This window comes from Prosthecomicrobium sp. N25, from assembly GCF_037203705.1.
Lineage (GTDB): Bacteria > Pseudomonadota > Alphaproteobacteria > Rhizobiales > Ancalomicrobiaceae > Prosthecodimorpha.
Map to the genome: position 1 here is coordinate 1 of NZ_JBBCAT010000002.1, position 110572 is coordinate 110572.

Annotated in this window: 112 protein-coding genes, 1 tRNA gene, 1 other RNA gene and 4 pseudogenes (1 of these 118 cut by a window edge); 39 read left to right on the top strand and 79 right to left on the bottom strand. The window is 69.8% G+C overall.

Annotation, left to right across the window (positions count from 1 at the left end; genetic code table 11):
- Positions 1 to 615 (top strand): IS66 family transposase (gene tnpC, locus WBG79_RS14740; protein ID WP_337357956.1); only part of this gene is annotated, 615 nt, incomplete at its 5' end.
- A gap of 42 nt (positions 616 to 657) precedes the next feature.
- Here tnpC and WBG79_RS14745 read toward each other — a convergent pair.
- A pseudogene (locus WBG79_RS14745) lies at positions 658 to 1009 on the bottom strand (IS3 family transposase); the annotation flags it as partial.
- A pseudogene (locus tag WBG79_RS14750) lies at positions 1003 to 1632 on the bottom strand (transposase); the annotation flags it as partial. The pseudogenes WBG79_RS14750 and WBG79_RS14745, both read right to left, overlap by 7 nt.
- A gap of 319 nt (positions 1633 to 1951) precedes the next feature.
- On the opposite strand from WBG79_RS14750, the gene WBG79_RS14755 reads away from it, so the two are divergent.
- Positions 1952 to 2989, top strand: coding sequence for a hypothetical protein (locus WBG79_RS14755; protein ID WP_337357957.1), 1038 nt, complete (start codon positions 1952 to 1954; stop codon positions 2987 to 2989).
- Between the two features lie 145 nt (positions 2990 to 3134).
- Here the strand turns inward: WBG79_RS14755 and WBG79_RS14760 are convergent.
- Positions 3135 to 3468, bottom strand: a pseudogene (locus WBG79_RS14760) (IS630 family transposase); the annotation flags it as partial.
- A 177-nt stretch (positions 3469 to 3645) separates the two neighbouring features.
- Here WBG79_RS14760 and WBG79_RS27620 point away from each other — a divergent pair.
- Positions 3646 to 3855, top strand: a pseudogene (locus WBG79_RS27620) (helix-turn-helix domain-containing protein); the annotation flags it as partial.
- Entirely contained in the window at positions 3798 to 4121 is a 324-nt protein-coding gene (locus tag WBG79_RS27625; protein ID WP_443147484.1) for a helix-turn-helix domain-containing protein, read from the top strand. The pseudogene WBG79_RS27620 and the gene WBG79_RS27625, both read left to right, overlap by 58 nt.
- Positions 4122 to 4570: 449 nt before the next feature.
- Here the strand turns inward: WBG79_RS27625 and WBG79_RS14770 are convergent.
- Positions 4571 to 4660 (bottom strand) — tRNA-Ser (locus WBG79_RS14770).
- A 276-nt stretch (positions 4661 to 4936) separates the two neighbouring features.
- Between WBG79_RS14770 and WBG79_RS14775 the strand changes: the two genes are divergently transcribed.
- Positions 4937 to 5926: a hypothetical protein gene (locus tag WBG79_RS14775; RefSeq protein WP_337357959.1), complete on the top strand. Its 990-nt coding sequence runs from the start codon at positions 4937 to 4939 to the stop codon at positions 5924 to 5926.
- A 33-nt stretch (positions 5927 to 5959) separates the two neighbouring features.
- Here WBG79_RS14775 and WBG79_RS14780 read toward each other — a convergent pair whose 3' ends face one another.
- From WBG79_RS14780 to paaG, 4 genes are all read right to left on the bottom strand, one after another.
- On the bottom strand, positions 5960 to 6562 hold the full coding sequence (locus WBG79_RS14780) for a TetR/AcrR family transcriptional regulator (protein ID WP_337357960.1): 603 nt from the start codon (positions 6560 to 6562) through the stop codon (positions 5960 to 5962).
- Positions 6563 to 6620: 58 nt separating this feature from the next.
- Positions 6621 to 7937, bottom strand: coding sequence for a phenylacetate--CoA ligase PaaK (paaK, locus tag WBG79_RS14785; protein ID WP_337357961.1), 1317 nt, complete (start codon positions 7935 to 7937; stop codon positions 6621 to 6623).
- A 77-nt stretch (positions 7938 to 8014) separates the two neighbouring features.
- Positions 8015 to 8476, bottom strand: coding sequence for a hydroxyphenylacetyl-CoA thioesterase PaaI (paaI, locus tag WBG79_RS14790; protein WP_337357962.1), 462 nt, complete (start codon positions 8474 to 8476; stop codon positions 8015 to 8017).
- 2 nt (positions 8477 to 8478) lie between these two features.
- Positions 8479 to 9294, bottom strand: a complete 816-nt coding sequence (paaG, locus tag WBG79_RS14795; protein ID WP_337357963.1) for a 2-(1,2-epoxy-1,2-dihydrophenyl)acetyl-CoA isomerase PaaG — start codon at positions 9292 to 9294, stop codon at positions 8479 to 8481.
- A gap of 171 nt (positions 9295 to 9465) precedes the next feature.
- Between paaG and paaN the strand changes: the two genes are divergently transcribed.
- From paaN to WBG79_RS14835, 8 genes are all read left to right on the top strand, one after another.
- The gene (paaN, locus tag WBG79_RS14800) at positions 9466 to 11127 is read left to right on the top strand and encodes a phenylacetic acid degradation protein PaaN (RefSeq protein WP_337357964.1); all 1662 of its coding nucleotides are present in this window, start codon (positions 9466 to 9468) and stop codon (positions 11125 to 11127) included.
- A gap of 132 nt (positions 11128 to 11259) precedes the next feature.
- The gene (locus WBG79_RS14805; protein ID WP_337358771.1) at positions 11260 to 12384 is read left to right on the top strand and encodes an ABC transporter substrate-binding protein; all 1125 of its coding nucleotides are present in this window, start codon (positions 11260 to 11262) and stop codon (positions 12382 to 12384) included.
- Positions 12385 to 12523: 139 nt separating this feature from the next.
- Positions 12524 to 13396 carry a branched-chain amino acid ABC transporter permease gene (locus WBG79_RS14810; protein ID WP_337357965.1) on the top strand — a complete coding sequence of 291 codons (873 nt, stop codon included), beginning with the start codon at positions 12524 to 12526 and terminating at the stop codon, positions 13394 to 13396.
- Between the two features lie 2 nt (positions 13397 to 13398).
- A complete protein-coding gene (locus WBG79_RS14815; protein ID WP_337357966.1) occupies positions 13399 to 14340 on the top strand; it encodes a branched-chain amino acid ABC transporter permease in 942 nt (313 codons plus the stop codon).
- A complete protein-coding gene (locus WBG79_RS14820; RefSeq protein ID WP_337357967.1) occupies positions 14337 to 15122 on the top strand; it encodes an ABC transporter ATP-binding protein in 786 nt (261 codons plus the stop codon). The genes WBG79_RS14815 and WBG79_RS14820 overlap by 4 nt, the downstream gene beginning before the upstream one ends.
- On the top strand, positions 15115 to 15831 hold the full coding sequence (locus WBG79_RS14825) for an ABC transporter ATP-binding protein (RefSeq protein ID WP_337357968.1): 717 nt from the start codon (positions 15115 to 15117) through the stop codon (positions 15829 to 15831). The genes WBG79_RS14820 and WBG79_RS14825 overlap by 8 nt, the downstream gene beginning before the upstream one ends.
- Positions 15832 to 16139: 308 nt before the next feature.
- A complete protein-coding gene (locus tag WBG79_RS14830) occupies positions 16140 to 16358 on the top strand; it encodes a cold-shock protein (RefSeq protein ID WP_337357969.1) in 219 nt (72 codons plus the stop codon).
- Positions 16359 to 16718: 360 nt separating this feature from the next.
- Positions 16719 to 18290 carry a DEAD/DEAH box helicase gene (locus tag WBG79_RS14835; protein WP_337357970.1) on the top strand — a complete coding sequence of 524 codons (1572 nt, stop codon included), beginning with the start codon at positions 16719 to 16721 and terminating at the stop codon, positions 18288 to 18290.
- Between the two features lie 324 nt (positions 18291 to 18614).
- Here WBG79_RS14835 and WBG79_RS14840 read toward each other — a convergent pair whose 3' ends face one another.
- Both WBG79_RS14840 and WBG79_RS14845 read right to left on the bottom strand, forming a co-directional pair.
- Positions 18615 to 19556 (bottom strand): 2-hydroxyacid dehydrogenase, encoded by a 942-nt coding sequence (locus tag WBG79_RS14840; protein WP_337357971.1) that lies wholly within the window; start codon positions 19554 to 19556, stop codon positions 18615 to 18617.
- Positions 19557 to 19601: 45 nt separating this feature from the next.
- Complete coding sequence (locus WBG79_RS14845) at positions 19602 to 20783, bottom strand: DNA recombination protein RmuC (protein ID WP_337357972.1); 1182 nt, start codon at positions 20781 to 20783, stop codon at positions 19602 to 19604.
- A 105-nt stretch (positions 20784 to 20888) separates the two neighbouring features.
- Here WBG79_RS14845 and def point away from each other — a divergent pair, with 105 nt between their 5' ends.
- From def to WBG79_RS14870, 5 genes are all read left to right on the top strand, one after another.
- Positions 20889 to 21413, top strand: coding sequence for a peptide deformylase (def, locus tag WBG79_RS14850; RefSeq protein ID WP_337357973.1), 525 nt, complete (start codon positions 20889 to 20891; stop codon positions 21411 to 21413).
- Positions 21414 to 21522: 109 nt separating this feature from the next.
- Positions 21523 to 22476 (top strand): methionyl-tRNA formyltransferase, encoded by a 954-nt coding sequence (gene fmt, locus WBG79_RS14855; protein ID WP_337357974.1) that lies wholly within the window; start codon positions 21523 to 21525, stop codon positions 22474 to 22476.
- 7 nt (positions 22477 to 22483) lie between these two features.
- On the top strand, positions 22484 to 22996 hold the full coding sequence (locus WBG79_RS14860) for a GNAT family N-acetyltransferase (RefSeq protein ID WP_337357975.1): 513 nt from the start codon (positions 22484 to 22486) through the stop codon (positions 22994 to 22996).
- A gap of 2 nt (positions 22997 to 22998) precedes the next feature.
- A complete protein-coding gene (truA, locus tag WBG79_RS14865) occupies positions 22999 to 23763 on the top strand; it encodes a tRNA pseudouridine(38-40) synthase TruA (protein WP_337357976.1) in 765 nt (254 codons plus the stop codon).
- A 169-nt stretch (positions 23764 to 23932) separates the two neighbouring features.
- A complete protein-coding gene (locus WBG79_RS14870) occupies positions 23933 to 24190 on the top strand; it encodes a hypothetical protein (RefSeq protein WP_337357977.1) in 258 nt (85 codons plus the stop codon).
- A gap of 39 nt (positions 24191 to 24229) precedes the next feature.
- Here the strand turns inward: WBG79_RS14870 and WBG79_RS14875 are convergent, their stop codons facing one another.
- Both WBG79_RS14875 and WBG79_RS14880 read right to left on the bottom strand, forming a co-directional pair.
- Positions 24230 to 24580 (bottom strand): MarR family transcriptional regulator, encoded by a 351-nt coding sequence (locus WBG79_RS14875; protein ID WP_337357978.1) that lies wholly within the window; start codon positions 24578 to 24580, stop codon positions 24230 to 24232.
- Between the two features lie 68 nt (positions 24581 to 24648).
- On the bottom strand, positions 24649 to 26037 hold the full coding sequence (locus tag WBG79_RS14880; RefSeq protein WP_443147460.1) for a leucyl aminopeptidase family protein: 1389 nt from the start codon (positions 26035 to 26037) through the stop codon (positions 24649 to 24651).
- 190 nt (positions 26038 to 26227) lie between these two features.
- Between WBG79_RS14880 and WBG79_RS14885 the strand changes: the two genes are divergently transcribed.
- Positions 26228 to 27016: a tetratricopeptide repeat protein gene (locus tag WBG79_RS14885; RefSeq protein WP_337357979.1), complete on the top strand. Its 789-nt coding sequence runs from the start codon at positions 26228 to 26230 to the stop codon at positions 27014 to 27016.
- A 192-nt stretch (positions 27017 to 27208) separates the two neighbouring features.
- Positions 27209 to 27532: an ArsR/SmtB family transcription factor gene (locus WBG79_RS14890; RefSeq protein WP_337357980.1), complete on the top strand. Its 324-nt coding sequence runs from the start codon at positions 27209 to 27211 to the stop codon at positions 27530 to 27532.
- Here the strand turns inward: WBG79_RS14890 and WBG79_RS14895 are convergent.
- The 9 genes from WBG79_RS14895 to WBG79_RS14935 form a co-directional block, all read right to left on the bottom strand.
- Entirely contained in the window at positions 27525 to 28499 is a 975-nt protein-coding gene (locus WBG79_RS14895) for a type II secretion system F family protein (protein WP_337357981.1), read from the bottom strand. The genes WBG79_RS14890 and WBG79_RS14895 overlap by 8 nt on opposite strands.
- A gap of 15 nt (positions 28500 to 28514) precedes the next feature.
- The gene (locus WBG79_RS14900; RefSeq protein ID WP_337357982.1) at positions 28515 to 29516 is read right to left on the bottom strand and encodes a type II secretion system F family protein; all 1002 of its coding nucleotides are present in this window, start codon (positions 29514 to 29516) and stop codon (positions 28515 to 28517) included.
- 27 nt (positions 29517 to 29543) lie between these two features.
- Complete coding sequence (locus tag WBG79_RS14905; RefSeq protein ID WP_337357983.1) at positions 29544 to 30998, bottom strand: CpaF family protein; 1455 nt, start codon at positions 30996 to 30998, stop codon at positions 29544 to 29546.
- A 43-nt stretch (positions 30999 to 31041) separates the two neighbouring features.
- Positions 31042 to 32316, bottom strand: a complete 1275-nt coding sequence (locus WBG79_RS14910) for an AAA family ATPase (protein WP_337357984.1) — start codon at positions 32314 to 32316, stop codon at positions 31042 to 31044.
- A 2-nt stretch (positions 32317 to 32318) separates the two neighbouring features.
- Positions 32319 to 33071: a CpaD family pilus assembly protein gene (locus WBG79_RS14915; protein WP_337357985.1), complete on the bottom strand. Its 753-nt coding sequence runs from the start codon at positions 33069 to 33071 to the stop codon at positions 32319 to 32321.
- 8 nt (positions 33072 to 33079) lie between these two features.
- Entirely contained in the window at positions 33080 to 34591 is a 1512-nt protein-coding gene (locus WBG79_RS14920; RefSeq protein WP_337357986.1) for a type II and III secretion system protein family protein, read from the bottom strand.
- Positions 34592 to 34626: 35 nt separating this feature from the next.
- Positions 34627 to 35439 (bottom strand): Flp pilus assembly protein CpaB, encoded by an 813-nt coding sequence (gene cpaB / locus WBG79_RS14925; RefSeq protein WP_337357987.1) that lies wholly within the window; start codon positions 35437 to 35439, stop codon positions 34627 to 34629.
- 152 nt (positions 35440 to 35591) lie between these two features.
- On the bottom strand, positions 35592 to 36089 hold the full coding sequence (locus WBG79_RS14930; protein ID WP_337357988.1) for an A24 family peptidase: 498 nt from the start codon (positions 36087 to 36089) through the stop codon (positions 35592 to 35594).
- Positions 36090 to 36236: 147 nt separating this feature from the next.
- On the bottom strand, positions 36237 to 36404 hold the full coding sequence (locus tag WBG79_RS14935) for a Flp family type IVb pilin (RefSeq protein WP_337357989.1): 168 nt from the start codon (positions 36402 to 36404) through the stop codon (positions 36237 to 36239).
- A gap of 570 nt (positions 36405 to 36974) precedes the next feature.
- Here WBG79_RS14935 and WBG79_RS14940 point away from each other — a divergent pair.
- From WBG79_RS14940 to WBG79_RS14950, 3 genes are all read left to right on the top strand, one after another.
- Positions 36975 to 37439 (top strand): pilus assembly protein N-terminal domain-containing protein, encoded by a 465-nt coding sequence (locus tag WBG79_RS14940; RefSeq protein ID WP_337357990.1) that lies wholly within the window; start codon positions 36975 to 36977, stop codon positions 37437 to 37439.
- Positions 37440 to 37619: 180 nt separating this feature from the next.
- Positions 37620 to 38189: a TadE/TadG family type IV pilus assembly protein gene (locus WBG79_RS14945; protein ID WP_337357991.1), complete on the top strand. Its 570-nt coding sequence runs from the start codon at positions 37620 to 37622 to the stop codon at positions 38187 to 38189.
- A 7-nt stretch (positions 38190 to 38196) separates the two neighbouring features.
- The gene (locus WBG79_RS14950) at positions 38197 to 38793 is read left to right on the top strand and encodes a TadE/TadG family type IV pilus assembly protein (protein WP_337357992.1); all 597 of its coding nucleotides are present in this window, start codon (positions 38197 to 38199) and stop codon (positions 38791 to 38793) included.
- A gap of 12 nt (positions 38794 to 38805) precedes the next feature.
- On the opposite strand, the gene WBG79_RS14955 is transcribed toward WBG79_RS14950, so the two are convergent.
- From WBG79_RS14955 to WBG79_RS14980, 6 genes are all read right to left on the bottom strand, one after another.
- Positions 38806 to 39147, bottom strand: coding sequence for a rhodanese-like domain-containing protein (locus tag WBG79_RS14955; protein WP_337357993.1), 342 nt, complete (start codon positions 39145 to 39147; stop codon positions 38806 to 38808).
- A gap of 56 nt (positions 39148 to 39203) precedes the next feature.
- Entirely contained in the window at positions 39204 to 40151 is a 948-nt protein-coding gene (locus WBG79_RS14960; protein ID WP_337357994.1) for a phosphate/phosphite/phosphonate ABC transporter substrate-binding protein, read from the bottom strand.
- Between the two features lie 80 nt (positions 40152 to 40231).
- Positions 40232 to 40780 (bottom strand): retropepsin-like aspartic protease family protein, encoded by a 549-nt coding sequence (locus tag WBG79_RS14965; protein ID WP_337357995.1) that lies wholly within the window; start codon positions 40778 to 40780, stop codon positions 40232 to 40234.
- Between the two features lie 88 nt (positions 40781 to 40868).
- Positions 40869 to 41780 (bottom strand): PfkB family carbohydrate kinase, encoded by a 912-nt coding sequence (locus WBG79_RS14970; protein ID WP_337357996.1) that lies wholly within the window; start codon positions 41778 to 41780, stop codon positions 40869 to 40871.
- A gap of 37 nt (positions 41781 to 41817) precedes the next feature.
- Positions 41818 to 42453: a uracil phosphoribosyltransferase gene (gene upp / locus WBG79_RS14975; RefSeq protein ID WP_337357997.1), complete on the bottom strand. Its 636-nt coding sequence runs from the start codon at positions 42451 to 42453 to the stop codon at positions 41818 to 41820.
- Positions 42454 to 42541: 88 nt separating this feature from the next.
- The gene (locus WBG79_RS14980) at positions 42542 to 43168 is read right to left on the bottom strand and encodes a LysE family translocator (RefSeq protein ID WP_337357998.1); all 627 of its coding nucleotides are present in this window, start codon (positions 43166 to 43168) and stop codon (positions 42542 to 42544) included.
- Between the two features lie 153 nt (positions 43169 to 43321).
- On the opposite strand from WBG79_RS14980, the gene WBG79_RS14985 reads away from it, so the two are divergent.
- From WBG79_RS14985 to WBG79_RS15000, 4 genes are all read left to right on the top strand, one after another.
- Positions 43322 to 44581 carry a GTP cyclohydrolase II gene (locus WBG79_RS14985; RefSeq protein WP_337357999.1) on the top strand — a complete coding sequence of 420 codons (1260 nt, stop codon included), beginning with the start codon at positions 43322 to 43324 and terminating at the stop codon, positions 44579 to 44581.
- Positions 44582 to 44766: 185 nt separating this feature from the next.
- Positions 44767 to 46032: a URC4/urg3 family protein gene (locus tag WBG79_RS14990; RefSeq protein ID WP_337358000.1), complete on the top strand. Its 1266-nt coding sequence runs from the start codon at positions 44767 to 44769 to the stop codon at positions 46030 to 46032.
- A gap of 65 nt (positions 46033 to 46097) precedes the next feature.
- Entirely contained in the window at positions 46098 to 48011 is a 1914-nt protein-coding gene (locus WBG79_RS14995) for an LTA synthase family protein (protein WP_337358001.1), read from the top strand.
- A 93-nt stretch (positions 48012 to 48104) separates the two neighbouring features.
- Positions 48105 to 48533 carry a hypothetical protein gene (locus WBG79_RS15000; protein WP_337358002.1) on the top strand — a complete coding sequence of 143 codons (429 nt, stop codon included), beginning with the start codon at positions 48105 to 48107 and terminating at the stop codon, positions 48531 to 48533.
- Here WBG79_RS15000 and nudC read toward each other — a convergent pair.
- Both nudC and WBG79_RS15010 read right to left on the bottom strand, forming a co-directional pair.
- Complete coding sequence (nudC, locus tag WBG79_RS15005) at positions 48530 to 49522, bottom strand: NAD(+) diphosphatase (protein ID WP_337358003.1); 993 nt, start codon at positions 49520 to 49522, stop codon at positions 48530 to 48532. The two genes, WBG79_RS15000 and nudC, sit on opposite strands and share 4 nt — an antisense overlap.
- On the bottom strand, positions 49522 to 49938 hold the full coding sequence (locus WBG79_RS15010; protein ID WP_337358004.1) for an HIT family protein: 417 nt from the start codon (positions 49936 to 49938) through the stop codon (positions 49522 to 49524). Before WBG79_RS15010 ends, nudC begins: the two co-directional genes overlap by 1 nt.
- 130 nt (positions 49939 to 50068) lie before the next feature.
- Here WBG79_RS15010 and ffs point away from each other — a divergent pair.
- The 3 genes from ffs (at position 50069) to WBG79_RS15025 (ending at position 52589) form a co-directional block, all read left to right on the top strand.
- An RNA gene (gene ffs, locus WBG79_RS15015) (signal recognition particle sRNA small type) lies at positions 50069 to 50165 on the top strand.
- Positions 50166 to 50249: 84 nt separating this feature from the next.
- Complete coding sequence (locus WBG79_RS15020; protein WP_337358005.1) at positions 50250 to 52226, top strand: DNA polymerase III subunit gamma/tau; 1977 nt, start codon at positions 50250 to 50252, stop codon at positions 52224 to 52226.
- Positions 52227 to 52268: 42 nt separating this feature from the next.
- The gene (locus tag WBG79_RS15025; RefSeq protein ID WP_337358006.1) at positions 52269 to 52589 is read left to right on the top strand and encodes a YbaB/EbfC family nucleoid-associated protein; all 321 of its coding nucleotides are present in this window, start codon (positions 52269 to 52271) and stop codon (positions 52587 to 52589) included.
- A gap of 57 nt (positions 52590 to 52646) precedes the next feature.
- Here the strand turns inward: WBG79_RS15025 and WBG79_RS15030 are convergent, their stop codons facing one another.
- On the bottom strand, positions 52647 to 52832 hold the full coding sequence (locus tag WBG79_RS15030) for a hypothetical protein (RefSeq protein ID WP_337358007.1): 186 nt from the start codon (positions 52830 to 52832) through the stop codon (positions 52647 to 52649).
- Positions 52833 to 52985: 153 nt separating this feature from the next.
- On the opposite strand from WBG79_RS15030, the gene recR reads away from it, so the two are divergent.
- Complete coding sequence (gene recR, locus WBG79_RS15035; protein ID WP_337358008.1) at positions 52986 to 53606, top strand: recombination mediator RecR; 621 nt, start codon at positions 52986 to 52988, stop codon at positions 53604 to 53606.
- A gap of 95 nt (positions 53607 to 53701) precedes the next feature.
- A complete protein-coding gene (locus WBG79_RS15040) occupies positions 53702 to 54931 on the top strand; it encodes a glycosyltransferase family 87 protein (RefSeq protein WP_337358009.1) in 1230 nt (409 codons plus the stop codon).
- 7 nt (positions 54932 to 54938) lie between these two features.
- Here the strand turns inward: WBG79_RS15040 and fabI are convergent, their stop codons facing one another.
- From fabI to fabA, 3 genes are all read right to left on the bottom strand, one after another.
- Complete coding sequence (gene fabI / locus WBG79_RS15045; protein WP_337358010.1) at positions 54939 to 55787, bottom strand: enoyl-ACP reductase FabI; 849 nt, start codon at positions 55785 to 55787, stop codon at positions 54939 to 54941.
- Between the two features lie 175 nt (positions 55788 to 55962).
- The gene (fabB, locus tag WBG79_RS15050) at positions 55963 to 57180 is read right to left on the bottom strand and encodes a beta-ketoacyl-ACP synthase I (RefSeq protein ID WP_337358011.1); all 1218 of its coding nucleotides are present in this window, start codon (positions 57178 to 57180) and stop codon (positions 55963 to 55965) included.
- Positions 57181 to 57383: 203 nt separating this feature from the next.
- Positions 57384 to 57890, bottom strand: coding sequence for a 3-hydroxyacyl-[acyl-carrier-protein] dehydratase FabA (fabA, locus tag WBG79_RS15055; RefSeq protein WP_337358012.1), 507 nt, complete (start codon positions 57888 to 57890; stop codon positions 57384 to 57386).
- Positions 57891 to 58157: 267 nt separating this feature from the next.
- Between fabA and irrA the strand changes: the two genes are divergently transcribed.
- Positions 58158 to 58616: an iron response transcriptional regulator IrrA gene (irrA, locus tag WBG79_RS15060; protein ID WP_443147461.1), complete on the top strand. Its 459-nt coding sequence runs from the start codon at positions 58158 to 58160 to the stop codon at positions 58614 to 58616.
- 46 nt (positions 58617 to 58662) lie between these two features.
- Here irrA and WBG79_RS15065 read toward each other — a convergent pair whose 3' ends face one another.
- The 11 genes from WBG79_RS15065 to WBG79_RS15115 form a co-directional block, all read right to left on the bottom strand.
- Entirely contained in the window at positions 58663 to 59763 is a 1101-nt protein-coding gene (locus WBG79_RS15065; RefSeq protein ID WP_337358013.1) for an NADH:flavin oxidoreductase/NADH oxidase, read from the bottom strand.
- Between the two features lie 172 nt (positions 59764 to 59935).
- Positions 59936 to 62161, bottom strand: coding sequence for a xanthine dehydrogenase family protein molybdopterin-binding subunit (locus WBG79_RS15070; protein ID WP_337358014.1), 2226 nt, complete (start codon positions 62159 to 62161; stop codon positions 59936 to 59938).
- Between the two features lie 78 nt (positions 62162 to 62239).
- Positions 62240 to 62689: a (2Fe-2S)-binding protein gene (locus tag WBG79_RS15075; protein WP_337358015.1), complete on the bottom strand. Its 450-nt coding sequence runs from the start codon at positions 62687 to 62689 to the stop codon at positions 62240 to 62242.
- Positions 62690 to 63080: 391 nt separating this feature from the next.
- Positions 63081 to 63278 carry a hypothetical protein gene (locus WBG79_RS15080; protein WP_337358016.1) on the bottom strand — a complete coding sequence of 66 codons (198 nt, stop codon included), beginning with the start codon at positions 63276 to 63278 and terminating at the stop codon, positions 63081 to 63083.
- A gap of 332 nt (positions 63279 to 63610) precedes the next feature.
- Positions 63611 to 65131, bottom strand: a complete 1521-nt coding sequence (locus tag WBG79_RS15085; protein WP_337358017.1) for a tripartite tricarboxylate transporter permease — start codon at positions 65129 to 65131, stop codon at positions 63611 to 63613.
- Positions 65132 to 65265: 134 nt separating this feature from the next.
- Entirely contained in the window at positions 65266 to 65769 is a 504-nt protein-coding gene (locus tag WBG79_RS15090) for a tripartite tricarboxylate transporter TctB family protein (protein WP_337358018.1), read from the bottom strand.
- A gap of 82 nt (positions 65770 to 65851) precedes the next feature.
- Positions 65852 to 66862 carry a Bug family tripartite tricarboxylate transporter substrate binding protein gene (locus WBG79_RS15095; RefSeq protein WP_337358019.1) on the bottom strand — a complete coding sequence of 337 codons (1011 nt, stop codon included), beginning with the start codon at positions 66860 to 66862 and terminating at the stop codon, positions 65852 to 65854.
- 394 nt (positions 66863 to 67256) lie between these two features.
- Positions 67257 to 67742 carry a bacterioferritin gene (gene bfr / locus WBG79_RS15100; RefSeq protein ID WP_337358020.1) on the bottom strand — a complete coding sequence of 162 codons (486 nt, stop codon included), beginning with the start codon at positions 67740 to 67742 and terminating at the stop codon, positions 67257 to 67259.
- 99 nt (positions 67743 to 67841) lie between these two features.
- The gene (locus WBG79_RS15105; RefSeq protein ID WP_337358021.1) at positions 67842 to 68165 is read right to left on the bottom strand and encodes a (2Fe-2S)-binding protein; all 324 of its coding nucleotides are present in this window, start codon (positions 68163 to 68165) and stop codon (positions 67842 to 67844) included.
- A 60-nt stretch (positions 68166 to 68225) separates the two neighbouring features.
- Complete coding sequence (locus WBG79_RS15110; RefSeq protein WP_337358022.1) at positions 68226 to 70532, bottom strand: Tex family protein; 2307 nt, start codon at positions 70530 to 70532, stop codon at positions 68226 to 68228.
- A 95-nt stretch (positions 70533 to 70627) separates the two neighbouring features.
- Complete coding sequence (locus WBG79_RS15115) at positions 70628 to 71128, bottom strand: pyridoxamine 5'-phosphate oxidase family protein (protein WP_337358023.1); 501 nt, start codon at positions 71126 to 71128, stop codon at positions 70628 to 70630.
- Between the two features lie 240 nt (positions 71129 to 71368).
- On the opposite strand from WBG79_RS15115, the gene WBG79_RS15120 reads away from it, so the two are divergent.
- Complete coding sequence (locus WBG79_RS15120; RefSeq protein ID WP_337358024.1) at positions 71369 to 71959, top strand: formyltransferase family protein; 591 nt, start codon at positions 71369 to 71371, stop codon at positions 71957 to 71959.
- 39 nt (positions 71960 to 71998) lie between these two features.
- Here the strand turns inward: WBG79_RS15120 and WBG79_RS15125 are convergent, their stop codons facing one another.
- From WBG79_RS15125 to WBG79_RS15160, 8 genes are all read right to left on the bottom strand, one after another.
- Complete coding sequence (locus WBG79_RS15125; RefSeq protein WP_337358025.1) at positions 71999 to 72223, bottom strand: hypothetical protein; 225 nt, start codon at positions 72221 to 72223, stop codon at positions 71999 to 72001.
- Positions 72224 to 72327: 104 nt separating this feature from the next.
- Positions 72328 to 72888, bottom strand: a complete 561-nt coding sequence (locus WBG79_RS15130; RefSeq protein WP_337358026.1) for a hypothetical protein — start codon at positions 72886 to 72888, stop codon at positions 72328 to 72330.
- A 36-nt stretch (positions 72889 to 72924) separates the two neighbouring features.
- A complete protein-coding gene (locus WBG79_RS15135) occupies positions 72925 to 73293 on the bottom strand; it encodes a PepSY domain-containing protein (protein WP_337358027.1) in 369 nt (122 codons plus the stop codon).
- 56 nt (positions 73294 to 73349) lie between these two features.
- The gene (locus WBG79_RS15140) at positions 73350 to 73838 is read right to left on the bottom strand and encodes a YciE/YciF ferroxidase family protein (RefSeq protein WP_337358028.1); all 489 of its coding nucleotides are present in this window, start codon (positions 73836 to 73838) and stop codon (positions 73350 to 73352) included.
- A gap of 94 nt (positions 73839 to 73932) precedes the next feature.
- Positions 73933 to 74091 carry a DUF3309 domain-containing protein gene (locus WBG79_RS15145; RefSeq protein ID WP_337358029.1) on the bottom strand — a complete coding sequence of 53 codons (159 nt, stop codon included), beginning with the start codon at positions 74089 to 74091 and terminating at the stop codon, positions 73933 to 73935.
- A gap of 228 nt (positions 74092 to 74319) precedes the next feature.
- Complete coding sequence (locus WBG79_RS15150) at positions 74320 to 75588, bottom strand: porin (RefSeq protein ID WP_337358030.1); 1269 nt, start codon at positions 75586 to 75588, stop codon at positions 74320 to 74322.
- Between the two features lie 347 nt (positions 75589 to 75935).
- On the bottom strand, positions 75936 to 77126 hold the full coding sequence (locus WBG79_RS15155; protein ID WP_337358031.1) for a porin: 1191 nt from the start codon (positions 77124 to 77126) through the stop codon (positions 75936 to 75938).
- Positions 77127 to 77306: 180 nt separating this feature from the next.
- Positions 77307 to 77933 carry a TetR family transcriptional regulator C-terminal domain-containing protein gene (locus WBG79_RS15160; protein ID WP_337358032.1) on the bottom strand — a complete coding sequence of 209 codons (627 nt, stop codon included), beginning with the start codon at positions 77931 to 77933 and terminating at the stop codon, positions 77307 to 77309.
- A 202-nt stretch (positions 77934 to 78135) separates the two neighbouring features.
- On the opposite strand from WBG79_RS15160, the gene WBG79_RS15165 reads away from it, so the two are divergent.
- The gene (locus WBG79_RS15165; RefSeq protein ID WP_337358033.1) at positions 78136 to 79014 is read left to right on the top strand and encodes a pirin family protein; all 879 of its coding nucleotides are present in this window, start codon (positions 78136 to 78138) and stop codon (positions 79012 to 79014) included.
- Positions 79015 to 79058: 44 nt separating this feature from the next.
- On the opposite strand, the gene WBG79_RS15170 is transcribed toward WBG79_RS15165, so the two are convergent.
- A complete protein-coding gene (locus tag WBG79_RS15170; protein ID WP_337358034.1) occupies positions 79059 to 79430 on the bottom strand; it encodes a hypothetical protein in 372 nt (123 codons plus the stop codon).
- Positions 79431 to 79727: 297 nt separating this feature from the next.
- Here WBG79_RS15170 and mgrA point away from each other — a divergent pair, with 297 nt between their 5' ends.
- Positions 79728 to 80771: an L-glyceraldehyde 3-phosphate reductase gene (mgrA, locus tag WBG79_RS15175; protein WP_337358035.1), complete on the top strand. Its 1044-nt coding sequence runs from the start codon at positions 79728 to 79730 to the stop codon at positions 80769 to 80771.
- A gap of 3 nt (positions 80772 to 80774) precedes the next feature.
- Here the strand turns inward: mgrA and WBG79_RS15180 are convergent, their stop codons facing one another.
- The 8 genes from WBG79_RS15180 to WBG79_RS15215 form a co-directional block, all read right to left on the bottom strand.
- Complete coding sequence (locus WBG79_RS15180) at positions 80775 to 81551, bottom strand: HesA/MoeB/ThiF family protein (RefSeq protein WP_337358036.1); 777 nt, start codon at positions 81549 to 81551, stop codon at positions 80775 to 80777.
- 87 nt (positions 81552 to 81638) lie between these two features.
- Positions 81639 to 82604, bottom strand: a complete 966-nt coding sequence (gene cysK / locus WBG79_RS15185) for a cysteine synthase A (RefSeq protein ID WP_337358037.1) — start codon at positions 82602 to 82604, stop codon at positions 81639 to 81641.
- Positions 82605 to 82822: 218 nt separating this feature from the next.
- Positions 82823 to 83278, bottom strand: coding sequence for a dUTP diphosphatase (gene dut, locus WBG79_RS15190; RefSeq protein ID WP_337358038.1), 456 nt, complete (start codon positions 83276 to 83278; stop codon positions 82823 to 82825).
- A gap of 14 nt (positions 83279 to 83292) precedes the next feature.
- Positions 83293 to 84270 (bottom strand): iron exporter MbfA, encoded by a 978-nt coding sequence (mbfA, locus tag WBG79_RS15195; RefSeq protein WP_337358039.1) that lies wholly within the window; start codon positions 84268 to 84270, stop codon positions 83293 to 83295.
- A 118-nt stretch (positions 84271 to 84388) separates the two neighbouring features.
- Positions 84389 to 85741, bottom strand: a complete 1353-nt coding sequence (locus WBG79_RS15200) for a flavin monoamine oxidase family protein (RefSeq protein WP_337358040.1) — start codon at positions 85739 to 85741, stop codon at positions 84389 to 84391.
- Between the two features lie 50 nt (positions 85742 to 85791).
- Positions 85792 to 86304 (bottom strand): MarR family transcriptional regulator, encoded by a 513-nt coding sequence (locus WBG79_RS15205; RefSeq protein WP_337358041.1) that lies wholly within the window; start codon positions 86302 to 86304, stop codon positions 85792 to 85794.
- A 62-nt stretch (positions 86305 to 86366) separates the two neighbouring features.
- Positions 86367 to 86876 (bottom strand): GNAT family N-acetyltransferase, encoded by a 510-nt coding sequence (locus WBG79_RS15210; RefSeq protein ID WP_337358042.1) that lies wholly within the window; start codon positions 86874 to 86876, stop codon positions 86367 to 86369.
- Between the two features lie 60 nt (positions 86877 to 86936).
- A complete protein-coding gene (locus WBG79_RS15215) occupies positions 86937 to 87500 on the bottom strand; it encodes an SH3 domain-containing protein (protein ID WP_443147462.1) in 564 nt (187 codons plus the stop codon).
- A gap of 226 nt (positions 87501 to 87726) precedes the next feature.
- On the opposite strand from WBG79_RS15215, the gene WBG79_RS15220 reads away from it, so the two are divergent.
- Together WBG79_RS15220 and WBG79_RS15225 are read left to right on the top strand one after the other, a co-directional pair.
- On the top strand, positions 87727 to 88710 hold the full coding sequence (locus tag WBG79_RS15220; protein ID WP_337358043.1) for a 2-hydroxyacid dehydrogenase: 984 nt from the start codon (positions 87727 to 87729) through the stop codon (positions 88708 to 88710).
- 154 nt (positions 88711 to 88864) lie between these two features.
- Entirely contained in the window at positions 88865 to 89272 is a 408-nt protein-coding gene (locus WBG79_RS15225; protein WP_337358044.1) for a hypothetical protein, read from the top strand.
- Positions 89273 to 89293: 21 nt separating this feature from the next.
- On the opposite strand, the gene WBG79_RS15230 is transcribed toward WBG79_RS15225, so the two are convergent.
- The 4 genes from WBG79_RS15230 to rpsO form a co-directional block, all read right to left on the bottom strand.
- Positions 89294 to 90238, bottom strand: coding sequence for an NAD(P)-dependent oxidoreductase (locus WBG79_RS15230; RefSeq protein ID WP_337358045.1), 945 nt, complete (start codon positions 90236 to 90238; stop codon positions 89294 to 89296).
- Positions 90239 to 90240: 2 nt separating this feature from the next.
- Positions 90241 to 91677 (bottom strand): ATP-binding protein, encoded by a 1437-nt coding sequence (locus WBG79_RS15235; RefSeq protein ID WP_337358046.1) that lies wholly within the window; start codon positions 91675 to 91677, stop codon positions 90241 to 90243.
- Between the two features lie 164 nt (positions 91678 to 91841).
- Positions 91842 to 93983, bottom strand: coding sequence for a polyribonucleotide nucleotidyltransferase (gene pnp, locus WBG79_RS15240; RefSeq protein ID WP_337358047.1), 2142 nt, complete (start codon positions 93981 to 93983; stop codon positions 91842 to 91844).
- A gap of 267 nt (positions 93984 to 94250) precedes the next feature.
- A complete protein-coding gene (rpsO, locus tag WBG79_RS15245; RefSeq protein ID WP_337358048.1) occupies positions 94251 to 94520 on the bottom strand; it encodes a 30S ribosomal protein S15 in 270 nt (89 codons plus the stop codon).
- Between the two features lie 304 nt (positions 94521 to 94824).
- On the opposite strand from rpsO, the gene WBG79_RS15250 reads away from it, so the two are divergent.
- Positions 94825 to 96321: a TadE/TadG family type IV pilus assembly protein gene (locus tag WBG79_RS15250; RefSeq protein ID WP_337358049.1), complete on the top strand. Its 1497-nt coding sequence runs from the start codon at positions 94825 to 94827 to the stop codon at positions 96319 to 96321.
- Between the two features lie 39 nt (positions 96322 to 96360).
- On the opposite strand, the gene WBG79_RS15255 is transcribed toward WBG79_RS15250, so the two are convergent.
- The 14 genes from WBG79_RS15255 to ybeY all read right to left on the bottom strand — a co-directional run.
- Positions 96361 to 96651, bottom strand: coding sequence for an SH3 domain-containing protein (locus tag WBG79_RS15255; protein WP_337358050.1), 291 nt, complete (start codon positions 96649 to 96651; stop codon positions 96361 to 96363).
- Positions 96652 to 96658: 7 nt separating this feature from the next.
- Positions 96659 to 97585 carry a tRNA pseudouridine(55) synthase TruB gene (truB, locus tag WBG79_RS15260; RefSeq protein WP_443147485.1) on the bottom strand — a complete coding sequence of 309 codons (927 nt, stop codon included), beginning with the start codon at positions 97583 to 97585 and terminating at the stop codon, positions 96659 to 96661.
- Positions 97586 to 97653: 68 nt separating this feature from the next.
- Complete coding sequence (rbfA, locus tag WBG79_RS15265) at positions 97654 to 98058, bottom strand: 30S ribosome-binding factor RbfA (protein ID WP_337358052.1); 405 nt, start codon at positions 98056 to 98058, stop codon at positions 97654 to 97656.
- A 114-nt stretch (positions 98059 to 98172) separates the two neighbouring features.
- Entirely contained in the window at positions 98173 to 100932 is a 2760-nt protein-coding gene (gene infB, locus WBG79_RS15270) for a translation initiation factor IF-2 (RefSeq protein WP_337358053.1), read from the bottom strand.
- A 7-nt stretch (positions 100933 to 100939) separates the two neighbouring features.
- A complete protein-coding gene (locus WBG79_RS15275; RefSeq protein WP_337358054.1) occupies positions 100940 to 101596 on the bottom strand; it encodes an RNA-binding protein in 657 nt (218 codons plus the stop codon).
- Positions 101597 to 101612: 16 nt separating this feature from the next.
- Complete coding sequence (gene nusA, locus WBG79_RS15280; protein ID WP_337358055.1) at positions 101613 to 103214, bottom strand: transcription termination factor NusA; 1602 nt, start codon at positions 103212 to 103214, stop codon at positions 101613 to 101615.
- A gap of 57 nt (positions 103215 to 103271) precedes the next feature.
- The gene (gene rimP, locus WBG79_RS15285; protein ID WP_337358056.1) at positions 103272 to 103871 is read right to left on the bottom strand and encodes a ribosome maturation factor RimP; all 600 of its coding nucleotides are present in this window, start codon (positions 103869 to 103871) and stop codon (positions 103272 to 103274) included.
- Positions 103872 to 104128: 257 nt separating this feature from the next.
- On the bottom strand, positions 104129 to 104950 hold the full coding sequence (locus WBG79_RS15290; RefSeq protein WP_337358057.1) for a hypothetical protein: 822 nt from the start codon (positions 104948 to 104950) through the stop codon (positions 104129 to 104131).
- Between the two features lie 13 nt (positions 104951 to 104963).
- Positions 104964 to 105665 (bottom strand): tRNA (guanine(46)-N(7))-methyltransferase TrmB, encoded by a 702-nt coding sequence (gene trmB, locus WBG79_RS15295; RefSeq protein ID WP_337358058.1) that lies wholly within the window; start codon positions 105663 to 105665, stop codon positions 104964 to 104966.
- A gap of 17 nt (positions 105666 to 105682) precedes the next feature.
- Complete coding sequence (gene metK / locus WBG79_RS15300) at positions 105683 to 106879, bottom strand: methionine adenosyltransferase (RefSeq protein WP_337358059.1); 1197 nt, start codon at positions 106877 to 106879, stop codon at positions 105683 to 105685.
- 300 nt (positions 106880 to 107179) lie between these two features.
- A complete protein-coding gene (locus WBG79_RS15305) occupies positions 107180 to 107596 on the bottom strand; it encodes a helix-turn-helix domain-containing protein (protein ID WP_337358060.1) in 417 nt (138 codons plus the stop codon).
- A gap of 176 nt (positions 107597 to 107772) precedes the next feature.
- Positions 107773 to 109404 (bottom strand): apolipoprotein N-acyltransferase, encoded by a 1632-nt coding sequence (gene lnt / locus WBG79_RS15310; protein ID WP_337358061.1) that lies wholly within the window; start codon positions 109402 to 109404, stop codon positions 107773 to 107775.
- Between the two features lie 67 nt (positions 109405 to 109471).
- Complete coding sequence (locus WBG79_RS15315) at positions 109472 to 110515, bottom strand: hemolysin family protein (RefSeq protein WP_337358062.1); 1044 nt, start codon at positions 110513 to 110515, stop codon at positions 109472 to 109474.
- A protein-coding gene (ybeY, locus tag WBG79_RS15320; protein WP_337358063.1) for an rRNA maturation RNase YbeY crosses the window boundary here: on the bottom strand, positions 110512 to 110572 show its end. It continues 482 nt past the right edge of the window; 61 of the gene's 543 nt are visible here — the last part of the coding sequence; its start codon lies beyond the right edge, outside the window; the stop codon is at positions 110512 to 110514. The genes WBG79_RS15315 and ybeY overlap by 4 nt, the downstream gene beginning before the upstream one ends.

Below are 110572 nucleotides of genomic sequence, written 5' to 3' on the forward strand. Positions count from 1 at the left end.
CGGCTCTACGATCCAAATCGGAAGCCCGGTCCGATCCTCGAAGTGGGGTGTTGGGCCCATGCCCGGCGCAAGTTCTTTGAACTAGCCGACCTCCGACGAGCCCCGATGGCCGCTGCGACCGTAAATGCGATCGACGCCGTCTTCGAGATCGAGGGCGAGATCAACGGCCGGCCGCCCGACGAACGCCTCGCCATCCGACGAGAGCGCAGTCGTCCCCTGGTCATCGACTTGGAGACCCGGCTGCGCGCCGACCGAGCCCAGCTCTCGCCGAAGAACGATACCGCCCGGGCCATCGACTACATGCTGAAGCGCTGGCCGGCCTTCACGCGCTTCCTCGACGACGGACGCCTCTGCCTGTCGAACAACGCCGCCGAACGGGCGGTCCGCGGCATCGCGATCGGCCGCAAGAACTGGACGTTCGCCGGCTCCGATGCCGGCGGTCGCCGCGCCGCCGCCATGTACACCCTGATCGAAACCGCCAAGCTCAACGACATCGACCCAAGAGCGTGGCTCGCCGACGTCCTCGCCCGGTTGCCCGGACATCCCGCACGGGCGATCAACGACCTGCTGCCCTGGAACTGGAAGGCCGCAGCTCAGCAGAAGAATGCTGCCTGAGCGACACTCGCGCGAGCGCATATCCCGCGGGCTTCACCGGATGCTTACCCACCAGCCGACGATCCGCCTGGCGAAGACGTCGATGACGAAGGCCACGTAGATTATGCCTGCCCAGGTGCTGACGTAGGTGAAGTCGGAAACCCAGAGCTTGTTGGGCGCCGGGGCATTGAACTGGCGGTTGACCAGATCGAACGGGCAATCTGCCGCGGCGTGGTCCTCCTAATCGCCTTGCCGCGCACCACGCCTTCGAGACCGAGACGCGCCATCAGCCGGGCTATCCGGTCGCGGCCGACCTGCCTTCGCGGTTGAGCTGGAGCCAGACCTTCCGTGTGCCGTAGACGCCGAAGTTCTTGGCATGCACTCGGACGATCTCCGTCCACAGCCGCTTTGGCCGGGCCCGCGGCGGGAGAGCCTGGCATCGGGATCGGTCGTCGAGGCATGCGTCTGGTTGGAACGCCTCTCATCGCGGAAGTCGACCTCCGCGCTTCGGCCGCCAGGCGCCGGCGAATCGCCCGATCCCCCGGGGTTTCATGGGGCTTGAAGCTCTTCATCGACGCCCAGGCTTCGATCAGCTTGCCGTCCACGCTGAAGTGGTCGCCGGACAGAAGTCGCTTCACGCGCGGCTGGGCGAGCAGCGCCGACAAGAAGCGCGCGGCGACGTCGCCTTCCCAGCAGGCGGTCCCGGCTCTTGGAGAAGGTCGAGTGGTCCCAGACGGGATCGTCGACGCCGAGCCCGACGAACCAGCGGAACAGGAGGTCGAAGTCCAGCCCCTCCATCAACTGGCGCTCAGAGCGGATCGAGTAGAAGGCCTGCACGAGCATAGCCCGGAGCAGCCGCTCCGGCGAGATCGAGGGACGCCCCGTCCCCGAGTAGAGCGACGAGAAATCAGCCTGCAACCCCGCAAGCGCCTCGTTCGCCAAGAGCCGGATCGCCCGAAGCGGATGATCGGGCCGCACGCGCGCATCGAGGTCCACGTAGCTGAACAGCGCTCCCGTCTGCTCGTCCGATCCCCGCACCGCAGTCCCTCCCGCGCCGACAGACGAGTGAATCACGGCGAGGTCGGGTGAGCGAGTGACTTCTTCAACAAGCTGCGCGACGTCGGAACATGGCAGAGTTCAACGCTGATCGCGGCCATAGCATTTTGCACACCGACTGGCGAGGTAGAGCAGATGTCGTTCAGCGAACTTGCACTAGTTTACGCAGCCAACCGGTACAATAGAATGCGGAGCCGGGGAAGCAGCCGAGAGCCGAGTGGGGTAGACCCGAATTAAGCCCTCGTTGTAAACGACGATCGCGTGATCTTCCTTAAATCCACAGTTCGGGGGAGTGTAGGAAATGAGAGATGAACACAGTCTGGAGCGGTGGAATAGCTACAGTGAAGCACATGACGCAGTACTGAACGTCCTACGCGAACTCTTGAGCGGGTTTCAAGCTCGCCTTAAAGGCGGCTTCAATTATAGGTTCGTCAGCCAAGCTCAAGCGGCACCTTTCGAGCGCGCGCATTACCATTGGGTCAAATCAGGTGGGATCGGTGCACCACCCGCTTTCGATGTGAGTCATTTTCGGGCCGCGGTTTACAACCAAGCCGCAGCCGCCAGACAGCTTGAGGCTTTTGTGCATGCTCAGTGCGTCATTGCTTGTGAACTCTGCCAAGCAGGCATTCGAGGATTTGAGGCTGAAGAAGTTGCGGTTCCATATAGTATGTTGCGTAGTCTGGTAGAGCGTACGGCTCATGTCGCGTGGCTCGCAGACGCATTGAAGCCGCTTGCGAAAGCAACGCTAGCATCGGATGGGTCCAGCACGCCGCTTATAGAAAGTGCGAACACCATCAGCAAGGCATTATATGGAACGAAAATGGATTGGAACAAACTTCGTGACGTCAATCTACGCAGTGCCAGCAAAGATGAGATTGCGTACATTAGAACTGAACTAACCATGGACGTCTCGGCGCGCAATGTTCTTAGTTCGATCGATAAATTAAATAAGCAAGCTCCAGGAATACGAATTGCATACGAAATTCTGTGTGAATTTCTTCACCCAAACGTCGGAGATCTCTATTCCGCTACGCGTAAAGCGCATGATTTCAAGGATGCTTATGGAACTAGACATTTAGTACGTGAAATAAGCCTAGGTCCAAAGGACATTTCAGGCGCACCTGATCTTTCGCGAATTTTGGTAAAAACTCTTGAGATTTGCTGTGATGCGTTGAGAGTGTATCCGCTAGCCCTCACTGATCTGTTCGTAACATGCGATGCGGCAGACAAGCTTGCGAAAAAGTTCGCGCACCGCGTCAGAAAATACAATCGAGGTTGTTTCAAGAAGAACGATCTATGTCCTTGTCTCTCTGGTCTTCGGATTCGCGACTGTCGGTGAGTGGGGGTAACCTTGGAATCCGGCGGCTGCACCTGCGAGAATGGCAAGCCGTACCGCTGGACGGAGGTGTTGTACCAAGGGCCGTTGTTATTGAACGATGTGAGCCCAGTGGCGCATTCCGATCGATGTGATCACCCGATGTGATCACCTCTGGTAGGGCAGATAGCTTGAGCAGGATTAGTGTCATGTTCTTCGGAACCCTGAGTTTGTCGGCCCTGTGCCAGCCAGCGCGATCGAGGAGCAGAACGGCTTGGGCGCCCCGGCGATGGTGCGGCCGAGGCCGATCTTGTCGAGATGGGCCTGCATCGCTTCGGTGTCGGCGAAGGGAATGGCGAGTGCCGCCCCGACACCGCGTGCCGGGCAGATGGCGCCAAACAGGCTATCGGCCGGCTGGCCAGGTCGGGTTCCGCGCTTGGCCTAGTGGCCAACGACCCCGTTCTTTTCTTTCCGATCCGAGCCTCGACCTGGAACCAGAACTCATACCAACCTCATGAACTCGTGACTCTGGGGTTTCCCAAATCGGCGCGAAGCAGATTCCCTCGCCCTGTTGGAGGGCGCGGGCATGCGAGGCGGATTGCCGATCTGGACGGACATCAAGATCGAGACGTTGCGTCGTCACGCTCGACTGGCGGTTGTGTCGTGTTGCAGCTCGGCTATTGGCGATCGCGAACGCTCTCTCGGGGATGAGCCGGAAGGCGTCTGCCGAGGCGGCCGGGATGGACCGGCAGATGCTGCGGGACTGGGTGATCCGGTTCAACGCGGAGGGGATCGCCGGCCTCGCGGACCGGCACCGCTCCGGGCGCCCGCCCTGGCTGGACGAAGGCGAGCAAGCGGTCCTGAAGGCAATGATCCTGCGCGGGCCGGACCGGGAAGGGACGGTGTCTCGGCTTGGCGGGCGGTCGACATCTGCCGGCTCGTCAGGGAACGCTTCGGCGTCGAGTACTCCGAGAACGGCATGCTGAGGCTCATGAGGGTTCTCGGCCTTTCTCGCCAGAAGACCCGACCGAAGCATCCCCAGGGTGACGCGGCTGAAGTGCTCCCCGTTTCGACCGGACACGGGCTTCAGCCGGAGGACCTAGGCGCAGTCCTAGGCTTACGCCTATGTCCGAGACCTTTTCGAAGGTGGAAGTGATTACCGGAGTTGCCCGTCGTCCGCGCTTCACGACCGAGCAGAAGCTCGCCATTGTGTCCGAGACGATGCAGCCCAGGGCTCACTTCTGTCGGCCATAAATAATCGGGGCGTCGACCCGGTTACGCCTCCGGTGAGGTCCGATTTGCCCAGGGCGTCTGAGTGCTGCGTTACCTAAGCAGTCACCTAGAAAACCCGATGAACTAATCTGGGCGATCTGAGGTTCACTAAGTGTCTGATTTGGCTCGGAAAAATGGCACGCCCGAAAGGATTCGAACCTCTGACCCCCAGATTCGTAGTCCGTGCTCATACGACGGGTTCACGATTGCCCAGCCGGAGACAGGTCCTGGCGCTGGGCAATCTGACCATCGGGCTTTTGTGGGCTGCATTGTAGTTAGCGGGATCAAGCGCGGCCAAAAAAGAAGCCGCGACGGACACTTACATACCTATCATGGCGGAGAGAGAGGGATTCGAACCCTCGATACGGTTTCCCGTATACACGCGTTCCAGGCGTGCGCCTTCAACCACTCGGCCACCTCTCCGGGACCCTGACGGGCGGCGCTCTTGTAGGGGATGTCGGGACGGGGTGCAAGGGCGAGCGTGGAGGCGGCTGGGCGGGGCGCCGGGCCGGGCTCGCGGGGGCGGGGGATGGCGGGCCGGGTGACGCGCCCAGGCGTGTGCCGAACTCTAATTCCAGTCGACAGCGCGACGAATCCGGTCCAAGACAGCGGCGGCCGGGATGCCCCGGCGGCGGACCGGGACGACGCTGCGCGACCCGGGTTCCGGCGGGACGGCGCAGCGGCTGAAGCGGACGGCGAATGACCAAGATCGTGCATGTCGGCCTGCCCAAGTGCGCCTCGACGAGCCTGCAGGTGCTCTTCGCCGAGGCCAAGGGGACGACCTATCTCGGCAAGGGCGCCAGGCCGACCCCGATCGAGCAGTTCATCGCCGACTTCAAGCTCAAGGTCCTCCGCATCCCGACGCTGCGCGGCAGCAACTACATCACCAAGGCGGTGCGCGACGTCTTCCGCGAAACCTTGCCCTCGGAGGTCGAGATCACCGAGAGCATGGTGCTCGAGTGCCGCCGGGCGGTCGACGAGGGTATCGGCATCTTCAAGGGCGACACGCGGCACGTGCTGATTTCCGACGAGGTCCTGTCCGGCGCCGGCTTCATCTACTTCAACAAGCCGCGCCGCCCACTGGAGGGGATCATCGAGGGGATCGGCAAGATCTTCGGGTCCGAGGCGCTCGTGGTCGTGGTCATGCGCAGCCAGATCAGCTTCCTGGTCTCCTACTGGAAGCACCTGGTGCGCACCGGATACCCCTTCACCTTCGGCTACTTCCTTTCCCAGCAGTCGAGCGACCCGGTCCAGGCCGACAGCTGGTGCTCGGTGACGCGCAGCCTCTTCTACGACCGCATCCGCCGGAAGGCCGAGGAGGCGGGGGTGCGGGTCGCCTTCGTGCCCTTCGAGGACGTCGTCAAGGAGGGCCGCATCCTGCGCGAGGTGTTCGCCCGCGAGGGCGTCACGCTGGCGCCCGGGCTGCCGCACCGGCGGCAGAGCAACACGGACGAGAGCCACATCCGCAAGCTGAAGCGCAACCGAACGGAGCGGCGCGCCCGCGGGCTGATGTTCGATCCGGCGCTCTTCGAGCGGGACGAGGCGGTCTACCAGAAGGTCCTCTCGTCCGGCGTGCTGCTCGACGAGACGCCGCACCAGGAGCGGCTGATCGAGGCGTTCCGGCCGGAGAACCGCGCCATGGCGGAGGCGACCGGCTACGACCTCAAGGCCTGGAAATACCCGGTCTGAGCCGGTCGACGGCGCGGGCCGGGCCCGGGTCCGTCAGACCGCGTCCGGCAGGCCCCTGGCGCCCTCGGTGGCGAGGCGGACGGCAATGCGGGCATAGTCCTGACGGCTGATCGGGCCCCCGGGCCGGAACCACAGGTAGTGCCAGTTCAGCATGCCGAAGAGGCTCATGGTGACGGGCTTCAGGAGCGGCGTGCCGGCGAGCGCCGGGACGGCCGCCGCGATCGCGTCGGCGAAGACCGCCACCAGGCGGCGCTCCAGGGCGCGGATCTCGTCCTGCTGCTCGCGCGGCAGCTTCTTCAGCTCGTTGATCTGGATCTTGTGCTCGGCGTCGGCGTCCCGGTAGGCCTCGAGCAGGGCCACGGCGAGGCGCTCCAGCCGCTCGCGGGGCGGCAGGTCGCGGCCGTTGGCGGTCTCGACGGCCTCGACCAGTTCCTCCAGGTGCTGGCGGATGATGTCGTGGAGCAGCACGTCCTTGGAGACGTAGTAGTGGTAGACGAGCGCCTTGGAGACCCCGCAGGCCTTGGCGACCTCGGCCATCGAGGAGCGGTCGTAGCCGGCATCGGCGAAGAGCCGCGCGGCGGCGCGCAGCAGCGCGCTGCGCTTGTCGTCGTGATCGACCGCCTTCGGTCTCGCCATCGTCCCAAGGATCCCGATTCGCGTTGTGCGGCCTGAAGCTAGCCGATTCGGCCCGGCCTCACGCCTCCTTCGGCCGGCGGTCGACGACACGCCGCGCCTTGCCGGCGGACCGCTCGACGGTGCCCGGCGTGCCGACCAGAACCTTGGCGCTGACGCCGATGATGCTCTTGACGTGGTGGCGGAGCTCGGCGGCGCTCGCGGCGCGCTCGGCCTCCTCGGCGTGGTCGGGCAGCGCCTCGCAGTGGATCGTCATCTCGTCCATGCGGCCCTCGCGGGTGAGCTCGACATAGTAGTGCGCCGACAGGCCCGCGCACTTCAGGATCTGCTCCTCGATCTGGGTCGGGAAGACGTTGACGCCGCGGACGATCATCATGTCGTCCGACCGCCCGGTGATCTTCTCCATCCGCCGCATGGCGCGGGCCGTGCCGGGCAGGAGGGTCGTCAGGTCGCGGGTGCGGTAGCGGATGACCGGCATGGCCTCCTTGGTGAGGGAGGTGAAGACGAGCTCGCCCTTGGCGCCGTCGGGCAGGACCGCGCCGGTCGCCGGGTCGATGATCTCCGGGTAGAAGTGGTCCTCCCAGATGTGCAGGCCGTCCTTCGTCTCCACGCATTCGTTGGCGACGCCCGGGCCCATGACCTCGGACAGGCCGTAGATGTCGACGGCGTGCATGTCGAAGGCGTTCTCGATCTCCTGCCGCATGGCGTTGGTCCAGGGCTCGGCGCCGAAGATGCCGACCTTGAGGGACGAGGCGCGGGCGTCCAGGCCCTTGGCGCGGTACTCGTCGAGGATCGCCAGCATGTAGCTCGGCGTCACCATGATGATGTCGGGCTCGAAGTCCTGGATCAGCTGGACCTGGCGCTCGGTCATGCCGCCCGAGACGGGGATGACGGTGCAGCCGAGCTTCTCGGCGCCGTAGTGGGCGCCGAGGCCGCCGGTGAAGAGGCCGTAGCCGTAGGCGACATGGATCTTCATGCCCGGCCGCCCGCCGGAGGCCCGGATCGAGCGGGCGACGACCGAGGCCCAGGTGTCGATGTCGCGGGCCGTGTAGCCGACGACGGTCGGCTTGCCGGTCGTGCCCGAGGAGGCGTGGACGCGGACGACCTGTTCGCGCGGCACGGCGAACATGCCGAAGGGATAGTTCTCCCGCAGGTCCGCCTTGGTGGTGAAGGGGAACCGGGCGAGGTCCTCGAGGCGCCGGAAGTCGTCCGGATGGACGCCGTGGGCGTCGAACTTGCGCCGGTAGTGGGGCACGTTCTCGTAGGCGTGCCGGAGCGTCCAGGCCATGCGCTCGGTCTGCAGGGCCGCGATCTCGTCGCGCGAGGCGACCTCGATCGGGTCCAGGATGCTGCGGCTCGGGACGATGTCCGCGTACATGGTGTCTCCTCCTCCTCCGGGCGCCTCTCGCGGGCGCCGCTCTTCGTGGCGGCCGGCCGGCTCCGGGGCGGGCCGCGTCAGCCCTTCTCGCTGGCCTCGACCTGATCCGGCAGGAAGACGCCCTTGATGGTGCGGGACTGGCCGCGGAACTCGGCGAGCACGGTGCCGTCCTGGCGCGAAACGGTGACGTCGTAGATGCCGGAGCGGCCGAAGCGGCGGCGCTCCACGGCACGGGCGGTCAGCCGGTCGCCGAGGCGGCCGGGGGCCAGGTAGGTGATCTGGCAGCCCTGGGCGACCGTGTGCTGGTTGTAGGTGTTGCACGCGAAGGCGAAGGCCGAGTCGGCGAGCGTGAAGATGTAGCCGCCGTGGCAGATGCCGTGGCCGTTCACCATGGCGTCGGTCACCGTCATGGTGAGCACCGAGCGGCCCGGGCCGACCTCGTCGAGCGCCATGGCGAGGCCGCGCGAGGCGCTGTCGTCGGCCCACATGATCTCCGCGCAGGCGCGCGCGAGGGCGTCGGGGGAGAGCTTGTCGGCCATCCTCAGCTCCGTCCGGTGAACTTCGGCGCCCGTTTCTCCAGGAAGGCGGCGACGCCCTCCCGATAGTCGGCGGAGCGGCCAAGGGCGGCCTGGTTGTCGCGCTCCCAGTCGAGCTGCAGGTCCAGGGTGGCGGTCTCGGCGTGGTCGAGACCCTCCCGGAGGGTCACCAGGGCGCCCGTCGGCATGCCGGCGAGCCGGGCCGCCAGGGCCTCGGCCTCGGCGGCGAGGGCAGCGTCGTCAACGGCGCGCCAGATCATGCCCCAGGCCTCGGCGGTCTCGGCCGGCACGGGCTCGGCGAGGGCCGCGAGCGCGTAGGCCCGGGCCCGGCCGACGAGGCGGGGCAGCGTCCAGGTGCCGCCGGAGTCCGGCACGAGGCCGATCTTCGAGAAGGCCTGGATGAACTTCGCGGAGCGCGCCGCCAGGACCACGTCGCAGGCGAGCGCGACGTTGGCGCCGGCGCCGGCGGCGACGCCGTTGACGGCGGCGATCACCGGGACCGGCATGGCGCGCAGGCGGCGGACGAGCGGGTTGTAGTTCCTGTCGAGGGTGGCGGCGAGGTCGGGCCCGGGTCCGGCGGGGTCGAAGACCCGGTCGGACAGGTCCTGGCCGGCCGAGAAGCCGCGGCCGGCGCCGGTCAGGATCACGGCCCGCACCGACGTGTCGGCGGCGGCGGCCTCAAGCGCCTCGCGCAGGGCAGCGTGCAGGGCATCGTTGAAGCTGTTCAGCCGATCGGGCCGGTTCAGGACGATCCGGCGCCAGCCGGGGCCGTCCTCGGTGAGGACGGGGGGCGCGCCCGCGGGGGATGCGGTCTCGCTCATGGACGTCTCCTCGCCGGCTTCTCTCACTTTTCGCTTGACTGACTGGCCGGTCGGTTAATTAATAGCGGCAGGACAGCGGCGCTGTCAACGCAAGGATCGAAATCCGGAACGGCTCCCCGCGCAACAAGGTTTCGCGGGGGTGCCACGAAACCGGATCCCGGGAGGACGACCATGAGCGCCTTTTTCGACGCCCACGCGGGCCTGCTGAAGGCCGCCGTCGAGGCCGCGCGGACGCGCGGCTACTGGAGCGCCTACCCGGAGGTGCCCTCGGGCAAGATCTACGGCGAGAGCGCAAAGGCCGACGGCGAGGCGGCGTTCCGCGACCTCCTCGGCAAGCCCTTCCCGCTCGACCAGCGCGCCGAGGCGCAAGTGGGCGCCGAGAGCTCGCCCTACGGCTTCGCGCTCGGGATCACGTATCCGAGCGTCCCCGCCGCCGCGCTGGTGGTGGCCTCCGAACAGGCCCGGCCGGGCTGGGCGCGGGCGAGCGTGGAGGACCGGGTCGGGGTCGCGCTGGAGATCCTGGCGCGGCTCAACCGGCAGAGCTTCCTCATCGCCAATGCGGTGCAGCACACGTCCGGCCAGGCTTTCATGATGGCCTTCCAGGCGGGCGGGCCGCATGCGCAGGACCGGGGGCTGGAGGCCGTCGCGTATGCGTATGACGAGATGGCCAGGATCCCCGGCGCGGTGACCTGGACGAAGCCGGCCGGCAAGGTGAGCCTCGTCCTCGACAAGTCGTTCCGGATCGTGCCGCGCGGCACCGCGCTCGTCATCGGCTGCGCGACCTTCCCGACCTGGAACAGCTACCCGGGACTGTTCGCCTCGCTGGTCACCGGCAACAGCGTGATCGTGAAGCCGCATCCGGGCGCGATCCTGCCGCTCGCCATCACGGTCCGGATCGCGCGCGAGGTGCTGCGGGAGGCCGGGTTCGACGAGAACGTGGTGCAGCTGGCGCCGGACACCGCCGAGGCGCCGATCACCAAGGACCTGGTGCTGCATCCGCGCGTCGCGATCATCGACTTCACCGGGTCGCCGGCCTTCGGCGAATGGGTCCGCGAGAACGCCCGGGGCAAGCAGGTCTACACCGAGGAGGCCGGGGTCAACTCGATCGTCCTCGACTCGACCGACGACTTCCGCGGGCTGACGGGCAACATCGCCTTCTCGCTCTCCCTCTACACCGGCCAGATGTGCACGGCCCCGCAGAACATCTTCGTGCCGCGGGACGGCATCGAGACCCCGGAGGGGCGGAAGAGCTTCGACGAGGTGGCGGAGGGCCTGAAGACGGCGATCGACCGGCTGCTGGGGGACCCGGAGCGGGCCGCGGCGGTGCTCGGCGCCGTGCAGAGCGAGGCGACCCTCGAACGGGTCGCGGCGGCGGCGACCCGCGGCCGGGTGATCCGGCGGGCCGAGCGGGTGGCGATCCCGGGCTTCGAGGGCGCGCGGGCGATCACGCCGCTCCTGGTCGCCGTAGAGGCGGCGGACGAGCCGGTCTACACCGTCGAATGCTTCGGACCGATCGCCTACCTGGTGGCGACGGAGTCCACCGAGGATTCGATCCGGCGCGCCGCCGAAACCGCCAGGGCCAAGGGCGCCATCACGGCGAGCCTCTACACGACCCGGGACGCGGTCGCGGCCGCGGCCGAGGACGCCTTCGCGGCGGCCGGGGTGGCGCTCTCGATCAATCTCACGGGCCAGGTCTTCGTGAACCAGTCGGCGGCCTTCTCGGACTACCATGTGTCGGGGGGCAACCCGGCCGGCAACGCCAGCCTGACCGACACGGCCTTCGTGGCGAACCGCTTCCGCGTCGCCACGGTGCGGCGGCAGGCGGCGGCCTGACCGCGAGACCTCGAGCGGCCCGGCGGGGAGGCCGGGCTTCAAGCGGATCCGGGCCTCGAGACCGCCCGGGACCGACGGACGACCCAAGGGAGGAACAAGAAGATGAGCATCGCCTCGAAATCCCTGAGCCTGATGGGCGCGGCCGCGCTCGCCGCGACGCTGGCGGGCCCTTCCGGCGCGCAGGAGACCATCAAGATCGGTTCCGTCGTCAGCGCCACCGGGCCGGCTTCGTTCCTCGGCGATCCGGCCGACCGGACGCTGAAGCTCTACGTCGAGCGCCTCAACGCGGCGGGCGGGATCAACGGCAAGAAGCTGCAGCTCGTCACCTACGACGACGGCGGCGACGCCAACAAGGCGAAGACCTTCGCGCAGCGCCTCGTCGAGGAGGACAAGGTGGTCGCCATGGTGGGCGGCTCCACGACGGGCACGACGCTCGCCATGATGCCGGTCTTCGAGGACGCCGAGGTGCCCTTCATCTCGCTCGGCGGCGCGATCGAGATCATCGAGCCGGTCCGCAAGTTCACCTTCAAGACGCCGCACACCGACAAGATGGCCTGCGAGAAGATCTTCGACGACGCCAAGAAGCGCGGCACGACGAAGATCGGGATGATCTCCGGCACGGGCGGCTTCGGGGCCTCCATGCGCAAGCAGTGCCAGGGCGTGGCGTCGAAGTTCGGGGTCGAGATCGTCGCGGACGAGACCTACGGCCCGAAGGATACGGACGTCACCCCGCAGCTCACCAAGATCAAGAACACCGCCGGCGTGCAGGCGGTGGTCAACGCGGACTTTGGCCAGGGGCCGGCGATCGTCACCCGCAACTACCGCCAGCTCGGGATCACCCTGCCCTTCTACCAGAGCCACGGCGTCGCCTCGAAGCAGTTCATCGACCTTGCCGGGGAAGCGGCCAACGGGGTCCGGCTGCCCGCCTCCGCGCTGCTCGTCGCCGACAAGCTGCCGGACAGCGATCCGCAGAAGAAGGTCGTGCTCGACTACAAGACGACATTCGAGGAAACCACCAAGCAGCCCGTCTCGACCTTCGGCGGGCATGCGTATGACGGGCTCATCATGGTGGTCGACGCCCTGAAGCGGACCAACTCGACCGATCCGAAGAAGTTGCGCGACGCCATCGAGCAGACCAAGGGCCTGATGGGCACGGCGGGCGTCATCAACATGACGCCGACTGACCACATGGGGCTGGACCTGACGGCCTTCCGGATGCTCGAGATCAAGAACGGCGACTGGGCCCTGGCGAACTGACGCCCGCGCCTCCCGGGCGCGACGGCCTCCGGGGCGGGCGGCGAAGTGCCGTCCGCCTCCGGCGCGGTCCGCCCGGCGACGCCGGGCCGGCGCATGCCGCCCGGACGCCTCCGAGACCCCTCCTCCTGCCGAGGCCACCATGGCCGAGTTGCTGCAGTTCCTCTTCTCGGGCCTGACGGTCGGCGCGGTCTACGCGCTGGTCGCGCTCGGATTCACGATCATCTACAACGCCTCCGACGTGGTGAACTTCGCGCAAGGGGAGTTCGTCATGCTGGGCGGGATGGGGACCGTGTTCCTGGCCGCGGCCGGGCTGCCGCTGCCGGTGGCGGCGGTCCTGGCGATCGTGATGGCGGTCCTGGTCGGGCTCGGGCTGTTCCTCTTCGCCATCCAGCCGGCGCGCGGGGCCTCGCCGGTGACGCTCATCATCATCACCATCGGGGCCTCGATCGCGCTGCGCGGCGCGGCCCAGATCGTCTTCGACAAGCAGTTCCACCGCCTGCCGTCCTTCTCGGGCGACGCGCCGATCCACGTGCTCGGGGCGACGCTGCTGCCGCAGAGCCTCTGGGTGATCGGCGGCGCGGTCGTCATCGTCATCGCGCTCTGGGGCTTCTTCAGCCGCACGCTGACCGGCAAGGCCGTGCTGGCGACCGCCGCCAACCGGCTCGCCGCGAACCTCGTCGGCATCGACACGCGCTTCGTGGTCGGCCTCTCCTTCGCGGTCTCGGCCGCGATCGGGGCGGTCGCCGGCATCCTGGTGACGCCGATCACCCTGACCTCCTACGAGGTCGGCACCATGCTGGCTCTCAAGGGCTTCGCGGCCGCCATGCTGGGTGGCATGGGCAACCCTGTCGGGGCGGTGACGGGCGGGCTGATGATCGGCCTCATGGAGTCGCTCGGCGCCGGCTATCTCTCGTCGACCTACAAGGACGCGATCGCATTCCTGGTCATCCTCGGCGTCCTGTTCGTCATGCCCGGCGGCCTGTTCGGCGCCAAGTCGGTGGAGCGCGTCTGACCATGCCGCCCCGGCTCCGCCGCCTCCTGCCCGTCCTGATCATCGCCGCCGCGGTGGTCCTGCTGCCGTTCGGGCTCACCTCCGCCTACCAGATCCGTGTCGCCACGCTGGTCTTCACCGGCGGGCTGACCGTCATCGGCCTCAACCTGCTGATGGGCTACGCCGGGCAGGTCAGCCTCGGGCATGCCGGCTTCGGGGGCATCGGGGCCTATGCGGTCGCGATCCTGCCGACCCATTTCGGCGTGCATCCGCTCCTGGCCTTCCTGATCGGCATCACGGCGGCCGGGCTCGTGGCCTACCTAGTCGGCCGGCCGATCCTCAGGCTCAAGGGCCACTATCTCGCGGTCGCGACGCTCGGCATGGGCATCCTGATCGCGATGGTGATCCAGAACGAGGCGGCGTGGACGGGCGGGCCGGACGGCATGCAGGTGCCGCGCATGGAGCTCTTCGGCTGGCGTGTTCGCGGGGCGGAGACCTGGTACTGGATCTGCGGCGCCTTCCTGGTTCTCGGCGCCCTCCTGGCCGTCAACCTGATCGACAGCCCGACCGGGCGGGCGCTTCGGGCGATCCACGATTCGGAGGTCGCGGCGCGCGTTCTGGGCGTGGACGTGGCGCGCGCCAAGCTCGTCGTCTTCACGGTCTCGGCCGTCTACGCGGCGACCGGGGGCGCGCTGCTCGCCTTCGTGAACGCCTTCGTGACGCCGGACATCGCCGGGTTCCTGCACTCGGTCGAACTCGTCACCATGGTGGTGCTCGGCGGCCTGGGGTCGATCGTCGGCTCGGTCGTGGGCGCCGCGATCCTGGTCGTGCTGCCGCAGGTGCTGACCGTCTTCCACGAGTTCGAGCACCTCGCCATCGGGCTCATCATGATCGCGGTCATGATCTTCATGCGGGCGGGCGTCGTGCCGACGCTCGCCGCCCGTTTCGCGGGGAGCCGGGCATGACCGCGATCCTCGAGCTCTCCGACCTGTCGATCGCGTTCGGCGGCCTCAAGGCCCTGTCGAACGTGTCGTTCCGGGTCGACAAGGGGGAGATCTTCTCGGTGATCGGCCCGAACGGCGCGGGCAAGACGACGCTCTTCAACATCGTGTCGGGCGTCTACCGGCCGAACAGCGGCGCGATCCGCCTCAAGGGCGAGACCGTGACGGGGGAGCCACCGCACCGGCTGGCCGCCCGCGGCCTGTCGCGCAGCTTCCAGAACCTGCAGATCTTCGGCCGGATGACGGCGGCCGAGAACGTCATGGTCGGGCGCCACATGCAGGAGAGCCGGAACGTCGTGGCGCATCTGCTCGGCCTGCCCTCGGTGCGGCGCGAGAACCGGGCGAGCGCGGACCGGGCCCGCGACCTGCTCGACCTGATCGGCCTCGGGCCGCAGGCCGAGCTCCCCGCCGGATCGCTGCCCTACGGCGCGGCCAAGCGGCTCGAGATCGCGCGCGCGATGGCGACCGACCCGGCCGTCCTCCTCCTCGACGAACCGGCGGCGGGCTGCAACCCGGTCGAGACGGACGAGATCGAGGCGGTGATCCGCAAGATCGCCGGGCTCGGGGTGACGGTGGTGCTCGTGGAGCACGACATGAAGCTCGTGATGCGCATCTCCGACCGGATCCACGTGCTCAACTACGGCGAGACACTCGCGGAGGGGCGGCCGGCCGACATCCGGTCGAACCCCAAGGTTATCGAGGCCTATCTCGGCCACCACGGCTCCAAGGAGGCGGCCCGTGCCTGAGCGCGCACTCCTGGAGGTCGCGGACCTCGCCTCCGCGTATGGCCGGGTCGAGGCGCTGAAGGGCGTCTCGCTGCGGGTCGGGGCGGGCGAGATCGTCAGCCTGGTCGGCGGCAACGGGGCGGGCAAGACCACGCTGCTGCGGGCCGTCTCGGGCGTGCAGCCGGTCCGGCGCGGCCGAATCCTGTTCGACGGCACGGACATCACCCGGCTCGCCCCGCACGCGCGGGTGCGGCTCGGGATCGCGCAGGTGCCGGAGGGGCGCCAGATCTTCGGCCCGCTGTCGATCGAGGACAACCTGAGGCTCGGAGCCTACCTCAGGGCCGACACGGAGATCGCGGCCGACATGGCCGACGTCTACGCCATGTTTCCGGTCCTCAAGGAGCGGCGCCGCAATCCGGCCGGCGGCCTCTCGGGCGGGCAGCAGCAGATGCTGGCGATCGGCCGGGCCCTGATGAGCCGGCCGAAGCTCCTGCTCCTGGACGAGCCGTCGATGGGGCTGGCGCCGATCCTGGTCGACCAGATCTTCGAGACGGTGGCCTCCCTCAAGGGGCGGGGCATGACCATCTTCCTGGTGGAGCAGAATGCCGCGGCGGCGCTCGCCATCGCGGACCGGGGCTACGTCATCGAGACCGGCCACATCGCCCACGAGGGCGCCGCGCGCGACCTTCTCGCCGACGACCGGGTGCGCGCCGCCTACCTGGGGCTCTGACCGGACCCTAGCCGGCTCGGACCGGTACCGCACCAAACGACGCGCGAAAGCCTTCAGAATTGCGCGCATGACGGTCGGAAACCACCTACCGACAGTAGAATTTCGATAGCTTTCTCGTGTATTCCTTGACTTCTATCCGTTGAAGGAATAAATGAGGAGGGCAATCAGAATTGCGGCCCGGACTTGGCCTTCGACGCTCGACGCGTGACGGACATCAACGCCCCCCGAAAATTCTCGGTTGTTGCGCACCTGCGGGCAGTCTTGTCCTCGGGCGCGTAGACTACATCTATGCTAGAAGGAATGGTCCCATGGCGACCGGAAAAGTGAAGTGGTTCAACGCGCAGAAGGGCTACGGATTCATCCAGCCCGACGACGGCGGAAAGGACGTGTTCGTCCACATCAGTGCCGTCGAGCGCGCCGGCATCTACGAGCTTGCAGAAGGTCAGCCGATCTCCTACGAAGTGCTCGTGGATCGCCGCACCGGTCGGTCCTCGGCCGGCAACCTGGTCGTCAAGCAGTCTGCCTGACGCGGGACACCGCGGAGCGGGCCGCCGGTCGGTCGCCGCTCCCTCCCGCCCTGTCCTGGCGCGCCGCCCTTCCGCGGTGCGCCGAGACGCTCCCGGGCCGCATCCGTCGAGGCGGAGCGTCATCCGGCCGGACCCCGGGTCCGGGCCTGCCGGTTCTCCGGCATCCTCGGCTCCATTCATGTGAAGATCATCATCATCTGTTCATGTGGGTGGTCAATCCGTCGCCTCCGGGCCGACGGTTCCGTGTGCCCGCCCGCCGGCCGATCGGCCGTGGGCTGAGGCCCCCATCCAGGGACGGCAGGACGCCAGCCCGAAACCTCAGGCCCGCCGGACGTGTGGGCCGCAGCGAAAGATACCGTTTTGACGACTTTCAAGGACCTCGGCCTGGCCGAGACGCTCCTCCGGGCCCTCGCCGACGAGGGCTACTCCACCCCCACCCCCATCCAGGTCCAGGCGATCCCGCCCGTGCTCCGCGGCCACGACGTGGTCGGCGCGGCGCAGACCGGCACCGGCAAGACGGCCGCCTTCGGGCTGCCGCTGCTGCAGCGGCTCGCCGCAGAGCCGCGCAAGCCGGCCCCGCGGTCGGTCCGGGTTCTCATCCTGGCCCCGACCCGCGAGCTCGCCTCGCAGATCGAGGAGAGCCTCGTCGCCTATGGCCGCTACTGCAAGCCGACGACCGCCACCGCCTTCGGCGGCGTGCCGATCGGGCGGCAGCGCCGCGCGCTGCAGAACGGCCTCGACATCCTGGTGGCGACGCCGGGACGCCTGCTCGACCTCGTCGATCAGGGCGACCTGAAGCTCGGCACGGTCGAGGTGCTCGTCCTCGACGAGGCCGACCGCATGCTCGACCTCGGCTTCATCCACGCGCTGAAGCGGATCGCGTCCCTGCTGCCGCGCGAGCGGCAGAGCCTGTTCTTCTCGGCGACCATGCCGCCGCCGATCCGCGAGCTGGCGGCCCGCTTCCTGCGGCCCTCGCCGGTCGAGGTGGCGGTGGCGCCGGTCGCCACGGCGGCCGAGACGGTCGACCAGCGGGTCATCATGACCCGGGCCGACCGCAAGCCCGCGCTGCTCGCCCACGTGCTCGGCGAGATCGGGCGCGACCTCGCCATCGTGTTCACGCGGACCAAGCACGGGGCCGACAAGGTCGTGCGCCTGCTCGACCGCGCGGGCATTCCGGCGAACGCGATCCACGGCAACAAGAGCCAGCCGCAGCGGGAGCGCGCCCTGGAGGCGTTCAAGTCCGGCGCGACGCCGATCCTGATCGCGACCGACATCGCGGCGCGCGGCATCGACGTCGACGGCGTCGGGTTGGTGGTCAACTACGACCTGCCGAACATCCCGGAGAGCTACGTGCACCGCATCGGCCGCACGGGACGCGCCGGGGCTAGCGGACGGGCCGTGGCCTTCTGCACCTCCGAGGAAACGGCCTTCCTGGCCGACATCGAGAAGCTGATGCGCCGCAAGGTGCCGCGCATGGACGAGCCGGACGGCATCGTGTACGCGGCCCCGGCGATCCATGCGGCGGCCGGCGCTGCCCCGTCGCCGCGGTCCGGCTCCGGCCGACAGCCTGAGCGGAGCGGACGGGGCGACCGTGCCCCGGCATCCCGCGGCGAGAACCGCGGCGAGCGACGGCCGGCCCAGACGGCCGCGCCGGAGCGCGGCGAGGCGGCGGGTCGCGGCCGGCCCGCGAAATCCGGCCAGGCACCCTCGACGGCGGCCTCCCCGGCTCCGCGCGGCGGCCAGGCCCCCCGGGGCGACGAGCGCCGGCCCGCCCGGGAGGACCGTCCCGTGCGATTCGCCGAACGGACGGGCCGCGAGGATCGCGGCGGCCGGGCGGAGACGCGTGGCGGCTCGAGCTTCGGCAGCCTCGTTCGCGAGATCTCGGGCAGCCGGCCCGCCGGCGCCCGGCAGGACCGCGGCGCCCGCCGCTGATCCGGACGGGCCCCGTCCACGGGGCGGGTCCTTCCCATCGACACAACTCATGGTGCCCGGGCCAGCCCCGGGCATCATCATGTTCGGGGGGTCTCAGTGCCCGTCGCGGGGGCACTTCGGCGTGCGGAGCGACACCGGGTGATCGGCGGTCCTCGACGCTGTACGGGGCTCATTCTCCGAATCGAGACCGGTCGCGGAGATTGCTACCCTGCATGCCCGAACTTCGTGCAGTCATCCATAAGATCACACTCGGTCTTCATTGGCTGGATTGCCGGGACAAGCCCGGCAATGACAGAGGGAAAGGTCCCGTCATCAAATCGGGCCTCAGTAACCCGAGCCGCGGTCCACCACGTTCTGCAACGCTCCGCCGGCCTCGTGCCGGCGGATCTGTTCCACCACGTAGCGGCAGAGCTCGGCCGGCTCCGAATCGGCCGCATTGTGCGGGGTGACCGTGACCTTCGGATGGGTCCAGAGCGGGCTCGTCGCGGGCAGCGGCTCGGTCTCGAACACGTCGAGGGTGGCGTGGGCGAGGTGGCCCTCGTCAAGGGCGCGCAGGATGTCGGCGGCGACCTGCAGGCCGCCGCGGCCGGCGTTGATCAGGGCGGGCCCGCCGAGCGGGCCGTCCTGCGCCAGGCCGGCGCAGAGTTCGTGGTTCAGGATGCCGCGGGTATCGGGCGTGAGGGGCAGAAGGGCGACCAGGATGTCGGTCCTGGCGAGGAAGGGCTTCAGGCCCTCGGCCCCGGCATAGATCTCGACACCCGGCACGGGATCGCCGCGACGACTCCAGCCGGCGACCCTGAAGCCGATGCGGGCCAGCACCCCGGCGGCGTCGCGGCCGAGCACCCCCATCCCCATGATGCCGACGCGGGCCGCACGGGCCGGCGGCTGGTCGCGCTTCAGCCACTCCCGCCGCGCCTGCGCCTCGGCATAGAGGTCGACCCGGCGGTGGTGGCGGAGCACGTGCAGCACGACATACTCGGTCATCCGGGCGGTGAGGTCCGGATCGGCGACGCGGACCAGCGGGACGGCCGGCAGGGTCGGATCCGCCAGCAGCGCGTCGACGCCTGCGCCGAGGTTGAAGATCGCCTGCAGGTTCGGCAGGCGGGCGAGGAGCCCGGGCGGGGTCTTCCAACAGGCGGCGTATCGGACCGCGGCCGGATCGAAGGGCTCGCGCGCGTCGAGCACGGGCGGCGACCCGGGCTCCTGCCGGAAGCGGCGGACCCAGTCGTCCGGCGACCAGCCCTGGATGGCGACGAGCAGGCTCATGTCGGTCTCCTCGGTGGCACCGCTCCGGCGGGCCTCTCGAGCGCGTCACTCTCCGGCGATGCGCACCGGGGCCGGACCGGCCTCGGCGTTTCCGGATAGCGCGTCCGCGGCGCCCAGGTCCAGGCCGACGATGCGCTCGCCGCGACGGCCGATGCGTCCGGCGGAGACGAGGATGCGGTCGAGGTCCTGGCCGGCCTGGGCGTGGTGCACCTTCAGCTTCTCCACGCGCTCGGCGAGCCGGCCGACGTCGTCGAGGAGGTGGCCGACCTCGGCCTGGATGACATGGGCCTGTTCGCGCAGGCGGTGGTCGCGCAGGACCGCCTGGACGACCTGGATCGACAGCAGCAGCAGGGACGGCGAGACGATGACGACGCGGGCCCGCTGGGCGCGCTGGACGACGTCGTCGAAGCGCTCGTGCAGGTCGGCGAAGATCGATTCGGAGGGGACGAACAGGAAGGCGGTGTCCTGGGTCTCGCCCGGGATCAGGTATTTCGAGCGGATGTCGAGCACGTGCCGCAGGACGTCGCGGCGGAAGCGCTGGGCGGCGAGCTTCGCCTCGTCCTCCCCGGCGGCCTGGCCCAGGGCCGTCCAGGATTCGAGCGGGAACTTGGCGTCGACCACGAGGGGCGCGGCGCCGTTCGGCAGGTGGATCAGGCAGTCGGGCCGGACCCCGGTGGAGAGCGTCGCCTGGAACGCGTAGGCGGCGGGCGGCAGGGCATCGGCGACGATCGCCTCCATGCGGCCCTGGCCGAAGGCGCCGCGGGCCTGCTTGTCGGCGAGGATCGCCTGGAGCGAGACCACCTGGCCGGAGAGGTCCTGGATGGTGCGCTGGGCACGGTCGATGACGGCGATGCGCTCGTGGAGCTTGGAGAGGCTCTCGCCGGTCGCCCGCGAGGTCTCGGCCATCGAGGAGCCGAGCCGGTGGGTCAGGCCGTCGAGCCGGTCGGTCACGGCGCGGGCGAGCTCGGCCTGGCGGGCGCCGAAGACCTCCGCCATGGTCTGCATGCGGCCGGTCATCTCGGCCTGGAGCTTCGCCACCTCGGCGAGGCGGAGGTCGAGCTCGCGGGCCTTCTCGGCGGCGAGGACGTCGGCCGCCGCACGGGCCCGGGCACGCCGCGCCAAGGCGGCGGTGGCGAGCCACAGGCCGATCAGGGCGGCACCGACGGCGAGGGTAGCCTCGCCGGTCGAGGGCGGGCGGCCGAGGAGGGCGGAGAGGGCGTCCAGCATGGGCCGCAGACTAGAACGATTCGGGTACGCCGGGGGTTAACGCGGACGCCCGCCGGAGCCGCGGATTCCGTTGACCCGGGCCGGCTTCTCGCCTATTTCGGGGCCATGTCCACTCTCGGCATCATCATCCTTCCCGACGCCCGGCTGAAGCAGCCGTCCGAGGTCGTTTCGAGCGTCGACGGCTCGATCCGGAAGCTGCTCGACGACATGCTGGAGACCATGTACGCCGCGCCGGGCATCGGGCTCGCGGCCGTGCAGGTCGGGGTCATGAAGCGGGTGGTGACCGTCGACGTCTCGAAGGAGGAGGAGAAGCGGGACCCGCTCTTCCTCGTCAACCCGGAGATCGTCTGGTCCTCCGAGGAGCGCTCCACCTACGAGGAGGGCTGCCTGTCGATCCCGGACTACTACGAGACCGTGGAGCGGCCCGCGCGCGTGCGGGTCAAGTATCTCGACCGGCAGGGCGAAGCCCGCGAGCTCGAGGCGGACGGGCTGCTCGCCACCTGCCTGCAGCACGAGATCGACCACCTGGACGGGGTCCTGTTCATCGACCACCTGTCGAAGCTGAAGCGCGACCGGGTGATCAAGAAGTTCCAGAAGCAGGCGAAGATGAAGGAGCTGGGGATCGGCTGACGGCGCGCCCGTCGCCGGATCCCGCTGCGCGGCCGAGCGCCGCCGCCATCGACCGTTTCGTCCCGTCGCGCTATAGAGCCGCGATCCCGACCAGGCCGGACCCGCCGCCATGAGCCTTCGCGTCGTCTTCATGGGCACGCCCGACTTCTCCGTGCCGACGCTCGTCGAGATCGTCGGGCAGGGGCACGAGGTGGTGGCCGTCTACGCGCAGCCGCCGCGGCCGGCCGGGCGGGGCCTCGCGGAGACGAAGTCGCCCGTGCAGCGCCAGGCGGAGGCCTTCGGGATCCCGGTCCTGACCCCGGCGAGCCTCAAGGGCGAGGCCGAGCAGGCCGCCTTCCGGGCGCACGGGGCCGACGTCGCCGTGGTGGTCGCCTACGGGCTGCTCCTGCCCAGGCCGATCCTGGAAGCCCCCGCGGAGGGATGCCTGAACCTGCATGCCTCGCTTCTGCCGCGCTGGCGGGGCGCCGCGCCCATCCACCGGGCCGTGATGGCGGGCGACCGGGAGACCGGGGTCGAGGTCATGCGCATGGAGGAAGGCCTCGACACGGGGCCGGTCTGCATGGCCGAGCGCACGGCGATCGGGGCGGACGAGACAACGGGCGACCTGCACGACCGCCTCGCCCGGCTCGGGGCCGACCTGATGGCGCGGGCGCTGGCCGCCCTGTCGCGCGGCGGCCTCGGCTGCGTGCCGCAGGCGGCGGAGGGGGTCACGTATGCCCGCAAGATCGACAAGGCGGAGGCGCGGATCGACTGGACGCTCGCGGCGGCGTCCGTGCACGATCGGATCCGCGGCCTGTCCCCCTTTCCGGGCGCCTGGTGCGAGATGCCGCTCGGCGGCCGGACGGAGCGGGTCAAGATCCTGCGCTCCACGCTCGTCGCCGGACCTGAGGTCGCGCCGGCCGGACCGGGCGAGCCCGGGACGGTGATGGACGACGGGCTGGCGGTCGCATGCGGGACCGGGGCGATCCGGCTCGTCGAGTTGCAGCGGGCCGGCGGCCGGCCGCTCCGCGCGGGCGATTTCCTGCGCGGCACGGCGGTGCCTCCCGGCACACGGCTCGGCTGAGGGCGCCATGGCGGGAGGCCTCACGATCGACGGGGTGACGAAGGCCGAGGCGCCGGCGATCCGGGATCTGCTGACCGCGGCCTTCGGGGGCCCGGCGGAGGCCGACCTCGTCGATGCGCTGCGGGCCGGCGGCTTCGTCGCGCTCGAACTGGCGGCGCGCGACGAGACCGGGCCGGCCGGATACCTCGCCTTCTCAAGGCTCGCGGTGGCGGCGCCCAACGAGCGGCGACGGGCGCTCTGCCTCGCCCCCCTGGCGGTGCGGCCGGACCGGCAGCGGCGCGGGATCGGGACGGCGCTGGTGCGCGAGGGGCTCGCCCGGCTGGAGGCGTCCGACGAGGACATCGTGCTGGTGCTCGGCGACCCCGCCTACTACGGCCGGTTCGGCTTCCGGCCCGGGCGGCCCGACCGCATGGAGACCCCGTATCCGCATCCGGAGAACCAATGGCTGGTCCTGAAGGACCGGCCGCTGCCGCTCCGCCTCGCCCTGCAGTATCCGCCGCCCTTCGCGGCGCTCGGCTGACCATGCCGCGCTTCCGGCTCACCCTCGAGTATGACGGCGGCCCCTATGTGGGGTGGCAGCGGCAGGCGAACGGGCCGTCCGTGCAGGGCGCCGTGGAGACGGCCTTGCGTGCCATGACGGGCGAGGAGGCGGTGCTCAAGGGAGCCGGGCGGACCGACACCGGCGTGCATGCGGTGGGCCAGGTCGCCCATGTCGACCTGGCGCGGGACTGGCCGGGCGCCGTGCTGCGCGACGCGCTCAACTTCCACCTGCGCGAGGAGCGGGTCGTGGTGCTCGCCGCGGCGCGGGTCGGGGAGGACTTCGACGCCCGCTTCTCGGCCGTCGGCCGCCATTATCTCTACCGCCTGATCGACCGGCGGACCCCGCTCGCCCTGGAGCGCGGACGCGCCTGGCACGTGCGCACGCGCCTGGACGTGGAGGCCATGGACGCGGCCGCCAAGCGGCTCCTCGGCACCCACGACTTCACAACGTTCCGGGCGGCGCATTGCCAGTCGAAGTCGCCGGTCAAGACCCTCGACCGGCTCGACGTCGCGCGCAGCGGGGACCTGGTCGAGGTCAGGGCCTCGGCGCGCTCCTTCCTGCACAATCAGGTGCGCTCGATGGTCGGCAGCCTCGAACGGGTCGGCCAGGGCCGATGGTCGGCCGACGACCTCGCGGCGGCCCTCGCGGCCCGCGACCGCAAGGCCTGCGGCCCGGTCGCGCCGCCCTGGGGGCTCTACCTGACGAAGGTCGACTACCGGGATGACCCGCCGCCGGCGGCGGGCTGAGCGCGGCGCGACAACGCGGCCGGGCGATCACGGTGGAATAACGACAATTGCCATTATCTTGGTACGAAATACCGTTCCGGAAGGCTCGGGACCGCCCGGGATGCCGTCCTCGGGCCGGGCCAGTCGTGCCGGAAGACGAGCCTAACGCGAGACCGCAAGGGAGAAGACCATGGACGACGAGAAGTTCAAGACGGTCGTCAAGTCGCTTCACTTCAAGAAGTCGATCGACAAGATCAAGGTCGACGGCAACCGCATCATCGTGAAGTGGACGAACGACACGGGCAAGAAGAAGAAGTTCGCCGCCGCGCTCGGCGCCGCCACGCTGGCGATCGCGCAGGACAGCCCGGACTTCGCCGAGGCCGCCGCCAAGGAGTTCGTCCACCAGTGGGATACCCGCCCCCGGGGCGCCCAGGACGACGAGGCTTGACGGAAGCGCCATGACGGCGGGCGCCGCCGTCCGCGCCGCTCAGCGCGGCAGGCCCTTCGCGCGGGCCACGACGGCGTCGCCGAGGCGTTCGACCCAGAGGGCGCCCTCGACGGTGCGCTGGACGAGGACGTTGCGCAGGTCGTGCTCGTCGCGACGGCGGCCGACCAGGCCCATGCGGCCCATGGTGTCGAGCGCGCGGGTGACGGCGGGCTTGGTCACCTTCAGCTTGGCGGCGAGCCCGCGCACCGTGTGGGGCGGGCTCTCCAGGTAGACGGTCAGCAGGATGGCGAGCTGGCGCGCGCTCAGGTCCTCCTCGCCGTCGCGGACGAGGTCGAGCGTGACGTCGTGCCAGAGCTTCAGCGCCTGGGACGGGCGCAGGTCGACGGGCATGGGGCGGGGCCGATCGTTTCGGAGCCGGAATAGTAGGCCGGCTCCGGCCGGCGCCGCAAGGGGGCCGCTCAGGCCCGGCCGTAGCGTTTCTCCAGCATGGTGAAGAGCGCACGGATCGCCTGCGCCTCGCCGCCTTCCGAGCGGCCCGGCTTGGCGGCCGGGTTCCAGGCGTAGATGTCGAAGTGGACCCAGCTCTTCGCCTTCTCGACGAACTTCTGCAGGAAGAGGGCGGCCGTGATGGCGCCCGCGAAGCCGCCGCTCGAGACGTTGTTGGTGTCGGCCACCTTGCTGTCCAGCATCGACCGGTAGGGCTTCCAGAGCGGCAGGCGCCAGATCGGATCGCCGGCCGCCAGGCTCGCGGCGGCGAGGTCGGCGGCGAGGGCCTCGTCGTCGGTGAAGAAGGGCGGGATCTCCGGGCCGAGCGCGACCCGCGCCGCGCCGGTCAGGGTCGCCATGTCGACGACGAGGTCCGGCGCCTCCTCGTCGGCGAGCGCGAGGGCGTCGGCGAGGACGAGGCGGCCCTCCGCGTCTGTGTTGCCGATCTCGACGGTCAGGCCCTTGCGGCTCTTGAACACGTCCGACGGCCGGAAGGCGCGGCCCGAGATGGCGTTCTCGACGGCCGGAATCAGCACGCGCAGGCGGACGGAAAGCCCGGCGTCGAGAATCATGCGGGCGAGGCCGAGCACGTTAGCGGCGCCGCCCATGTCCTTCTTCATGAGCAGCATGGCGGCGTCCGGCTTGATGTCGAGGCCGCCCGTGTCGAAGCAGACGCCCTTGCCGACCAGCGTCACCTTGGGGTGGGCCGGGTCGCCGAAGCTCATGTCGACGAGGCGCGGGGCGCGGTCGGAGCCGTTGCCGACCGCGTGGATCAGCGGAAAGTTGCCGGCCAGGAGCGCATCCCCGACCGTCTCGCTCCAGGTTCCGCCGGCAGCCTCGGCGAGCGCGCGGGCGGCAGCGGCGAGCTCGGCGGGGCCGAGGTCGTTGGCGGCGGTGTTGACCAGGTCGCGCACCAGCGCGATGGCGGCGACCTGCTGGTCGAGGCGGGCGAGGTCGACGCCGGCCGGGACCTGGAGGCGGACGGCCTTCTCGGGCGCGGTGCGGTAGCGCCGGTAGCGGTAGCCGGAGAGGCCCCAGGACAGGGCGGCCAGGAACGGATCGGGCAGGTCGCCCTCGAAACGGTAGTCGCCGGCGGGAAGCAGGGTCGCGAGCTTGCCGGGCATCATCGGATCGGTCGGATCGCCGGGCTTGCCCGTGCCGAACAGGACCGCGGCGATGCCCCCCGACCGCTCGGGCAGGATCGCGTGGCTGCCCGCCGCGGCATCGAAGCCGGTCGCGCGGGCGAAGGCGGCCGCCTCGGGGGCGAGGCCGTCGAGGAGCGCGGGGAGCTCGGCGGTCGACACGAGGCGGATCGGCAAGGTCGGGCCGGCCGAGGCGGCGGCGAGGAAACGGTCGGACAAGGCGGCGCTCCGGGATCGTCGGGGTTCGGGCGGCACTCTAGAGCACGACGGAGCGGGACGGAAACGGATCTCACCATTCGCATGCGGGGGCCGGCCGGGCCGGAGGGCGCGGAATTAACCATGTATTAGGGTTAACGGACTATTGCTTCGGGGCAGGGCGGCGCGGCGTGCCGCCAGGAGACCTGCCCCCGTGTCGCGGACGACCCCGAAGACCTCCCTCGCGCTCGCCCTGATCCTCGCCGCCGGCGTCGCGCTCGGCGGATGCGCCCGCCGGGCCGCCGACTCGGACACGACAGGCAGCGTCTCGCCGCAGACCGAGACCGCGATCCGGGCCAATGTGGACAGCTGGGCGAAGCGCTACGCGTCGAGCCCCGACGACACCGCGACCGTGCTCGGCTACGCGCAGGCCCTGCGGCAGAACGGCCAGACCCAGCAGGCCGTCGAGGTGCTGAGGACCGCGATGGTCCAGCACGGCAAGGACCCGCAGATGGCGTCGGCCTACGGCAAGGCGCTCGCCGCCAACGGCGACTTCGAGGCGGCCCTGAAGGTGATCCGCGGCGCCAACCCGCTGACCAATCCCGACTGGCGGCTCTTGTCGGCGGAGGGTGCGATCCTGGACCAGGTCGGCAACCCTGCCGAGGCCCGGCGCGTCTACGAGACGGCGCTGAAGATCGCCCCGGAGGAGCCCTCGATCCTCAACAATTTCGGCCTCTCCTATCTCCTCTCCAACGAGCCGCAGAAGGCCGAGGAGATGCTGCGCCGGGCGGCCGCGAGCCCCCGGGCTGACAGCCGCATCCGCCAGAACCTGGCGCTCGCGCTCGGCGTCCAGGGCAAGTTCGGCGAGGCCGAGACGGTCGCCCGCGCCGAGCTCTCGCCCGAGCAGGCGGAGGCCAACCTGGCCTATCTGCGCTCCATGCTGACCCAGCAGAACACCTGGCGGGCCATCAAGCAGGCCGACTCCGGCAAGCCGAAGAGCTGATCCCGCAACGGCGGCGGACCGGCGGACCGGCGGAGCCTCGCCGCCGCCGGGTTCCCGGGCCGACCAGCGGCTGCGTCTTCCTGCAGACTCTTGCAAGGATGGCAGACTCTTTCGTCCCCGGACACTTGCTGATAAGAAGATCGGACTTCAAAATCCGATCGATCGCCGGTCGGCGAGACCCGGGTGGGGGCCATGCTGACAACAACTCCGGACGACCTGCGCCTCCTGGAAGACAAGGCCGAGGAGGCCTCCAGACTGCTCAAGCTGATCGCCAACGACCGCCGGCTCCTGATCCTCTGCCGGCTGATCGGAGAGGGCGAGATGACCGTCACGGCCATGGCGGAGGCGGTCGGGCTCGGCCAGTCGGCCCTGTCCCAGCATCTCGCGCGGATGCGCGACGAGCGGCTCGTGACGTACCGGCGCGAAGGCACCACTCTCTACTATCGCATCGCCGATCCGAAGGTGGAGCGCGTCATCGCGCTCCTGAAGGAGCTCTACTGCACGCCGCTCAATTGAGCTTCAGGATCTGGATCATGGCGGGGCCCATGATCACCACGAAGAGCACCGGCAGGAAGAAGACGATCATCGGCACGGTGAGCTTCGGCGGAAGCGCCGCGGCCTTCTTCTCGGCCTCGGCCATGCGGGTGTCGCGGCTTTCCTGGGCGAGGACGCGGAGCGCCTGGCCGAGGGGCGTGCCGTAGCGCTCCGCCTGGATCAGGGCCGTGACCACGCCCTTGACGGGCTCGAGCCCGGTGCGCAGGGCGAGGTTCTCGTAGGCCTTGCGGCGCTCCTGCAGGTAGGAGAGCTCGGCGCAGGTCAGCGACATCTCCTCGGCGAGCGGGATCGAGGAGGTGCCGATCTCCTCCGCCACCTTGCGGAAGGCGGCCTCGATCGACATGCCCGATTCCACGCAGATGAGCGTCAGGTCGAGCGCGTCGGGCCAGGCCTGGCGGATGGACACCTGCCGCTTCTGGATCGTGTTCTGCAGCCAGATGTTGGGCAGGTAGAGGCCGATGCCGGCGAGCACCACCGAGTAGGCGATGCGCATGCCCGTCGGCGTCTCCATCTTGGCCAGCACGAAGAAGTAGAAGATCGCGGCGACGAAGATGCCGATCGGCAGGACGAAGCGGGCGAACAGGAAGACGGTGATCGGGGCCTGGCCGCGCAGGCCGGCCATGCGCAACCTTTCGGTGGTGCGTTCGTCGGCGAGCGCGTTCTTCAGGTTGAAGCGCTCGACGAGCTCGCGCATGTAGGCCTTCGGCTCGTTGCGCAGCGAGACCTTGGTCTCGGCGGCGAGCCTGGCGCGCTCGCGCATGCGGATCCGCTCGCGCTCGATCGCGACGGAGCGCATGCGCGTCTTGAGCTGGTCCTTCTCCAGGAGCGGCAGGGCGAGCGTGATGATGGTCGCCGAGACCCCGATCGCCACCAGGACGGCGAACATGAACTGGGGGGTCGCGATCAGTTCGGCGATCTGCTTCAGCATGGCTCGCGGTCCCGCTCAGATTTCGAAGTTGATCATCTTGCGCATGACCATCACGCCGATGAACATGTAGATGAGGCTGCCGGCCAGGATGACGTTCCCGACCGTCGTCGTGAACAGGATCGATATGTATTTGGGGCTCGTCAGGTAGACGATGCCGGTGACGATCACGGGCAGGGAGCCGATGATGGCCGCGGACGCCTTCGCCTCCATGGACACCGCCGCGATCTTGGCGCGCATCTTGCGGCGCTCGCGCAGGACCTTGGAGAGGTTGCCCAACGTCTCGGAGAGGTTGCCGCCCGCCTTCTGCTGAATCAGGATCACGATGCCGAAGAAATTCGCCTCCTGCACCGGCACGCGCTCGAACAGCTTCTGGCAGGCGTCGCCGATCGGCACGCCGAGCGCCTGCGTCTCGATGATGGCGCGGAACTCGGAGCGGACGGGGTCACGCGCCTCGTTGGCGATGATGCGCAGGCAATCGCCGAGGGGCAGTCCCGACTTGATGCCGCGCACGATGACGTCGACGGCATTCGGAAGCTCCTCGGTGAACTGCTTGATGCGGCGCTTGCGGCGGAAGGCGATGAACCAGCGCGGGAAACCGAACAGGCCGACGAAGAAGGCGGCCGCGGCGACGAGCACGTGAGCCTTTACGAAGAGCGAGGCAAGGGCGAAGACGACACCGCAGACGGCCGAGAAGACGAAGAAGGTCCGCTTCGACCACTTGAGCCCGGCCTGGGTGAGCCGGAGCGAGAGCGGCGGCGAGGTGGTCCGGTCGGCGAGCGCCTTCTGCTTTGCCTCCAGCTCCTTCATGGCGTCCTGGATGCCCTTGCGCCGGGCGGTCTGGTCCACGGCGGTGCGGCGGTCGGCGGCGGCCTTCGTGCGGTCGCGGACCGCCTCGATCCTCTTGCCGGCCATGTTCTCCGACTCGACCCGAGAGAACAGGAGCACGTAGGCGAGGCCGCCGAAAAACACCATGGCGAGCACGGCCAGGGCCAGGATGGTCAGGGTCGGACCGAACATGGGGTCTCACCGTCTCCTTGCCGCGGGTCAGGCGGCGTCGCTGGCGACCTCGGCCCGGTCGAGCGCCTCGGCGAGCCGCTTCTCCTGGCCGTAATAGCGGGCGCGGTCCCAGAAGCGCGGCCGGCCGATGCCGGTCGAGCGGTGGCGGCCCACGATCTTGCCGTGCTCGTCCTCGCCGAGAATCTCGTAGAGGAACAAGTCCTGGGTGATGATCACGTCGCCTTCCATGCCCATCACCTCGGTGATGTGCGTGATCCGGCGGGAGCCGTCGCGCAGGCGCGCGGCCTGCACGATGACGTCGACGGAGGACACGATCATCTCGCGGATGGTCTTGGAGGGCAGCGAGAAGCCGCCCATCGTGATCATCGATTCGATACGGGAGAGGGCCTCGCGCGGGCTGTTGGCGTGGAGCGTGCCCATCGAGCCGTCGTGGCCGGTGTTCATGGCCTGCAGCAGGTCGAAGGCCTCGGGTCCGCGCACCTCGCCGACGATGATCCGCTCGGGGCGCATGCGCAGGCAGTTCCTGACCAGGTCGCGCATGGTGACCTGGCCCTCGCCCTCGAGGTTCGGCGGCCGCGTCTCCAGGCGCACCACGTGGGGCTGCTGGAGCTGGAGCTCCGCGGCGTCCTCGCAGGTGATGATTCGCTCGGTCGTCTCGATGTAGCGCGTCAGGCAGTTGAGCAGCGTCGTCTTGCCCGAGCCGGTACCGCCGGAGACGATGATGTTGCAGCGGCTGAGGCCGGCAATCTGCAGGATGGTGGCGCCCTCGGGCGAGATCGAGCCGAACTTGACGAGCTGGTCGAGCGTCAGCTTGTCCTTCTTGAACTTGCGGATGGTGAGCGCGGGGCCGTCGATGGCGAGCGGCGGGGCGATGACGTTGACGCGGCTGCCGTCGGGAAGGCGCGCGTCGCAGATCGGGCTCGATTCGTCGACCCGGCGGCCGACCTGGCTGACGATCCGCTGGCAGATGTTCATCAGCTGCTGGTTGTCGCGGAAGCGGATCGGAGTGAGCTGGACCTTGCCGGACACTTCGATGAAGGTCCGGTCGGCGCCGTTGACCATGATGTCGGCGATGTCGTCGCGGGCAAGCAGAGGCTCGAGCGGGCCGTAGCCCAGGACGTCGTTGACGATGTCCTCGAGCAGCTCCTCCTGCTCGGCGATCGACATCACGACGTTCTTGAGCTGGATGATCTCGTTGACGACGTCGCGGATCTCCTCGCGCGCCGACTCGATGTCGAGGCGCGCGAGCTGGGACAGGTCGATGGTGTCGATCAGCGCGGAGAAGATCGACGACTTGATGTCGTAATATTCCTCGGACTTGCCGCGCGGCTCGGCGCTCGCGCGCCCGACCGGGATCGGCATGTCGGGCGGCGCGGCCGCCGTCACGGGGGGCTCGGGCGCCTTGGTGGACGATGCGACGGGCTTCGGCGGCGGCGGGGTCGCGCCGCCCGAAGTTCCGCTGGATCCTCGCTTGCCGAACATCAGTCGACCCTCGATCTCTTGGTGTCGCGGCTGCCGCGCGTCCTCACTTGGCCGCCCCGCCGCGCAGGCGGGCGAGGAGCGGAGCGAGCGGCGACTTCTTGGCCTTCTTGATCTCGGCCCGGCCGGTCACGACCTGGGCGATGGTGCGGAAGATCTCGCCGACATGGCTCTTCGGATCCGTCTCGGCGATCATCTGCCCGTTGTTCGATGCCGTGCCGAAGAGGTGCGCGTCGAACGGGATGGTGGCCACGAGGGGCAGTTCGAGCGACTTGGCGAATTCCTCGGGCTTGATCTCCGGGCGCTTGGGCAGGCCCTGCATGTTGAGGACCAGGCGCGGCGGGGCGTCGTTCGGACGGCTCTGCTTCAGGAAGTCGACCATGTTCTTGGCGTTCCTGAGGTTGGCGAGATCCGGGGCGGCGACCACCACCACCTCGTCGGCGGAGCGCAGGGCATGCTTCACCCACCCGCTCCAGAGGTGCGGGATATCGAGCATGACGAGGGGCACGCCCGACTTGGCGGCGTCCAGGATCGGATCGAGCGCCTTCTCGTCCATGTCGAAGGTGCGGTCGAGCGTGGCCGGCGCCGCCAGAAGGCTCAGGTGGTCGGCGCACTTGGCGAGCAGGCGATCGAGGTAGACGTCGTCGACGCGCTCGGGCGCCAGCAGGGCGTCGGCGATGCCCTGGGTGGGATCGAGGTTGAAGTCGAGCCCGGCGGTGCCGAAGGCGAGGTCGAGATCGGCGACCAGGACGTCGTTCTGGAAGGTGCGCGCGCAGGCCCAGGCGACGTTGTGGGCGACGGTCGACGCCCCGCAGCCGCCCTTGGCGCCCACGAAGGCCACCGCGCGCCCGACCGGCGGGGCGTCGGGCTTGACGTAGATCTCGCTGATCTCGCGGATGAGATCGAAGACCTCGAAGGGCGCGACCAGATATTCGCTGACGCCGCGGCGGGTCAATTCGCGGTAGAGGATCACGTCGTTGACGTGACCCACGACGAGAACCTTCGAGCCCGGGTCGCAGACCTCGGACAGCTGGTCGAGCTGGGCCAGGATGCCCGCCCGCTCCTCCTGCGATTCGACGATCACCAGGTTCGGGGTGGGCGCCGAGGCGTAGAACTCGACCGCGGCGGCGAGGCCGCCCATCTGGACCTTGGTGTGGGCCTTGGCCATGCGGCGGTCGCCGGCGGCGGCCTCGACGATCGAGGCGACCTCGCGGGTCTCGCAGAAGGCCTGGATGGCGATCCGCGGCACGGACCGGATTTCGGCCGCGGACGCGGATGCGGGGGCGGGCCCGGACGGCACGGGCCCGAGGGCGGCGCTCATGGTCAGCTCCCGATGTTGGCGATGGTCTGCTTCTGCAGGTTCTGCTCGGACTTGGTCGGCGTGCCTTCGCGATACTTGCGGAAGACCGTCGTGCGCCGGGTCGCGTCGGGCGGCGTCATGCCCTGGGGGGTGACGAGATCGCTCGGGTTGGCGGCCATGGCGGCGATGTTCGACTGGTAGGCGCAGCCGAAGTTGTAGTAGTCCGAATTGTCGTGCTGCCCGATGATCTGATCGGGCCAGGTGCCGCAGGCATGCGGGACGCCGGCCACGACCCGGGGATAGGCGAGACGGATCGGCGCGTCGGCGGCCGAGGCCTCGACCGAATAGGGCTGGTGCGAGATGGCGTGGGCGGGCACGCCGCCGCGCTTCAGGGCGGCGGCGACCTGGCGGGAGGCCGCGAAGGCGGCCGATTCGTTGCCCGAGCCGCTCGGCACCATGACGGTCACCCCGGAGGCGCCGCGCTCCACCGCGGTCGCACCGAAGATCTCGACGGTCGACAGCATGGTCTCGGAGAGCTTGCCCGACTGGGAGCCGACCGGCACGTCGAGGGTCTCGGCCTGCTCGGTGACCAGGATCGGATGGCGGGAGCGGTAGCCGTCGTGGGGGATCGAGGCGGTGACGCTCGGCTCCACCTTGGTGGCGCAGCCGGCGAGCGGCAGGGCGGCCGCCGCGGCGGCGAGGAGGGCGAGGCGGGCGGCCAGCCGGCGCGGACCGGTCCCGGATGCGCGGCGCTCGAGGGGAGACAGGTGACGCATGGGGGTCCTCACTCGTAGATGAAGCCGTAGCGGCCGTGGTACTGGGCCGGCTGCTCGCGGCCGCCGTTGGCGCGGTACATCTTGTTGAGCCGTCCCAGGAAGCTGGCGGCGGCGTCGGACGATGCCTGGAAGTTCTGGTCGGGGCGCACCAGCTTGCCGGCGGCCACGGGCTGGACCACGAGGGGCTGCACGAAGATCGCCAGTTCGCTCTGCGACCGCTGGTAGTCGCGGCTGCGGAAGAGCGTGCCGAGGATCGGCAGGCTCATGGCGCCGGGGACGCCGGCGAGGGACTGGCGGACGTCGTCGCGGATCAGGCCGGCCATCACGATGGTACCGCCCGAGGGGACCTCGAGGGTCGTGTCCGCCCTGCGGACGCGCAGCGCCGAGATGTTGAGCGAGCGGCTGCCGCCGGCGCCGATCGAGAAGGAGCCCTCGGCGGTCGGCTCGGACACCTCGGTGTTGACCTTCACGCTGATCCGTCCCTCGGAGAGGACGACGGGCACGAAGCCGAGGCTGATGCCGAACTTCTTGAACTCCACCGTGATGGTGCCGTTGTCCTGCGCGACCGGGATCGGGAACTCGCCGCCGACCAGGAAGGTCGCTTCCTCTCCCGAGATGGCGGTCAGCGTCGGCTCGGCGAGCGTGCGCATGACGCCGTTCTGCTCGAGGGCCTGGACAGTGGCGCCGAAGCGGTTGGCGCCGTTCTGGTAGCCGAAGGTGGGGACGCCGGGGGCGTAGGGCACGAGCCCGGCCCCCGAGGCGCCGTTGACCGCGAAGGGGTTGGAGGTGGCGATCGCTGTCGTCAGCCCGCCGGAGGTGGCGAGCGCGGAAAGGTCGATGCCGAGTTGCTTGACCACCGAACGCTGGATCTCGGCGATCGTCACCTTGAGCATCACCTGGTCCTTGCCGCGGATGGTGAGCGCGTTGACGACCTGGACCGAATCGCCCGAAGAGGCGCCGATCGCGGGCGCGCCCGCGCCGCCGCCGCTCGACTTGGCGTCGACCGGAGCCCCGACGAAGCGGGCCGCGACCTCCTGGGCCTGCATGGCCTCCGAGGCGCTGCGGACGGAGCCGCTCAGCACCACCGTGCCGGCGACGGCCTCGACCTTGATGTCGGCCTCCGGAAGGAGGCGGTGCAGCAGGCCCTCGAGGGTGGCGATGTCAGGGGCGACCTGGACCTCGATGTTGGCGATCTGGCGGCCGCTGGCGCCGAAGACGAAGATGTTGGTCGTCCCGAACTTGTTGCCGAGCAGGTAGAGCCGCCTGTTGGTGCGCACGACCGCGTCGGCGACCGCCGGGTTGGAGACCAGGATGTCGCGGATGTCCTCGTCGTAGTCGAGGATTATCGACTTGGAGAGCGCCAGCCGGAGCTGCCGGGTCGGCGTGCCGGAGGCGGGGGCGACGCGGCGCTCGGCGGCAGCGGGCTCCGCGGCCGAGGCGGATCCGAAGCCCTGCCCGCCCGGCGCCAGCGGCGCCAGGGCCATGGTCAGGAGGGTTGCGGAGATCAGCTTGCGGAACATGAGGGCCTCTCGATCGCGGTGACCGGGACTGTCGGTCACCGGGAGGTGGTGACCTTGGTGGTGACGCCGTAGCGGACCACCCGGATGGCATTGGCGTTCGAATCCTGGGGCGGCTCCTCGGCGTCCGCCGGCTTGGCGTCGGCGTCGCGGATCGAGCGCAGGACCAGGGAGATGGTGCCGAGCTGCTGGGCCTGGGCGATCTGTTCGGCCTGGCGCGGGCTCAGCTCCAGCGTCGCGGTGTCCTTCGCCACCACGCTCGGCTCGCCCTTCTCGGTGACCATCTGGTCGATGGCGAGGACCCGGATGTTGGTCAGGATCGTCTCGCTGATGTAGGGGTCGCCGCCATTGGTGCCTTTGGGGGCCGCGCGGGTCAGGATGATGTCGACGTGGTCGTTGGGCAGGATGAAGCCGCCCGCCGTGGACGCCGCCTTCACCTCGACCGCGACGGCGCGCATGCCGGGCGTCAGGATCACCGACATGAACCCGCGGTCCGACTTCATCAGCCGGGCCTCGCGCACCGGCTCGCCCATCAGGATGGCCTGGCGGGCGACCTGGCCGATGATCTCGGCCTCGGCGTTCGGCTGCTTGGAGCGGGTGATGTAGAAATCCGTCATGGCGCCCTTGGGCCAGGGCTGCCAGGACAGGTCGCCGGTCTGGACCTTCTGGCCCATGGCGACGTCCCGGTTCACGACCAGCACGTCGACCGTGTCCATCGGGGGCGGGGCTGCGGCGACCACGGGAGCGGGTGCGGCCTCGCGGGGCGAGCCGATCATGCGGCTGCCGACGACGGCGGCGGCGAGCCCGGACCCGAGCGCTACGGTGAGGACGACGATACGCGCGACTTTCATGGCCTCGAACCTTCGATCGCGGCGGGCGAGATTGCCTTTCGGGATCGAGTGTCGGGCACGAATGGTTCAAGTATGGTTAATGAGGTCTTGGCAGGCGTGGCTAATTTTGAGTTACCGCGGCCTGAATGTTTCCGCGGCTGCCGGGGCGTGCCTCAGAGCAGGGCGCGCACGAAGGGCGTCCCCGGGTAGAGGAACAGGCCCGCGGCGGCCAGCGCGATGCCGTACGGCACCGTGCGCTTCTCGGGAAATTCGGCGAGGAAGCCGACCTGCAGGAGCGGAAGCGGCCTGATCAGGCGCGAGACGACCAGGGTCAGCACGGTCAGCAGGCCGCCGAAGACGGAGAAGAGCAGCGCGAAGTCCATCAGCTGGCCCCATCCGAGCCAGAGCGCGATGGCGGCACCGAACTTCACGTCCCCCCCGCCCATCCAACCGAGCGCGAAGCAGATGTACCCGACGGCGAAGACGGCCAGGCCGGCGGCGAGATGCCAGCCGACCGCGGCGAGGCCGAGGCCCGCGAAGGGGGCGAGGATGGCGAAGAAGGCGATCAGCAGGAGCGAGACCCGGTTGGCGATCGTCATGGTCAGGAAGTCGGTCGCCGCCGCGTAGGCGAGGAGCAACGGAAAGACGACCATGGTGACGGCTTCGAGCATCGGCGGCTCCCGGGACGATCGAGGCAACTCTAGGCGGGGCGGCTCTAAGGCCGGGTTAAGCCGGCGGCCGGCCCGGGCGGCAGCCCGAAACGACGACGGCGGCGGAAGGGTCCGCCGCCGTCGCCTGCTCGAGCCGAGAGGCGTCGATTACGAGGTCTTGATCTGCGACTGGATGTAGTTGAACGAGTCGGAGAGCTTGTTGCCGAGGGCCGAGGCGCCGGCGATGACCGCGATGGCGATCAGCGACGCGATGAGGCCGTACTCGATGGCGGTGGCGCCGGACTCGTCCTTGAGGAAACGGGCGAACTTGGTCATTGCACAACTCCTGTGTACACGGTTACTCCGACGTTCCGAAGAGCCGGTCCGAAGTGCCGCGGCCTCCCGAAGTCACCGCCACCTTAGCGTTCAGCCTCTAAGCCTCGGTAAATGCCGATGGTTATTTTTTCGTGGATACACATGCTCTAAGTCGTGTCTTTCATAGGGTTTTCAGTCATTTAATCAGATATCGCACGCATCGTGAACCGGAAACAGTACAATACTAAGCCACGCCGCAGTACATGACGTTACAGAGGAGTGCGCCTTCCCGGGTGTCCCTGGAAAGGATAGCCACTCTATTTCAGCACTTCTTCTTGAGTGTTCTAAGGCCGAAAGGCGGCCGGCACTCCGCTTCGGCCAGCCCGCCGCCTCGCGAAGACGCGCGACAGGTCCGCGCGGACCTTCCTGACCTGCCGTTCGGCACGGGCGGGGGACTTCGGTGCGCGGTCCGGGCGGGCGCCGCGGGGGCCCAGATCCTTCGAAGTCGATGCAACCTGTTCCGAGGACGTTAGCGGTTCATTCACCAAGTTCGGCCGAAGATGGCGCGAAGACGAACAGGGATTTCGCCCCATGCGCCTCGCACTCGCCCTCGCCGCCGCCGCTACGGTCCTGCCGCTCTCGGTCGCCGACGCCAAGGATCCGATCAACGTGGTCATGGACCGCGCCAAAGTGATGCGCATCTCCAGCCCCGCCGAGACCGTCATCGTCGGCAACCCGGGGATCGCGGACGCCATGATCCACGACCGGCAGACGCTGATCATCACGGGCCGCATGGTCGGCATCACGAACCTCGTCATCCTGGACGCCAAGGGACAGCCGATCGCCGACGAGGTCATCAACGTCGAGAAGATCCAGAGCGGGCTGGTCACCGTCCAGCGCGGCCCCGCGCGGGCGAGCTACTTCTGCACGCCGCACTGTGCCGGCATGCTGGAGGTGGGCGATTCCAAGGAGTCGTTCGAGACCGCGCTCGCCCAGATCAACCAGCGCAACAACCTGGGCGCCCAGCACAGCGGCGCGGCGGGCAATTCGCAGTAGCGCCCGCTCCGGACCTGTCGAACCGCGCGACGCGCGCGAGGGCGGGCATTCTCCGCCCTCGCCCACCTTCCGTTGCGATAGGCCCGAGTTTTCGCGAATGCGGGAACACTTCGGCAAGGTTCGTTCTCTATCGTCCCCTGCGTGAGGCGTCCCGGTCTTGGACGCCCCGTGGAGGACATCATGTCGATCAGGTCGTTGGCGGCGATTCGCCATCGGGCCCGGAGCGCCCTGGGCCGCCTCCTGCCGCAGCGGGTGATGCGCGACCGGCGCGGCTCCGCCGCCATCGAGTTCGCGGCGGTGTCGATCCCATTCTTCGCCCTCATCGGCGCCATCATCGAGACCGCCCTCGTGTTCCTGGCGGGCCAGATCCTCGACACGGCGGTCAACGACGCCGCGCGGCTGATCCGCACCGGCCAGGTCCAGCAGAGCAAGATGGACGCCGCCGCCTTCAAGACCGAGGTGTGCAAGCGGCTCTACATCCTGTTCGACTGCTCCGGGCTCTTCATCGACGTGCGCACGAGCAGCGACTTCACGAGCATCAGCACGAGTCCGCCGATCGACAAGGACGGCAAATTCGTCAAGGACTTCAGCTACAACGCCGGCAAGGCGACCGAGATCGTCGTGGTCAAGGCCTATTACGAGTTCCACCTGACCCTCTCGGGCCTGGGCCTCGACCTCAGCGACCTCGCCAACGGCAACCGGCTCCTCGGCGCCGTCACGGCGTTCCGCAACGAACCCTTCCCGTGGTGACCGGCCCATGACCGCGAGACTGTCCCGCCCGCTCGCCGCGGCGGCCGATCGACTGGCCCGTCTGCGCCGGCGTCTCGTCGGCGACCGGCGCGGCGTCTCGGCCATCGAGTTCGCGCTCCTGTTGCCCGTGATGGTGATCCTGTTCTTCGGGGGCCACGAGGTCGGGCAGGCCATTACGATCTACCGAAAGGTCAGCCACACCGCCAACGTACTGGGCGACCTGGTGGCGCAGGTGAACTCGCTGACCACCACCGACATGTCCAACGTCTACGCCGCCGCGAAGACGATCATGTCGCCCTACAAGAGCAGCAACGCCACGATGGTGGTGGCGACGGTCAGCTGGGACGGCACGAAGTGGAAGGTCGAGAAGGCCAATCCGTCGGGCACGCTCGGCTGGGTGACGGGTTCGCCGCCGCCGGCCGGCAAGTCGCCGCCGGACAGCCTGAAAAGCACCACCCAGTGGGTCGTGGTCTCGTCCGTGCAGTACACCTACACGACCGCCTTCAAGGCGATCATGTCGGACATCTGGGGCACCGATTCGATCACGATGGGCGACACCGCCTATCTGCGGCCGCGCATCTCCGACAAGGTCACCCTGCCCTGACGGGCCGTTCGGTCATGCCCAAGGGGTGACCGGCAGGCCGCGGCCGAGCCATCCGGGGCCGGCCGCCGAGCCCATCATGCCTTCTGCGACATTGTGGACCGTGCCGAAGCCGCGCGCCCGGAGGGCCGCGGCGACCTGGGCGGACCGCCCGCCGGCCGCGCAGATCACCGCCACGGGCCGGCCGGCGTCGCCGCCGAGGGCCTCCATGAGCTTGTCCAGGAAGGCCGGGTCCTGCATGGAGATCGGCACGGCCCCCTCGCCGACCCCGGTGCGGTGCCATTCGTCCGGATTGCGCACGTCGACCAGGACCACCTCGCCGGCTTGCGCCAGCCTGCGCGCTTCCACCGGATCCATGCCGCTCTCCCTCGTCGCATCGCGTCCCGCGATGATGACCGACTTCGCGGCGCTGGTCAGCCCGGCGGGCGCGCCGTCGCGGCAGGGGCGGCGGAAGGACGCGGCTTCGGCGTGACGAGGACGAGGAGCGGCTCGTAGAGACCGTGCGAGACGGCGCCGAAACCGCCGCCGAGCTCGGGCTCGATCGCCTCGTAGGCGGCCGGGTCGTCGGACTTCAGGTGCACCAGCGTGTCGCGAATCCGGGCCTTCAGGCCGTCCGACAGGCTGGCGCGGACCGCGTGCGGGCCGTGCGGGATGGCGGAGGAACGCCAGAGGATCCTGATGTCGGCCATGTCGAGCGCCTTCCGGTCGACCAGCGCGCGCAGGGTGCCGCGGTCGTAGCCGGCGGCCGAATCACCCTCGAGGTCCGACCACGCGACGGCGGCGTCGACCTTGCCGGCCAGGAGCTGCCGAACGGCCGCGTCCGGGCCGCGCACCGTCTCGATCCGGCCGAAGAAGGTCTCGGGCTCGATGCCGGCCCGCGCCCATTCGGCGAAGGGCCAGAGCCGGCCGGCGACGGAGCGTTCGTCGGAGACCGCGACGGTGCGGCCCTTCAGGTCCTCGAGCCGGGCGGCCGGGCTCGCGGCCTTGACGACCAGGATGGACCGGTAGGACCCGGTGCCGTCGATGGAGCGCGGGGCGGCGATCGGCTCGACGCAGCCGCAGAGCCGCCAGGCCATGGCGTAGCCGGTGGCGGACAGCACCGCGTAGTCCACCCGCCCGGTCGCGAAGGCGTCCACGAGGGTCTGGCCGTCCTTCATGGGCAGGACCGTCACGGAGGTGCCGATCTCCTCGGCGAGGCGCCGGCGGAACGGCTCGATCCGCTGCTGCACGGCCTGGAGCCGGTCCCCGCCGACCACCCCGATCTTGATGCCGGGCACGACCACGACGGAGGTCTGCGCCCCGGCGGGCGCTACGAGGGCCAGGGCCGCCAGGACCGCGGCGAGGGCGAATCGGATCGGCATGGAGCCTCGGGCGCGCAACGGGTCGGCGCGCCACCTGAAAGCCGGGGCGGGCACCCTGTCAAGAGCCGGTCCCGGACGGGCTACTCGGCGAGGAGCAGGCGGTCGCCCTTCAGCTCCACCTTGCTGAGGCGCTTGATGAAGCTCATGCCCAGGAGGTTGGTGTTGAGCGCCTTGGCGGGGACGATCAGCGCCTCCACGTCGCGCACCTTCACCTCGCCGATGCGGACCTCCTTCAGGAGGGCGCGGGCGGCCCTGGTGGTGCCGTTGGCGGTGGCGATCGGCACGTCGAAGTCGTTCGGCAGCGGCCTGAGGCCGAGGCGGGCGGCATCCTCGAAGCGCAGCGCCACCGAGGTGGCGCCGGTGTCGACCATGACGGCGACCGGCGTTCCGTTGATGCGGGCGTCGACCTCGAAGTGGCCGCGCTTGTCGGCCCTGAGCGAGACCGCGCGGCCCGTGGCGCGCAGGCCCGCGGCGCCTTCCTCGGCGCGGTAGCCGACGGCGGTCGGGATGGTGCCGTCCGGCCGGTCGGCGATCCAGGACAGGAGGTCGACGCCATAGGGGCTGACGATCGGGACCAGCAGGACCCCGAAGCAGAGGAAGAGGATCGACCGGAGCAGCTTCTGGACCATGGACCCCGCCTCGCATGCGCCGGGCCAGGATAGGGTGCAGCCGCCTAACAAGGCTTGAATTCCGGAAGGTGAAGTCGAACGGTCGGGCTCAGGCCCAGGCGAGCGAGACCCCGGCCGCCAGGGCTCGGATCTCGGCGAGGTCGCGGAAGCTCGTCTGCGCGCCGGTCTCCCGGCAGGCGAGCGCGCCGGCGGCGAGGCCCTCGCGCAGGGCCGTTTCCATGGTCGCGCCCCGGTCGAGGGCGGCGGCGAGCGCGCCGCAGAAGGCGTCGCCGGCGCCCGTGGTGTCGACGGCGGCGACCGGGGGCGGCGGGGCGGAGACGAACCGGCCCGCGACGCAGCCGACAATTCCCTGCGAACCGACCGTCACCACGACGTCGCGGCCGAAGCGGGCGGCGGCCGCGCGGGCGAATCCGGCGGGGTCGGCGGGGAGGTCGAGGATCTCGCCGTAGCGGCGGGCCTCGTGCTCGTTGACGACGATCACGTCGGCGGCCGCGAAGGTCGCCTCGGCGACCGGCTCGGCCGGGGCGGCGTTGTAGACGACGCGCGCGCCGGCCTCCCGGGCCATGCGGATCGCGACCTCGACCTCGGCGGTCCCGAGGGAGTTCTGGGTGACGAAGGTGACGCCCGGGCGGAAAAGCCCCTCGAGCCACGTCGCGCGGGCGCTGTCGTTGGCGGCGTTGGCGCCGATCATCAGGTTCTCGCCGCCCGGTCCGATGGCGATCATGTAGACGCCGGTCGGCGAGGCGGAGACCCCGACGCGGCTGACGTCGACCCCGGCCGCCTTCAGGTTGGCGAGCGCCACGTCGGCGAGACCGTCGCGGCCGACCGCGCCGACGAGCACGACACTGGCGCCGGCCCGCGCCGCCGCGAGCGCCTGGTTGGCGCCCTTGCCGCCGGGAAAGAGCTGGTAGTCGCGGCCCTTCACGGTCTCGCCGGGCACGGGGAAGCGCGACACCACCGTGACCATGTCGACGTTGATGGTGCCGAAGGCGACGATCACGGCCTGGCCTCCAGGGGACGTCGGGCGGGCGCGGCGGTCACTTCGTCCCGTACATGCGGTCGCCGGCGTCGCCGAGGCCGGGGACGATGTAGCCCTTCTCGTTCAGGTGCGAATCGACCGCCGCGCAGTAGATCGGCACGTCCGGGTGGGCGCCACGCATGTGCTCGAGGCCCTCCGGGGCGGCGAGCAGGCAGACGAAGCGGATCGTCCGGGCGCCGCGCTCCTTCAGGCGGTCGACGGCGGCGACGGCGGAGTTGGCGGTCGCCAGCATGGGGTCGAGCACGATGACCAGGCGGTCGCCGATGTCTTCCGGGGCCTTGAAGTAGTACTCGACGGCGACCAGCGTCTTCGGATCGCGGTAGAGGCCGACATGGGCGACGCGGGCGGAGGGGACGAGCTCCAGCATGCCCTCGAGGAGGCCCATGCCGGCGCGCAGGATGGGCACGAAGACCAGCTTCTTGCCGGCGATCTTCGGGGCCATCATGGTGGTCAGCGGCGTCTCGATCTCGACCTGGGTCATCTCGAGGTCTCGCGTCGCCTCGTAGCAGAGCAGGAGCGAGATCTCGCGCAGGAGCTGGCGGAAGCTCTTGGTGGAAGTCTCCTTGTCCCGCATCAGGGTCAGCTTGTGGCTGACCAGCGGGTGGTCGATGACGGTCACGCCGTCGCGGTTCATGCGCGCTCTCCCGAACTGTCCTCACGCGCGAGCCTAGCCCACGGAAAACGCTGAGGCAAAGCGGGCGGCCCCGGAATCCACGCCTCGATCACCCGGCGCGCGCCAGGGCGAGCTTCACGCCGAAGCCGACGAAGACGGCGCCGGTCAGCCGGTCGAGCGTGCTGAGGACGGCGGGGCGGGCGAGCAGGCGGCCGACCGGCACGGTGGCGCCGATCAGGACCGCGAAGACGAGGAGGCTCAGGAGCACGTGGACGGCGGCGAGCAGGAAGGACCAGGCCGCCACGCTCGCGCCGGCGGGCACGAACTGGGGCAGGAAGGTGACATAGAAGACGCCGACCTTGGGATTGAGGAGGTTGGTGAGGAAACCCCGCCGCAGGGCGTCGCGGCCGTCCCGGGCCGGGTCCGGCCCGGTCGCCTCGAAGCGGCCCCGGGGCGAGACGATGAGGCCGAGGCCGACCCAGAGGAGATAGGCGGCCCCCATCCATTTCAGGAGCGTGAATCCGACCTCGGAGGCGGCGATCAGGGCGCCGAGGCCGACCGAGACGAGGGCGCCCCAGGCGAGGCAGCCGAGCGCGATGCCGAGGGCGGCGAGCGCGGCCGGCCGGGCGCCGCCGACGGCCGCCGTGCGCAGCACCATGGCGGTGTCGAGGCCGGGCGTGAGGGCGAGGAGCCCGGCCGCGAGCGTATAGGCGAGGAGGGACGGCGCATCCGTCACGGCAGGGTCTCCGTCGTGTGCGAACAGGAAGGCTCCGGCCAGCCGACCGGCACCGCCCGGCCCACCCGCGCCAAGCCCCTTCCCTCGCTTGCGAAAATCGGGCAGACTGGTCGTTTATTTCTGGGGAAAGACCCTCCAAGGGGCACTCGCGTCATGACCACGCCGAACAAGACGAGTCACATCCGCCTCACCTCCCATCCAGGCACAGGCGCGCCGCAGCGCTTCCCGATCCGATGGGGCGCCGCGGATCCTCGAGAGCGCGGACCGGTGATCGGCACGGTCAGCCGGCCCGGGGACCGGAACGTGATCGGCACGCATGGCGGGGCCTACTCGCTCTACCGGGCCCTGGCGGTCGCCTCGGGGGCGCTCAACCCGATCCAGCGGCCCGACCTCACCAATACGACGCCGCCCGTCGAGATCGGACCCTACCCGCAATGGTCCGTGCCGGGCAAGATCGTTTCACTCGATCCGTTCGGCCACCGCGTGGCGCAGATCTTCGCCCCGGAGATCGCCGAGGGGATCGACATCCGGCCGACCATCGCGATCACCAAGGCGCGCCTCACGCTGCCCGAGCTGACCGCCGACACGGCGCGCGGGCGGCTCAAGGTCGACGGCGAGATCGTCCGGCCGCAGGGCGACATCGCGGTCACCAAGGCGGCGATCGACCCGGTCTGGCACCTGCCCGGCATCGCGGAGCGGTTCGGCACCAGCGAGGAGAACCTGCGCCGGATCCTGTTCGAGCAGACCGGCGGCATCTATCCGGAGCTCGTCACCCGGCCGGACCTGGAGCTCTTCCTGCCGCCGATCGGCGGAATCACGCTCTACATCTTCGGCGACCCGGGGGCGCTGTCGGACCGGCGCCGGACGCTCGCCTGCCGGGTTCACGACGAATGCAACGGCTCGGACGTGTTCGGCTCCGACATCTGCACCTGCCGGCCGTACCTCGTCCACGGGATCGAGGAATGCGTGAAGGAGGCGCAGGCGGGCGGCGCCGGCCTCATCGTCTACAACCGCAAGGAAGGCCGGGCGCTCGGCGAGGTGACCAAGTTCCTGGTCTACAACGCGCGCAAGCGGCAGGAGGGCGGCGACCAGGCGGCCACCTATTTCGAGCGGACCGAATGCGTCGCCGGCGTGCAGGACGCGCGCTTCCAGCAGCTCATGCCCGACGTGCTGCACTGGCTGGGCATCACCCGCATCGATCGCTTCGTCTCCATGTCGAACATGAAGTACGACGCCATCGTGGGGTCCGGCATCGAGATTGTCGAGCGGGTCCCGATCCCCGACGACCTCATCCCCGACGACGCCAAGGTGGAGATGGAGGCCAAGAAGGCGGCCGGCTACTTCTCGCCGACCGGCGCCCCCTCGGCCGACGACCTGAGCGCCACCGTGGGACGCCCTCTCGACCGCTATTGAGGGCTCCCACCGGACCGGCGTTAACCCGCCGTTGACCGTGCCGCCCCAGAGTCCTGTGGAGACCCGGACCGGCCGGACCGGCCCCGGCGCTCCGCCCCCGCCCCCCGCTTCCGGCGGCCACGGCCGCGGCCCATCCGCCGCGGCGCGGCGCCCCGTTCCCGAGTTCCGCGCCCAGGAGGGCCCCCATGTCCACCCCCGCCTCCCCGTCCGGCTCGGCCGCCGCGCTCGCGTCCGCCGGCCGCAGGCTCCTGTCGGCCCGGGCCGTGCGGGAACGCGCCGGCATGCTCCTGCAGCTCGGCCTGTCCAACGCGCTCGACCACTTCTCGGTCGACCTGAACCGGCTCGATCCGGCCGCCGACTACGTGCTGCGCGTCATCCGCTCCAACTACCCGAACCTTGCGGTCCCGCCGCATTCGCGCTGGCGGCACTTCGAACTCGGCGAGGTGGACCGCTGGGGAGAGCTCGCCGGGGGGCGGGAGTGGGCGGACAGCGCCGATCTCGGCCGTGCGGCGGTCGACCTCGCCTTCGTGTCGGTGCTGCTCGACGCGGGGGCGGGCCCGCGCTGGGCCTACGCGGAGGCGGCCACGGGCGAGACCTTCGCGCGCTCGGAGGGGCTCGCCATCGCGAGCCTGGTGATGTTCGCGAGCGGGGCCTTCTCGTCGAGCCCCTACGATCCGATGCGGGCGGACGCGCGGGCGCTCGCCGGGCTGACCATGGAGGAGCTCTCGGACGGGTTCCAGGTCTCCAACGGGAACCCGCTGGTCGGGCTGGAGGGCCGGCTCGGCCTGATCAACCGGCTCGGCCAGGCGCTGGCGGCACGGCCGGACGTGTTCACGGCGCCGGACGGGCTGAGGCCCGGGGGTCTCGTCGACCATCTGGTGCGCCGGTCGACGAACGGCCGGATCCCGGCCGCCGAGGTGCTCGAGGTGCTGCTCGACGCGCTCGGGCCGATCTGGCCGGGCCGCTACGCGCTCGGCGACGTGCCGCTCGGCGACACCTGGCGGCATTCCAAGGTGCTGGTCGGGGATGCCAGCGACGGCTTCATGCCGCTGCACAAGCTGTCGCAGTGGCTGACCTACTCGCTGATCGAGCCCCTGGTCTGGGCGGGGCTGGAGGTGGTCGAGCTCGACGGACTGACGGGCCTGGCGGAGTACAGGAACGGCGGATTCCTGATCGACATCGGGCTCCTCAAGCCGCGGGACCCGCAGGCGCTGAGCCGGTCGCACAGGCCCGAGGAGGAACTCGTGGTGGAGTGGCGCGCCCTGACGGTCGCGCTTCTCGACCGGATCGCGGAGAGCGTGCGCAAGCGGCTGTCGCGCACGCCGCAGAGCTTCCCGCTCGCCTGCGTGCTCGAGGGCGGGACCTGGTCGGCCGGGCGGCGGATCGCCCGGGAGAAGCGGCAGGACGGCAGCCCGCCGGTCGTGATCGACAGCGACGGCACGGTGTTCTGACCGGCGGGCCCAAGCTGACGAGCGCGTCAAGCAAAGGCGCGCGGCTTGGTGTATGAGGCGCAGCCATGACGCTCCTCGCCCGCCTCGCGCCCTTCGCGGCGATCTTCTTCACCGCCACCACGCTGACCCGGCTCGTGCTCGCGCTGAGGGCCGGCCCGGACGCGATCGAGGGGGCGGCGGACGCGGCACGGATCGTCGTCACGGGTGTCTGGTTCGACATGGTGGTGTTCGGCGCCTTCGCGGTGCCGGTCGTGCTGTGGTGGATCCTGCTGCCCCGGCGCCTGCACGGCGGGCGCACCGACCGCGCCGTGACCTATGCCGGCTTCTTCCTGTTCCTGATGCTGACCGGCTTCACGGCGATCGGCGAGCAGCTGTTCTGGACCGAATTCGCGTCGCGCTACAATTTCATCGCGGTCGACTACCTCGTCTACACGACCGAGGTCATCGGCAACATCCGCGAGTCCTATCCGGTCTTTCCGCTCCTCGCCGGGCTGGCGGCGGCCGGGCTCGCGGTGACCTGGGCTCTGCGCCGCCTCGTCATGCCGGGCGCGACCGCGCTCGGGATCCGGGCGCGTGCCGGGATCGGCGGGCTCGCGCTGGCGGTCGTCGCCGCCGGCCAGCTCGGGGCGACGATCGAGACGGCGGAGCGCGGGCGCAACGTGCTCGCCGACGAGCTGGCCAAGAACGGCGTCTTCGCGCTGTTCCACGCCTTCTGGCACAACGAGATCGACTACGACCGCTTCTACCGGACGATTCCGGAGGCCGAGGTGGGGGCACGCGTGCGCAGGCTGCTCGCCACGCCGGATAGCCGCTTCGAGACCGCCGACCCGGCCGACGCCACGCGGACGGTCAAGGCGCGCCCGGGCGGCGCCCGGCGCAAGAACGTCGTCTTCGTGGTGATGGAGAGCCTGAGCGCCGACTACATGGCGCATTTCGGCAACACGCTCGGCCTCACCCCGAACCTCGACCGCCTCGCCGACGAGGGGCTGTTCTTCGCCGACGCCTATGCGACCGGGACTCGGACCGTCCGCGGGCTCGAGGCCGTGACCCTGTCGGTGCCGCCGACGCCCGGGCAGTCGATCGTGCGCCGGCCGGGCAACGACAACCTCTATTCGATCGGCAGCGTGTTCCGGGACCTCGGCTACGACACCCGCTTCATCTACGGCGGCTTCGGCTACTTCGACAACATGAACGGCTTCTACCGGGCGAACGGCTTCGGCATCGTCGACCGGACCGACATGGGCCGGGACGAGATCCGCTTCGCCAACGTCTGGGGGGTTTCCGACCAGGACCTCTTCGCCCGGGCGATCCGCGAGCAGGACGCCTCGAATGCGGCCGGCCGGCCCTTCTTCTCCCTGATCATGACCACGTCGAACCACCGGCCCTACACGTTTCCGGAGGGCGAGATCGACGCGCCCCAGAAGGAGAAGACGAGCGGGGTGAAGTATGCCGACCACGCCATCGGCTCCTTCCTGAAGGCGGCGCGCGAGAAGCCGTGGTTCGCCGACACGCTGTTCGTCTTCGTCGCCGACCACACGGCGGGCAGCGCCGGCAAGGTGGAGCTCGCGCTCGAGAAGTACCACATCCCGATCATCGTCTGGTCGCCGGGCTTCGTGGCGCCGCGCCGGCACGACCGGGCCGTCAGCCAGATCGACCTCGCCCCGACGGTGCTCGGGCTCCTCGGGCTCGACTACCGCAGCCGCTTCTACGGCCGGGACGTGCTCGCCGACCCGGAGCGGGACAGCCCCGTGTTCGTCGCCACCTACCAGAAGGTCGCGCTGGTGCGCGGCGGCGAGGCCGCGATCCTGGAGCCGAATCGGCGCGTCACCGGGATCCGGGACGGCAAGCCGGTGCCGGAGGCGGCGCTCGACCGCGAGCTGGTGGCCGACGCGGTGGCGGTCTACCAGTTCGCCGCGGACTGGCGTCACCGCTCCGCCGCGATCCCGACACGCGCCGGGACGGCCAGCGCGGCCCGGTGAGGCGCCCCCTCACGGCTTGCCCTTGAATCGGACGGGCGCCGGCCCGATCTCTCCCCCGAAGCGGGCCGACGCGGCCCGCCGCGGAGGTCCCGGTTGCGCACGTTGCTCTGGATGATCGGCTGGTTCTCGACGGCGGTCTGGTCGGTGGTCGCCTGGAGCGCCTATGGGGTGTTCGGCCTTTTCACCGGGCTGGCGCGCAGCGCCAGCAGCGGCGACGTGCCGGGCTTCCCTGTCGAGCCCTGGTCGGGGGCCTGGCTGATGGACGTCGTGCACGGCCTGGGCTGGAGCGTCTTCCTGGTCGTCTGGCTCGGCGTCTCCGCGACGATCCTCGGGACGACCTGGCTGCTCGCCGCGATCTTCACCCGGCCGAAGCCGCGCGCGCTGCCGGCCGGCGGACCCTGGCCGCCCTCTGTACCGCCGCCGGGGCCCGGCGGGCGGACGGTCTTCTCCGACATCGAGCGCCTGTCGCGCGAGGCGCGGGACGGCACGCGGCGCAACGGCTCGCGACCGCCGGGCCGCTAGGCGCGCCCGGCGTCGATCCAGTCGCGGATCAGCGTCCAGGCGATCGCATAGGGATTGGCGGCGAAGAGCCCGTCGGGGTGCGTCCGGGCGAGCATCGCGGCCGCCTCGGCGCGCGAGAACCAGCGGCAGTCCTCCAGCTCCTCCTCGTCGCGGCGGATGTCCGTCGTCAGCGCCTCCGCCATGCAGCCGATCATCAGGGTGGAGACCATCGGCCAGGGCTGGCTGGCATGGTAGGCGACGCGGCCGACCCGGATGCCGGCTTCCTCGTAGGTCTCCCGGCGCACCGCGGCCTCGATCGTCTCGCCCGGCTCGATGAAGCCGGCGAGGCAGGAGTACATGCCCGGCGCGAAGCGGGCCTGCCGGCCGAGCAGGCAGCGCTCGCCGTCGGTCACCATCATGATGGCGACCGGGTCGGTGCGGGGGAAATGCTGGGCCCCGCAGACCGGGCAGTCGCGCCGGTAGCCGGCGGCGGCGGGGACCGAGGCCGCGCCGCATTTCGAGCAGAAGCGGTGGGACTCGTGCCAGCCCAGCAGCGAACGGGCCTGGGCGAGCGCGCCCATCTCGTGGGCGGGCAGGACGCCCTGCAGGGCGAGCGAGCGCAGGTCGATCAGCTTGAACGGGCCGCCCTCGCGGTTGGCCGCCTCGACGCCGGCCGGCTCGGCCGGCACGGTCGCGGCGAACCAGGGCGTCGGGCCGGGCAGGTCGCCCGCGATGTCGTCGCCCTCGTCAAAGCCGAGGAGGACCGGCTCGGCGAGATCGGCGCCGAGGCTCTCGGCGACGACGCGGTCATGAGCGGCGGTGAGGCGGCCGGGGTCGCGCAGCGAGACCACGGGGCGGTCGGCGGCAAAGAGAACGAAGCGGGCGTCCGGAACGGCGAGCTGGGCCCGGAACCAGGCGGCGTCGCCCCGCTTCTCGGAGAGGCGGTCGAGCCGGTTGCCGGCGAAGCCGACGCCCGCAGAGGCCTCCTTCGGCGGGAAGACGAGCGGCATCAGGCGGCTCCCCGGGCGAGGGCGGCGCGCAGCGCCTCCGCGCGGGCGGCGAGCGCCGCAGGCTCGTAGCGCATGCGCGGTCCGCCCCACACGGGGCCCGGCCAGGCCGGGTCGCCCTCGTCGCGACCGACCACGTGGACGTGAAGCTGGCGGACGATGTTGCCGATCGCCGCGACGTTGAGCTTGAGGCAGCCGGAGACCTGCTTGACCGCGGCCGAGACGCGGTTGATCTCGTCCAGGAGCCAGCCCTGGTCGTGGCGCGACAGGTCGGTGATCTCGACGAGACCGGCCTGGCGAGGGATGAGCATGACCCAGCAATAGTGGGCGTTGTCGAACAGCCGGGCGGTCGAGAGCGGCATCTCGAGGATGGGCACGGAATCGCCGGCGAGGCGGGGGTCGAGCACGAAGTCGGTCATGGTCCTTACTACGACGTCGCGCCGCCGAAGGGGAGAGGGGACGACCGCCGGCGGGCGTTTCGCGCGCCCGCGGGCGACCCGTGCAAGAGACCCTTGCATCCGGCGTCGCGATCCATGATATGTGGCCGCGGGAGGTTGGCTGTGGACGTCGCCACTCGCCAACCTGGTCAGGTCCGGAAGGAAGCAGCCAAAACGGGTCGGGCACGGGTCGCGTGTCAGCCTCCCACCTCTCACTTCGGAAGGTTGTCCGGTCCGGGCGGGCCTCGCGGCCGGCACGACGGCGAGCCCGGCGACCGAGGGCCAGGACCCGCATGGACGGCCTCTTCCCGACCGCTGACGAGACCCCCGCGACGCAGCCGAAGACCGGCGCCTACCGGGTGCTGGCGCGCAAGTACCGCCCGCAGAGCTTCGACGACCTGATCGGCCAGGAGCCGATGGTCCGTACCCTCTCCAACGCCTTCGAGACGGGCCGCATCGCGCAGGGCTACATGCTGACCGGCGTGCGTGGGGTCGGCAAGACGACCACGGCCCGCATCCTCGCCCGCGCGCTCAACTACGAGATCCCCGGCACGGTCGACCGGCCGACCATCCACATGCCGGAACCCGGCGTCCACTGCCGCGCCATCATGGAGGGGCGGCACGTCGACGTCATCGAGATGGACGCGGCCTCGCACACGGGCATCGGCGACATCCGCGAGATCATCGAGGCGGTGCGCTACAAGCCGGTCTCGGCGCGGATGAAGGTCTACATCATCGACGAGGTCCACATGCTGTCGACGGCGGCCTTCAACGGCCTGCTGAAGACGCTGGAGGAGCCGCCCGAGCACGTGAAGTTCATCTTCGCGACGACCGAGATCCGCAAGGTGCCGGTGACGATCCTGTCGCGCTGCCAGCGCTTCGACCTGCGCCGGATCGAGGCGGACGTGCTGGTCCGGCACCTGCGCCGGATCGCGGACGCCGAGCGGGTGACGATCGACGACGAGGCGCTCAGGCTGGTGGCGCGGGCCGCGGAAGGATCGGTGCGCGACTCGCTGTCGCTGCTCGACCAGGCGATCGCGCATGGCGAGGGCGGCATCACGGCGGATCAGCTGCGCGAAATGCTCGGCCTCGCCGACCGTAGCCGGGTGATCGACCTCTTCGAACACCTGATGCGCGGCGACGTGGCGGCCGCGCTGACGGAGCTGCGCGCCCAGTACGACGTCGGCGCCGACCCCGCGGTGGTGATCGCCGACCTCGCCGAGTTCACCCATTTCGTCACGCGGCTGAAGCTCGTGCCGGGAGCAGCCGCGGACGCGGCGGCGTCGGAGGCGGAGCGGACGCGCGGGGCCGCGCTCGCCGAGGGTCTGTCGGTCAGGATCCTGGGGCGGGCCTGGCAGATGCTGCTGAAGGGCTACGACGAGGTGCGCGGCGCCCCGAAGGCACTGCCGGCGGCCGAGATGGTGCTGGTACGGCTCGCACACGCGGCGGACCTGCCGACGCCCGACGAGGCGCTGAGGCTCCTGAAGGACGCCGCGCCGGCAGGCCCGGCGACGGGCGGCGACGGCGGCGGCCCGCGCGGCGGGGGCGGAGCCGGGCCGGCGTCGCTCGGCCGGGTCGACGCGCGCGCCGGACAGGGCCTGCCCGAGGGACGTCCGATGCCGCGGCTGGTGGCGGGCGGCGGCGAGGCGGTCGGGCGCGCCCAGGAGGCCCGGCAGCCGGAGCCGCAGGCGCAGCCGGTCGCCCCGCCGTGGGAGGAGCCCGCGCCGGCGGCGGCGCCCAGGCCCGTGCCGCCGGCTGCGCCGGGCGGAGCGGAGCGGCATGTGGGCACGCTCGAGGACATCGCGGCGCTGGCGGCCGAGAAGCGCGACATCCGGCTCAAGATGGCGGTCGAGCGGCAGGTCCGGCCGGTGCGGATGGAGCCGGGGCGGCTCGAGGTCGCCCTCGCCCCCGAGGCGCCGCGGGACCTGGCGCAGGACCTGTCGCGCAAGCTGACCGAGTGGACGGGCCTGCGCTGGATGGTGATCGTCTCGCGCGAGGAGGGCGGGGCGACCATCGCGGAGACGCGCGAGGCGCAGCGCAACCGGCTGGTGAGCGATGCGCGGGCGGATCCGCTCGTCGCCGCGGTGCTGAAGCGCTTCCCGGGAGCGGCGATCGTCGACGTGCGGGTGAACCGCTCGCCCGAGGAGGAGGCGGCCGCGGCCGCCGCGGGCGTGCCGGCCTTCGGCGACCCGCAGGGCGAGGACCTGCCGGCGGACGCCTTCGCGGTGCCGGTCGATCCGGACGATCCGGGCTGGTCCCCGGACGACTGATCCGCTATCTCCCCCCGACGAACCGGCCCGGAGAGGATGCCCATGGACTTCCTGAAGATGATGAAGCAGGCGAAGGAGATGCAGAGCCGCATGTCGGGCCTGCAGGACGAGCTCGCCCTGATCGAAGTCACCGGAGTGTCCGGCGCCGGCCTCGTCACCGTGACGGTGACGGGCAAGGGCGAGATGAAGTCGGTGAAGATCGACCCGTCGCTCATGAAGCCGGACGAGGCGGAGATCCTGGAGGATCTGGTGGTCGCGGCGCACCGGGACGCGCACGGCAAGGTCGAGCAGGCGATCCAGGCCAAGATGGCGGAGCTCACCGGCGGGCTCGGCCTGCCGCCCGGGTTCAAGCTGCCGTTCTGAAGCCCGCGCCGACACGGGCCGGAGGGCCTTGCCGCTTGCCGTCGCCCGGTGGCCCGGTCAGGCCGTCCTGTCGACCGTTCGGCCCATGCCGGCCGGCGCCGCGGCCTTGGCGGCCGCCTCCTCCTCGCGCTTCCTCGGGTCCTCGGCCTCCCGCCTCGGCTTCGTCTGGGTTTCGAGGCGTGTCTTGCCGCCGAGGTCGATCAAATGCGGCCGCTGCTGGCCGCCGCTCGCGTCGGTTCTCACGGGTTCCCCCCTTTCTTCTCTGGACCCGGGGAATGGTGCAGATCCGGGTACCGGACCGATTGAGGAATTCGCTAAAATTGAACGGATCGGCTTCCCACATGCAAAGGCCTGCAGCCGTCCGCATGGTTGGCCCGGAATAGCGAAGGACCCCCGATGACGAAGCGGATCGCCGGCCCGGAGATCGAGCGCCTGATCCAGCTCCTGGCGCGCCTGCCGGGGCTCGGGCCCCGCTCGGCGCGTCGGGCGGCGCTGCAGCTCATCAAGAAGAAGGAGACCCTCCTCGAGCCGCTCGCGCGCGCCTGTACGGAGGCGGCCGAGAAGGTCCGGGTCTGCTCGGTTTGCGGGAACATGGACACGGTCGACCCCTGCAGCCTCTGCCGGGACGAGCGCCGGGACGGGCGGACCATCGTGGTGGTCGAGGACGTCTCCGACCTCTGGGCCCTGGAACGGGCCGGCGTGATGCAGGCGCGCTACCACGTGCTCGGCGGCGTGCTGTCGCCGCTCGACGGAATCGGGCCGGGCGAGCTCGCCATCGACAGCCTGGTCGAGCGCTGCCGGTCCGGGACGGTCTCGGAGGTAATCCTGGCCGTCAATGCCACGGTCGAGGGGCAGACCACCGCGCATTACGTGACCGACCAGATCGCCGCGCTCGCCGGCCAAGGGATCGAGATCGCGGTGACGCGGCTCGCCCACGGGGTGCCGGTCGGCGGGGAGCTCGAATATCTCGACGACGGCACGATTGCGCAGGCCATGCGGGCGCGCACGCGGTTCTGAGCCGCGCATTCGGATCCGAGGCCCGCACCGAAACGGAATCTCAAGCCCGCCCTGCCAGGATGGTTCTGCGGCCGAGGGGCCGCGGGAGGCGCGGCATGGACGGGATCCGGAACCTGTGGCGGGTGTTCGCGGCTGATTGGCTCGCGTGGCTCGCGGCCGGCACGCTGGCGCTCTTCGCGATCGTGTATGTGCCGAGCGTCGCCAAGGTCAACGCGCCGACCAGCTCCGACGTGGTCGGGCACGACTACATGAGCTTCTACGCGGCCGGCCGGCTGGTCCTCGCCGGCACGCCCGAGAAGGCCTACGACCGGGCCGCCCACGTGGCCATGCAGCGCGAGGCGGCGCGGGAGGCGAAGGGCGGGGACGGCTTCGCGGATGCCTATTATTTCGCGTATCCGCCGACCTACCTGACCGTCGTCACGCCCTTCGCGGCGCTGCCCTACATGCCGGCCTTCTACACCTGGATGCTCGTCACCGGGGCGCTCTACGTCTTCGCGGTCTGGCGCATCCTGCCGGGGTGGCGGACGGTGCTGCTGGCGATCGCGGCGCCCGGCGCGCTCTGCACCTTCATCTTCGGCCAGAACGCCTTCCTGACCGCCGGACTCATGGGGCTCGCCCTGTGGAGCCTGGACCGGCGGCCGCTCGTCGCCGGGTTCCTGATCGGGCTCCTCTGCTTCAAGCCGCAGCTCGGCCTCGTCTTCCCCGTGATCCTCGTCGCCACCGGGCGCTGGCGGGCGGTGGCGGGGGCGGCCCTCGGGGTGGCGGCGTCGGTCGCGGTGTCGCTGGCGCTGCACGGGCCGGAGACGTGGCAGGCGGTGCTCGCCGCCTCCGGGGGCAACAAGGACACGCTCCTCGAAAACAGCAAGGTCGGCTTCGGCAAGATCGTGACGGTCTTCTCGGCGCTGCGCTGGTTCGGGGTGCCGGTGCTGCAGGCCTATGCGATGCAGGCCTTGGCGGCGCTCACGGCCGCGATCCTGGTGGTGCGGCTTTGGCGGAGCGGGGCGGCCCTGGAGGTGAAGGCGGCCGGCGCGCTGGCGGCGACCTTCCTGATGACGCCCTTCGCGCTGCCCTACGACCTGATGGCCGAGATGCCGGCGGTCGCGTTCCTGGTCGCGCATGCGCGCCGGGTCGGCTTCGCGCGCGGCGAGACCTGGGTGCTGGGACTCGTGGTGCTGTCGCCCGCCGTCGCCACGCTCGCCTTCGAGGGGCCGGCGTTCCTGGCGGGCGTCGCGGGGGCGGCGCTGCTCTTCGGCTGGACCCTGCACCGGGCCGGCGTCACCCCCTGGGCCGGCGCCCGCGCGACCGGCCTGGCGCGGCCGGCCTGAGGCGCGGCTACTCGGCGGCGCTCGAGACCGCGCCGGCGGCCCGGCTCTCCTCCACGTCCTCGATGTCCTTGAGCTCGGCGAGCCGGGGCATGGAGACGATGTTGTAGCCGCTGTCGACGAAGTGGATCTCGCCGGTCACCCCGGAAGAGAGGTCCGAGAGCAGGTAGAGCGCGGTCCCGCCGATCTCCTCGATGGAGACGGTGCGGCCGAGCGGGGCGTTGCGCTTCTGGTAGTTGTACATCATGCGCGCGTCCGCGATGCCGGCGCCCGCGAGCGTCCGCACCGGGCCGGCCGAGATGGCGTTGACGCGGACCTGGTTCAGGCCGAAGTCCATCGCCAGGTAGCGGACGGAGGATTCCAGCGCCGCCTTGGCGACGCCCATGACGTTGTAGTTCGGCATGACCCGGGTGGAGCCGCCGAAGGTCAGCGTCACCAGGGCGCCGCCGGGGTTCATGATCGCCGCCGCACGCTTCGCAATCTCGGTGAAGGAGAAGCAGGAGATCACCATGGTGCGGACGAAGTTGTCGCGCGTGGTGTCGGCGTAGCGCCCCTTCAGTTCGTTCTTGTCCGAGAACGCGATGGCGTGGACCACGAAGTCGATCCTGCCCCAGCGCTCGGCGAGGGCGGCGAAGACGGCGTCCACCGAGGAGACGTCCTCCACGTCGCAGGGGATAAGGAAGTCGGAGCCGACCGAGGCGGCCAGCGGCTTGACGCGGCGCCCGAAGGCCTCGCCCTGATACGTGAAGGCCAGTTCCGCGCCGGCCTCGGCGAGGCGCTTGGCGATCCCCCAGGCGATGGAATGATCGTTGGCGACGCCCATGACGAGGCCGCGCTTGCCTTGCATCAGTCCGCTCATGCGGGTTCCCGCTCCATCGGGCCGCCCCGTGCCGGCCGCAAGGACGAGGCGGAGGTGAGGATGGCCGTAGCGATCTGTCCACATGCGGTCCGTCACGCCCAGAATCAGGGAACGGATCGCACTATCCCTTGAAGTCCATATGACACGAGCGCCCGGCCGGGCGCCAGTGCGCCCGTCAGCGGTCGTGGCGCTGGAAGACGAGCGTGGCGTTCGTGCCGCCGAATCCGAAGGAGTTGGACAGGACGGTCTCCAGCCGAGCCCCGTCGATACGCTCGCGGGCGATCGGCATGTCGGCGAAATCCGGATCGAGTTCCTGGATGTGGGCCGATTCGGCGATGAAGCCGTTCTGCATCATCAGGAGCGAATAGATCGCCTCCTGGACACCGGCGGCGCCGAGGGAGTGGCCGGTCAGCGACTTGGTGGCCGAGATCGGCGGCACGTCCTTGCCGAAGACCGCGCGGATCGCCTCGATCTCCTTGGCGTCGCCGACCGGGGTCGCGGTGGCGTGGGGGTTGATGTAGTCGACCTTCCCCTTCACGGTGGCGAGCGCCTGGCGCATGCAGCGGACCGCGCCCTCGCCGGAAGGGGCCACCATGTCGTAGCCGTCCGAGGTGGCGCCGTAGCCGGTCAGTTCGGCATAGATCTTCGCGCCGCGCGCCTTGGCGTGCTCCAGCTCCTCCAGGACGAGGACGCCGGCGCCGCCGGCGATGACGAAGCCGTCGCGGTTCTTGTCGTAGGCGCGCGAGGCGGTCGCGGGCGTGTCGTTGTACTTGGACGACATGGCCCCCATGGCGTCGAACAGCACCGAGAGGGCCCAGTCGAGCTCCTCGCAGCCACCGGCGAACATCACGTCCTGCTTGCCGAGGAGGATCTGCTCGGCCGAGTTGCCGATGCAGTGGCTCGAGGTCGCGCAGGCGGACGAGATCGAGTAGTTCACGCCCTTGATCTTGAACCAGGTGGCGAGCGTCGCGGAGGCGGTCGACGACATCGCCTTCGGCACCGCGAAGGGGCCGACGCGCTTCGGGCCCTTGGTGCGCGCCGTGTCGGCGGCCTCGATGAGGGCATGAGTCGAGGGACCGCCGGAGCCCATGATGATGCCCGTGCGCTCGTTGGAGATGTCCTTCTCCTCGAGGCCGGAGTCGCGGATCGCCTGGTCCATGGCGACGTGGTTCCAGGCCGTGCCGCCGCCGTGGAATCGCATGGCGCGGCGGTCGACGATGCCTTCCGGATCCAGGGTCGGGGCGCCGTGGACCTGCGAGCGGAAGCCGAGCTCGGCGTATTTCTCGGCGCGCGAGATGCCCGACTTCGCCTCGCGGAGGCTCGCCACCACCTCCTGGGTGTTGTTGCCGATGGAGGAAACGATCCCCATCCCGGTGACCACCACTCGCCTCATCGCGGCCTCTTGCTTCGTTGTCGGTGATGCCCCGAGCGGCCCGACCGGCCGAGCCGGAGGCCGAGGCGCGTCACCTCGTCAGATCTTGTGAAAAGAACCGCTTCGCCCCGTCGGTTCCATGGTCCCCGTCCGGTTCTCAATCCGGAGGGCGAACAGTCTAGCATGCGAGGCGGGCCGCGAGCGAGACCGCGGCCGCCGCCCCGTCAGGCCTGGAAGAGGCCGACCTTCAGGTCCTTGGCCGTGTAGATCTCCTGGCCGTCGGCCTTGAGCCAGCCGTCCGCGATGCCGAGCACCAGCTTGCCGCGCATGACCCGCTTGAACTCGATGCCGTACTCGACGAGCTTGACGGTCGGCAGCACCTGGCCGGTGAACTTCACCTCGCCGACCGCCAGCGCCCGTCCGCGCCCCGGGGCGCCGACCCAGCCCAGGAAGAAGCCGACGAGCTGCCAGAGGGCGTCGAGCCCGAGGCAGCCGGGCATCACGGGATCGCCCTGGAAGTGGCAGGGGAAGAACCACAGGTCCGGCCTGACGTCCAACTCGGCGCGGATATAGCCCTTGCCGTTCACGCCGCCCGTCTCCGAGATCTCGGTGATGCGGTCGAACATCAGCATGGGGGGCAGGGGCAACTGCGCATTGCCGGGACCGAAGAGCTCGCCCCGGCCGCAGGCCAGCAAGTCTTCGTAACTGAAACTGGAACGCCGTTCTGCCATTCTGGTCTCGTTGGCTGGACCGGAGCCGCGTCCGCGGGTATCTCGATCGTGATGCTTGAAGTCGCGGGCCTTCTAGCACAGCGACCGCCGTCCCGGAAGGTGACAAGATCGTTCGGTTCGGGGCGCGAGGCGGCTCCCGCGACCATAAGGGAAAATGCAGCCAGGGTTGCCCAAGCTGCGAACGGTTCCTAATATTAGACGGGACGGTGCTGCCCGAGGGCTTGGCCGCCGTCTCGCCGCGCTTCGCGGCGGTTCGAGAGGACGACCATGGACGCGAGCACGACGAAGACACCGGTCGCGGCGGCCGGCGCGCCGGACGGGCGCGGGACCTGCGTGACCGCCCTCATGCGCCGGGCGGGCCTGCGGCCCACGCGGCAGCGGCTCGCGCTGGCGTCGCTGCTGTTCGGGCGCGGCGACCGCCACGTGTCGGCGGAGTCGCTTTACGAGGAGGCGATCCTCGCCCGGGTGCCGGTCTCGCTCGCCACCATCTACAACACGCTGCACCAGTTCACCGAGGCCGGGCTCCTGCGGGAGCTGGCGGTCGACGGTTCGAAGTCCTACTTCGACACCAACGTCGGCGATCACCATCACTTCTTCGTCGAGGGCGACAACGCCATGCTGGACATCCCCGCCGCGTCGGTGGGCATCGACCGGCTGCCCGAGGTGCCCGACGGCATGGAGATCGTGCGGGTCGACGTGGTGGTGCGGCTGCGCCGCAAGGACTGAGATGCCCATCGGCGGAGCCGGGCCGTCCGCTCGGCGCCGGCCGTTCCTAGCGCTTCAGGGCAGCGCCCGGCCAATGCTTCGGGGCGACCCGCACGTACTGGACCGGCCGCTCCGCCTCGACCCCCAGTTTCTCGGCGGCGTGCAGGCCCCAGCGCGGGTCGTCGAGGACGGCGCGCGCCAGGGCGATCTGGTCGGCCTCGCCGCGCTCCAGGATCGCCTCCGCCTCGAGAGGGTCGACGATCATGCCGACGGCCTGCGTGAGGATGCCGGTCTCGCGCTTCACGCGCGCCGCGAAGGGGACCTGATAGTTCGGCCCGACCCCGACGCGGATCTTCGGGGTGATGCCGCCGGAGCTGACAACCACGGCGTCGAGCCCCACCCCCTTCAGCATGGTGGCGGCCGCGACCGCGTCGTCGGGCGTCAGGCCGGCGTCCGACCAGTCGGAGCCGGTGATGCGGGCCGAGAGCGCGATGCCGGGCACGGCGGCGCGGACCGCCCGGGCGACCTCCAGCGGGAAGGCCATGCGGCCGACGAGGTCGCCACCCCAGCGGTCCTCGCGCCGGTTGGCGATCGGCGACACGAAGGAGTGCAGCAGGTAGCCGTGCGCCATGTGCAGCTCGACCAGGTCGAAGCCGATGCGGGCCGCGCGGCGGGCCGCCTGCACGAAGGCGTCGCGGATGCGCTCCAGGTCGGCGTCCGCGAGCGCGGCCGGGGCCGGATAGCCGTCGTCGAAGGGAATGGCCGAGGGGGCGAAGGTCTGCCAGGGATCCTGGTCGGGGCGGAGCGCGCCGCCGCCCTCCCAGGGCCGCTGCGACGATGCCTTGCGGCCGGCGTGGGCGATCTGGATGCCGAGGCGGAGGGACTTCGGCGCGAAGGCCCGGGCGGACTTCACCACGCGGTCGAGGGCGCGTTCGTTGTCGTCGGAATAGAGGCCGAGGCAGCCGTGCGTGATGCGGCCGAGGCGCTCGACCGCGGTCGCCTCCAGGATGACCAGTCCGGCGCCCGACAGGGCCAGGGACGGCACATGGAACTGGTGCCAGTCGGTCGCGCAGCCGTCGACGGCGGAGTACTGGCACATGGGGGAGACCACGATGCGGTTGGCCACCGTCATCGGGCCGATCGTCAAAGGCGTGAAGAGCTTGCTCATGGCCTGTCCCGCGCGGGCGGGCGGGGCCCGCTGAACCGTTTCGGCCAGCGGATCTTCTGGAGCGGCCGCGGTCAAGCCCGCGAGCGCGGATGGGCCATGTGTCGCATGCAGGGCTCGCGGGCGCCGGGCGGCGCCGCCGGGGCCTGGGCGGCGGCCCCGGCGGCCTCCACGCTCAGTCGTCCATGAACCCGGCGTTCGGGAACATGGGGAGCGAGCGGATGCGTGTGCCGGTCAGCCGGGCATAGGCGTTGACGAGGGCCGGGATCGCCGCCGGGACGCCCGGCTCACCGACGCCGCCGAGCGCGCTGCCCTGGTTGACGATCGTGACGTCGATCCTCGGCGCCTCGCGCATGACCATGACGCGGTAGTTGCTGAAGTTGCGCTGGACGGTGCGGCCCTGCGAGAAGGTGATCTTGCTCCAGAGCGCCGCCGTGAGTCCCTGGATGATGGCGCCCTGCATCTGGGCCTTGACCGAATCCGGGTTCACCGCGATGCCGCAGTCGATCGCCGCGGAGACCCGGTGGATGACCACCGCGCCGGAGACCGGCGCGGAGATTTCCACGACCTGCGCGGTGATGCTGCCGAAGCCCTCCGACAACGCGATCCCGCGGGCGCGGCCGGCGAGGGGCGGGCTAGACCAGTTGCCGAGCTGGGCGGCGGCGTTGAGGACCGCCAGGTGGGCCGGCGCGTTGACGAGCAGGCGCTGGCGGAAGAGCAGCGGGTCGACGTTGGCGGCGAGCGCCAGCTCGTCGATGGCGCTCTCGACCACGAAGCAGTTGATCGAGTGGCCGACCGACCGCCAGAAGCCGACCGGCGCCGTGGTGGTGTGCCGGACATATTCGACGAGGCGGGCCCCGAGGGCGTAGGGCAGCTTGATGGCGCCGTCGACCGCCTGGCTGTCGACGCCGTTCGGCAGGGCCGGGGCGAAGCGGGGATAGAGGATCGACGGCGAGACGATGCGGTTCGACCAGCCGGTGATGCGGCCCGCGGTGTCCAGGCCGGCGCGGACCCGGGCGAGCGCCATCGGCCGGTAGTAGTCGTGGGTCATGTCCTCCTCGCGCGTCCAGGTGAGCTTCACCGGACGGCCGGGGACGGCCTGGGCGATCTTCACCGCCTCGATCACGAAGTCCTGCTCGAACTTCCGACCCATGCCGCCGCCCATGTATTGCGGATGGACCTGGATGGCGGTCGCGGGCAGGCCGGTCAGCTTGGTCACGGTTCCGACGATGCTGTTCGGCGCCTGGGTGGAGGCCCAGACCTCGCAGGCCGTGGTCGTGTAGAGGACTGTGCAGGTCAGCGGCTCCAGCGTGGCGTGGGCCATGAAGGGGACGCTGTAGGTCAGGTCGAGCTGGCGCGCGGAGGCGAGAATCGCGCCCGGGGCGTCGCCGAGGGTCTCGGCGATCGCGGGGGTGCCGGTCGCCATCAGCGACTGGGCGGCGGCGTCGATGGTGGGCGTGTCGACCGCGGTCGCGCCGGAGGGGAGGATCCAGGACACGCTCAGGCTCTCGGCGCCCTTGCGGGCCGCCCAGGTGTTGCCCGCCACGACCGCGACGGCGGTGCCGAGGTTGACGACCTTCACGGCGCCGGAGGGGAGCGGCGGGTTGTAGCCGGCCGGGACCGTCCCGCCGTGCACCGGGCTGTGCTTGACGCAGGCATAGAGCATGTTCGGCAGGCGGACGTCGATGCCAAAGACGGCGCTTCCGTCCACCTTGGGGGGGATGTCGGGGCGGGCCACGACCTTGCCGATCAGGCGGCCGCTGCCGATCAGCGGCGGAGTCGCAGGCGCGGCCTGGGTGGCCGCCAGGGTGGCGAGGGCGCCGTAGGTGGCGCTCTGGCCGTTGACGGTGACCACGCCATCGGCGCAGACCGCGCTGTCCAGGGTGCCGCCGAACTTCGCGACGGCCGCCATCTTGAGCATCTCGCGGGCCCGGGCGCCGGCGAGGCGGAGGCCCTGGTAGTAGCCGCGCATGGAGCCGGAGCCGGCCGTGATGCCGCGGTTGTTCGGACCCGAATAGGTGAAGTTGCCGGAGGGGGCGTGCTCGACGCGCACCTTCGCCCAGTCGACGAAAAGTTCCTCGGCGAGGACCTGGGCGAGGCCGGACAGGATGCCCTGCCCCATCTCCTGGCTGCCGGCCAGGATCGTGATCGTGTTGTCGGGGGCGATCACGACCCAGCTGCCGACGGCCGTGCCGGTCGGGGGCGGGGCGATGTTGGTGCCGGTCGTCCCGGCCACGGTGGCCGTCGTGGTGGTACCGGTGCCGCCCCTCGGCCCCTTCTTGGCGAAGGCCTCCGAGGGATCGACGGCGAGCACGAGGCCCGCGAGGGCGGCGGCGCCGTTGCCGAGCACGGCACGGCGGGTCGGGGTCGCGATCTCGGCGACGAGGTCTTTCACGGACATGGGGGTTTCCTCGAGGATCGGGCACGAACCGGTCCACCGCCGCACGCGTTTGACGCCGCGCGGCCGACCGGCGGGCGGTCAGACGATGCCGGCGGCGCGCTTGATGGCGGCCTTGATGCGGGGGTAGGTGCCGCAGGCGCAGATGTTCTCCATGGCGGAGTCGATCTGGGCGTCGGTCGGCTTCGGGCTCTCGCGCAGGAGCTTGGCGGCCTGCATCAGCATGCCGGACTGGCAGTAGCCGCATTGCGGCACCTGCTCGGCGATCCAGGCGAGCTGGACGGCGTGGCTGCGGTTCGGGGAGAGGCCCTCGATGGTGGTGATCTGCTTGCCGACCACCTCCTTCACCTCGAGGTGGCAGGACTTCTCGGCCGACCCGTCGATCCAGACCGTGCAGGCGCCGCAGATCTCGACGCCGCAGCCGTACTTGGTGCCGGTCAGGCCAATCACGTCGCGCAGGACCCACAGGAGGGGCATCTGCTCAGGTACGTCGACCGAATAGGATTTGCCGTTCACGGTCAATGTGGGCACGTCGGGTCCTCCGCCTCGAAAGGGAAGAAGCTCGACCTGTCCGCCCACAGGAACGACTTCATGCAGGGGACGGTATGTGAGGACGTTCTTATGGATCGTTAACGCAAGAGATAGGATGCGAGGCGAATTGAAGCGGTGCCGCAAGGTCCGACGCGAAGGCCGCCATTCGACAGCTTTCTGTCAGTTTTCCACAAGGAAAACCGCCCCGTTAACCGTCTTTTCGTCTCGCAGGACTTTACGGCAACCCCGTCGCGGCGATGCCGTCGCGCGTTCGGCTCGGGGGCGTGGGCGGGCGCAGAACGCCAAAGGGCGGCCCGAGGGCCGCCCTTCGAGGCATCCGGCGAGAGGTCAGGTTCGCCGGACCAGGTCCGTCCAGAGGAAGGGATCGATCTCAAGCGGCCTGTCGGGCAGGCGACGCGACCGACGCGACGTCGAGGCCGCAAAGCGCGCTCCGGAGGGCGATCGCCTTGGCGCCGAAAGCGGCGCCGAACACGGTCGGGTCCTTCACCAGGATCTCGGCGACGACGCCGACGAGGCCGCCGACGGCAAGGGCGAGCGCGACATATTCGAGAGCGTAAGAGGCGAGCATGGCGGGATCTCCTGCAGTCCTGTTGTGCAATGCATCATATGGCAGTGCCGCTGACCCAATCAAGGCATCTGGCATACCAAATACCACATGGCCGTGTTGCATCGCACACATGGCCGTCGAGGCGACGCTGGCGCGGGTCGGCGCGTCAGGCTCGCGGGGACGAGTTGGCGGTTCAATTTGGTTGATCGGTAGGGCGGGCGGGCCCGGGGCGGCGCGGGACGCGCTTCGGCCCGTAAGGCGGAGGCTCCCGACAGCGACAGTGTGGCGACGGGCCAAAAAGCAACGGCGCGGCCGGGAGGCCGCGCCGTACGCAGGGTCTTGGGGTGCGCCGGTTACTTCGACGACGCGAGGGTCGAGTCGCCGCGTCCCTTGAAGAGGGCCAGCGCGCTCGAGATGAGCGGCCAGAACAGCATGACCAGGGCGAGGGTGACGAGACTGCCGACCAGCGGGTTGGCGTAGAAGACCCCGAGGCTGCCCTGGCTGACCAGCATGGCCTGCCGGAACGAGCTCTCCGCCATGTCGCCGAGCACCAGGGCGAGGACGAGGGGCGCGAGCGGGTAGCCTAGCTTCTTGAAGAGGTAGCCGATCACGCCGAAGACCAGCATCACCGAGATGTCGAGGAGCGCGTTGTGCACCGTGTAGGCGCCGACCGCACAGATGACCAGGATGATGGGGGCGATGATCGAGAAGGGGATGCGCAGGATCGCGGCGAAGAGCGGGACCGTCGTGAGCACGACGATCAGGCCCGCGACGTTGGAGACGTAGATCGACGCGATCAGGCCCCAGACGAAGTCCTTCTGCTCGACGAAGAGCAGCGGGCCGGGCTGCAGGCCCCAGATCAGGAGGCCGCCGAGCAGCACCGCAGCGGTCGGCGAGCCGGGGATGCCGAGGGTCAGCATGGGCAGGAGCGCCGAGGTACCGGCCGCGTGGGCGGCGGTTTCCGGGGCGATCACGCCTTCGAGCTCGCCGGTGCCGAAGCGGGGTCCGTTGCGGGAGAAACGCTTGGCGAGGCCGTAGCTCATGAAGGAGGCCGGGGTGGCGCCGCCGGGGGTGATGCCCATCCAGCAGCCCACCACGGCGCTGCGGATGCAGGTCACCCAGTATTTGGGGATCTCGGCCCAGACCTGGAGCACGACCCGGGGATTGATCTTGGCGGAGCGGCCCTTGAAGGCGAGGCCCTCCTCCATCGTGAGCAGGATCTCGCCGACGCCGAAGAGGCCGATGACCGCCACCAGGAAGTCGAAGCCGCGCAGGAGCTCGGTCGAGCCGAAGGTCATGCGGAGCTGCCCGGTCACCGTGTCGAGGCCGACCGCGGCGAGCGCGAAGCCGAGCATCATGGCGGCGATGACCTTGAAGGGCGATTCCTTGCCCATGCCGATGAAGCTGCAGAAGGTCAGCAGGTACACGGCGAAGAATTCGGGCGGGCCGAACTGCAGGGCGAAACGGGCGACGAGCGGGGCCAGGAAGGTGATGAGCAGCGTGGCCACGAAGGCGCCGAGGAAGGACCCTGTGAAGGCGCCCGCCAGAGCCTCGCCGGCGCGGCCCTTCTGGGCGAGCGGGTAGCCGTCGAAGGTGGTCGCCACCGACCAGGGCTCGCCGGGGATGTTGAACAGCACCGACGTGATGGCACCGCCGAAGAGCGCTCCCCAGTAGATGGAGGAGAGCATGATGATGGCCGAGGTCGGCGGCATCGAGAAGGTCAGCGGCAGCAGGATGGCGACGCCGTTGGCGCCTCCGAGGCCCGGCAGCACGCCGATCAGCACGCCCAGGAAGATGCCGATGAACATGTAGAGGATGTTCATCGGGTCGCCGAGGACGCCGAAGCCATGGATCAGGGAGAGGAGCGCGTCCAAGTCAGCCTCCACATTTCAGCTTGACCGATTAAATGCTTGTTTTTCCCAGCTGAACCGCGCGATTGACTCGCGACGCATGCTTTCACTTGCAGGATTTCAGGCCGGCGCGGGCGCAGCCGCGCCCGGCGGACGACTCAGTAGCCGAAGGCGGCTTCGAGCGGGCCCTTGGGCAGGGGCACGAGGAACCAGACCTCGAACATCATGAAGAGGACGCCCGGGACCAGGATCGCGATCGGCACGACCTTCCAGACCGGGTACTTGCCGAGCACGACCATGAAGTAGGCGATGAAGATCGCGCCGGCGACATAGAGGCCGAGGTAACCGATCGCCACCACGAAGACGATGGTGGGGATCAGCACCTGGAGAACCTGCTTCAGCTCCGAGCGGCCGACGAAGTTCGACGAGGCCGAGACGGCGAAGAGGTTGATGCCGAAGGTCGCGGCGCTGGCCACGAACATGATCAGGCCGACGTAGAAGGGGAAATAGCCCGCCTCCGGGCCGTCGGAGCCCCAGCGGGCGCCGATGCGCCAGCTGTCGTACATCACGAGCGCGGCGACGCCCATGAAGGCGGCGGCCACGATCAGTTCCATGGTGCGGGACGAGACCGTGGTCTCGTTGCCGTTCGCAGGATGGGACAAGGTTAGACCTCCGAGCAACGAGGGATCGGGTCGGCCCTCCCGGGAGGGCCGCGCCGGGGCGCCGGAACGCCCCGGCTAACGGTCACTTCGCCAGGAAGCCGGCCTTCTCCATGAGCGAGCGGTGGGTCTCGGCCGCGGAGGCCAGCCACTTCTTGTAGTCGTCGCCCGCCATGAAGGTGGTGTTGAACGCACCCTTCTCCATGAAGTCCTTCCAGTCCGGGGTCTCGCGGACCTTCTTGAAGAGGTTCACGTAGAACTCGACCTGGTCGGGGGTCGCCTTGGCGGGCATGAAGATGCCGCGGAGCATGAGGTACTCGATGTCGAGGCCGCTCTCCTTGCAGGTGGGGATGTCGCCCCAGGACTTGCCGTCGGCGATCGGCTCCTTCAGCGGGATGCGCTGGCTGTCAAACACGCAGAGGGGCCGGAGCTCGCCGCCGCGCCACTGGGACACGGCCTCGATCGGATTGTTGACCGACGAGGAGATGTGGCCGCCGACGAGCTGCGCCGCGACGTCGCCGCCGCCCTTGTAGGGCACGTAGGTGAACTTGGCACCCGTACCCTGCTCGATGGCGGCGGTGATGATCTGGTCCTCCTGCTTGGACCCGGTGCCGCCCATCTGGAACTTGCCGGCGCCGCCCTCCTTGACCGCGTCGACATATTCCTTGGCGGACTTGTAGGGGGCCTTGGCGTTGACCCAGAGCACGAACTCGTCCAGCGCCAGCATGGCGACCGGGGTCATCTCGTCCCACTTGAAGGGAACGCCGGTGGCGAGCGGGGTCGTGAACAGGTTCGACAGGGTGATGATGATCTTGTGGGGGTTGCCCGCCGCGGCCTTCACGTCCAGGAAGCCTTCGGCGCCCGCGCCGCCGGCCTTGTTGATGACGACCAGCGGCTGGGACATGAGATTGTGCTTCTGGATGATGCCCTGAAGCACGCGCGCCATCTGGTCGGCGCCGCCGCCCGTGCCGGCGGGAACGATGAACTCGACCGCCTTGGTGGGCTCCCAGGCCGCGGAGGCCGGGGCGGCGAGACCGAAGACGGCGGCCCCGGCGGCCGCGACGCGGGCCGCTGCCGAGACGAAGGATGTGCTCATTCTTCTTTCCTCCCTAGTGCCCGCCGCATTCAAGACGGCGCGAGGCCGCCACGACGGTGGGTCTGGTGTCAGGTATAATGTATGTCAGAGCGCTCCGACGCAACTGCCATCTGGTGTGTCAGAGGCAGTATTCGGGTCAGCACTGCTGACGGGTGCTGCATTGCAGCATGTATTTGCGCTGCAGCACAGAGTATCTTCCCTTACGTTAGCTGGCAATCGAGACAGGGGCCCGAAGGCCGCTCCGGCCGGGGCCGGCTGTTCCGGATCGGGTCGCAGGAGATCAAGCTAGTGGCCCGGGGACCGAGGTCCAGGGAGACGCAAAAACGCCGCAGCGGCAAAATGGGCTGGCCCATGCCGCTGCGGCTCGACCCGGATCAACCCGGTGCCAAGCGCCTCAATGGTCCTCGCCGAGCTCGCCGATGTGCTTCTGAGCATAAAGGGCGAGGCCGATCGACCGGATGAGGTCCCGCTGTGTTTCCAGGAAGTCGATGTGGCCCTCCTCGTCGGTCATGAGGTCGACGAAGAGGTCGCGGGAGGGGTAGTCGCGCACGGAGTCGCAGTGGGCGGCGGCCTCCTGGTAGAGGCTGCGGGCGTCGTGCTCGGCCGCGAGATCGGCGAGGATCACCTCCTCGACGGTCTCGCCGATGCGCAGCGGGTCGAGAACCTGCAGGTTGGGATGGCCCTCCAGGAAGAGGATGCGCTCGACGAAGCGGTCGGCGTGGTTCATCTCCTCGATCGATTCCTTGCGCCAGGTGCGCGCGAGTTCCTTGAAGCCCCAGTTGTCCAGCAGGCGGTAGTGGAGCCAGTACTGGCTGATGGCGGTCAGCTCGCTGCGCAGGCCGCGGTTCAGGTAGTCGAGGACCTTCGGATCGCCCTTCATGACATCTCCTCGCGTGACTAGGACGACGGGAAACTGTCGTGCTGAAACGGTCCGGCAAGGGCTCAGTTCCAGGTGGCGAGGGACAGGCGTGCCGCCCCGCTATTCGGCGGCGACGAGCAGCGGCGCCTCGGCGACCGGTTCCATCGCGTGGCCGGGGCAGGTGGGGCAGCCGATCCGGACGGCGCAGCCCGCATGGTCGGCCATCAGCTTCTGGATGGTCGGCAGGCAGCGGCCGCACTCGGGCCGGCACCCCAGGCACTTGTAGAGCTGGCCGGCGGTGCGCGGACGGACCGCGAGCTCCACGTCGAGCGCGGCCTTCAGGTCGCGGTCGGACAGTACATTGCAATGACAGACGATCATGGCGGGGCAGGACCGGCGAGGGACGATCGGTCCTGCATAGGTCTCGACGACCCTTCCGGTCAATACGCAATTCACATGATGCGGTTCTTCTTCATTGTAATCATTCCAATCTGAGGCGAACCGTCAGCGCTGCTTCATGGCCCGCGACAATGCTTCGCCCAGGGCACCGACGGACTTCGGCTCCGGTCGCGCAGGCTTGGGCGCGGGGCCGCCCGGGTTCCGCGTCGCGCCGGCCGGCCGGGGGCGCTCTCCGCCGTCGTCCTTGCGCATGGAGAGGGCGATGCGCTTGCGCTTCACGTCGACCTCGACGACGCGCACCTTGACGACGTCGCCGGCCTTGACCACGTCGCGCGGGTCCTTGACGAAGCGGTCGGCGAGCTGAGAGACGTGGACGAGCCCGTCCTGGTGGACGCCGATGTCGACGAAGGCCCCGAAGGCGGCGACGTTGGTGACGGTGCCCTCCAGCACCATGCCGGGTTTCAGGTCGCCGATCTCCTCGACGCCCTCCGCGAAGGCGGCGGTCCGGAACTCGGGTCGCGGGTCGCGGCCCGGCTTCTCCAGTTCGGCCAGGATATCGCGGACGGTCGGCAGGCCGAAGCGCTCGTCGACGAAGCGTCGCGGGTCCAGGCTCTTCAGGGCGGCGGCGTCGCCCATCAGGCTGCGCAGGTCGCGGCCGCAGGCGGCGACGATGCGGGCAGCGACCGGATAGGCCTCGGGGTGGACCGAGGAGGCGTCGAGCGGCTCGGCGCCGTCGCGGATGCGCAGGAAGCCGGCGGCGAGCTCGAAGGTGCGCGGCCCGAGGCGCGAGACCTTGAGCAGGTCGCGGCGGGTGCGGAAGGCGCCCGCGGCGTCCCGGTGTGCGACGATCGCCTCCGCGAGCGAGGGGCCGAGGCCGGAGACGCGGGCGAGCAGCGAGGCGGAGGCGGTGTTGAGGTCGACCCCGACCGCGTTGACGGCGTCCTCCACCACGGCATCGAGCGCCTTGGCGAGGCGGGCCTGGTCGACGTCGTGCTGGTACTGGCCGACGCCGATCGACTTGGGCTCGATCTTGACGAGTTCGGCCAGCGGATCCTGCAGGCGCCGGGCGATCGAGACGGCGCCGCGGAGCGAGACGTCGAGATGGGGCATCTCGGCCGCGGCGAGCGCGGAGGCGGAGTAGACCGAGGCGCCGGCCTCGCTCACCACCACCTTGAGGGGCTTGGGCGGCGGCATGTCGGCGATCAGGGCGGCGACGAGGCGGTCCGTCTCGCGCGAGCCGGTGCCGTTGCCGATCGCCACCAGTTCGACCCTGTGCTTGCGGATGAGGGCGGCGAGCGTCTCGAGGGTGCCGCGGACGTCGTTCCTCGGCTGGAAGGGATAGACCGTGGCGGTGTCGACGACCTTCCCGGTGGCGTCGACGACCGCGGCCTTGACGCCCGTGCGGATGCCCGGGTCGAGGCCGAGGGTCGGGCGGGTGCCGGCAGGCGCGGCCAGGAGCAGGTCCTTGAGGTTGCGGCCGAAGACCGCGATCGCCTCCTCTTCGGCGCGCTCGCGCATGCGGGTCATCAGGTCGAGGGCCACGTGCAGGGAGAGCTTCACCCGCCAGGTCCAGCGGGCGACGTCGAGGAGCCAGGCGTCGGCTGCCCGCTTCGCCGGCACGGGAATGCGGAAGGCCTCGGCGATCATCCGCTCGACGGGCTTCAAGGGGTCGGTGGCGTCGGCGTCGATCTCGATATCGACGGCCAGGATCTCCTCGTTGCGACCGCGCAGCATGGCGAGGGCGCGATGGCTCGGCACGGTCGCCCAGCGCTCGACGTGGTCGAAGTAGTCGGCGAACTTCTCGCCGGCGGCCTCCTTCCCCTCCTGGACCCGGGCGCGCAGCATGGCGCGCTCCATCGCGTAGGACCGCAGGCGGCCGATCAGGTCGGCGTTCTCGGCGAAGGTCTCGGCCAGAATGTCGCGCGCGCCGTCGAGCGCGGCCTTCACGTCCGCGACCGCCTCGCCGACATAGGCCTCGGCGGCGGCCCTGGGGTCGAGCCCGCGGTCGGCCAGCAAGGCCTCGGCGAGGGGACCGAGCCCGCGCTCGCGGGCGATCTCGGCCTTGGTGCGGCGCTTGGGGCGGAACGGGAGGTAGATGTCCTCGAGCTCGGCCTTGGTGGCGGCGGCGGCGATCCGGGCGGCGAGGTCGTCGGTCATCCGGCCCTGGCCGGTGATCGAGTCCCGGATGGCGGCCCGGCGGGATTCCAGGTCCCGCAGGTAGGCCAGCCGCTCCTCCAGGGTGCGCAGCTGGGTGTCGTCGAGCCCGCCGGTCGCCTCCTTGCGGTAGCGCGCCACGAAGGGGACCGTGGCGCCCTCGTCGAGGAGTGCGACCGCGGCGGCCACCTGGGCCGGGCGGGCGGCGATCTCCTCGGCGATCAGGCGCGCGATGCGCTCGTCGGCTGGGTTCGTCATGGTCGGCTCCCTCGGTGCTGGCGGTCGGGAGGCGGACCATAGGGAGCGCGCGCGGCGATGGGAAGGCCGCGCGCGATCGCGTCCGGGCGGACGGATCAGCTGAAGCGGACGGTCGCGTTCTCGCCGGGGTTCGGGCGGCGGCCGGTCGTCAGCGCCTTGGCGTAGCCGTAGATGTAGACCATCGCGCTCGAGGGGCTGTCCCAATACTCGGCCATCTCGACCGTCACCTTGATGGCAGCCAGGTCGGGATCGTCGACGCCCTTCGGGAACCACGTGCGGGCGGCCTCGAACCAGAGGTCCTTCAGGATCGCCCGGTCGCGCAAGACCTCGCCGCGGCCGGAGATCGACACGTAGTTCTGCTTGGCAGTGTCGGAATAGGCGAGCAGCACCTCGTCGTCGCGCTCGAGGTCATGGACCTTCTCGGAGCGGACGTCGGTCAGGAACCAGAGCTCGCCGTGGAACTCCGTGTGGTTCGTGCCCATCGGGCGGGCGTGCATGGTGCCGTATTCGCCGCGGGTCGCCATCATGGCGATGCGGGCATCCTTGATGAGCTCGAAGACCTTGTCCTTCGCGGCCTGGTCGTTGCGGACCTCCATGGCGGGCTCCTTCGGTTCGGGGGGTGCCCGGTCAACGTGCCGCCCGCGGGCGGGTTCCGGAGGAAATGCCGGGGCACTTCTTCCGGGCGGGCCACCTCTGGCGCTGCCGCGGGCGCGCCGCTACCATCCCGGCCGATGCCGCCGCGGCGGGGGGTCGCAGGCCCGCGCCGAACGCTGCGCGCGGCGCCATAAACTGGCACAACCGATGCCAATGAAGGCCAACGAAGCCGAGGAGACCCCATGAAGATCACGATCGTCGGTTCGCGCTATTTCGGCTCCGCCGCGCTCGAAGCGCTCCTCAAGGACGGCGCCGAGATCGCCGCCGTGGTGGTGCCGACGGCGGACGACCGCCTGAAGTCCGCTGCGGAGGCGAAGGGGATCCCCGTGACCGTGCAGGTGGATCCCAAGGTGGTCCCCGCGGGCGAGATCCCGGACGGGACGGACCTGATCGTCACGGCGCACAGCCACGCGCGGGTCATGCCAGACGCCATCGCCAAGGCGAAGCTGGGCGGGATCGGCTATCACCCTTCCCTGCTGCCGCGCCACCGGGGCATCGCGGCGGTCGAGTGGACCGTCAAGGAAGGCGACCCGATCGCCGGCGGGTCGATCTACCACCTCGCCGACCGGATGGATGCCGGCGCGGTCGCGATGCAGGACTGGTGCTTCGTGAAGAAGGGCGAGACAGCGCGCGAACTCTGGGAACGCGCGCTCGCCCCGATGGGCCTGGACCTGATCGTGCGCGTGGCGCGGCATGCGCGCGAGCATGGCAGCCTGCCGGCGAAGCCGCAGGACGAGCAGTTCGCCACCAAGGCGCCGAAGATCAAGGAGTAGGCCTGGGGCTCCAGCCGGTCTGCCGGGCCGCGGGCCGACTCACATGAGCGGCGTGCGCGAGGGCTCGGGGACCGGCACGGTGTCCGGGCCAGTCGGCTCGGGATAGGGCGGGTCGTCCACCGGATAGGGGCGGGGCCCCGGGTCGGGCGACGGCACGCCCGGCTCCTCCGGCGGCAGGCCGCCGGGATCGGTCTCGGGAAAGGGCGTGGGCACGCCCATGACCGACCGGACGGTCGGACGCGTGACGGCTTCGCTGAGGCGCATGGCGGTCTCCTGGCCTGGGGGATCGGGTGTCGCATGGGCGACACGGCATCCGGGGAGAACGCCGGAAGCGTTCGGAAGGTTCGCGCGGGGCCGGGCGGCGGGGCTCAGTCCAGGTTCGCGTCGAAGCGAGACCAGCCGGATTCGCGATAGCTGCGGCCGCGCTCGTCGGGATCGACCGGCGAAAAGCGATCGAGCACGGCCTCGACCGGGCCGACCCGGTCCTCCTCGGCGCGGGCCGTAACCAGGGCACCGCCGCGCCGCAGCGATTCGGCATACACGTTGGCGTGCTCCTCGTTCACCCCGGAGGCCGTCAGGGCGTCGACGATGCCGCCGGCCGCCGCGCCCGCAGCGGCGCCCGCCACGGCACCCGCGGCGGTGGCCGCGAGCCAGCCGGCGGCGACGACGGGGCCGAGGCCGGGGATCGCCATCAGCCCGAGGCCGGCGAGCAGGCCGGCGCCGCCGCCGAGCAGCGCGCCCGCCCCGGCGCCCGCGCCGGCCGCGTCCGGGGCGTCGGCCACGGGGGTCGTGACCGTCAGATGCGGATTGCCGGCGTTGTTGACGACGAGGCTGACGTCCTCGGCCGGGAAGCCGGCTTCCATCAGGGCGTTCACGGCGGCGGCGGCGTCCTGGTAGCGATCGTAGAGCCGGGTCACGGTGGTCTTCATGGGGAAAAGCTCCGGCTTCGGCCTGTTGGACGGGGATCACTCGGCGGCGACGTTGCCCTGGTAGTCGATCGCGACCGAGACGGTGCGGCCGTCCTTGACGGCATGGCCCCGCCAGATGCCGTCCTGGTCCTTCGAGAGGCCCGAAACGTCCGCGAAGCCGCGGGAGGCGAGGCGGTCGCGCGCCTGCTGCTCGGTGAAGGAGTTGGCCCCGGGGGCGAGGATCTTGTCCTGGCCGCTCCCGGACCGGACCGGCGGGTTCGGCGGCGCCGTCCGGTCGACGGGCGGCGCGGCGCCGGTCGGCGGCGTGGCGGGTGCCTGAGCGGCAGGGGTCTGGGCTCCGGCGACGGCGGGGAGGCCGGCGAGGAGAACGAGGAGCGCGACGCGCGCGGCTCGGACCTTGGTCATGGCTACCTCCGGGCTCCGACGGCGAGCCGCACGGAGCGTCTTCGGGCACGGGCCGGTCAGGCAGCCCGGGCCTTGCGGTTGATGCGCTGGCGAGCGATGCCGGACAGGAGCGCGTCGGCCCGCTTCTCCTCATCCAGCGTCAGGCGGAGGAGACCGGCGGCCTCGTCCATGCCGAGTTCCTCGGCCCAGGCGGCCAGGGTGCCGTAGCGGGCGATCTCGTAATGTTCGATCGCCTGGGCGGCGGCGAGCACGCCGGCGTCGCGCGTGTCGGCGTCTCCGGCATCCTCCGTCACGGCCCTGGCCTCGTCGACGAGGCCCTGGATCGCTTCGCAGGTCTCGGCGCGGGGGATCCGGCCGAGGAGCGCGAAGATGCGCTCGAGCCGCTCCGCCTGGGTGACGGTCTCCCGATGATGCGCCTCCAGGGCCTCCTTCAGCGCGGAATCCCCGACGCGTCGCACCAGTCCGGGAAGGACGCGGACGGCCTGCCTCTCGGCGTGGAGCACGTCCTTCAGCAACGCGCCGAAGAGATCGTTCAGGTCCTTCATCCTGCGTTCCCTCCGGCCCTCTGCGACCGCGGCTGTCGCCAGGGTCGCATCGGTTTCAAGAACGCGGGGGTCGGGCCGGTGTTCCGGTCGCGGCTCAGAGCCGGCCGGTCAGCAGCATGATCAGGATCACGAGGAAGACGAGGCCGAGCAGGCCGCTCGGGCCATAGCCCCAGCCGCGGCTGTAGGGCCAGGCCGGGATCGCGCCGATGAGAAGGAGGATGAGGACGATCAGCAGGATGGTGCCGAGGGTCATGGGTCTGTCTCCCGTGGGACCGACGGCGCGCCGAGGCGGCCGGGACGGTCGCGGTTAACCGCAAGTCGCGGCCCGGACGGCCGTCCGGGTTCGGGAGATGAACGCGGCGAAGCTCAAGAAAGTTCCTGCTTCGCCCGAGGTCGCACATCCGGCCGACATCCCAGAGACCAGACGCAAAAAACCCGGCGGTCGCCCGCCGGGTTGGGTGGAGAGGCCGTGGCCGACCGGTCAGAAGTTGCGCTGGACGCGAAGCAGGCCGACGAGAGCGTCACGGTCCTTGCGGGAGCCCGGGTCGAAGTCGACGTTCTTGTACTCGAGTTCCGCGCCGATGCTCAGGCCCGTGACGGGAGCCCAGACGAGATTGCCGCCGATGTCGAACTGGTCGTAATCCCAGAAGCGGCCCTTGTGGTCGATCGTGGCAAAGGACGTCGTCATGGCCGTCGACCACTGGGCGTTCCAGTTGTGCAGGAAGCCGCCGGCCACCGACCAGGACTCGGTGAGGCTCATCTTGGACCGGGATCCGCGGGCGATCGACACGTAGTCGTTGGCGGCATACCAGTCGGGCGAGACGAAGCCGACCGCGCCCTTGCCGTAGGCGGCCTGGACCGTCACAGTGTCGCCGTCCGCGATCATCGGCAGCTTGATGGTGGCGCCGGCACCGACGGCGTAGCCCCACTCGTCACGGTTGGAGCCGACGAAGTAGTCGACGCCCCTGGGGGTCGTCCGGCCGAGGGCGATCCCGTTCACGTGATGGGCGGCCGCCATGACCTGGGCGGTGCCCCAGGACTGGGTGACGTTCACGTTGCCGACGACGTCGGGATACTTGAGGCCTGCGTAGGGGCCGATGGTGTCGGCGCCGATGGACGGAATGGCCGCGGTGGACCAGCGCCGCAGGCCGCCGCCCGCGGTGGTGGGGTCCTCGAGGGAGAGCGTGGCGGTGATGCCGCTGCCGAACGAGACGGTGTAGGCGAGCATGTTGACGATCGAGTCCGAGTGCGCGGTCTCGAACACCGAGGCGTAGTGATCGCCGAGGTAGAAGTCGAAGAAGGACTGGGCGCGGCCGGCGGTCAGGCCGCCGAACTGCACGTAGGCTTTCTGGACTTCGCTGCGCGCCGTCGAGGAACCCGAGTCGACCGTGTACTGGAGCTCGATGAAGCTGCGCAGCAGGCCGTATTCGGTGTTGGTGCGGCCGTCGAACTGGATGTTGGCACGGGCGCGGCTGCCGACCCGGTCGCTGATGCGCCGGTCGGAGCCCTGCGGGATGCCGTAGGCGCCGTAGAGCCGGGTCGCATCGTACAGGCGGTACTCCACCCGGAGGTAGCCGCCGATCTTGAGGCAGGTCTCCGTGCCGGGGATGTAGAAGAACCCTTCGCCGTACGCATCGCAGACCTTGACATAGTCCACGGCTGCGGGGGCGGGCCGACCCAGGTCCGCCGCGAGGGCGGACGAGGCGGCCAGGGCCGCGGCGGTGAAAGTGGCGAAAGCAAAGGTCTTCATCGTGTGCCCCTGGCGGAACCCGTCATTCCGGCCCATACCGAACGGAATTCGTTGTTCTGAATTTGGAAGAATGTCGCCAGCGTTGGAAGACGGATGCTGCCCATTTCCCGGGCAGAATCGTTTGCTCAATCTACGATGTATCAGAATTACAACAGCTTAGGGGGCCACCGCGTCGACCTTCGTCCAAGTTGCGCGACAGACCGAAGCCGAATCGGCAGGTCCCGAGTGCGGAGGCCGAACAACAGGCCCCGGTCGCGAATCAGGCCTGCGGTCCTCCTTGGTTGAGAAAGCGAAAGGCCCGGCGTTCCGGCCGGGCCTTCCTGCGGCGATTCCGGGATCGGCGATGGTCAGAAGTTGCGCTGGATCCGGAGCAGGCCCACGAGGGCGTCACGGTCGCGGCGACCGGCGAGGTCGAAGTCCACGTCCTTGTACTCGACCTCGGCGCCGATGGTCAGGCCGGACACCGGGGCCCACACGAGGTTGGCGCCGATGTCGAACTGGCTGTAGTCCCAGAAGCGGGCGCGATGATCCACGTCCGCGTAGGAGGCGGTCAGGCCGGTCGACCACTTGGCGTTCCAGTTGTGGGTGAAACCGGAGGCGATCGACCAGGCGGTGCTCAGGTCCTGCCGGCGCAGGCCGGGGCCGAACTGGATGTAGTCCTGACCGACGAAGAGATCCGGAGAGACGTAGCTGAGCGCGCCCTTGCCGTAGGCGGCCTGAAGGCTCCAGACGTCACCCTGGGCGATCATCGGCAGCTTGACGCTGACGCCGGCGCCCGCCGCGTAGCCCCAGGTGTCGCTCAGCGTGCCGTACACCCGATGGGCCGCGGCCATGACCTGCGCGGAGCCCCAGGCCTGGTCGACCTTCAGGGCGCCGACTACGTCGGGGGTCTTGTTGCCGGCGTAGGGGCCGGCGCCGAGGCTGTTGTAGCGGCGGGCGGCCACACCGGTGGTCTGATCCTCCAGCGACAGGGTGGCGGTGACGCCGTTGCCGAACGAGAAGGTGTAGGCGAGCAGGTTGACGATCGAGTCGGAATGCGCCGTTTCGTAGACCGAGCTGAAGTGGTCGCCGGTATAGAAGTCGAAGAAGGACAGGGCGCGGCCGGCGGTCAGGCCGCCGAACTGGATGTAGGCCTTCTGCAACTCGGTGACCGTCGCGGTGCCGGACGAGACCGTGAACTGGACCTCGGCGTAGCTGCGCAGCAGGCCGTATTCGGTGTTGGTGCGCGCGTCGAACTGCAGGTTGGCGCGGGCGCGGGTGGTGATGCTGTTGCTGCCGCGCTGCCCGGTGCCGGCACCGATGCCGTAGAACTTGTCGAACAGGAAGTCGGTCGAGTAGGCGCGGTATTCCGCGCGAACGTAGCCGCCGAGCTTCAGGCAGGTCTCGGTGCCCGGGATGTAGAAGAAGCCCTCGCCGTAGGCGTCGCAGACCTTGACGTAGTCGACCTTCGCGGGCGCCGGGCGCCCGAGGTCGGCGGCACTCGCAGTCGTGGCCGAGACGGCCAGCGCGGAGAACAGGATGATCGCAGACTTTTGCATGTGATTTCGACCTCTGACGTCGCTGCTCCTGCAGCATTCGTGAGGTCATCTTGGGCGACTTGGGGGTTAATGGAAACCTAAACCCACGGTTCTTCAGCTGATTTCCGTTACGTGATGTTCAGTCTGTTACTATGGTGCAACAAGTATAAAGATTCGCATACTTCAATACATCGAGATTTCTCAGAGCCTGGGGAGCAGGCCTGACAGGATCGCGTCGACCAGGCTGCGGCGCGTGGCCTCGAAGAAGGCCTCGTCGTCCAGTCCGCGGCCGGCGAGGACATGCACCTGCGCGGCGAAATCCGCATAGTGCTGGGTGGTGCCCCAGATCATGAAGATGACCGCAAGGGGATCCACCCGGGCGAGCCGGCCCTCCTCCATCCAGCGCTCCAGGATCGCGACCTTGGCCTCGACGAGAGGTTTCAGGTCGCGCTCGAGCGCGGCGCGCAGCATGGGCGCGCCCTGGATGATCTCGGTCGCGAAGAGACGGCTCTGCTCGGGATGGCTGCGCGCGGAGGCGAGCTTGCGGGTGATGTAGTCGGCCAGCGCCTCGGCGGGGCTGCGCTGCTCGTCGATGCCCGCGAGGGGGTCGAGCCAGCGCTCGAGCGTGCGCTCCAGGACCGCGACGTAGAGCTCTTCCTTGGTCCTGAAATAGTAGAGGAGATTCGGCTTCGACATGCCGGCGGCGGCGGCGATCTGATCCGTCCGGGCGCCGCGAAGCCCGTAGCGCGCGAAGATCGTCAGGGCCGCGTCGAGGATCCGCTCGACATTGGCCTCGCCGATCTTCGACTTGCTCCGTCCCTCGGCCATCGTCCCGCCCCACGAACCTCCGCATGTATACGAGGTCGTTCCGGGCGTCGAGAACCCTCGCCCGGGCAGCGTCGTTCACGGGCTGCGAACGGTCGGTTCGCGCCGCTCGTGCTGACCTGCCGCCCCGGGGTTCCCATCTCGCCATCGACGGCGGCCGAAGGACGCCCGCCGGCTGCGCGAGGCGCGAGGGAAGGAGAAGACGATGAGCACGCTGCCGACCGGACTGGACCAGGTGATCGTTCCCCGCGCCCGTGATCTCGGCGGATTCGAGGTCCGCCGCGCCCTGCCGGCCGCGAGCCGGCAGATGGTCGGGCCCTTCATCTTCTTCGACCAGATGGGTCCGGCCGAGTTCCTGACCGGCGCGGGCGTGGACGTCCGGCCCCACCCCCATATCGGGCTGGCGACGGTCACGTATCTGCTGGAGGGCGCCATCGTCCACCGGGACAGCCTCGGCACGGAGCTGGAGATCCGGCCGGGGGACGTCAACTGGATGACGGCCGGCCGCGGCATCGTGCATTCGGAGCGGACCGGACCGGCGCTGCGCGTCGCCGGGTCGCGGCTGTTCGGCATCCAGAGCTGGGTGGCGCTGCCGGCCGAGCGCGAGGAGGCCGATCCGGGCTTCACGCATGTCGGGTCGGCGGACCTGCCGGTGCTGTCGTCGGAGGGCAAGCGCGTGCGGGTCATCGCCGGGCGGGCCTACGGGGTGGCGGCGCCCACCCCCACGCTGTCGGACACGCTCTATGCCGACGTTGCGCTCGACGCCGGCGCCATCCTTCCGGTCGACACCGATCACGAGGACCGGGCGATCTACGTGCTGGAGGGGGAGATCGAGATCGCGGGCGACCGCTTCGGGGCCATGCAGATGCTGGTTCTCCGACCCGGCGACCGGCTGACCGTCTCGGCGCTCTCGGCGGCGCGGCTGCTCCTCCTCGGCGGCGCGACCCTGGAGGGTCCGCGCCACATCTGGTGGAACTTCGTGTCGAGCCGCAAGGAGCGCATCGACCAAGCCAAGGCCGACTGGCTGGCCGGGCGGTTCCAGGCTGTGCCGGGCGAGACCGAGTTCATCCCCCTGCCCGGCTGAGCGGTCGCGCCGCCCCGGGGACCGGGACGGCGCAGGGTATCGCCTCACTGGCGGTTGAGGCACTGCGGACGCGTGTCGCCGGGCGGGCAGGTGGTGGTGTTGCGGCTGCCCGGATCGGTGTTGCGGGTGACCGGATCGGGGCCGGGGCTGATGGTCGTGCCCCGGTTGAGCGTCCCGTTGGTCCCGGTGCCCGTACCCGTGGTGCCGGTGCCCATTCCGGTCCCGGTGTTCGTGCCGGTGCCGCCCGCGCCGGTGGCTCCGCTGGTGCCGCCCGAACCGGCCGAGCCGCCGCCGGAACCGCCGCCCGACTGGGCGACGGCGTGGTCCGTGCCGACGAGGAGGCCGGCCCCGAAGGGCGCCGCGAAGGTGAGTGCGGCCAGTGTCAGGCCGGCCGCGGCCGTCTTGATGATCGTCATGGGATGCCTCGCTTGGATCGCGTTGGGACGGCCGGCTTCCCCTTGCCGGGGCGCGGGCCGTTGAGGGTCCAACGGCCTCGGCGCGTCCCGGTTCCTCCCCCCCTGGGGCGCCTCGACGCCCGCAAAGCCGGGGCCTTGCCGTCCTGACCGGCTCGGCCGTCCTGGCCGGCCGGCTGATCCGGGACGCGCCCGCAGGGCTCGGTCCCTTCGCGCGCCTTGCCAGCCGGGAGCGTGCGGGCGACAGTGCGCCCGAAGCCGATCCACCGCAGAACGGGCCGAGATCCGAGGAGACGATCGATGAGCTACAGCCCCGCCCTCTCGCGCTACGACGGCATGAAGTACAACCGTTGCGGCCGCAGCGGGCTGATGCTGCCGGCGCTGTCGCTCGGGCTCTGGCACAATTTCGGCAACGACGCCGCCCAGGAGAACGCCCGCAACATCTGCCGCAAAGCCTTCGACCTCGGGATCACGCATTTCGACCTGGCCAACAACTACGGGCCGCCGCCCGGCTCCGCCGAAGAGAACTTCGGGCGGATCCTGAAGGCCGACTTCGCCAGCCACCGGGACGAACTGGTCATCTCCACCAAGGCGGGCTACCGGATGTGGCCGGGTCCGTACGGGGAGTGGGGGAGCCGGAAGTACCTGCTGGCGAGCCTGGACCAGAGCCTCAGGCGGATGGGCCTCGACTATGTCGACGTCTTCTACTCCCACCGCTTCGACCCGAACACGCCGCTGGAAGAGACCATGGGGGCGCTCGACGCCGCGGTGCGCCAGGGCAAGGCGCTCTACGTCGGGATCTCGTCCTACAACAGCCAGCGGACCCGCGAGGCGGCCGCGATCCTGACGGCGCTCGGCACGCCGGCGATCATCCATCAGCCGAGCTACTCGATGATCAACCGGTGGATCGAGGACGACGGCCTGCTCGACGCGCTCGAGGCGGCCGGGATGGGCACGATCGTGTTCTCCCCGCTCGCCCAGGGCATGCTGACCGACAAGTACCTGCGCGGGGTGCCGGAGGGCAGCCGCGCCGCGGCCGGCAAGTCGCTCCGGATGAGCTTCCTGAACGAGGAGAACATCACGCGGGCCCGGGCGCTCAACGACCTCGCCGGCCACCGGGGCCAGACCCTCGCCCAGATGGCGATCGCCTGGGTGCTGCGCGACCCGCGGGTGACCTCGGCGCTGATCGGAGCGAGCCGGCCGGAGCAGGTGGAGGACTGCGTCGGGGCGCTCGACCGGCTCGAGTTCGCGCCCGAGGAACTGGCCGAGATCGACCGCAACGCGGTGGAGGGCGGCGTGAACCTGTGGGCCGCCTCGGCGGAGCGCCAGGGGCCGCAGCGCTGACGCTCAGGGGACCGATGTCCCGTTCAGGGGGTTGTCGGGGCTCCAGGCATAGCGCACCGTCTCGAAGCGCATGGCGCGGGCGTCGACCATCAGGAGGCGCCCGACCAGCGGCTCGCCGATGCCGGCGATGAGCTTGATCACCTCCAGCGCCTGCAGCGAGCCCATGACGCCCGTGAGCGCGCCGAGCACGCCGGCTACCGCGCAAGCCGGGACGAGGCCGGCCGGCGGCGGCTCCGGGAAGAGGCAGCGGTAGGTCGGATTCGGCACCCCGTCGGGACCGCGTTCGTGCGGCGCGAGGGTGGTCAGCGTGCCGTCGTATTCGGACACCGCTGCGGTCACGAGCGGCCGGGCGGCGCGGAAGCAGGCGTCCGACAGGAGATAGCGGGTCTCGAAGTTGTCCGAGCCGTCCACGACCACGTCGACGCCGGCCAGGAGCCCGTCGACATTGTCGGGGCCGAGCCGTTCGCGGCGCGTCTCGACGCGGACGTGCGGATTGACCCGCGCCACGTGGTCCGCCGCGCTGTCGACCTTCGGACGGCCGACGTCCTCGGTGCCGTGGATCACCTGGCGCTGCAGGTTCGAGAGCGAAACGTCGTCGTCGTCGACGACCACCAGCGTACCGACTCCGGCCGCCGCCAGGTAGAGGATCACGGGCGCCCCGAGCCCTCCGGCGCCCACCACCAGCACCCGCGCGGCCTTCAACCTCTGCTGCCCGGGCCCGCCCAGGTCGCGCAGAACGATATGGCGCGCATAGCGCTCGAGTTCGGATTCGCTCAACATGACGGTCCGCCCGCTCCCGATGACGGGCTCCGCCCCGACGGACGAAGCCCTCCTGTCCAGACCAGAACGAACCGGGACGCCCGGATCCTACTCCAGCCCCTCGAACAGCGCCGTCGACAGGTAGCGCTCGGCGAAGCTCGGGATGATGATGACGATGGACTTGCCGGCGAACTCCGGGCGGGTGCCGACCTTGACGGCGGCGGTGACGGCCGCGCCCGACGAGATGCCGACCGGGATGCCTTCCAGGCGGGCGACGAGGCGGGCCATCTCGAAGGCCTCGTCGTTGGAGACCTGGACGACCTCGTCGTAGATCTTCGTGTCGAGGACGCCGGGGACGAAGCCGGCGCCGATGCCCTGGATCTTGTGCGGGCCCGGCTGGCCGCCGGACAGGATCGGGGAGGCGGCCGGCTCGACGGCGACGATGTGGAGCGAGGGCTTGCGCGGCTTCAGCACCTGGCCGACGCCCGTGATGGTGCCGCCCGTACCGATGCCGGACACGAAGACGTCGATCTCGCCGTTGGTGTCGTTCCAGATCTCCTCGGCGGTGGTCTTCCGGTGGATGGCCGGGTTGGCGGGGTTCTGGAACTGCTGGGGGATGATGGACCCGGGGATCTCGGCGGCGAGTTCCTCGGCCTTGGCGAGGGCGCCCTTCATGCCCTTCGGGCCCTCGGTCAGGACGAGCTCGGCGCCGAGCAGCTTCAGCATCTTGCGACGCTCGATGGACATGGTCTCGGGCATGACCAGGATCAGCCGGTAGCCGCGGGCGGCCGCCACGAAGGCGAGGGCGATGCCGGTGTTGCCGGAGGTCGGCTCGATCAGCGTGGCGCCGGGCTTGATCTTCCCCTCGGCCTCGAGCGCGTCGATCATGGATACGCCGATGCGGTCCTTCACGCTGGCGATCGGGTTGAAGAACTCAAGCTTGGCCAGCAGCTTCGCGCCGACGCCCTTCTCCTTGGCGATCCGGTCTAGCCGCACGATCGGAGTGTCGCCGATGGTGTCGGTGATCGAGTCGTAGATCCGGCCGCGGCCGGGGCGGTGCTGGGCGTCGCTCATGGGCTTCCTCCGAGATCACGGGTCCGTCCGGCCGCGGCGGCGCGCGGCTTTTCAGGGCGGAGACTTTAGGACGGCGGGGTCCGCCGGGCGAGTCCAAGCCGTCAGGAAAAATGCAGCTTCGTTGGAACCATTTTGCGTCAAGCCCGCGGGTGGCGGGCAGAAAACGTTGCGGCTCGCCCGGCAGCACGGCTATGGGGAGAACAGGGTTCCCCTTGCCATCAGATCCGGCCGGTCGACCCGAAGCCTCCGGCGCCGCGCGCCGTGGCGTCGAGCTCGTCGGCCTCGACGATGGCGACGCGCGTCACGGGGGCGACCACGAGCTGGGCGATGCGTTCGCCGCGGCGGACCGTGACGGGGTCCGGGCCCAGGTTGACGAGGATAACCTGCACCTCGCCCCGATAGTCGCTGTCGATGGTGCCCGGGCTGTTCAGGACCGTCACGCCGGCCTTGGCGGCGAGACCGGAGCGGGGGCGCACCTGCGCCTCGTAGCCGTCGGGAATCGCGAGGACCAGGCCGGTCGGGACGAGGGCGCGGCCGAGGGGCGGGATGGTCACGGGCGCCTCGTCGGCGACGGCGGCGAGGAGATCCAGGCCGGCCGCGCCGGCGGTCTGGTAGGCCGGCAGGGCGAGGCCCGCGGCGGCGGGCAGGCGCTTGATCGTCAGGGTCGGCGGCACGGGATCGCTCCGGGTCAGGCGCTGCCGATCATGATGCCGGTCAGGAAGACCAGGACGCCGCCGACCACGATCTGGAAGGCCGCGCGCAGGAACGGCGTGTCCATGTACTTGTAGCGGATCCAGGAGATCGCCCACAGTTCCAGGACCACCACCGCGATGGCGAGCCAGGTGGCGACCCAGAAGTCCGGCAGCAGGTAGGGCAGCGCGTGGCCGAGGCCGCCGATCGCCGTCATCAGGCCGGAGACGATGCCGCGGATCCAGGGGCTGCCGCGGCCCGACAGCTCGCCGTCGTCCGACAGGGCCTCGGCGAAGCCCATCGAGATGCCCGCGCCGATCGAGGCGGCGGTGCCGACCAGGAACGTGTCCCAGCTGTTGTGGGTCGCGAAGGCGGCGGCGAAGAGGGGCGCCAGGGTGGAGACGGATCCGTCCATCAGGCCGACGAGACCGGGCTGGATATATTGGAGGATGAACATGCGCCGGGCGGTCTCGTCCTCCTCGGCGCGCACGTCGGTCGGCAGGTTGGAGAGCCCCAGGCGATGGGCGAGCGAGACGTGGCTCTTCTCGGCTTCGGCGAGGTCGCCGAGCAGCTTGCGGATCGAGGCGTCGCCGGTGCGCTGGGCGGCCTGCCGGTAGAAGCGGGCGGCGCTCGCCTCCATCACCATGGCCTCGCGGCGGATCGTCTCGAGCGAGAGGTTCTTCATCAGCCAGACCGGCCGGCGCTCGTAGAAGCCGCGCACGTTCTCGCGCCGGATCAGGGGGATGCGCTCGCCGAACTTCGAGCGGTGCATCTCGATGAGGCGGCGGCGGTGATCGGCTTCCTCCTCGGCCATGTCGTCGAAGACCTTGGCGGAGGCCGGGTAGCGCTCGCGCAGTTCGTCGGCGTACATGCCGTAGATCCGGCCGTCGTCCTCCTCGGCCGCGATCGCCACCGCCAGGATCTCCTGCTCGGTCAGATCCGAGAAGGCACGCTTGCCGAAGCCGAACAGGGACATGGGGACCACCGATCTCTTTAGAAGAATTCCAAACGATATGGACCGAACCCGGCCGGCCCGCAAGCGGCCTGGCGCGCAGGCCTGCCGCGCTCTTGGGCGGTCCGGCACGCCCGCCTGCTCACATCGCGGCCGCAGCGGCACGGGCGGCGCGCTCGCCCTCCGCCCAGGCGCCTCCGACCGTGCCCCACAGGGCGGCGTGGGTGGCCTCTCCGGCGATCCAGATCCGGCCGTCGACGGCCTCGGCGAGCCGCGCGCGGTCCCCGGCGCGGCCCGGCTCGGCGCACGAGAAGGCGCCGCGGACGAAGGGATCGCGGCCCCAGTCCGTCACGTGGGTCCGGCCGACGCGACGGACCGCGTCGGAACCGTAAGCCTCCGCGATCAGGCCGAGGGCGAAGTCCACGGCGGCCCGCCCGCCGGCCTGCTCGAGCTCCGCCGCGAAGCTGCCGGCCGCATCCGCGTAGGCTACGTCGCTGCCGTTCATGCGGGCGAGGAGCGCCATGGTGCGCCGGCCCGGGCGGCGGAACCAGATCGGCTCGTCGGCACCGGCGCGCAGCGGATTGCCGGGCAGTTCCAGGCAGACGTGCAGGTAGGACCCGAGCGACAGGCCCGTCAGGGCGTCCTCATGGGCGGCCGGCAAGGGCGGGTCGAAGCGGACGGCGCCCTCGGCCAGCGCCGTGGTGGAGGCGGTGACGATGGCGGCCCGGGCCTCGACGGTGCCGCGCGGGGTTTCCACGCGCAGGCGCGGGCCGGACCGGTCGATCCGCTGCACCGGCGTGGAGAAGGCCACCGGGATGCCCTCGGCCAGCCGCGCCACGAGGGCGCCGAAGCCCTCGCGGATGAAGAGTTCGGGGAACTCGCGCGCGCGGGCGAAGTCGACGGTGGAGACGCGGTCGAGGTCCTTGGCGCAGCCGTAGGGGCCGAGCAGGAAGGAGACGAGGCCCTCCCATTCCCCGAGCCCCTTGGGCATCACCGCCGCGGCGGGGATGTCGCGGCCGGCGGAGCCGGTGCCGACGATCGCTTGTTCGAGCGCCTCGTAGGCGTCGCCGAAGCGGTCGATGTCGTCGCCCGAAAGGCGCTTGCGGCCGTCCTGGATGATGACGTCCTGGCGGGGCTCGGCGGTGACGAAGCCCATGGCGCGGGCGAAGAAGGGGAAGGGCGTCTCGTCGGCGGCGTGGATCCAGTGCGCGCCGAAGTCGACCGGAACGCCGAAGACCCCGGTGTCGGTGTGGGCGCGGCCGCCGACCCGGTCGCGCGCCTCGAGGACCAGGAAGGACCGGCCGGCGGCGAGGAGCGCGCGGGCGGCCGCGATGCCGGCCGCGCCGGCGCCGACCACCACCACGTCGACCTCGGCACTCGACGGCGCGGGGGCCGGGCCGGTCTGGCCGCGGGCGGCGGTCCCGGCGAAGGGCGCCAGCATCGGGGCGAGCGAAGCTCCGAGGAACCGGCGGCGGTCGAGGGTGGCGGGCGGCATCGCACAGGCATAGCCCGCCGCGGGCGCGGGCTCAATGGCGGGCGGGCCGGTCAGGACGCCGGCGTTCCAGCCTCGGCGGCCGCCACGGGACAATCCGCGTGGCCGCGGCAGGCGCCCTGGTCGCAGAAGCGGCAGATCCGGCCGGGCTCGGCCGGGGAAACAGCCGCGGCGCCGAGCAGGTGGTCGAGCAGGCCGTCGAGCGCCGACCGGTCGGGCTCGGGGAGGTCGGCGAGCAGGGATTCGGCCCGGGCCAGGCGCCGCTCCTGCAGGTCGCGGGCGCGGCGCTTGCCGCGGGCGGTGGTCTCCACGGCGACCTCCCGGCCGCGGCGGCTGAGGCGGCGGACCAGCCAGTCCTTCTCCAGGCGGTCGACGAGGCGGACGGTGGCGGAATGGGTGAGACCGACCGCGCGGGCGATGTCCTGGATGGCGATCGGCTCGGAGCGGCGCACCACCATGAGGGCCGCGACGGCGCTCTCGGACAGCCCGTCCGCTGCCGCGAACATGGTGTCGTCGAGCGCGGTCGCGAGGGCGGCGAGGCGGTTGGCCGTGACCCTGTCGTGCATGCCCGTTGCATACGCCCGGGACGCCCGGACCGGCAATCGGGCCGACTGACGCAGGGGTTTGCTCAGGGACGCGGCGCGAGGATCTTCTGCATGAAGACCAGGTCGAGCCAGCGGCCGAACTTGCGGCCGACCTCCGGCAGGCGGCCGGTCTCGACGTAGCCGAGGGAGGCGTGGAGGGCGAGCGAAGCGGCGTTGCCGGCCTCGATGCCGCCGATCAGCACGTGCTTGCCGGCCGCCACGGCCCGCTCCTCGAGGGCGACCAGGAGAAGGCGGGCGAGGCCGCGGCGGCGGAAGCCGGCCCCGACATAGATCGAATGCTCGGCGGTCTGGCGATAGCCGTCGAAGGCGCGGAAGTCGCCGAAGCTCGCATAGCCGGCGACCCGGCCATCGACCTCGGCGACCAGGACCGGATAGCCGAGCTTGCGGCGCGCCTCCGCCCAGGCGACCCGGTCGGCGGTGTCCACGAGGCGCTCGTTCCAGATGGCGGTCGTGTTGAGGACGGCATCGTTGTAGATGTCGCGCACGCCCTCCATGTCGGCATCGAGGGCGTCGCGGACGAGCGGGGCGGCCATCGCAAGCGTCTCCGGTTCGGCGCCGTCGGGCGCGCGGGAGGGTCGACCGGGCGGGGGGCCTCAGTCGGCGGGGTATTTCTCGTTGGGGTAGACACCCCAGAGGCGGGACTGCTCGATCCAGCCGCTGCGCTTCTCGACGCTGACTCGGCACATGCGGCCGTCGCAACGCTCGATGTCGACCAGAACGTTCGGTTCGACGCGGGCGACGAGGGACTGCCCGTCGGCCCGCGCGTACATCGGCACCGGCTCGGCCTTGGCCCAGGGCGAGACGAGGGCGGTGCGCTTGCCGGACAGGAAGCTCTGCTGGACCCAGCCCTCCTGGCCCTCGCTGTCGCGCACCCGGAACCAGATGTCGAACTCCTGGGTGATCTCGACCGGCAGGCCGGCGCGCAGGAAGGTCCAGGCGACCTCGTGGTCGCGGCTCGGGCCGACGCGGAAGTTCACGGGCTGCGACTTCACGCTGGCGAAGCGGGGCAGCGGAAAGCCGCTCTTCTGGCCGACCTGGCCGGTCTGCGCGCGCGCCTCGCCGGCGCCCAAGCCGACGAGAAGCACCGCCCACACGAGAATCCCCAGGGCCCCGACGAAGGCGCCGCGGACGCCGTCAGCTCTCCTCAGCCTGCGCAATCGCTCTCTCCTCCTCGCTGGCCCGGCCGCCGCCTGCGCGCGACGAAAAACCCGGGGGGCCCTGGTCGGCCGATCAATTGTCATTTGTGGGGCATCTGGTAGACAGGAACAACGTCGCCGTCGGCCCGACTGTGGCGCGGGTTGGTTAACGGCCGGCAAAGCCGGGCGGATGTCTGCCGTCGCGGGCCGGATGGTTCGGCCGCGGGAAGCCAGGGAGCGAGGCCTCATGCCGAAGAAGCCGTTGGTCGTGGTGACCCGCAGGCTGCCGGACGTGATCGAAACCCGCATGCGGGAGCTCTTCGACGCCCGCCTCAATCACGACGACCGCCCGATGACGCAGGCCGAACTGGTCGAGGCCGCCAAGTCGGCGGACGTGCTGGTGCCGACCGTGACCGACCACATCGACGCGGCGGTGATCAGCCAGGCCGGGTCGCAGCTCAGGCTCGTGGCCAACTACGGCAACGGCGTCGACAACATCGACGTGCAGTCGGCGCTGAACCGCGGCATCACGGTCACCAACACCCCCGGGGTGCTGACCGAGGACACGGCCGACATGACCATGGCGCTGATCCTCGCCGTGCCGCGCCGCATGGCGGACGGCATCGAGGTGATGAAGACCGGGGAGTGGAAGGGCTGGTCGCCGACCTGGATGCTCGGGCACCGGATCTGGGGCAAGCGGCTGGGCATCATCGGGATGGGCCGGATCGGCCAAGCGGTGGCGCGGCGGGCGCGTGCCTTCGGCATGTCGATCCACTACCACAACCGCCGGCGGCTGCCGACGGTGGTGGAGGAGGAGCTGGAGGCGACCTACTGGGAGAGCCTCGACCAGATGCTCGCCCGCATGGACGTCATCTCGGTCCACTGCCCGCACACGCCGGCGACCTACCACCTCCTGTCGGCGCGGCGCCTCAAGCTCGTCCGCCCGGAGGCCTACATCGTCAACACGGCGCGCGGCGAGGTGATCGACGAGAACGCCCTGGCCCGGATGCTGGACGCCAACGAACTGGCGGGCGCGGGCCTCGACGTCTTCGAGCACGAGCCGGCCGTCAACCCGAAGCTGGCGCGCTCGAAGCGCGTGCTGCTCCTGCCCCACATGGGATCGGCCACCATGGAGGGCCGCATCGACATGGGCGAGCGGGTGATCATCAACATCAAGACCTTCATGGACGGGCACCGGCCGCCGGACCGCGTGCTGCCGTCCATGCTCTGAGGCCGGCGAGCGGCCGGCGGCGGCCGGTCCGCTGTGACGGGATTGCGACGGCAGGCCCCATCCTTGTCAGGATCACGTTAGGGCAATTGCATCCGTGCCGGCGGTTCCTATACTCCCGGGCGAGCCGAGGGACGGCGCTCGGGGAGGGACATCGGTGGGGCAGAAGACGGTCATCATGGCGGGCGCGATCGGCGCGTTGGTGCTGGCGGGGCCCGCGGGGGCCCAGGCGCCCAAGCCGGCCGAGAAGCTGCCGGAGAAGCTGACCGGCGACCAAATCAAGGAGACCTGGTTCAACGGCAAGCCCTTCACGGCGACCGCGCCGGACGGGACGGCCTTCCTGATGACCTTCACGGCCGACGGAAAGTCGAGCCGCAAGCCGGCCGAAAAGAAGAAGGGTCTGGTGAGCGCCGCCGGCTTCTGGCGCGTCATCGCGGAGGGCTACTGCTCGCGCTGGTCCGGCCAGAACCGCGAGAAGTGCTTCAACGTGCGGCCTGACCCGGACAACGGCGGCCAGGTCATCGTGCGTTTCGGGCCGCAGCTGGTGGCGACCTGGAAGCGCTGAGGCTCGGCGTAGCGCCGAGGCTCAGCCGCCGATTCGCTTGAATCGCGGGCTCGCCTCCTCGCGATCCTCCGGGCCGCCGGCCCAGGTGCCCGAGGTCCACAGGGCCGTCAGGCCTTCCCGGTAGGTCGGATAGGCGAGCCGGACGCCCAGGTCCTCGCGCAGGCGGCGGTTGCCGACCCGCTTGTTCTCGCCCCAGAAGGTCCGCGCCATGGGCGACAGCTCGGCCTCGTCGAAGGGCACCTCCGGGGGCGGCTCGATCCCCATCAGGCCGGCCGCGAAGGCGATCGGATCCTGGGGCGGGGCGGGCTCGTCGTCGGCGACGTTGACGGGGCCGCCGACCGCGCCGAGCGCGGCAGCCGCGGTGACGGCCGCGATGTCCTCGACATGGATGCGGTTGAAGACTTGGCCGGGGCGGACGACCCGCTTGGCGGTGCCGTTCGCCAAGTTGAGGAAGGCGTTGCGGCCCGGCCCGTAGATGCCGGCGAGCCGCAGGAGCGCGACCGGCACACTCCCCGCCTCGCCCACCGCCGTCCAGGCCCGCTCGGCATCCACGCGCCAGCGGGTGCGCTCCGAGGCGGGCGCCGGCGGCGTCTCGTCGTCGACCCAGGCGCCGCCGGTGTCGCCGTAGACCCCGACCGTCGAGTAGTAGCCGATCCAGCGCAGGCGGCCGGAGGCGGCGGCGCGGGCGAGGTCCCCGGCATGATGGCGCAGGAAGGGATCGCCGTCCCGATCGGGGCCGGCGGATGCGAGGATGTGGGTGGCGGAGGCGATCGCCTCAGCGAGGGCGGCGGACGGGGCCGTGCCGTCGTAGGGGATGCTGCCGATACCGCGTTCGCCGGACCGCACCGCCTTGGCGGGGTCGCGCGTGGTGCCGGTCAGGGTGGCGCAGCCGGGGCGGAGCCGGTCCACCGCATGTCGGGCCGAATAGCCCAGGCCGAGGGCGAGGAGGACTAATGGAGTGGACATGTTCACCCTGGTTCGACCAAATTTGACGCTTGCTCCAGATCAGTGGCCACTTTCATTCCTAGAGCGTAGCAGTATAATGCCGTTGGTACAATGGATATACTGAATTCATCGACGTCTACTTTTGTACTTATGGTTTTGGACGTGAATAGTAAAGCTCTTAGAGATCTGTGTTTACGCGCAAACGCTATCAGATGTCTAGTCTGCTGACGCAGATCTGACTTAATTCGATCCGACCACTTGATTTCACCAATCCAGTGAGGGCGTTCGTCCTCCTGAGTCAAAAATACCAGATCGACTTCCCCCTCGTTCTTCCAGCGTGCGTAGCGAAGCCGACGGGCTGCCGGCGAGTGCTGGAACTGCGAGAAAACGGCCGACTCCGCAAGATGCCCAATACGATCCGTATCAGTGTAGTCAATGGGCCCGAAGAGAGCCGCGCGCATCGAAGGATTATTTAAATATATCTTGAAATTACGCTCCCTCTGGAGCGATCTGCAGTTCTCGTCCATGGTCTGAAGCTTGATGATCAGAAACGCACTCTCTAGATACTCGATATAGCGCTTTATTGTCGGCTTCGCCAAACCAGAGGCTTGCGAAATTTTTTCCAAGCTTGCCTCATTACCTGCATTATAAGCAAGGAACGAGAAAAGACGATTCAACTCCTGAATCTCATTTATTCCATATAAGCTGGGTAAGTCCTTAAGTAATACTTTGTCGATAATGTCATTTCGGATATACTGCTCCGCATTGGAACGCACATGGTCATTCAATACCGCTTCCGGGTATCCGCCGTAATTCAGATAGTCAACAAAAGTCCGATTTAGAGCTTCAATATCATTCACGACGTACGAATTGTGTCCAGATGAACGTACATACTTATTTTCGATACCCAAGAATTCTTGGTATTCGTAGAAAGTAAGAGGTGGAAGCATGAACTCCGAAAAACGTCCTGCGCCGGACTCTTTACTTTTGAGCCTAAGTGCCGCCGCGGCCGATCCAGTGACGACGAATTTAATATTGGGATACGTATCGACTAGATCCTTAAGGTGTATCTCCCAATCTTTCAGGTACTGGATCTCATCAAACACTACGATGTATCTGTCCGAATTCGAAAAACTCTTGAAAAATTTCAAGTACCGTTCTAGCGGGTAGCCAGCATAGATTGGTGCATCAATGCTGGCATATAAGATGTTCTGCCTTGGAAATCCGCGTCCGATCGCCTCAGCGATCATCTGTCGGATCATTACAGTCTTGCCAACTCGCCGAGGGCCCAGCAAAACTGCAGCACGTCGCACTTCAAAATTCAGGGCGAGAGCTGAGAAGCTTCGATAATAAATTCTCTTTGGAAAACGCGGATCTACGACTTCAACGTTCTCATCTGTCCACCAAGGATTGTCTCGATCGGCTCTTCGCTCGATGTCCAATTCGGAAATGGCATACATAGATCACCAATAAGCGCAGTCCTCTTTATCTAATTGAGACACTATCGGTATGGCTCTGATTCGCAAGAGTTTTTTTGCGTGCGATAGTGACATCTCCCCATTCTTGATCGAATGGCAGGCGCTTGGTGTCCCCAAGCGCCTGCCAAAACAACATTCAGCGCAGATCACTCCGCCGCCTTGCCCTCGCCGGCGTCCTGCTTGATCTCCTCGCCGGTCTTCTGGTCGACGACCTTCATGGAGAGGCGGACCTTGCCGCGCTCGTCGAAGCCGAGGAGCTTGACCCAGACCTTGTCGCCTTCCTTGACCACGTCCTTGACGTTCGCGACCTTCTTGGGGGCGAGCTGGGAGATGTGGACGAGGCCGTCGCGCGAGCCGAAGAAGTTCACGAAGGCGCCGAACTCCATGCACTTGACGACCGTGCCCTCGTAGACCTGGCCGACCTCGGGCTCCGCCGCGATCGACTTGATCCAGTTGACGGCGGCCTTGATGGCCTTCTGGTCGGAGGACGAGACCTTGACGGTGCCATCGTCCGAGATGTCCACCTTGGCGCCGGTCTTCTCGACGATCTCGCGGATCACCTTGCCGCCCGAGCCGATCACTTCGCGGATCTTGTCGGTCGGGATCTTCATGGTCTCGATGCGCGGGGCGAACTCGCCGAGCTCGGCGCGCGGGCGGGTGATCGCCTTGGCCATCTCGCCGAGGATGTGCAGCCGGCCGTCCTTGGCCTGGCCGAGGGCGACCCGCATGATCTCCTCGGTGATGCCCTGGATCTTGATGTCCATCTGCAGCGAGGTGACGCCGTTCTCGGTGCCGGCGACCTTGAAGTCCATGTCGCCGAGATGGTCCTCGTCGCCCAGGATGTCGGAGAGGACCGCGTAGCGCTCGCCCTCCAGGATCAGGCCCATGGCGATGCCGGCGACCGGGTTCTTGAGCGGCACGCCCGCGTCCATGAGGGCGAGGGACGAGCCGCAGACGGTCGCCATCGAGGAGGAGCCGTTCGACTCGGTGATCTCCGACACGACGCGGATCGTGTAGGGGAAGTCGTGGTGGAGCGGCAGCATCGGGCGGACGGCGCGCCAGGCGAGCTTGCCGTGGCCGATCTCGCGGCGGCCGGGCGAGCCCATGCGGCCGGTCTCGCCGACCGAGTAGGGCGGGAAGTTGTAGTGGAGCAGGAAGCGCTCTTTGTAGGTCCCCTCGAGGCTGTCGATGAACTGCTCGTCCTCGCCGGTGCCGAGGGTCGCGACCACGAGGGCCTGCGTCTCGCCGCGGGTGAAGAGGGCCGAGCCGTGGGTGCGCGGCAGGACGCCGACCTCCGACACGATCGGACGGACGGTCCGGACGTCGCGGCCGTCGATGCGGCTGCCGGTGTCGAGGATGTTCCAGCGCACGATCTTGGCCTGGAGCTCCTTGAAGACGGTCGCCACCGTCTCCTTGTCGTACTTGCCGTCGCCGTCCTCCTTGGAGACCATGGCCTCCATGACCCGGGCCTTGACGGCGTCGACGGCAGCGTAGCGCACCTGCTTCTGGGTGTTCATGTAGGCGGCGCGCAGGTCGGCCTCGGCGATGGCGAGCATCGCCTGCTCGACCGCCGAGTAGTCCTTCGGCTGGAAGTCGCGCGGCTCCTTGGCGGCCTTCTCGGCAAGCCGGATGATCGCCTCGATCACGGGCTGGAAGCCGCGGTGGCCGAACATGACGGCGCCGAGCATGATGTCCTCGGGCAGTTCCTGCGCCTCGGACTCGACCATCAGGACCGCGTCCTGGGTGCCGGCAACGACGAGGTCGAGCTGGCTGTCGCCCTTCTGGTCAATCAGGGTGTTGAGGACGTACTCGCCGTTGATGTAGCCGACGCGGGCGGCGCCGACCGGGCCCATGAAGGGCACGCCGGAGAGCGTCAGGGCGGCGGAAGCCGCCACCATCGCCACCATGTCGGGGTTGTTCTCGAGGTCGTGCGACAGCACGGTGACGATCACCTGCGTGTCGTTCTTGTAGCCCTCGACGAAAAGCGGGCGGATCGGACGGTCGATCAGGCGCGAGACGAGCGTCTCGTTCTCGCTCGGGCGGCCTTCGCGCTTGAAGTAGCCGCCGGGGATCTTGCCGGCCGCGAAGGTCTTCTCCTGATAGTTGACCGTCAGGGGAAAGAAGTCCTGGCCGGCCTTCGGCTCCTTGGCGGAGACCACGGTGGCGAGGACGGTGGTGTCACCATAGGTGGCGAGGACGGCGCCGTCGGCCTGGCGGGCCATGCGGCCCGTCTCGAGGACGAGGGTGCGGCCGCCCCAATCGATGACTTCGCGATGAATGTCGAACATGGTTGGTTGTCTACCCTGGGCAGAAACACGCAGAGCCATGAGCAAGACGGCGGGAAACTCCCTCGCGTCGCGGCCCCATGGCCGCCACGAGAGTATCCTGCGATCCTGCCATGGCTCCTGTCGTGTCGATCAATCGATGGCGGGCCGGCCCCATGCCGCCCCGACCCGTGGTCCGATCCGGATCGCCGGCGGCCCCTACTCGGCCTACCCCGGTCCATCCGGATCCGCGCCGCCGCGGCGGCGCTGGCGCCGCGAGGCGCCGTTGCGTCAGCGACGCAGGCCGAGCTTGGCCACGAGCGTCCGGTAGCGCGCCTCTTCCTTGCTCTTCAGGTAGTCGAGGAGGCTGCGGCGCTGGCTGACCATCTTCAGGAGGCCGCGGCGGGAGTGGTTGTCCTTGCCGTGGCTCTTGAAGTGCTCGGTGAGATTCGCGATGCGCTCGGAGAGGATCGCGACCTGGACCTCCGGCGAGCCGGTGTCGCCGGCGGAAGACCCGTATTCCTTGATGAGCGCCTGCTTGCGCTCGGCCGTGATCGACATCGGGGGCTCCTTGTCATCTGGAGTGAACGGCCCGGCCGGGATGTCGTCCAGCCGGGTCGGAAAATGCCGATGGCGCGCTCGGGGCATGCCCGGGCGCGCGCGGCGGGGTCCTTATGCACGAAACACCAGGGGAGCGCCACCGGATTCGTCGGCCAGCTGCGCCTGTCTCCGGAGATTCGCGCCGTCATCGGCGCAATGCGCATAAAAATCGACAGATACCCCGGAGTTTACACGGACGAACTTACGCAACGTTAGTGGGCGCGAGGCACATCTGGTGGTCGATGTTCCGTAAGGAGATGCACCGATGTCCCGAGCCAACCGGCCGACCTTCGCCCGCGACGAGCGGGGAGGCATTGCGATCGCGTTCGCTCTTCTGCTGCTGCCCATCCTGGTCGCCATGGGCTGCGCCATCGACTACGGCCGTGCGGTCGCTTTCAAGACCCGCTTCCAGGCCGCTGCCGATGACGGGGCACTCGCGGTGCTCTCTCCCGACTTCAAGGAGCAGGGAGCGAACGCGGTCGGCAGCGACTTCTTCCTCGCCAACTTGGCCCAGACCGACCTGTCGATGCTCGTCGGCCCACCCAAGGTTACCGTGTCCAAGTCGAGCGTGAACGGGATCGTGACCTCGACCGTCGCCTTCGAGGCGTCGATCGCGACGACATTCCTGAAGATCGCCCAAGTCGACAGTATCCAAATCGCCGGGTCGGCGACGGCCGAAAACGGCACGAAGAAGTACATCGACATCCATGTCCTGCTGGACTCCTCGGACTCCATGGGAGTCGGAGCCTCGGAGGCGGATCGTCTGCTGCTGCGGCAGGTGTCGGCCAAGAAAAAGGCCGAGCTTCGGGACGCGGCCATCGACAAGTTGAAGCCCGGAGAGACGCTGACGGCCACCTACCTCTACGCCGACACGGAGGATACGACCATCCCGGGCTTCACGTTCCTTGGCTACGACAAGCTCGGTAAGGGCCTCACAGGCTGCGAGTTCGCCTGTCATACGAAGACGTTCAACTACAGCGGTACGATGGAGTCGCTGGCACACGACGCCGGGGTCACCCTCCGCTTCAACGTGGCCAAGGCGGGCATCAAACAGGTTTCGACGCTGGCGGCCGCCGCCAAGGCGCAAGACACCTATGTGCGCATGGGACTGAGCACGTTCAGCACGACGCTGGTCAAGCACCTCGACCCGAATGCCGATCTGAACGCCTTCCAGAACAAGATCTCGAACGCCGCGGACGTCACTCTGGGCTCCGGCGGGACAGCGTCCGAATCCTACAAGGCGAAGTTCACCTTGTGGAACAACTGCTGGAACGGGTACGCCAACACGTTCTTCGACATGGTCGCGCCGGAGTTCGCCGGCAATCTCGCCAAATGGCGGGACAAGGCGGCCTCGAAGGAGACCGCAGAACGGGTTCCCACGCAAGTCGTTCTCCTGGTCACCGACGGACTGAAGTCGCAGAACTGCGCCTCCAGCGCCGGTTCGGGCGGCCGGGAGGCGGTTTTCCCGATCCGGCCGGCAGACTGCGCCAAGCTGAAGGCCACAGGCGCCCAGGTGGCGGTCGTGTACACCGAATACATCAACTCGCCCCTGCCGACCTACAAGTCGCACGCGCGCCATGCCGTCGAGGAGGCGCAGGCCTACCCTTACGCTGACACTTCGAAGAGCTCGGGCATCGAGAAGAACCTGAGAGCCTGCGCGACTCCCGGGCTGTTCGCCAAGGGCAAGGAACCCGCGGAGATCGACGCTGCCTTCAAGACCGTGTTCGAGAACATCAGGATCACGCCGTTCCTGTCGCACTGATCGGCGTCCCGGCCGGCGGCGTACGGCGCCCGGCCCGGTTCAGCGGCGGCAGGCGACGAAGTCGCGGAAGACCCAACCGATCGCCGCGCCGACGCCGGGAGTCCGGATCAGCACCCAGGCGCGACCGCGGTCGTCGATCCGCGTCTCCAGGATCTCGACGTCGCGGCCGTTGCCGATCGTGCCGAGGATTTCGCCGCCGGGCGCGCTACGCACGTTGAGCGGCGTGCCCGTCGGGTCGGCGACCCTGCAGGCCTCCGCGGCGCGGGCCGGACCGCCATCGGCCGCCAGGAGCAGGCCTGCCAGGACCGAGGCGAAGAGACCGGAACGCAAGGGCCGTTCATCCTTCCAGGTTGAAAACGCGCAAGGGGCGCAGTTCCGCCCCCTCCATCTCGCCGATCGCGACGAGGTCGCCCGCGCAGGTGACCGCGCAGGTGCCGACCCCCACGGGGGCGTCGCGGCCGCGGAGGATGACCCCCTGGCCGCGGCGCAGCCGCGCGGCACCGTCGCGATTGACCACCACTTCGGGGATTTCCGCAAGGGCCGTATCGACGGCGAGCAGGGTGGAGCGGACCGCCGCCGGATCCTCCCCGGCGGCGAGATCCTCGAGGCGCTCCACCGGCACCATGTCCTCCTCCGAGAAGGGACCGACGAGGAGCCGCCGGAGGGCGACGACGTGGCCGCGGGTGCCGAGCCGGCGGCCCATGTCGCGGGCGAGGGCGCGCACGTAGGTGCCCTTGCCGCACTCGCAATCGAAGACGGCGGTGTCGGCGTCGGGGGTCTCGACGAGGTCGAGCCGGTGGATGAGGATCGGGCGGGCCTCGAGCTCCACGGTCTCGCCGTCGCGGGCGAGGTCGTAGGCGCGCTCGCCGTCGATCTTGATGGCCGAGAAGGCGGGCGGGACCTGCATGATCTCGCCGGTGAACTCGTCGAGCACGTCGAGGATGTCGTCGGGCGCCGGACGGGCCTCCGAGCGGGCCACGACCCTGCCCTCGGTGTCGTCCGTGTCGGTCTCCTCGCCCCAGCGCACGGTGAAGCGGTAGACCTTCCGGCCGTCCATGACGAAGGAGACGGTCTTGGTGGCCTCGCCGAGGGCGACCGGCAGGAGGCCGCTCGCCAGAGGGTCGAGCGTGCCGGCATGGCCGGCCTTGTTGGCGTGCATCAGGCGCTTCACGCGGGCGACCGCCTGGGTGGAGGTCATGCCCACCGGCTTGTCCAGGATGAGCCAGCCGTTGACGTCGTCGAACTTCTTCCTGCGGGCCACGATGGTCCGTTCCTTCCGATCTGCTCCGGAGGAGCATGCGTTCCGGGGGGTCGCCGGCGGGAGCGCCGCGGCTAGTCGCCTTCGCCCTCGTCCAGGTCCTTGCGGATCCCCGGGCTCTTCAGCATGGCGTTCACGCGATCGTCGTCCTCGAAGCGGGTGTCGAGGGCGAAGCGAAGGTCCGGGGCGAACTTGAGATTCACCCGCCGGGCGACCTGGCCGCGCAGCCACTTCCGGCTCCGCTCGAGGCCGGCCAGCACCTTGTCCTGGTTGCGGCCGCCCAGCGGCATGACGAAGGCGGTCGCCTGCTTGAGGTCCGGCGACATCCGGACCTCGGGCACGGTGATCAGCACGCCGTCGAGATCCGGATCGGCGACCTCGCCGCGCGACAGGATCTCGGAGAGGGCGTGTCGCACCAGTTCGCCGACGCGAAGCTGACGCTGCGAGGGGCCGGCGGCCCCCTGGGAGAAGCGGGTCATGATGGAAACTCGTTCGTCCGCGCGAGCGGGGCTTGGACCCGAAGCGCGGCCTGTCGGAGAGGTTCCGGCGGACCGGAGGGTGGTCCCGGGCTCGCCCGGGACCGGTGTCGCAGATCAGAGGGTGCGGCTGACCGTCTCGACACGGTAGCACTCGATGACGTCGCCGGCCCGCATGTCCTGGTAGGCCTCGAAGGCCATGCCGCATTCCATGCCGGACTGGACCTCCTTGGCGTCGTCCTTGAAGCGCTTGAGCTGCGAGAGCTTGCCCTCGTGGATGACGACGTTGTCGCGGATCAGGCGCACGTTGGCGCCGCGCTCCACAACGCCGTCGGTCACGAGGCAGCCCGCCACCTTGCCGACCTTGGAGACGTTGAAGATCTCCAGGATGCGGGCGTTGCCGAGCATGGTCTCGCGCAGGAGCGGCGGGAGCATGCCGGACATCGCGGTCTTCACGTCGTCCACCAGGTCGTAGATGACGTTGTAGTAGCGGATCTCGATGCCCTCGCGCTCGGAGGCCTCGCGGGCCTCCTTGGAGGCGCGTACGTTGAAGCCGATGATGGCGGCGCTGGAGGTGGCCGCCAGGGAGACGTCCGACTCCGTGATGCCGCCGACACCGCCGTGGATGACGCGCGCGCGCACCTCGTCGTTGCCGAGCTTCTCCAGGGCGCCGGTGATCGCCTCGAGCGAGCCTTGCACGTCGGTCTTGACGACCAGGACGAACTCCTTGCGGCCGGCCTCCTTGAGCTGGCTCATCATGTCGGCGAGCGACGACCGCTGCGACGAACCCCTGGCGAGGCTCTTCTCCCGCTTCAGGCGGACGCGGTAGTCGGTGATCTCGCGGGCACGGGCCTCGTTCTCGACCACCGCGAAGCGGTCGCCCGCCTCCGGCGTGTCCTGGAAGCCGAGCACCTCGACGGGCATCGACGGGCCGGCGTCCTTGATGGTGTTGCCGCGGTCGTCGAGAAGCGCGCGGACCTTGCCCCAGGCCGGACCGGCGACCAGGATGTCGCCGACCTTGAGGGTGCCGCGCTGGACCAGCACGGTCGCCACGGGGCCACGGCCCTTGTCGAGCTTCGCCTCGATGACGGTGCCCTCGGCGGTGCGCTCCGGATTGGCCTTGAGCTCGAGAACCTCGGACTGCAGGAGGATCGCCTCGAGCAGCTTCTCGAGGTTGAGCCTCTTGGTCGCCGAGACCTCGATCTCGAGGACGTCGCCGCCCATCGATTCCACGACCACCTCGTGGCGCAGCAGGTCGGTGCGGACCCGCTCCGGGTTGGCGTCCGGCTTGTCGATCTTGTTGATCGCCACGATGATCGGCACGCCCGCCGCGCGGGTGTGGTTGATCGCCTCGACGGTCGTCGGCATGACGCCGTCGTCGGCCGCGACGACCAGGACCACGATGTCGGTCGCCTTCGCGCCGCGCGACCGCATGGCCGTGAAGGCCTCGTGGCCGGGCGTGTCGATGAAGGTGATCTTCTGCCCGTGGATCTCGACCTGGTAGGCGCCGATGTGCTGGGTGATGCCGCCCGCCTCGCCGGCCGCCACCTTGGTGGAGCGGATGGCGTCGAGGAGCGACGTCTTGCCGTGGTCGACGTGGCCCATGATGGTCACGACCGGCGGCCGCGGCGTCTGGTCGCCCTCGGCGTCGGCGGCGGCGAACAGGCCCTCCTCGACGTCGGATTCGGCGACGCGCTTGACCGTGTGGCCCATCTCCTCGGCGATCAGCTGCGCCATGTCGGCGTCGATCACGTCGTTGATCTTCAACATGTGCCCCTGCTTCATCAGGAGCTTGATCACGTCGACGCCGCGCTCGGCCATGCGGTTGGCGAGTTCCTGGATGGTGATCGTCTCGGGGATGACCACTTCGCGGAGCACCTTTTCGCGTGGCTCGTTGGACATCATGCGGCGCTGCTGGCGCTGCACGCGGCGACGGAAGGCGGCGACCGACCGGCCGCGCTCCTCCTCCTCGTCGTCCTTCTGGGCGGTGACGACGGTGAGCTTGCCGCGCGGCTTCTCGGCGACCTTCTCGCGGGTCGGCTTCGGCGGCGGGACCGGCGCCTTCTTGGCGATGGTGGTGACGCGGGCGGGACCGCGGCGGGCGCCGTCGTCCTCCTCCTCCTCGGCCTTGCCGGTGATCGGCGGCTTGACGGCGATCGGGGACAGGGGCTTCGGGGGCACGGCGCCCGGGGCGGGACGCGGCCCGCCGGGCGGCACCACGCGGGCCTGGACCGGCTCGGCCGGGCGCGGCTCCCCGCCGTCGAGGCGGCGCTGGGCCTCCTGCTCGGCGCGGCGGCGCGTCTCGTCCTCGTGGCGCTTGCGCGCCTCCTCCTCGGTCTTGCGGCGCTCGGCCTCCTCGCGCTCCCGGCGGTTGCGCTCGTCTTCCTCGGCGCGGCGGCGGGCTTCCTCCTCGGCGCGCTTGCGCTCCTCCAGCTCGCGGGCCCGGGCCTCCACGAGGGCATTGGCGCGGGCGGCGCGCTCGTCGGCCGAGAGGGCCTGGAGCACGACGCCGGTGCGCGGCGCGGACGGCGAGGCGGACCTCGGCTGCACGTTCAGCGTGGACCGGACCGGAGCGGCAGGCGCAGCGGCAGCTGCGGTGGCCGCGGGTGCCTGCGGGCGCGGGGCGGCGGGTGCCGGTGCGACCGGAGCCGCGGCACGGGGCGCCGGCTCCGGAGCTTCGACGGCGGGACGCACGGGCGTCTCGACCTCGCCGGGCTTCAGGATCCGCTTCTTCTTCGTCTCGACGACGACCGCCTTCGACCTGCCATGGCTGAAGCTCTGCCGGACAACGTTCGTGTCCGACTTCGGCTTCAACGTCAGCGTCTTCTTGACGTCGACGTGCAGGGTCTTGTCGGTCGTGCTCTTCGTATCGCTCATGAGCCTGTCAGTCCTGCGGGGCGTCTCCGCCCCTCGTACGGTCGGTTGCCGTCACCGGGGCGGCAGGACCGCCACGGTAACGTTCGAGGGCATGGTGCCTCTCGAGAAAGATTTCGCCCGCCCGGCCTGCGAGCACCGCAGCATGTACCACATTCGACCGGCCCAATGCCAAGTCCAATTGGGCCCCGGAGAAGGTTCGGACGACCGGTATGTCCTTGCCTCCGTCGGGACGGCGCCTGAGCGCCGCCGCCAGTTTCGATACGCCGTCCTCGGCGGCCTCGCTCGCGTGGACGAGCCCGATCGCCTCGCCGGACCGGACGGCCGCCTCCACCTTGGCGAAGCCGGCCACCAGATGCCCCGCCTTGCGGGCGAGGCCGAGGGTCCCCAGCGCCGCGTTGGCGAGGAGCCGGTCGACCAGGTCCGGAAGGCCCGGATCGGCCTTGGCCTCCTCGCCGAACCCGCGGCCGAAGAGCCGCTTGCGGGTGGCCGTCTCGACCGCCGCGCGGGTCGCCGAGACCCAGACGCCGCGGCCGGGAAGGGTCCGCTTCAGGTCCGGCACCACCTCGCCCTCGGGACCGAGGACGAAACGCAAGAGATCGCCGATCGGCTTCGTCTCGCGCGTGACGATGCAGGTGCGCTCCGTCGGCTCGCTCTTGCGCGGCATGGCGACCGGACCGGGCTCAGCCCTCCTCCGCCTCCGTCTCGAGCTCGCCGGCGGCTTCGGCCGGAGCCGGGATCTCGTCGATCCAGCCGGCCTTGACGCGCGCCGCCATGATAATCCCTTCCGCCTCCTCGCGGGAGAGTTCGAAACCCTTCAGGCTGCCGTCGTGGCGAACGGTCTCGCCATTCTTGCGTTCCGTCCAGCCGACGAGATCGTCGGTGGCGCAGCCGGCGAGGTCCTCGACGGTCTTGATGCCGTCCTTGCCGAGCGCGACCATCATGGCCGTGGTGACGCCGGGCACCTCGCGCAGCGCGTCCTCCACGCCCAGGCCCTTGCGCTCCTCGTCGTGCTGGGCCTCGATCTGGGCCAGGTAGTCGTTGGCCCGGTTCTGGATCTCCTGCGCGGTGTCCTCGTCGAAGCCCTCGATGCGGGCGATCTCGTCGAGATCCACGTAGGCGAGTTCGTCGATGCTGGTGAAGCCCTCGGTGGCGAGCAGCTGGGCGACGACCTCGTCGACGTCGAGCGCCTGCATGAAGAGCTGCGTGCGTTCCTGGAATTCCTTCTGCCGCCGCTCGGATTCCTCGGCCTCCGTGAGGATGTCGATGTCCCAGCCGGTCAGCTGCGAGGCGAGCCGGACGTTCTGACCGCGCCGGCCGATCGCTTGAGATAGCTGGTCATCCGGGACCACGACTTCAATACGGCCGGCGTCCTCGTCGAGCACGACCTTGGTCACCTCGGCGGGCTGGAGGGCGTTGACCAGGAAGGTGGCGGCGTCGGGCGACCAGGGGATGATGTCGATCTTCTCGCCCTGCAGCTCGCCCACGACGGCCTGGACGCGGCTGCCGCGCATGCCCACGCAGGCGCCGACCGGGTCGATCGAGCTGTCGCGGGAATAGACGGCGATCTTGGCGCGGGAGCCCGGATCGCGGGCGACCGACTTCACCTCGATGATGCCGTCGTAGATCTCCGGCACCTCCTGGGCGAAGAGCTTCGCCATGAATTGCGGATGGGTGCGGGACAGAAAGATCTGCGGCCCGCGCTGCTCGCGGCGGACGTCGTACACGTAGGCGCGGACGCGGTCGCCGTTGCGGAAGTTCTCCCGGGGGATCAGTTCGTCGCGGCGGACGATCGCCTCGCCGCGGCCGAGGTCGACGATGACGTTGCCGTACTCGATACGCTTGACGGTGCCGTTGACGATCTCGCCGATGCGGTCCTTGAACTCGTCGTACTGCCGGTCGCGCTCGGCCTCGCGCACCTTCTGGACGATGACCTGCTTGGCCGACTGGGCGGCGATGCGGCCGAAGTCCATGGGCGGCAGCGGCTCGGCGATCATGTCGCCGACCTGGGCGGCCGGGTTCTTCATGCGCGCCTCGTCGACCGAGATCTGGATCGCCGGGTTCTCGACCTCGTCGACCACCATCAGCAGGCGCTGCAGCCGGATCTCCCCGGTGCGCGCGTTGATCTCGGCCTTGACCTCCGTCTCGGAGCCGTAGCGCGAGCGGGCCGCCTTCTGGATGGCGTCCTCCATCGCGGCGAGCACGATCTTGCGGTCGATCACCTTCTCGCGCGCGACCGCGTCGGCGATCTGCAGGAGTTCCAGCCTGTTGGCGCTGACTGCCATGGGTCTTCTCCATCCGCCGGCGACGGGCCCGTTCGGCCCCCCGGCGCTGCTTCACGTTCAGTGGGCGGGCGGGCCGCCCCCCTCGTCGGCCCCGTCGCCGTCGCCGGCGCGGAGCTGTTTCTTTCCGGCCCTGAGCGAGGCCTTGATGAGATCGTCGGTCAGCACCAGGCGGACCTCGGCGAGGTCGTCGAGGGCGAGCCAGACCGTGTCGGGCTCTCCTTCGGCGGGCGGCTCGTCGGGCTTGAGGCCGATGGTCTCGCCCTTGACGCCCAGCAAGGTGCCGCGGAAGCGCTTGCGGCGGTCGACCAGCCGGTTCAGCTCGATCTTGGCGACGTGCCCGGCCCAGCGGTCGAAGTCGGAGACGCGGACGAGCGGGCGGTCGATCCCCGGCGAGGAGACCTCGAGGTTGTAGGCGCGTCCGACCGGATCGTCGGCGTCGAGGACGGGCGACAGGTCACGGCTGATCGTCTCGCAGTCCTCGACGTTCATGGTCCCGTCCGGCCGCTCGGCCATGATCTGCACCGTGAAGCCGTTGCGGTTCGAGCATTTCACGCGGACCAGCCGGTAGCCGAGGTCCTCGATCACCGGCTCGGCGATCGCGGCGACGCGGGCGTCGAGACCGGTCTCGGCGATGATGCGCGGTTCGTGGCGCGTCACGTGTCTTCGGATCCTCTTCCCCTCCGCCGCCGGATTCGGACCGGACGGCACAGGATTCAGGTAACAAAAAAGAGCGGGTCCCGAGGGGCCCACTCTCACCGTACTCTCATCGAGCAGACTGAGATATCGAACTCGACCCGGAATATAGCCAATTCCGGGCCGGGCGCAAGACCGGGCGGGCGATTTCGGGCGGACGGGGCCGGTCCGGCCGGACGCGGCGACGGACACAGGCGCGATCCGATCCCGGGGGGCGCCGCTCAGACCCGGCTCATCAAGTTCTCGACATCGACCGCATAGAGTGCTTCGAGACGACGGCGCGTGTCGGGGGTGAGGAGCTGGGCGGGGCGGGGCCAGGGTTCCCGGCCCGCCGCGGCCAGCCGGCCGAAGGGGTGGCCGGACAGGTCGCCGCCTTCGATGTCGCCCTGACGGGCGGCCCTGTGCGCCTCGAGGCGCGCGAGCCACGGCGGGGCACGGTCCATCGACCCGGGCAGTCCCAGCCGCCGTCCGACACGGTCGAGTTCCGCGAAGAGGTCCTGCCGACCGACATGGATCACGATGTCGGGACGGCGCGTCTCCTCGAACGGATGCCACTGCGGCCGGTAGTGGACGTTGCCGGCCCTGATGTCGATCGCTTCGAGGTAGTCCAGCCAGCGCGCGAAAGAGAAGCCGGCCTCGCGGTCGAAGGGACCGAGCGGGGAGGCGGCCAGGCGCCGGTCCTCGAAGCCGGTCCGGAGCGCGTGCCGGAAGGTGGAGACGGCCCGGTCGCCGGGGTCGCGGGCGACGTGAACCACGGTCAGGCCGTCGAGCGGGCGCCGAAGGGCCGCGCGGTAGGACGGGCTGCCATAGATCACCTTGCGCCGGTATTCGTGCACCGACAGGCCGGATGTGGGCAGATCCGGTTCGAAGCCCGAGGCGGTTGCGAACCACGCGGTGGTGGAGGTGCAGGCGGACCGGGCGGACCAGACGATGACGAGCGGGTGGTGGGCGCAGACGAGCGGCTTGGGGACGAGGCTCAGCGGCGAGGTCGGCCGGAGCCGGTCCAGGAGGCGGCGCCCGAGACGGAGCAGGTCGAGCGTCATCCCCGCGGCTCCTTCAGAGCCGCTCGGCGGTCAGGTAGGCCGGCCGGCGGCCCTCCGCGAGCGCCTTGGCCTCGTAGCGGGTGCCGGGCCACTCCGGCCAGGGCGTATGCCAGTCCGCCGAAGCGCGGGCCGTCCAGCGGAAGGCCGGGTGGTCGAGCAGGCGCCGGAGCGTCCAGTCGACGTAGTCCGGCCAATCGCTGGCAAAGCGGAAGATGCCGCCGGGGCGGAGGACCCGGGCGATGCGGTCCAGGTTGGCGCGGTCGACGAAGCGGCGCTTCCAGTGGCGCTTCTTCGGCCAGGGATCGGCATAGAGGAGATCGACCCGGCCGAGGCTCGCGGGTGGCAGCCAGTCGAGGAGCGGGACGGCGTCGGCGTGATGCAGGCGGACGCGACCGGCGAGCCGCTCGCGCTCGATCGAGGCGAGCGCCTTGGCCATGCCGTTCAGGAAGGGCTCGGCGCCGATCAGCCCGAGCCCGGGCTCGGCCCGGAGGCGGGCGACGAGATGCTCGCCGCCGCCGAAGCCGATCTCCAGGTGGACGTCCGCGACCGGGTCGGCGAAGAGCGTGCGCAGGTCGGCCGGGGCCGGCCGGTCGAGGCCGAGGGCGAGGCGGGGCAGGAGCCCGCCGATCAACTCGGCCTGGCGGTCGCGAAGGGGCTTGCCCTTGCGGCGGCCGTAGAAGGCTGCCGACCGTTCGGCCTCGCCCGCCCCCGACACCCGGTCGCCGCCGGGACTCAGAAGCCGACGGCGGAGCGGATCGCGCCGGTGAGGTCGGTCTTCTCCCAGGAGAAGCCGCCGTCCGCGTCCGGGGCCCGGCCGAAGTGGCCGTAGGCGGACGTCCGGGCGTAGATCGGGCGGTTCAGCGAGAGGTGCGTGCGGATGCCGCGGGGGGTGAGGTCCATCACCTCGCGCAGCGCCTTCTCGACCTTCGCCTCGTCGACCTTGCCGGTGCCGTGCAGGTCCACATAGACGGCGAGCGGCTGGGACACGCCGATCGCGTAGGCGAGCTGGATGGTGCAGCGGTCGGCGAGCTCGGCCGCGACCACGTTCTTGGCCAGGTAGCGGGCCGCGTAGGCGGCAGAGCGGTCGACCTTGGTCGGATCCTTGCCCGAGAAGGCGCCGCCGCCGTGCGGGGCCGCGCCGCCGTAGGTGTCGACGATGATCTTGCGGCCGGTCAGGCCGGCGTCGCCGTCGGGGCCACCGATGACGAACTTGCCCGTCGGGTTGACGTGCCAGACGGTCTCGGCCGTGATCCAGCCCTCCGGCAGCGTCCGGCGGATGTAGGGCTCCACGATGGTGCGCACGTCGGCGGAGGACAGGCTCTCGTCCAGGTGCTGTGTGGAGAGCACGATCTGGGTGGCGCGGACGGCCTTGCCGTTCTCGTAGGCGACCGACACCTGGCTCTTGGCGTCGGGGCCGAGGGCCTTTTCCTGGCCGGTCTTGCGGGCCTCGGCGAGGACGCGGAGGATCTCGTGCGCGTAGTAGATCGGGGCCGGCATCAGCACCGGGGTCTCGCGGCAGGCGTAGCCGAACATGATGCCCTGGTCGCCGGCGCCCTCGTCCTTGTTGCCGGCCTGGTCGACGCCGACGGCGATGTCGGCGGACTGGGCGTGCAGGTAGACGCCGATCTCGGCCTTGTCCCAGTGGAAGCCGTCCTGCTCGTAGCCGATGTCGCGCACGGCCATGCGGGCCGTGTGGGCGATCAGGTCGCGGGTGATGACCGCCGGGCCGCGGGTCTCGCCCGCGATGACGATCCGGTTGGTGGTCGCAAGGGTTTCGCACGCGACACGCAGGTGGGCCGGATCCCAGCCCGCCTCCGGCCCGAGGCGGAAGAAGGCGTCGACGACCTCGTCGGAGATTCGATCGCAGACCTTGTCGGGGTGGCCCTCGGCCACGGACTCGCTGGTGAAGACGTAGTTCGACCGGGCCACTGTGAAACCTTTCCGGATCTGGGACGGCAATAGGTCGAGCGGGGCGGCCCCGCTCTGCGCGACCGTCTAGCAGTCCCGTGCGACGCCGGTCAACCCGAAGTCCGGTCATCGGCGCGTCGGGGGGCTGGACCTCTCGTCAATCCTTTGTAAACCCTAACGCAGCTGAAGCCGGAATTTCGTCGATCGCACTCCTCAGATCATCGGAAGTGAGCCCGAAGACTTCGGATCCACCCATCCGAAGTCAGCAGGCCGCGTGCGGGCAGGGTCGCGGACCGGAACCGGTCGCGGGACGGCTCGGCCCTATTCCTCGTCCTCGCCCGCGATGCTGCGGACCAAATCGACGATCTTGCGGCGGACCTTCGCGTCGCGGATGCGGACGAAGGCCTTGTTGAGGGAGAGGCCCTCCGACGACGACAGGAAGTCGACGACGTAGGATGCGGCGTTGGACTCCTCGAAGCCCTGGTTGCCGGCGACCGGGGTCATGCCGGGGGCGTCCTCGAAGAAGAAGGCCACCGGGACGTTGAGGACGCGGGCGATCGCCTGGAGCCGGCTGGCCCCGATCCGATTGGTCCCCTTCTCGTACTTCTGAATCTGCTGGAACGTGATCCCGAGATGCTCTCCAAGCTTCTCCTGGCTCATTCCAAGCATCATCCGGCGCAGCCGCACCCTGCTGCCGACATGGATATCGATGGGATTGGGGGATTTTTTACTGGCCATTTGGCACCTTTGTTCCACGTCTTTCGATTTTCTTGACGTCGCCTCCCGGCGACGCGTCGGTTCCCGGACTCCTTCTCCTGCATCAGCGCGCACGCATCTCTCCCTGGCCCCGCGCAATTTCGGGGAAGGTCGAGACACGGTCGTCCATCAGCGAGTCCAATAGACCCGTGATTGCATCATGGCTGGTCGCATATGGTCGCGTCAATGAGCGCATAACGAGAAAACTTGCGCGGCGCGGTTAATCCTAAGAAGAGCATGCCGGCGATTACGACCCAGAGGTGGAAATGACGCCAGGCCGTGTAGAAGGGCGCCGCTATCGATCGCGGAAGGCCGGCGTCGATCACTCCGCTCTCTCCCAGAGGTAGTTTGGTCTGAACTCGCCCAAAGGCGTCGATCACCGCGGAGACGCCAGAATTTGCTGCCCTGACAAGGGGTAGCCCTTCCTCGACGGCACGAAGTCTCGCTTGGTGGAGATGCTGATAGGGGCCCGGCGTTATTCCGAACCACCCGTCGTTGGTGACGTTGAGGAGCCAGGAAGGGCGGTCGGCGGGATCGATGGCGGCACTCGGAAAGATTGCTTCGTAGCAGACGAGTGCAGACAGAGGTGGCGTTCCGGGGATCCGCAACGTCCGCAGCTTGGGACCTGCGGAAAAGCCGCCTCGCAGGTGCGTCAATTGGCGCAGGCCCAGGCTCTCCAGGGTGTCCTGCCAGGGCAGGTACTCGCCGAAGGGGACGAGGTGGACCTTGTCGTAAGCGGCCAGGATCTCGGCATCGTCGCGGACGGCGAAGACGGAGTTGTAGACCCGAGGGCGCGTCTCTCCCGCCGACGGCGGCTCGGCCCGGATGGCGCCGGTCAACAGCGTCGTCCCGGGCGGCAGGAGGTCGGCGATGGTCGAAAGCGCCCAGGCCTCGTGGGCGAGGAAGAAGGGGAAGGCCGATTCCGGCCAGATCAGGTGCGTGACGCCGTTCAGGCCCCGGCCGTCCGGCCCAGCCGACAGCTCGACGTAGCGGTTCAGGATCTCGGCCCGGAACTCAGGCTTCCACTTTCGCCACTGGTCGACGGCCGGCTGCATGATGCGCAGACGCACCCCCGGCTCGAACCCGGCCGCGTCGGCCCCCGACAGGCGCCAGGCACCGAAGCCGTAGATCCCGGCCAGGACGGCGAGGCCGCCGAGCGCCGCCGCACGCCGGCCGCGGCCAGGACCGAACAGGGCGGTGGGGCTCGCGAAGATCAGCACGGCGAGCGGGGTCATGCCCTCGATCCCGACCAGGGAGGCGGCCTGCATGAGCCGGTCGTCGGCGGCGAGGCCGTAGCCGAGCGCATTCCAGGGGAAGCCGGTCAGCACGTGGCCGCGCAGCCATTCGGAGAGGGCGAGCCCGCAGGCGAGCGCGAGGATGCGGGCCGGGCCGTCGCGCCAGCCTGCGCGGGCGAGGATCGCGCCGAGGCCCATGAAGAGGGCGAGGCCGCCGGACAGGGCCGCGAGCGCGATCGGCAGGAGCCAGCCGAACTGGGCGAGGTCGACCGTGAAGGCGGCGCCGACCCACCAGAGCCCGGCCAGGAAGTAGCCGAAGCCGAAGAGCCAGCCGACGGCGAAGAAGGACCGCCAGGGGCGGATCACCGTGCCGTCCGGGCCGGGCGCGACCGCGCCGTCGAGGAGCAGGACGAGAACCGGGAGCGAGACCCAGAGGACCGGGAAGAGGTGGAGCGGGGCCTGCGCGAGGGCGGCGAGCGCGCCGGCTCCCATGCCGATCGCGGCGCGGCGCCAGCCCCAGGCCAGCAGGACGGCGTCGGCGAGGCGTTCGATCATCGGGCGCCTCCGGCCGAATCAAGGTCCAGGCACATCCTGCCTGCTTCGCCCCGGCGGCCGGCACCCGTCAAGCGGCGCCGAGGCGGCGCAGGGTCAGGTCGTCGGGCCGGGCCGCCATGCCGGAGACGCGCAGGCGCTTGACCCGGCGCGAATCCGCATCGAGCACCTCGAGGGCGACGCCGGGCAGCTTCTCGGAGCGGACCACCTCGCCGATGGCCGGCATGCGGCCGGCGAGCGCGAAGACAAGGCCGCCGATCGTCTCGACGTCCTCCGGCAGGGCCTCGCCCTCGAAGCGGATCCCGGTCGCGGCGGCGACGTCGTCGAGCTCGACGAGCCCGTCGACGATCCAGGTCCCCTCCCCGGCCGGCACGACGTCGGCGGCCTCCTCGGCGATGTCGTGCTCGTCCTCGATATCGCCCACGACCGTCTCGACGATGTCCTCCAGGCTGACGAGGCCGTCGACCCCGCCGAACTCGTCGATGACCAGCGCGATCTGGATGCGGTTCGCCTGCATGCGGGCGAGGAGATCGGTCGCCGGCATGGAGGCGGGCACGAACAGCACCGGGCGGATCAGGCCGGCGTCCTCCAGGCGGCGGGAGAGGTCGACCTGGGTCAGGTAGATGCCGGCCGAACGCTCCTCCCGGGTCTCGACCAGGGAGGCGCGCACGGTCGCCTCCTCGGCGATGTGGCCCATGAGGTCGCGGATGTGGACCATGCCACTCGCGTCGTCCAGGCTCTCCCGGTAGACCGGCATGCGGCTGTGGCCGGACTCCTTGAAGGCGAGCATCAGCTCGGTCAGCGTCACGTCGGCCGCGATGGCGGTGATCTCGGAGCGGGGCACCATCACGTCCTCCACGCGCGTCTCGCGCAGGCGGAGGATGTTGCGGATCATCGCCCGCTCCTCGGGCGTGAAGGTCGCGTCGCCGGCGGCCTCGGTCTCCAGGACCGTCTCGAGATGGTCGCGCAGGGAAGCGGTCGAGGGCTTCAGCCCGACCGCGGTCATCAATCGGTCGATCCAGCTCTCGCCGGACCGACTGTCGCCCTCGCGGCCCTCGCCGCCGTCATGGGCCGGGGACCCGCCGTTCTGTCCCGTATTCTGGATGTCGCTCATCTCGCCTTCGTCTCGATCGCCCCGCCACCCGCCGTCTCCGGGACGGTGCCGGCATAG

Bases quoted from the DNA above. Each gene is read 5' to 3' on its own strand.
- WBG79_RS15150 (WP_337358030.1), bottom strand. From the start codon at position 75,588: ATGAAGACCTTTGCTTTCGCCACTTTCACCGCCGCGGCCCTGGCCGCC.
- lnt (WP_337358061.1), bottom strand. From the start codon at position 109,404: ATGATCGAACGCCTCGCCGACGCCGTCCTGCTGGCCTGGGGCTGGCGC.
- recR (WP_337358008.1), top strand. From the start codon at position 52,986: ATGACGAAGCGGATCGCCGGCCCGGAGATCGAGCGCCTGATCCAGCTC.
- paaI (WP_337357962.1), bottom strand. From the start codon at position 8,476: ATGGCCGACAAGCTCTCCCCCGACGCCCTCGCGCGCGCCTGCGCGGAG.
- WBG79_RS14905 (WP_337357983.1), bottom strand. From the start codon at position 30,998: ATGTTCGGCAAGCGAGGATCCAGCGGAACTTCGGGCGGCGCGACCCCG.
- WBG79_RS14965 (WP_337357995.1), bottom strand. From the start codon at position 40,780: ATGGTCCAGAAGCTGCTCCGGTCGATCCTCTTCCTCTGCTTCGGGGTC.
- WBG79_RS14860 (WP_337357975.1), top strand. From the start codon at position 22,484: ATGGCGGGAGGCCTCACGATCGACGGGGTGACGAAGGCCGAGGCGCCG.
- WBG79_RS15095 (WP_337358019.1), bottom strand. From the start codon at position 66,862: ATGAGCACATCCTTCGTCTCGGCAGCGGCCCGCGTCGCGGCCGCCGGG.
- WBG79_RS14935 (WP_337357989.1), bottom strand. From the start codon at position 36,404: ATGACCAAGTTCGCCCGTTTCCTCAAGGACGAGTCCGGCGCCACCGCC.
- WBG79_RS15230 (WP_337358045.1), bottom strand. From the start codon at position 90,238: ATGTCCACTCCATTAGTCCTCCTCGCCCTCGGCCTGGGCTATTCGGCC.
- pnp (WP_337358047.1), bottom strand. From the start codon at position 93,983: ATGTTCGACATTCATCGCGAAGTCATCGATTGGGGCGGCCGCACCCTC.
- fabA (WP_337358012.1), bottom strand. From the start codon at position 57,890: ATGGCAGAACGGCGTTCCAGTTTCAGTTACGAAGACTTGCTGGCCTGC.
- WBG79_RS14985 (WP_337357999.1), top strand. From the start codon at position 43,322: ATGACCACGCCGAACAAGACGAGTCACATCCGCCTCACCTCCCATCCA.
- upp (WP_337357997.1), bottom strand. From the start codon at position 42,453: ATGAACCGCGACGGCGTGACCGTCATCGACCACCCGCTGGTCAGCCAC.
- WBG79_RS15165 (WP_337358033.1), top strand. From the start codon at position 78,136: ATGAGCACGCTGCCGACCGGACTGGACCAGGTGATCGTTCCCCGCGCC.
- WBG79_RS15315 (WP_337358062.1), bottom strand. From the start codon at position 110,515: ATGAGCGACATCCAGAATACGGGACAGAACGGCGGGTCCCCGGCCCAT.
- rpsO (WP_337358048.1), bottom strand. From the start codon at position 94,520: ATGTCGATCACGGCCGAGCGCAAGCAGGCGCTCATCAAGGAATACGGG.
- nudC (WP_337358003.1), bottom strand. From the start codon at position 49,522: ATGCCGCTCGTCTTCCCGCCGAAGGAGGCCTCTGCGGGCGTCGGCTTC.
- WBG79_RS15160 (WP_337358032.1), bottom strand. From the start codon at position 77,933: ATGGCCGAGGGACGGAGCAAGTCGAAGATCGGCGAGGCCAATGTCGAG.
- truA (WP_337357976.1), top strand. From the start codon at position 22,999: ATGCCGCGCTTCCGGCTCACCCTCGAGTATGACGGCGGCCCCTATGTG.
- WBG79_RS15220 (WP_337358043.1), top strand. From the start codon at position 87,727: ATGCCGAAGAAGCCGTTGGTCGTGGTGACCCGCAGGCTGCCGGACGTG.
- paaN (WP_337357964.1), top strand. From the start codon at position 9,466: ATGAGCGCCTTTTTCGACGCCCACGCGGGCCTGCTGAAGGCCGCCGTC.
- WBG79_RS14955 (WP_337357993.1), bottom strand. From the start codon at position 39,147: ATGGATCCGGTGGAAGCGCGCAGGCTGGCGCAAGCCGGCGAGGTGGTC.
- WBG79_RS15115 (WP_337358023.1), bottom strand. From the start codon at position 71,128: ATGGAGGTCCGCAACGACCAGGCCGCGAAGGACAAGGTCTTCGAGCTC.
- fabB (WP_337358011.1), bottom strand. From the start codon at position 57,180: ATGAGGCGAGTGGTGGTCACCGGGATGGGGATCGTTTCCTCCATCGGC.
- WBG79_RS15210 (WP_337358042.1), bottom strand. From the start codon at position 86,876: ATGGCCGCCCCGCTCGTCCGCGACGCCCTCGATGCCGACATGGAGGGC.
- WBG79_RS14845 (WP_337357972.1), bottom strand. From the start codon at position 20,783: ATGCTGGACGCCCTCTCCGCCCTCCTCGGCCGCCCGCCCTCGACCGGC.
- WBG79_RS14940 (WP_337357990.1), top strand. From the start codon at position 36,975: ATGCGCCTCGCACTCGCCCTCGCCGCCGCCGCTACGGTCCTGCCGCTC.
- WBG79_RS14840 (WP_337357971.1), bottom strand. From the start codon at position 19,556: ATGAGCCTGCTCGTCGCCATCCAGGGCTGGTCGCCGGACGACTGGGTC.
- WBG79_RS15135 (WP_337358027.1), bottom strand. From the start codon at position 73,293: ATGACCAAGGTCCGAGCCGCGCGCGTCGCGCTCCTCGTTCTCCTCGCC.
- WBG79_RS14755 (WP_337357957.1), top strand. From the start codon at position 1,952: ATGAGAGATGAACACAGTCTGGAGCGGTGGAATAGCTACAGTGAAGCA.
- WBG79_RS15125 (WP_337358025.1), bottom strand. From the start codon at position 72,223: ATGCGCCTCAGCGAAGCCGTCACGCGTCCGACCGTCCGGTCGGTCATG.
- WBG79_RS14805 (WP_337358771.1), top strand. From the start codon at position 11,260: ATGGGCGCGGCCGCGCTCGCCGCGACGCTGGCGGGCCCTTCCGGCGCG.
- WBG79_RS14960 (WP_337357994.1), bottom strand. From the start codon at position 40,151: ATGCCGATCCGATTCGCCCTCGCCGCGGTCCTGGCGGCCCTGGCCCTC.
- WBG79_RS14890 (WP_337357980.1), top strand. From the start codon at position 27,209: ATGCTGACAACAACTCCGGACGACCTGCGCCTCCTGGAAGACAAGGCC.
- WBG79_RS15110 (WP_337358022.1), bottom strand. From the start codon at position 70,532: ATGACGAACCCAGCCGACGAGCGCATCGCGCGCCTGATCGCCGAGGAG.
- WBG79_RS15155 (WP_337358031.1), bottom strand. From the start codon at position 77,126: ATGCAAAAGTCTGCGATCATCCTGTTCTCCGCGCTGGCCGTCTCGGCC.
- WBG79_RS14945 (WP_337357991.1), top strand. From the start codon at position 37,620: ATGTCGATCAGGTCGTTGGCGGCGATTCGCCATCGGGCCCGGAGCGCC.
- WBG79_RS15250 (WP_337358049.1), top strand. From the start codon at position 94,825: ATGTCCCGAGCCAACCGGCCGACCTTCGCCCGCGACGAGCGGGGAGGC.
- WBG79_RS15025 (WP_337358006.1), top strand. From the start codon at position 52,269: ATGGACTTCCTGAAGATGATGAAGCAGGCGAAGGAGATGCAGAGCCGC.
- bfr (WP_337358020.1), bottom strand. From the start codon at position 67,742: ATGAAGGGCGATCCGAAGGTCCTCGACTACCTGAACCGCGGCCTGCGC.
- WBG79_RS15140 (WP_337358028.1), bottom strand. From the start codon at position 73,838: ATGAAGGACCTGAACGATCTCTTCGGCGCGTTGCTGAAGGACGTGCTC.
- WBG79_RS15120 (WP_337358024.1), top strand. From the start codon at position 71,369: ATGAAGATCACGATCGTCGGTTCGCGCTATTTCGGCTCCGCCGCGCTC.
- WBG79_RS15305 (WP_337358060.1), bottom strand. From the start codon at position 107,596: ATGGCCAGTAAAAAATCCCCCAATCCCATCGATATCCATGTCGGCAGC.
- WBG79_RS14920 (WP_337357986.1), bottom strand. From the start codon at position 34,591: ATGTTCCGCAAGCTGATCTCCGCAACCCTCCTGACCATGGCCCTGGCG.
- fabI (WP_337358010.1), bottom strand. From the start codon at position 55,787: ATGAGCGGACTGATGCAAGGCAAGCGCGGCCTCGTCATGGGCGTCGCC.
- rbfA (WP_337358052.1), bottom strand. From the start codon at position 98,058: ATGACCCGCTTCTCCCAGGGGGCCGCCGGCCCCTCGCAGCGTCAGCTT.
- cysK (WP_337358037.1), bottom strand. From the start codon at position 82,604: ATGAGCGACGCCCAGCACCGCCCCGGCCGCGGCCGGATCTACGACTCG.
- WBG79_RS15290 (WP_337358057.1), bottom strand. From the start codon at position 104,950: ATGACGCTCGACCTGCTCCGTCTCGGGCGCCGCCTCCTGGACCGGCTC.
- WBG79_RS14915 (WP_337357985.1), bottom strand. From the start codon at position 33,071: ATGCGTCACCTGTCTCCCCTCGAGCGCCGCGCATCCGGGACCGGTCCG.
- WBG79_RS14895 (WP_337357981.1), bottom strand. From the start codon at position 28,499: ATGCTGAAGCAGATCGCCGAACTGATCGCGACCCCCCAGTTCATGTTC.
- WBG79_RS14995 (WP_337358001.1), top strand. From the start codon at position 46,098: ATGACGCTCCTCGCCCGCCTCGCGCCCTTCGCGGCGATCTTCTTCACC.
- WBG79_RS15180 (WP_337358036.1), bottom strand. From the start codon at position 81,551: ATGTTGAGCGAATCCGAACTCGAGCGCTATGCGCGCCATATCGTTCTG.
- WBG79_RS14775 (WP_337357959.1), top strand. From the start codon at position 4,937: ATGACCAAGATCGTGCATGTCGGCCTGCCCAAGTGCGCCTCGACGAGC.
- WBG79_RS14815 (WP_337357966.1), top strand. From the start codon at position 13,399: ATGCCGCCCCGGCTCCGCCGCCTCCTGCCCGTCCTGATCATCGCCGCC.
- WBG79_RS15065 (WP_337358013.1), bottom strand. From the start codon at position 59,763: ATGAGCAAGCTCTTCACGCCTTTGACGATCGGCCCGATGACGGTGGCC.
- WBG79_RS15130 (WP_337358026.1), bottom strand. From the start codon at position 72,888: ATGAAGACCACCGTGACCCGGCTCTACGATCGCTACCAGGACGCCGCC.
- WBG79_RS14810 (WP_337357965.1), top strand. From the start codon at position 12,524: ATGGCCGAGTTGCTGCAGTTCCTCTTCTCGGGCCTGACGGTCGGCGCG.
- WBG79_RS15040 (WP_337358009.1), top strand. From the start codon at position 53,702: ATGGACGGGATCCGGAACCTGTGGCGGGTGTTCGCGGCTGATTGGCTC.
- irrA (WP_443147461.1), top strand. From the start codon at position 58,158: ATGGACGCGAGCACGACGAAGACACCGGTCGCGGCGGCCGGCGCGCCG.
- cpaB (WP_337357987.1), bottom strand. From the start codon at position 35,439: ATGAAAGTCGCGCGTATCGTCGTCCTCACCGTAGCGCTCGGGTCCGGG.
- WBG79_RS15145 (WP_337358029.1), bottom strand. From the start codon at position 74,091: ATGACCCTCGGCACCATCCTGCTGATCGTCCTCATCCTCCTTCTCATC.
- WBG79_RS14900 (WP_337357982.1), bottom strand. From the start codon at position 29,516: ATGTTCGGTCCGACCCTGACCATCCTGGCCCTGGCCGTGCTCGCCATG.
- paaG (WP_337357963.1), bottom strand. From the start codon at position 9,294: ATGAGCGAGACCGCATCCCCCGCGGGCGCGCCCCCCGTCCTCACCGAG.
- WBG79_RS14910 (WP_337357984.1), bottom strand. From the start codon at position 32,316: ATGAGCGCCGCCCTCGGGCCCGTGCCGTCCGGGCCCGCCCCCGCATCC.
- mgrA (WP_337358035.1), top strand. From the start codon at position 79,728: ATGAGCTACAGCCCCGCCCTCTCGCGCTACGACGGCATGAAGTACAAC.
- WBG79_RS15010 (WP_337358004.1), bottom strand. From the start codon at position 49,938: ATGACCGACTTCGTGCTCGACCCCCGCCTCGCCGGCGATTCCGTGCCC.
- WBG79_RS15020 (WP_337358005.1), top strand. From the start codon at position 50,250: ATGGACGGCCTCTTCCCGACCGCTGACGAGACCCCCGCGACGCAGCCG.
- WBG79_RS15080 (WP_337358016.1), bottom strand. From the start codon at position 63,278: ATGCTCGCCTCTTACGCTCTCGAATATGTCGCGCTCGCCCTTGCCGTC.
- WBG79_RS14870 (WP_337357977.1), top strand. From the start codon at position 23,933: ATGGACGACGAGAAGTTCAAGACGGTCGTCAAGTCGCTTCACTTCAAG.
- WBG79_RS14930 (WP_337357988.1), bottom strand. From the start codon at position 36,089: ATGCTCGAAGCCGTCACCATGGTCGTCTTTCCGTTGCTCCTCGCCTAC.
- fmt (WP_337357974.1), top strand. From the start codon at position 21,523: ATGAGCCTTCGCGTCGTCTTCATGGGCACGCCCGACTTCTCCGTGCCG.
- WBG79_RS14780 (WP_337357960.1), bottom strand. From the start codon at position 6,562: ATGGCGAGACCGAAGGCGGTCGATCACGACGACAAGCGCAGCGCGCTG.
- mbfA (WP_337358039.1), bottom strand. From the start codon at position 84,270: ATGTCCCTGTTCGGCTTCGGCAAGCGTGCCTTCTCGGATCTGACCGAG.
- nusA (WP_337358055.1), bottom strand. From the start codon at position 103,214: ATGGCAGTCAGCGCCAACAGGCTGGAACTCCTGCAGATCGCCGACGCG.
- WBG79_RS14950 (WP_337357992.1), top strand. From the start codon at position 38,197: ATGACCGCGAGACTGTCCCGCCCGCTCGCCGCGGCGGCCGATCGACTG.
- WBG79_RS14820 (WP_337357967.1), top strand. From the start codon at position 14,337: ATGACCGCGATCCTCGAGCTCTCCGACCTGTCGATCGCGTTCGGCGGC.
- paaK (WP_337357961.1), bottom strand. From the start codon at position 7,937: ATGTACGCGGACATCGTCCCGAGCCGCAGCATCCTGGACCCGATCGAG.
- WBG79_RS15170 (WP_337358034.1), bottom strand. From the start codon at position 79,430: ATGACGATCATCAAGACGGCCGCGGCCGGCCTGACACTGGCCGCACTC.
- infB (WP_337358053.1), bottom strand. From the start codon at position 100,932: ATGAGCGATACGAAGAGCACGACCGACAAGACCCTGCACGTCGACGTC.
- def (WP_337357973.1), top strand. From the start codon at position 20,889: ATGTCCACTCTCGGCATCATCATCCTTCCCGACGCCCGGCTGAAGCAG.
- WBG79_RS15205 (WP_337358041.1), bottom strand. From the start codon at position 86,304: ATGCACGACAGGGTCACGGCCAACCGCCTCGCCGCCCTCGCGACCGCG.
- WBG79_RS14875 (WP_337357978.1), bottom strand. From the start codon at position 24,580: ATGCCCGTCGACCTGCGCCCGTCCCAGGCGCTGAAGCTCTGGCACGAC.
- WBG79_RS15070 (WP_337358014.1), bottom strand. From the start codon at position 62,161: ATGTCCGTGAAAGACCTCGTCGCCGAGATCGCGACCCCGACCCGCCGT.
- WBG79_RS15200 (WP_337358040.1), bottom strand. From the start codon at position 85,741: ATGCCGCCCGCCACCCTCGACCGCCGCCGGTTCCTCGGAGCTTCGCTC.
- WBG79_RS15235 (WP_337358046.1), bottom strand. From the start codon at position 91,677: ATGTATGCCATTTCCGAATTGGACATCGAGCGAAGAGCCGATCGAGAC.
- WBG79_RS14830 (WP_337357969.1), top strand. From the start codon at position 16,140: ATGGCGACCGGAAAAGTGAAGTGGTTCAACGCGCAGAAGGGCTACGGA.
- WBG79_RS14990 (WP_337358000.1), top strand. From the start codon at position 44,767: ATGTCCACCCCCGCCTCCCCGTCCGGCTCGGCCGCCGCGCTCGCGTCC.
- WBG79_RS15275 (WP_337358054.1), bottom strand. From the start codon at position 101,596: ATGCCGCGCAAGAGCGAGCCGACGGAGCGCACCTGCATCGTCACGCGC.